At 32.8% G+C, this 115,343-nt stretch carries 107 protein-coding genes and 1 pseudogene (2 of these 108 cut by a window edge); 62 read left to right on the top strand and 46 right to left on the bottom strand.

The window, feature by feature from the left end; translation table 11 throughout:
- Positions 1-336: the 5' portion of a serine hydroxymethyltransferase gene (gene glyA / locus ABEB18_RS00800; protein WP_348797099.1), read on the bottom strand. The gene continues 939 nt to the left of window position 1, outside the view; the window shows 336 of its 1,275 coding nt (coding positions 1-336); it begins with the start codon at positions 334-336; the stop codon falls past the left edge of the window.
- Positions 337-443: 107 nt separating this feature from the next.
- On the opposite strand from glyA, the gene fahA reads away from it, so the two are divergent.
- The 11 genes from fahA (at position 444) to argH (ending at position 13,033) form a co-directional block, all read left to right on the top strand.
- Positions 444-1,727 carry a fumarylacetoacetase gene (fahA, locus tag ABEB18_RS00795; protein ID WP_348797098.1) on the top strand — a complete coding sequence of 428 codons (1,284 nt, stop codon included), beginning with the start codon at positions 444-446 and terminating at the stop codon, positions 1,725-1,727.
- A gap of 653 nt (positions 1,728-2,380) precedes the next feature.
- Complete coding sequence (locus tag ABEB18_RS00790; RefSeq protein ID WP_348797097.1) at positions 2,381-3,013, top strand: GNAT family N-acetyltransferase; 633 nt, start codon at positions 2,381-2,383, stop codon at positions 3,011-3,013.
- A 77-nt stretch (positions 3,014-3,090) separates the two neighbouring features.
- Complete coding sequence (locus tag ABEB18_RS00785; RefSeq protein WP_348797096.1) at positions 3,091-4,290, top strand: argininosuccinate synthase; 1,200 nt, start codon at positions 3,091-3,093, stop codon at positions 4,288-4,290.
- Between the two features lie 100 nt (positions 4,291-4,390).
- The gene (gene argC, locus ABEB18_RS00780) at positions 4,391-5,368 is read left to right on the top strand and encodes an N-acetyl-gamma-glutamyl-phosphate reductase (protein WP_348797095.1); all 978 of its coding nucleotides are present in this window, start codon (positions 4,391-4,393) and stop codon (positions 5,366-5,368) included.
- A gap of 81 nt (positions 5,369-5,449) precedes the next feature.
- Positions 5,450-6,586 (top strand): aspartate aminotransferase family protein, encoded by a 1,137-nt coding sequence (locus tag ABEB18_RS00775; RefSeq protein WP_348797094.1) that lies wholly within the window; start codon positions 5,450-5,452, stop codon positions 6,584-6,586.
- 131 nt (positions 6,587-6,717) lie between these two features.
- Positions 6,718-7,914 carry a glutamate-5-semialdehyde dehydrogenase gene (locus ABEB18_RS00770; RefSeq protein WP_348797093.1) on the top strand — a complete coding sequence of 399 codons (1,197 nt, stop codon included), beginning with the start codon at positions 6,718-6,720 and terminating at the stop codon, positions 7,912-7,914.
- A gap of 89 nt (positions 7,915-8,003) precedes the next feature.
- The gene (gene proB, locus ABEB18_RS00765) at positions 8,004-8,765 is read left to right on the top strand and encodes a glutamate 5-kinase (protein WP_348797092.1); all 762 of its coding nucleotides are present in this window, start codon (positions 8,004-8,006) and stop codon (positions 8,763-8,765) included.
- Positions 8,766-8,816: 51 nt separating this feature from the next.
- The gene (locus tag ABEB18_RS00760; protein WP_348797091.1) at positions 8,817-9,767 is read left to right on the top strand and encodes an N-acetylornithine carbamoyltransferase; all 951 of its coding nucleotides are present in this window, start codon (positions 8,817-8,819) and stop codon (positions 9,765-9,767) included.
- Positions 9,757-10,542: an acetylglutamate kinase gene (gene argB / locus ABEB18_RS00755; protein ID WP_348797090.1), complete on the top strand. Its 786-nt coding sequence runs from the start codon at positions 9,757-9,759 to the stop codon at positions 10,540-10,542. The genes ABEB18_RS00760 and argB overlap by 11 nt, the downstream gene beginning before the upstream one ends.
- Positions 10,539-11,615, top strand: coding sequence for a M20 family metallo-hydrolase (locus ABEB18_RS00750; RefSeq protein ID WP_348797089.1), 1,077 nt, complete (start codon positions 10,539-10,541; stop codon positions 11,613-11,615). Before argB ends, ABEB18_RS00750 begins: the two co-directional genes overlap by 4 nt.
- Before the next feature lie 137 nt (positions 11,616-11,752).
- A complete protein-coding gene (argH, locus tag ABEB18_RS00745) occupies positions 11,753-13,033 on the top strand; it encodes an argininosuccinate lyase (RefSeq protein ID WP_348797088.1) in 1,281 nt (426 codons plus the stop codon).
- Between the two features lie 80 nt (positions 13,034-13,113).
- Here the strand turns inward: argH and ABEB18_RS00740 are convergent, their stop codons facing one another.
- The 5 genes from ABEB18_RS00740 to ABEB18_RS00720 are packed head-to-tail and all read right to left on the bottom strand — an operon-like array spanning position 13,114 to position 15,267.
- Positions 13,114-13,908, bottom strand: coding sequence for an META domain-containing protein (locus tag ABEB18_RS00740; protein ID WP_348797087.1), 795 nt, complete (start codon positions 13,906-13,908; stop codon positions 13,114-13,116).
- Between the two features lie 18 nt (positions 13,909-13,926).
- Positions 13,927-14,307 (bottom strand): YchJ family protein, encoded by a 381-nt coding sequence (locus ABEB18_RS00735; protein WP_348797086.1) that lies wholly within the window; start codon positions 14,305-14,307, stop codon positions 13,927-13,929.
- Between the two features lie 12 nt (positions 14,308-14,319).
- The gene (locus ABEB18_RS00730; protein ID WP_348797085.1) at positions 14,320-14,541 is read right to left on the bottom strand and encodes a hypothetical protein; all 222 of its coding nucleotides are present in this window, start codon (positions 14,539-14,541) and stop codon (positions 14,320-14,322) included.
- Positions 14,541-14,705, bottom strand: a complete 165-nt coding sequence (locus ABEB18_RS00725) for a hypothetical protein (RefSeq protein ID WP_348797084.1) — start codon at positions 14,703-14,705, stop codon at positions 14,541-14,543. The genes ABEB18_RS00730 and ABEB18_RS00725 overlap by 1 nt, the downstream gene beginning before the upstream one ends.
- A gap of 10 nt (positions 14,706-14,715) precedes the next feature.
- Complete coding sequence (locus ABEB18_RS00720; protein WP_348797083.1) at positions 14,716-15,267, bottom strand: hypothetical protein; 552 nt, start codon at positions 15,265-15,267, stop codon at positions 14,716-14,718.
- A gap of 227 nt (positions 15,268-15,494) precedes the next feature.
- Here ABEB18_RS00720 and ABEB18_RS00715 point away from each other — a divergent pair, with 227 nt between their 5' ends.
- The 4 genes and pseudogenes from ABEB18_RS00715 to ABEB18_RS00700 form a co-directional block, all read left to right on the top strand.
- Positions 15,495-15,935, top strand: a complete 441-nt coding sequence (locus ABEB18_RS00715) for a KTSC domain-containing protein (protein ID WP_348797082.1) — start codon at positions 15,495-15,497, stop codon at positions 15,933-15,935.
- Between the two features lie 185 nt (positions 15,936-16,120).
- A complete protein-coding gene (locus ABEB18_RS00710) occupies positions 16,121-16,348 on the top strand; it encodes a hypothetical protein (RefSeq protein WP_348797081.1) in 228 nt (75 codons plus the stop codon).
- A 234-nt stretch (positions 16,349-16,582) separates the two neighbouring features.
- A complete protein-coding gene (locus ABEB18_RS00705; RefSeq protein ID WP_348797080.1) occupies positions 16,583-17,338 on the top strand; it encodes a DUF4369 domain-containing protein in 756 nt (251 codons plus the stop codon).
- 18 nt (positions 17,339-17,356) lie between these two features.
- A pseudogene (locus ABEB18_RS00700) lies at positions 17,357-17,743 on the top strand (TlpA family protein disulfide reductase); the annotation flags it as partial.
- A 370-nt stretch (positions 17,744-18,113) separates the two neighbouring features.
- Here ABEB18_RS00700 and ABEB18_RS00695 read toward each other — a convergent pair.
- From ABEB18_RS00695 to gyrA, 3 genes are all read right to left on the bottom strand, one after another.
- The gene (locus ABEB18_RS00695; protein WP_348797079.1) at positions 18,114-19,175 is read right to left on the bottom strand and encodes a tetratricopeptide repeat protein; all 1,062 of its coding nucleotides are present in this window, start codon (positions 19,173-19,175) and stop codon (positions 18,114-18,116) included.
- Positions 19,176-19,707: 532 nt separating this feature from the next.
- A complete protein-coding gene (locus ABEB18_RS00690; RefSeq protein WP_348797078.1) occupies positions 19,708-20,976 on the bottom strand; it encodes a tetratricopeptide repeat protein in 1,269 nt (422 codons plus the stop codon).
- A 40-nt stretch (positions 20,977-21,016) separates the two neighbouring features.
- On the bottom strand, positions 21,017-23,656 hold the full coding sequence (gene gyrA, locus ABEB18_RS00685) for a DNA gyrase subunit A (protein WP_348797077.1): 2,640 nt from the start codon (positions 23,654-23,656) through the stop codon (positions 21,017-21,019).
- 260 nt (positions 23,657-23,916) lie between these two features.
- Here gyrA and ABEB18_RS00680 point away from each other — a divergent pair, with 260 nt between their 5' ends.
- Together ABEB18_RS00680 and rimK are read left to right on the top strand one after the other, a co-directional pair.
- Positions 23,917-26,463, top strand: a complete 2,547-nt coding sequence (locus ABEB18_RS00680; RefSeq protein ID WP_348797076.1) for an ATP-dependent Clp protease ATP-binding subunit — start codon at positions 23,917-23,919, stop codon at positions 26,461-26,463.
- Positions 26,464-26,601: 138 nt separating this feature from the next.
- Positions 26,602-27,972: a 30S ribosomal protein S6--L-glutamate ligase gene (gene rimK / locus ABEB18_RS00675; RefSeq protein ID WP_348797075.1), complete on the top strand. Its 1,371-nt coding sequence runs from the start codon at positions 26,602-26,604 to the stop codon at positions 27,970-27,972.
- A gap of 163 nt (positions 27,973-28,135) precedes the next feature.
- Here rimK and ABEB18_RS00670 read toward each other — a convergent pair whose 3' ends face one another.
- The 3 genes from ABEB18_RS00670 to hutH are packed head-to-tail and all read right to left on the bottom strand — an operon-like array spanning position 28,136 to position 31,718.
- Positions 28,136-29,479: an inorganic phosphate transporter gene (locus ABEB18_RS00670; RefSeq protein ID WP_348797074.1), complete on the bottom strand. Its 1,344-nt coding sequence runs from the start codon at positions 29,477-29,479 to the stop codon at positions 28,136-28,138.
- A gap of 29 nt (positions 29,480-29,508) precedes the next feature.
- Positions 29,509-30,153 carry a DUF47 domain-containing protein gene (locus tag ABEB18_RS00665; protein ID WP_348797073.1) on the bottom strand — a complete coding sequence of 215 codons (645 nt, stop codon included), beginning with the start codon at positions 30,151-30,153 and terminating at the stop codon, positions 29,509-29,511.
- A gap of 50 nt (positions 30,154-30,203) precedes the next feature.
- On the bottom strand, positions 30,204-31,718 hold the full coding sequence (gene hutH, locus ABEB18_RS00660) for a histidine ammonia-lyase (protein ID WP_348797072.1): 1,515 nt from the start codon (positions 31,716-31,718) through the stop codon (positions 30,204-30,206).
- A 629-nt stretch (positions 31,719-32,347) separates the two neighbouring features.
- Between hutH and thrA the strand changes: the two genes are divergently transcribed.
- The 3 genes from thrA to thrC all read left to right on the top strand — a co-directional run bounded on the left by thrA (position 32,348) and on the right by thrC (position 37,179).
- The gene (gene thrA, locus ABEB18_RS00655) at positions 32,348-34,795 is read left to right on the top strand and encodes a bifunctional aspartate kinase/homoserine dehydrogenase I (protein ID WP_348797071.1); all 2,448 of its coding nucleotides are present in this window, start codon (positions 32,348-32,350) and stop codon (positions 34,793-34,795) included.
- 50 nt (positions 34,796-34,845) lie between these two features.
- The gene (locus ABEB18_RS00650; protein ID WP_348797070.1) at positions 34,846-35,766 is read left to right on the top strand and encodes a homoserine kinase; all 921 of its coding nucleotides are present in this window, start codon (positions 34,846-34,848) and stop codon (positions 35,764-35,766) included.
- A gap of 123 nt (positions 35,767-35,889) precedes the next feature.
- On the top strand, positions 35,890-37,179 hold the full coding sequence (gene thrC / locus ABEB18_RS00645; protein WP_348797069.1) for a threonine synthase: 1,290 nt from the start codon (positions 35,890-35,892) through the stop codon (positions 37,177-37,179).
- Between the two features lie 63 nt (positions 37,180-37,242).
- Here thrC and ABEB18_RS00640 read toward each other — a convergent pair whose 3' ends face one another.
- From ABEB18_RS00640 to ABEB18_RS00625, 4 genes are all read right to left on the bottom strand, one after another.
- Positions 37,243-38,490: a ComEC/Rec2 family competence protein gene (locus tag ABEB18_RS00640; protein WP_348797068.1), complete on the bottom strand. Its 1,248-nt coding sequence runs from the start codon at positions 38,488-38,490 to the stop codon at positions 37,243-37,245.
- A 181-nt stretch (positions 38,491-38,671) separates the two neighbouring features.
- Positions 38,672-38,890 (bottom strand): hypothetical protein, encoded by a 219-nt coding sequence (locus tag ABEB18_RS00635; protein WP_348797067.1) that lies wholly within the window; start codon positions 38,888-38,890, stop codon positions 38,672-38,674.
- Between the two features lies 1 nt (position 38,891).
- On the bottom strand, positions 38,892-39,200 hold the full coding sequence (locus tag ABEB18_RS00630) for a DUF1360 domain-containing protein (RefSeq protein ID WP_348797066.1): 309 nt from the start codon (positions 39,198-39,200) through the stop codon (positions 38,892-38,894).
- A gap of 35 nt (positions 39,201-39,235) precedes the next feature.
- Positions 39,236-41,356: a hypothetical protein gene (locus ABEB18_RS00625; protein WP_348797065.1), complete on the bottom strand. Its 2,121-nt coding sequence runs from the start codon at positions 41,354-41,356 to the stop codon at positions 39,236-39,238.
- A 770-nt stretch (positions 41,357-42,126) separates the two neighbouring features.
- Here ABEB18_RS00625 and ABEB18_RS00620 point away from each other — a divergent pair.
- Both ABEB18_RS00620 and ABEB18_RS00615 read left to right on the top strand, forming a co-directional pair.
- A complete protein-coding gene (locus ABEB18_RS00620; RefSeq protein ID WP_348797064.1) occupies positions 42,127-42,441 on the top strand; it encodes a hypothetical protein in 315 nt (104 codons plus the stop codon).
- A 64-nt stretch (positions 42,442-42,505) separates the two neighbouring features.
- Positions 42,506-42,985 carry a hypothetical protein gene (locus tag ABEB18_RS00615; RefSeq protein WP_348797063.1) on the top strand — a complete coding sequence of 160 codons (480 nt, stop codon included), beginning with the start codon at positions 42,506-42,508 and terminating at the stop codon, positions 42,983-42,985.
- A gap of 94 nt (positions 42,986-43,079) precedes the next feature.
- Here the strand turns inward: ABEB18_RS00615 and ABEB18_RS00610 are convergent, their stop codons facing one another.
- The 3 genes from ABEB18_RS00610 to ABEB18_RS00600 form a co-directional block, all read right to left on the bottom strand.
- On the bottom strand, positions 43,080-43,463 hold the full coding sequence (locus tag ABEB18_RS00610) for a DUF3037 domain-containing protein (RefSeq protein ID WP_348797062.1): 384 nt from the start codon (positions 43,461-43,463) through the stop codon (positions 43,080-43,082).
- Positions 43,441-44,235: a HipA family kinase gene (locus ABEB18_RS00605; protein ID WP_348797061.1), complete on the bottom strand. Its 795-nt coding sequence runs from the start codon at positions 44,233-44,235 to the stop codon at positions 43,441-43,443. Before ABEB18_RS00605 ends, ABEB18_RS00610 begins: the two co-directional genes overlap by 23 nt.
- A gap of 73 nt (positions 44,236-44,308) precedes the next feature.
- Complete coding sequence (locus tag ABEB18_RS00600) at positions 44,309-45,157, bottom strand: NAD(P)H-hydrate dehydratase (protein WP_348797060.1); 849 nt, start codon at positions 45,155-45,157, stop codon at positions 44,309-44,311.
- Positions 45,158-45,309: 152 nt separating this feature from the next.
- Here ABEB18_RS00600 and ABEB18_RS00595 point away from each other — a divergent pair, with 152 nt between their 5' ends.
- The 6 genes from ABEB18_RS00595 to ABEB18_RS00570 all read left to right on the top strand — a co-directional run bounded on the left by ABEB18_RS00595 (position 45,310) and on the right by ABEB18_RS00570 (position 51,044).
- Positions 45,310-45,885 (top strand): DJ-1/PfpI family protein, encoded by a 576-nt coding sequence (locus tag ABEB18_RS00595; protein WP_348797059.1) that lies wholly within the window; start codon positions 45,310-45,312, stop codon positions 45,883-45,885.
- 96 nt (positions 45,886-45,981) lie between these two features.
- On the top strand, positions 45,982-46,491 hold the full coding sequence (locus tag ABEB18_RS00590; RefSeq protein WP_348797058.1) for a GNAT family N-acetyltransferase: 510 nt from the start codon (positions 45,982-45,984) through the stop codon (positions 46,489-46,491).
- A gap of 50 nt (positions 46,492-46,541) precedes the next feature.
- Positions 46,542-47,006, top strand: coding sequence for an Mpo1 family 2-hydroxy fatty acid dioxygenase (locus ABEB18_RS00585; RefSeq protein WP_348797057.1), 465 nt, complete (start codon positions 46,542-46,544; stop codon positions 47,004-47,006).
- A gap of 119 nt (positions 47,007-47,125) precedes the next feature.
- Complete coding sequence (gcvT, locus tag ABEB18_RS00580) at positions 47,126-48,208, top strand: glycine cleavage system aminomethyltransferase GcvT (RefSeq protein WP_348797056.1); 1,083 nt, start codon at positions 47,126-47,128, stop codon at positions 48,206-48,208.
- A gap of 5 nt (positions 48,209-48,213) precedes the next feature.
- Entirely contained in the window at positions 48,214-50,253 is a 2,040-nt protein-coding gene (locus tag ABEB18_RS00575) for a S41 family peptidase (protein WP_348797055.1), read from the top strand.
- Positions 50,254-50,333: 80 nt separating this feature from the next.
- Positions 50,334-51,044, top strand: coding sequence for a YebC/PmpR family DNA-binding transcriptional regulator (locus tag ABEB18_RS00570; RefSeq protein WP_348797054.1), 711 nt, complete (start codon positions 50,334-50,336; stop codon positions 51,042-51,044).
- A 101-nt stretch (positions 51,045-51,145) separates the two neighbouring features.
- Here the strand turns inward: ABEB18_RS00570 and ABEB18_RS00565 are convergent, their stop codons facing one another.
- The 3 genes from ABEB18_RS00565 to ABEB18_RS00555 all read right to left on the bottom strand — a co-directional run bounded on the left by ABEB18_RS00565 (position 51,146) and on the right by ABEB18_RS00555 (position 55,560).
- The gene (locus tag ABEB18_RS00565) at positions 51,146-52,063 is read right to left on the bottom strand and encodes a LamG domain-containing protein (RefSeq protein ID WP_348797053.1); all 918 of its coding nucleotides are present in this window, start codon (positions 52,061-52,063) and stop codon (positions 51,146-51,148) included.
- Positions 52,064-52,386: 323 nt separating this feature from the next.
- Entirely contained in the window at positions 52,387-53,427 is a 1,041-nt protein-coding gene (gene capA / locus ABEB18_RS00560; protein ID WP_348797052.1) for a cysteate synthase, read from the bottom strand.
- A 72-nt stretch (positions 53,428-53,499) separates the two neighbouring features.
- Positions 53,500-55,560: a S9 family peptidase gene (locus ABEB18_RS00555; protein ID WP_348797051.1), complete on the bottom strand. Its 2,061-nt coding sequence runs from the start codon at positions 55,558-55,560 to the stop codon at positions 53,500-53,502.
- Positions 55,561-55,670: 110 nt separating this feature from the next.
- Here ABEB18_RS00555 and ABEB18_RS00550 point away from each other — a divergent pair, with 110 nt between their 5' ends.
- Complete coding sequence (locus ABEB18_RS00550; protein WP_348797050.1) at positions 55,671-56,021, top strand: YbaB/EbfC family nucleoid-associated protein; 351 nt, start codon at positions 55,671-55,673, stop codon at positions 56,019-56,021.
- A 66-nt stretch (positions 56,022-56,087) separates the two neighbouring features.
- Here ABEB18_RS00550 and ABEB18_RS00545 read toward each other — a convergent pair whose 3' ends face one another.
- Positions 56,088-57,113 (bottom strand): threonine aldolase family protein, encoded by a 1,026-nt coding sequence (locus ABEB18_RS00545; protein WP_348797049.1) that lies wholly within the window; start codon positions 57,111-57,113, stop codon positions 56,088-56,090.
- 150 nt (positions 57,114-57,263) lie between these two features.
- Between ABEB18_RS00545 and prfB the strand changes: the two genes are divergently transcribed.
- Positions 57,264-58,362, top strand: a protein-coding gene (gene prfB / locus ABEB18_RS00540; RefSeq protein WP_348797048.1) for a peptide chain release factor 2 whose coding sequence is annotated in 2 segments (ribosomal slippage) — positions 57,264-57,326 and positions 57,328-58,362 — 1,098 coding nt in all. Because the reading frame shifts where the segments join, the coding sequence is not laid out codon by codon here.
- Between the two features lie 175 nt (positions 58,363-58,537).
- Positions 58,538-60,166, top strand: coding sequence for an acyl-CoA carboxylase subunit beta (locus ABEB18_RS00535; protein ID WP_348797047.1), 1,629 nt, complete (start codon positions 58,538-58,540; stop codon positions 60,164-60,166).
- 135 nt (positions 60,167-60,301) lie between these two features.
- Here the strand turns inward: ABEB18_RS00535 and ABEB18_RS00530 are convergent, their stop codons facing one another.
- Both ABEB18_RS00530 and ABEB18_RS00525 read right to left on the bottom strand, forming a co-directional pair.
- Complete coding sequence (locus ABEB18_RS00530; protein ID WP_348797470.1) at positions 60,302-61,372, bottom strand: acyltransferase family protein; 1,071 nt, start codon at positions 61,370-61,372, stop codon at positions 60,302-60,304.
- A gap of 68 nt (positions 61,373-61,440) precedes the next feature.
- On the bottom strand, positions 61,441-62,043 hold the full coding sequence (locus ABEB18_RS00525) for an HAD family hydrolase (RefSeq protein ID WP_348797046.1): 603 nt from the start codon (positions 62,041-62,043) through the stop codon (positions 61,441-61,443).
- Positions 62,044-62,260: 217 nt separating this feature from the next.
- On the opposite strand from ABEB18_RS00525, the gene ABEB18_RS00520 reads away from it, so the two are divergent.
- Complete coding sequence (locus ABEB18_RS00520; RefSeq protein ID WP_348797045.1) at positions 62,261-62,692, top strand: DoxX family protein; 432 nt, start codon at positions 62,261-62,263, stop codon at positions 62,690-62,692.
- A gap of 104 nt (positions 62,693-62,796) precedes the next feature.
- Here ABEB18_RS00520 and ABEB18_RS00515 read toward each other — a convergent pair whose 3' ends face one another.
- Both ABEB18_RS00515 and ABEB18_RS00510 read right to left on the bottom strand, forming a co-directional pair.
- The gene (locus ABEB18_RS00515; protein WP_348797044.1) at positions 62,797-63,846 is read right to left on the bottom strand and encodes an AMP-binding protein; all 1,050 of its coding nucleotides are present in this window, start codon (positions 63,844-63,846) and stop codon (positions 62,797-62,799) included.
- A 30-nt stretch (positions 63,847-63,876) separates the two neighbouring features.
- Positions 63,877-64,794: a CPBP family intramembrane glutamic endopeptidase gene (locus ABEB18_RS00510; RefSeq protein ID WP_348797043.1), complete on the bottom strand. Its 918-nt coding sequence runs from the start codon at positions 64,792-64,794 to the stop codon at positions 63,877-63,879.
- Positions 64,795-64,900: 106 nt separating this feature from the next.
- Here ABEB18_RS00510 and arsC point away from each other — a divergent pair, with 106 nt between their 5' ends.
- Entirely contained in the window at positions 64,901-65,242 is a 342-nt protein-coding gene (gene arsC, locus ABEB18_RS00505; protein ID WP_348797042.1) for an arsenate reductase (glutaredoxin), read from the top strand.
- An 81-nt stretch (positions 65,243-65,323) separates the two neighbouring features.
- Positions 65,324-67,777: a TonB-dependent receptor domain-containing protein gene (locus ABEB18_RS00500; protein WP_348797041.1), complete on the top strand. Its 2,454-nt coding sequence runs from the start codon at positions 65,324-65,326 to the stop codon at positions 67,775-67,777.
- A 69-nt stretch (positions 67,778-67,846) separates the two neighbouring features.
- Here the strand turns inward: ABEB18_RS00500 and ABEB18_RS00495 are convergent, their stop codons facing one another.
- Positions 67,847-68,014 (bottom strand): hypothetical protein, encoded by a 168-nt coding sequence (locus ABEB18_RS00495; RefSeq protein WP_348797040.1) that lies wholly within the window; start codon positions 68,012-68,014, stop codon positions 67,847-67,849.
- Between the two features lie 396 nt (positions 68,015-68,410).
- Between ABEB18_RS00495 and ABEB18_RS00490 the strand changes: the two genes are divergently transcribed.
- Complete coding sequence (locus ABEB18_RS00490) at positions 68,411-69,838, top strand: L-serine ammonia-lyase (protein ID WP_348797039.1); 1,428 nt, start codon at positions 68,411-68,413, stop codon at positions 69,836-69,838.
- An 83-nt stretch (positions 69,839-69,921) separates the two neighbouring features.
- Here ABEB18_RS00490 and ABEB18_RS00485 read toward each other — a convergent pair whose 3' ends face one another.
- Complete coding sequence (locus tag ABEB18_RS00485) at positions 69,922-70,779, bottom strand: tyrosine-protein phosphatase (protein ID WP_348797038.1); 858 nt, start codon at positions 70,777-70,779, stop codon at positions 69,922-69,924.
- 256 nt (positions 70,780-71,035) lie between these two features.
- Between ABEB18_RS00485 and panB the strand changes: the two genes are divergently transcribed.
- The 8 genes from panB (at position 71,036) to ABEB18_RS00445 (ending at position 81,548) form a co-directional block, all read left to right on the top strand.
- Positions 71,036-71,854, top strand: a complete 819-nt coding sequence (panB, locus tag ABEB18_RS00480) for a 3-methyl-2-oxobutanoate hydroxymethyltransferase (RefSeq protein ID WP_348797037.1) — start codon at positions 71,036-71,038, stop codon at positions 71,852-71,854.
- Positions 71,855-71,933: 79 nt separating this feature from the next.
- Positions 71,934-72,623, top strand: coding sequence for an RluA family pseudouridine synthase (locus tag ABEB18_RS00475; protein ID WP_348797036.1), 690 nt, complete (start codon positions 71,934-71,936; stop codon positions 72,621-72,623).
- 71 nt (positions 72,624-72,694) lie between these two features.
- Positions 72,695-74,023: an aldehyde dehydrogenase gene (locus ABEB18_RS00470; protein WP_348797035.1), complete on the top strand. Its 1,329-nt coding sequence runs from the start codon at positions 72,695-72,697 to the stop codon at positions 74,021-74,023.
- A 469-nt stretch (positions 74,024-74,492) separates the two neighbouring features.
- Positions 74,493-75,281 (top strand): hypothetical protein, encoded by a 789-nt coding sequence (locus tag ABEB18_RS00465; protein WP_348797034.1) that lies wholly within the window; start codon positions 74,493-74,495, stop codon positions 75,279-75,281.
- A 213-nt stretch (positions 75,282-75,494) separates the two neighbouring features.
- Positions 75,495-79,376, top strand: a complete 3,882-nt coding sequence (locus ABEB18_RS00460; protein ID WP_348797033.1) for a PAS domain S-box protein — start codon at positions 75,495-75,497, stop codon at positions 79,374-79,376.
- Positions 79,377-79,432: 56 nt separating this feature from the next.
- A complete protein-coding gene (gene ypfJ, locus ABEB18_RS00455) occupies positions 79,433-80,293 on the top strand; it encodes a KPN_02809 family neutral zinc metallopeptidase (protein ID WP_348797032.1) in 861 nt (286 codons plus the stop codon).
- Between the two features lie 15 nt (positions 80,294-80,308).
- A complete protein-coding gene (locus ABEB18_RS00450) occupies positions 80,309-80,890 on the top strand; it encodes a YdeI/OmpD-associated family protein (RefSeq protein WP_348797031.1) in 582 nt (193 codons plus the stop codon).
- Positions 80,883-81,548 carry a murein L,D-transpeptidase catalytic domain-containing protein gene (locus ABEB18_RS00445; RefSeq protein ID WP_348797030.1) on the top strand — a complete coding sequence of 222 codons (666 nt, stop codon included), beginning with the start codon at positions 80,883-80,885 and terminating at the stop codon, positions 81,546-81,548. Before ABEB18_RS00450 ends, ABEB18_RS00445 begins: the two co-directional genes overlap by 8 nt.
- A 2-nt stretch (positions 81,549-81,550) precedes the next feature.
- Here the strand turns inward: ABEB18_RS00445 and ABEB18_RS00440 are convergent, their stop codons facing one another.
- The gene (locus tag ABEB18_RS00440; protein WP_348797029.1) at positions 81,551-83,086 is read right to left on the bottom strand and encodes a YifB family Mg chelatase-like AAA ATPase; all 1,536 of its coding nucleotides are present in this window, start codon (positions 83,084-83,086) and stop codon (positions 81,551-81,553) included.
- 70 nt (positions 83,087-83,156) lie between these two features.
- On the bottom strand, positions 83,157-84,137 hold the full coding sequence (locus ABEB18_RS00435; protein ID WP_348797028.1) for a Gfo/Idh/MocA family protein: 981 nt from the start codon (positions 84,135-84,137) through the stop codon (positions 83,157-83,159).
- A 321-nt stretch (positions 84,138-84,458) separates the two neighbouring features.
- Between ABEB18_RS00435 and ABEB18_RS00430 the strand changes: the two genes are divergently transcribed.
- The 5 genes from ABEB18_RS00430 to mgrA all read left to right on the top strand — a co-directional run bounded on the left by ABEB18_RS00430 (position 84,459) and on the right by mgrA (position 89,702).
- Positions 84,459-84,833: a PH domain-containing protein gene (locus tag ABEB18_RS00430; RefSeq protein WP_348797027.1), complete on the top strand. Its 375-nt coding sequence runs from the start codon at positions 84,459-84,461 to the stop codon at positions 84,831-84,833.
- A gap of 65 nt (positions 84,834-84,898) precedes the next feature.
- A complete protein-coding gene (locus tag ABEB18_RS00425) occupies positions 84,899-85,912 on the top strand; it encodes a dipeptide epimerase (RefSeq protein WP_348797026.1) in 1,014 nt (337 codons plus the stop codon).
- A 4-nt stretch (positions 85,913-85,916) separates the two neighbouring features.
- Complete coding sequence (locus ABEB18_RS00420; RefSeq protein ID WP_348797025.1) at positions 85,917-86,957, top strand: aminotransferase class I/II-fold pyridoxal phosphate-dependent enzyme; 1,041 nt, start codon at positions 85,917-85,919, stop codon at positions 86,955-86,957.
- Positions 86,958-87,241: 284 nt separating this feature from the next.
- Positions 87,242-88,558, top strand: coding sequence for an ammonium transporter (locus tag ABEB18_RS00415; protein WP_348797024.1), 1,317 nt, complete (start codon positions 87,242-87,244; stop codon positions 88,556-88,558).
- Between the two features lie 148 nt (positions 88,559-88,706).
- On the top strand, positions 88,707-89,702 hold the full coding sequence (gene mgrA, locus ABEB18_RS00410) for an L-glyceraldehyde 3-phosphate reductase (RefSeq protein ID WP_348797023.1): 996 nt from the start codon (positions 88,707-88,709) through the stop codon (positions 89,700-89,702).
- Between the two features lie 86 nt (positions 89,703-89,788).
- On the opposite strand, the gene ABEB18_RS00405 is transcribed toward mgrA, so the two are convergent.
- The 7 genes from ABEB18_RS00405 to rsfS form a co-directional block, all read right to left on the bottom strand.
- Complete coding sequence (locus ABEB18_RS00405; RefSeq protein ID WP_348797022.1) at positions 89,789-90,568, bottom strand: superoxide dismutase; 780 nt, start codon at positions 90,566-90,568, stop codon at positions 89,789-89,791.
- A gap of 7 nt (positions 90,569-90,575) precedes the next feature.
- On the bottom strand, positions 90,576-90,842 hold the full coding sequence (locus ABEB18_RS00400) for an acyl-CoA-binding protein (RefSeq protein WP_348797021.1): 267 nt from the start codon (positions 90,840-90,842) through the stop codon (positions 90,576-90,578).
- Positions 90,842-91,495: a phosphatidylserine decarboxylase family protein gene (locus ABEB18_RS00395; RefSeq protein ID WP_348797020.1), complete on the bottom strand. Its 654-nt coding sequence runs from the start codon at positions 91,493-91,495 to the stop codon at positions 90,842-90,844. Before ABEB18_RS00395 ends, ABEB18_RS00400 begins: the two co-directional genes overlap by 1 nt.
- Positions 91,485-92,375: a phosphatidate cytidylyltransferase gene (locus tag ABEB18_RS00390; protein ID WP_348797019.1), complete on the bottom strand. Its 891-nt coding sequence runs from the start codon at positions 92,373-92,375 to the stop codon at positions 91,485-91,487. Before ABEB18_RS00390 ends, ABEB18_RS00395 begins: the two co-directional genes overlap by 11 nt.
- Before the next feature lies 1 nt (position 92,376).
- Positions 92,377-92,979: a lactate utilization protein B/C gene (locus tag ABEB18_RS00385; RefSeq protein WP_348797018.1), complete on the bottom strand. Its 603-nt coding sequence runs from the start codon at positions 92,977-92,979 to the stop codon at positions 92,377-92,379.
- Between the two features lie 107 nt (positions 92,980-93,086).
- Complete coding sequence (gene ftsH / locus ABEB18_RS00380; RefSeq protein WP_348797017.1) at positions 93,087-95,012, bottom strand: ATP-dependent zinc metalloprotease FtsH; 1,926 nt, start codon at positions 95,010-95,012, stop codon at positions 93,087-93,089.
- Between the two features lie 17 nt (positions 95,013-95,029).
- Positions 95,030-95,401, bottom strand: coding sequence for a ribosome silencing factor (gene rsfS, locus ABEB18_RS00375; RefSeq protein ID WP_348797016.1), 372 nt, complete (start codon positions 95,399-95,401; stop codon positions 95,030-95,032).
- 95 nt (positions 95,402-95,496) lie between these two features.
- Here rsfS and ABEB18_RS00370 point away from each other — a divergent pair, with 95 nt between their 5' ends.
- Entirely contained in the window at positions 95,497-96,225 is a 729-nt protein-coding gene (locus tag ABEB18_RS00370) for a biotin--[acetyl-CoA-carboxylase] ligase (protein WP_348797015.1), read from the top strand.
- A gap of 60 nt (positions 96,226-96,285) precedes the next feature.
- Here the strand turns inward: ABEB18_RS00370 and ABEB18_RS00365 are convergent, their stop codons facing one another.
- Together ABEB18_RS00365 and pyrE are read right to left on the bottom strand one after the other, a co-directional pair.
- Positions 96,286-96,678: an SRPBCC family protein gene (locus ABEB18_RS00365; protein ID WP_348797014.1), complete on the bottom strand. Its 393-nt coding sequence runs from the start codon at positions 96,676-96,678 to the stop codon at positions 96,286-96,288.
- Positions 96,679-96,711: 33 nt separating this feature from the next.
- On the bottom strand, positions 96,712-97,353 hold the full coding sequence (pyrE, locus tag ABEB18_RS00360) for an orotate phosphoribosyltransferase (RefSeq protein ID WP_348797013.1): 642 nt from the start codon (positions 97,351-97,353) through the stop codon (positions 96,712-96,714).
- A gap of 7 nt (positions 97,354-97,360) precedes the next feature.
- On the opposite strand from pyrE, the gene ABEB18_RS00355 reads away from it, so the two are divergent.
- The 3 genes from ABEB18_RS00355 (at position 97,361) to ABEB18_RS00345 (ending at position 100,231) form a co-directional block, all read left to right on the top strand.
- The gene (locus ABEB18_RS00355; RefSeq protein WP_348797012.1) at positions 97,361-97,963 is read left to right on the top strand and encodes an NUDIX hydrolase; all 603 of its coding nucleotides are present in this window, start codon (positions 97,361-97,363) and stop codon (positions 97,961-97,963) included.
- Positions 97,964-98,262: 299 nt separating this feature from the next.
- Positions 98,263-99,609, top strand: coding sequence for a DEAD/DEAH box helicase (locus ABEB18_RS00350; RefSeq protein ID WP_348797011.1), 1,347 nt, complete (start codon positions 98,263-98,265; stop codon positions 99,607-99,609).
- A gap of 178 nt (positions 99,610-99,787) precedes the next feature.
- Positions 99,788-100,231: a hypothetical protein gene (locus tag ABEB18_RS00345; protein ID WP_348797010.1), complete on the top strand. Its 444-nt coding sequence runs from the start codon at positions 99,788-99,790 to the stop codon at positions 100,229-100,231.
- Between the two features lie 77 nt (positions 100,232-100,308).
- Here the strand turns inward: ABEB18_RS00345 and ABEB18_RS00340 are convergent, their stop codons facing one another.
- The 5 genes from ABEB18_RS00340 to ABEB18_RS00320 form a co-directional block, all read right to left on the bottom strand.
- Positions 100,309-100,677 (bottom strand): hypothetical protein, encoded by a 369-nt coding sequence (locus tag ABEB18_RS00340; protein WP_348797009.1) that lies wholly within the window; start codon positions 100,675-100,677, stop codon positions 100,309-100,311.
- A gap of 173 nt (positions 100,678-100,850) precedes the next feature.
- A complete protein-coding gene (locus ABEB18_RS00335; RefSeq protein WP_348797008.1) occupies positions 100,851-101,417 on the bottom strand; it encodes a PhnA domain-containing protein in 567 nt (188 codons plus the stop codon).
- Positions 101,418-101,446: 29 nt separating this feature from the next.
- On the bottom strand, positions 101,447-101,905 hold the full coding sequence (gene coaD, locus ABEB18_RS00330) for a pantetheine-phosphate adenylyltransferase (RefSeq protein WP_348797007.1): 459 nt from the start codon (positions 101,903-101,905) through the stop codon (positions 101,447-101,449).
- Positions 101,906-101,909: 4 nt separating this feature from the next.
- On the bottom strand, positions 101,910-102,524 hold the full coding sequence (locus ABEB18_RS00325; protein ID WP_348797006.1) for a hypothetical protein: 615 nt from the start codon (positions 102,522-102,524) through the stop codon (positions 101,910-101,912).
- A gap of 141 nt (positions 102,525-102,665) precedes the next feature.
- Positions 102,666-103,637: a D-alanine--D-alanine ligase gene (locus tag ABEB18_RS00320; RefSeq protein ID WP_348797005.1), complete on the bottom strand. Its 972-nt coding sequence runs from the start codon at positions 103,635-103,637 to the stop codon at positions 102,666-102,668.
- A gap of 330 nt (positions 103,638-103,967) precedes the next feature.
- Here ABEB18_RS00320 and ABEB18_RS00315 point away from each other — a divergent pair, with 330 nt between their 5' ends.
- Together ABEB18_RS00315 and ABEB18_RS00310 are read left to right on the top strand one after the other, a co-directional pair.
- Positions 103,968-104,591: a PASTA domain-containing protein gene (locus tag ABEB18_RS00315; protein WP_348797004.1), complete on the top strand. Its 624-nt coding sequence runs from the start codon at positions 103,968-103,970 to the stop codon at positions 104,589-104,591.
- A complete protein-coding gene (locus ABEB18_RS00310) occupies positions 104,581-105,624 on the top strand; it encodes an RluA family pseudouridine synthase (protein WP_348797003.1) in 1,044 nt (347 codons plus the stop codon). The genes ABEB18_RS00315 and ABEB18_RS00310 overlap by 11 nt, the downstream gene beginning before the upstream one ends.
- A 9-nt stretch (positions 105,625-105,633) precedes the next feature.
- Here ABEB18_RS00310 and ABEB18_RS00305 read toward each other — a convergent pair whose 3' ends face one another.
- The gene (locus ABEB18_RS00305; RefSeq protein ID WP_348797002.1) at positions 105,634-106,227 is read right to left on the bottom strand and encodes a trimeric intracellular cation channel family protein; all 594 of its coding nucleotides are present in this window, start codon (positions 106,225-106,227) and stop codon (positions 105,634-105,636) included.
- Positions 106,228-106,371: 144 nt separating this feature from the next.
- On the opposite strand from ABEB18_RS00305, the gene ABEB18_RS00300 reads away from it, so the two are divergent.
- From ABEB18_RS00300 to ABEB18_RS00265, 8 genes are all read left to right on the top strand, one after another.
- Positions 106,372-107,157, top strand: a complete 786-nt coding sequence (locus ABEB18_RS00300) for a TrmH family RNA methyltransferase (RefSeq protein WP_348797001.1) — start codon at positions 106,372-106,374, stop codon at positions 107,155-107,157.
- Positions 107,158-107,241: 84 nt separating this feature from the next.
- Positions 107,242-108,789, top strand: a complete 1,548-nt coding sequence (locus tag ABEB18_RS00295) for a serine hydrolase (protein WP_348797000.1) — start codon at positions 107,242-107,244, stop codon at positions 108,787-108,789.
- A 130-nt stretch (positions 108,790-108,919) separates the two neighbouring features.
- Positions 108,920-111,139, top strand: coding sequence for a RelA/SpoT family protein (locus ABEB18_RS00290; RefSeq protein ID WP_348796999.1), 2,220 nt, complete (start codon positions 108,920-108,922; stop codon positions 111,137-111,139).
- 296 nt (positions 111,140-111,435) lie between these two features.
- Positions 111,436-111,942, top strand: coding sequence for a Fur family transcriptional regulator (locus ABEB18_RS00285; protein ID WP_348796998.1), 507 nt, complete (start codon positions 111,436-111,438; stop codon positions 111,940-111,942).
- An 18-nt stretch (positions 111,943-111,960) separates the two neighbouring features.
- Positions 111,961-113,232, top strand: coding sequence for an adenylosuccinate synthase (locus tag ABEB18_RS00280; protein WP_348796997.1), 1,272 nt, complete (start codon positions 111,961-111,963; stop codon positions 113,230-113,232).
- Positions 113,233-113,291: 59 nt separating this feature from the next.
- Positions 113,292-113,876: a GDP-mannose pyrophosphatase NudK gene (gene nudK / locus ABEB18_RS00275; RefSeq protein ID WP_348796996.1), complete on the top strand. Its 585-nt coding sequence runs from the start codon at positions 113,292-113,294 to the stop codon at positions 113,874-113,876.
- 71 nt (positions 113,877-113,947) lie between these two features.
- The gene (gene meaB / locus ABEB18_RS00270; protein ID WP_348796995.1) at positions 113,948-115,036 is read left to right on the top strand and encodes a methylmalonyl Co-A mutase-associated GTPase MeaB; all 1,089 of its coding nucleotides are present in this window, start codon (positions 113,948-113,950) and stop codon (positions 115,034-115,036) included.
- A gap of 261 nt (positions 115,037-115,297) precedes the next feature.
- On the top strand, positions 115,298-115,343 hold the 5' portion of the coding sequence (locus ABEB18_RS00265; protein WP_348796994.1) for an ArnT family glycosyltransferase. 1,577 nt of this gene lie beyond the right edge of the window; 46 of the gene's 1,623 nt are visible here — the first part of the coding sequence; its start codon is at positions 115,298-115,300; its stop codon lies beyond the right edge, outside the window.

Here is a 115,343-nt window from a genome sequence, read left to right as displayed (position 1 = left end):
ATCAAAACCTAATATTTTATCACCAGCATTTAAACAAGCATGATATACTGAAGCATTTGCTTGCGAACCTGAGTGTGGTTGCACGTTTGCATATTCCGCACCAAATAATTCTTTTGCTCTATCAATAGCAATTTGTTCAACAACATCTACTACTTCACAACCTCCATAGTATCTTTTACCCGGATAGCCTTCAGCATATTTATTTGTTAAAATAGAACCAGCAGCTTCTATAACTTCATCACTTACAAAATTCTCAGAAGCGATAAGCTCTAATCCGTGAATTTGTCTGTCTTGTTCTTCTAAAATAAGGTCAAATATTTGTTTGTCGCGTTGCATTTTTTTAATTTTAGTTAATTCGACGCAAAAATACAAAAAAACGCTTGGTAAACAATTAGATTATAATATATTTGACAAGTAATTTTCAACATACAATTAACGATATTATGCCAATAACTGCCAACGATACAACACGAAAATCATGGTTAGAAACTTTTCCTGACAGTGACTTCCCTATTCAAAATATTCCTTTTGGTGTTTTTCTAACCAAAGAAAACGTCGTTACAGTAGGAACTCGAATTGGTGATTTTGCTATCGATTTAGGCGCTTTACAACAACTAAATTATTTTGAAGGTATTGATTTAACCGATGATATGTTCATGCAGGATACCTTAAATGATTTTATCTCGGACGGAAAAAAAACATGGCGCTTAGTTCGCAACAGAATTGCAGATATTTTTGATGCCAACAATCCAGAATTAAGAGACAACATTGAACATAGAAACATTCTTATTTTTAAAATAGAAGATATCGAAATGCAACTCCCTGTTTTAATAGGAGATTATACGGATTTCTATTCAAGTAAAGAACACGCTACCAATGTTGGCAAAATGTATCGCGATCCCGAAAATGCATTATTACCCAACTGGCTTCATATACCAATTGGTTATCACGGGAGAAGCTCTACAATAATCCCTTCAGGAATACCCGTACATAGACCAATGGGACAAACTTTACCACAAGGCGAAACCACACCTGTTTTTGGCCCATCAAGATCAATCGATTTTGAATTGGAAACTGCATTCATTACTACAGATTGCAATATTATGGGAGAAACGATTCCAATTAGTGAAGCCGAAGACTATATTTTCGGAATGGTTTTACTGAACGATTGGAGCGCTCGTGATATTCAGAAATGGGAGTATGTGCCATTAGGTCCATTCTTAGCCAAAAGTTTTGCCTCGTCAATTTCCCCATGGATTATCACTATGGATGCTTTAGAACCTTTTAGAACAAAAGGACCAAAACAAGAACCTGTTCCGTTCCCTTATTTACAACAAAAAAGAAAACATTCTTTCGATATAAATCTTGAAGTTTCTATTGCTCCAGAAAACAAAGAACCTACAGTTGTTTCAAAAACCAATTTCAAATATTTGTATTGGACAATGAGCCAACAATTAGCACATCATACCTCCAATGGTTGCCGTGTTAATTCGGGTGACATGATGGGTTCAGGAACCATTTCTGGACCAACACCTGACAGCTATGGCTCAATGCTAGAATTAACATGGGGAGGAAAAAACCCAATAAAGCTGAATGATGGCACAGAACGTAAATTTATAAATGATGGAGACACTGTAATTATCAAAGGATACAGTCAGAACGGAAAAGTTCGCATTGGTTTTGGAGAATGCTCAAGCAAATTACTTCCCCCATTTTTATCACAGTAATTTAAAAATACGATTACTATAACAACCGACAATTCTAACTTGTCGGTTTTTTATTTCTAAAACTTCACTTCTAACCAACTAACCAACATATAAACTTCCATCAACAGTCTTTGGAGAGAAAATTTCACTAATAATCAAACAAAAACACTTCCTAAACACACTCGAATTTTCAATATTTAAAATCTAAAAACTTAAAAGGAAGAAAAAAACACTAAAACAAAGCCTTTTATAATAAATACCAATCTTAATTCCACAAAAAACTAATCATTTGTTAAAAAAAAGACTTTTACAAAAAAAACAACCATTAAATAAAAAATAATTGTAATTTTGCCCCATGAAAAATAAAGGAACATATATCACAATTATCTCTCGGATAATGCCAACTACAACTTCTCCCGAAGTACGGATGCTATAATCATAGCTTCCAAAGTGTATTCGTAATATAGCTACTCATTTCTTATTTTATCATTTTGAAATTATTTCCATATTTATTTGGATTTATTTGTCTAAATAAAAACACCAATTTAAATTCATCTAACTGTAACTCAATCTATTGGATTGTACTTATCTGCATTTATTCTATATTTGATATTGCAAATAAAAACGATTACAAATTTGATTACAACAATTTTTTTTAACCTAAAATTCAACTAGTGAAAACAAACATTTCTATTGTAGTAACTCAAGAAGAACACTATAAATATGCACAAGAAATATGTGACACAATAGAATCGTCTGCCTTATTGAGAGGCACAGGTATTGCCAAAAGAACACCAGAATATATTCAGAAAAAAATGTCAAACGGAGATGCTGTTATAGCATTAGACAAAAATGGGGTTTTTGCAGGTTTTTGCTATATTGAAAGTTGGCAACATGGCAAATTTGTTGCTCACTCTGGATTAATCGTACATCCTGACTTTAGAAACTTAGGTTTAGCAAAGAAAATCAAAACTTTTGTATTTAATTATTCATTAAAAAAATACCCTGGTGCCAAAGTTTTCGGTATTACAACTGGTCTGGCTGTAATGAAAATTAATTCGGATTTGGGATACAAACCAGTTCCCTTTTCCGAATTAACCAACGATCCTAGCTTTTGGAAAGGATGTCAAACTTGCACCAATTTTGAAATCTTAAAAAGCAAAGATTACAAAATGTGTTTGTGCACTGGAATGTTATACGATCCAGCAGAAAAACCAAAAGATCCGCCAAAACATCCATTTAATAAAAGAATCTGGAATCGTTTAAAAGAAATCAAACAAGCCCTTTTCTTGCAAAAAGAAAAATAAAAAAGTTAAAAGCTCATCACAATAAGTTCAAATAAAATGAAATCGGGGTTTTGCAAACTCCACAAAAACAATATAAAATGGGAAGTAAAAAAGTAGTTTTAGCATACAGCGGAGGATTAGACACATCATACTGTCTGAAATATTTGAAAAACGAAAAAGGTTTTGAAGTTCATACTGTATTGGTTAACACAGGTGGTTTTGACGATGCCGAATTGAAAGCTATCGAAGACCGTGCTTATGAATTGGGAAGCGCCAAACACGCAAACCTTACTATTTTAGACAAATACTATGACAAAGCCATTAAATATTTGATTTATGGAAATGTTTTAAAAAACAACACCTATCCTTTATCTGTAAGTGCTGAACGTGTTTTTCAGGCTATCGAAGCTATCAAATATGCTAAATCGGTTGGTGCTACAGCCATAGCTCATGGAAGTACAGGTGCAGGAAACGACCAAATCCGTTTTGATTTGATTTTTCAAACTATCGCTCCCGAAATCGAAATCATCACGCCTATCCGGGACTTAAAATTATCTCGTCAGGAGGAAGTAGAATATTTGCAAAAAAACGGAGTGTCTTATTCTTGGGAAAAAGCACAATACTCTATCAACAAAGGTCTTTGGGGAACTTCTGTTGGAGGAAAAGAAACGTTGACATCTGCAAAACCATTACCAAGCGAAGCTTACCCATCTCAATTACAAAAAGAAGGTGAAGAGAAAGTAACTTTGGAATTCAAAAAAGGAGAATTAGTTGCTGTAAATGGCGTTACTGACAAACCTTCGAACAACATTGTAACACTTGAAAAATTAGCTAGTGCGTACGCTATCGGTAGAGATATTCACGTTGGAGATACCATTATAGGAATCAAAGGAAGAGTTGGTTTTGAAGCTGCTGCCCCAATTATCATTATCAAAGCACATCATTTATTAGAGAAACACACTCTTGGTAAATGGCAACAATATTGGAAAGAGCAACTAGGAAACTGGTACGGTATGCTTTTCCACGAAGGGCAATTTTTAGATCCTGTGATGAGAAATATTGAAACGTTCTTAGAAGATACTCAAAAAACTGTAAATGGAACAGTAACTGTTTCTTTAAAACCTTACCATTTCTCATTAGACGGAATCGAATCTGAAAACGACTTGATGAACACTGGTTTTGGTCAATACGGAGAAATGAATAATGCTTGGACATCAGAAGATGCGAAAGGGTTTATTAAGATTTTAGGAAATGCTCAAAACATTTTCTCTTCAGTAAATCAGGAAATTTACGAATAATAATATACAGCATTCGTACAGACGGATTCGTACAGACGGGGTTCAGTACAGACGGGTTTCAAACCCGTCTCTACACACATAAAAAATTAAAATATAAATTATGATTACAATTGGAATAATTGGCGGTTCAGGTTATACGGCTGGGGAACTCATCAGAATTTTGATGAATCACCCCGACGCCAAACTGGATTTCGTTTACAGCACCACCAATGCTGGAAAACAGCTTCATGTGGCTCATCAGGATTTATTGGGCGAAATTGAATTTACTTTTACCGATACAATAAATCCAAATGTGGATGTAGTTTTCCTGTGTTTAGGTCATGGAAAATCAAAATCGTTTTTAACCGAACACCAATTTGCAAGCCATACCAAAATCATCGATTTAGGAAACGATTTCAGATTGAACAAAGACGAAGTTTTTGACGGCAAAAAATTCATTTACGGCTTACCTGAATTGAACAAAACCGAAATCAAAAACGCTCAATTCATTGCCAATCCAGGTTGTTTTGCTACGGCTATTCAGTTAGCTTTATTGCCATTAGCTTCTGACGGATTATTAAATGACGACGTTCACATCAACGCCACAACAGGAAGTACTGGTGCTGGAGTAAGCCTTTCCGAAACTTCGCATTTTAGCTGGAGAAACAATAACTTTTCACATTATAAAGCTTTTGATCATCAGCATTTGGGAGAAATAGGCGAAAGTTTACACCAATTACAGGCTGATTTCAAAAACGAATTGCTTTTTATTCCGAACAGAGGCGATTTCCCAAGAGGGATTTTTGCTACTTTATATACAAAATCAGAAGATAGCCTAGAAAATTTGGTTGCCAAATACGAAGCTTTTTATAAAGATCAACCGTTTGTAACCGTTACCACTACCAATATCAATATGAAACAAGTGGTACAAACGAACAAATGTATTATTAGTTTAATGAAAAAAGGAAACCGGATTTTGATCACTTCGGTGATCGACAATTTAGTCAAAGGTGCCTCTGGACAAGCCATCCAAAACATGAATTTGATGTTTGGATTGGAAGAAACCACAGGATTGCATTTGAAACCAAGCGGATTCTAATATAAATTGTTTCAAGTTTCAGGTTTAAAGTTACTTACTGAACTTGAAACATGAAACTTTAAACTTTAAACAATAAAAAACATGAACTTATTCGACGTTTACCCATTATATCCTATTACACCTGTAAAAGCATTAGACTGCACTATTTACGATGATAAAGGAACAGAATATTTAGATTTATACTCTGGTCACGGAGTAATTTCAATCGGGCATGGACAGCCTGATTATTTGGCAAAAGTAAAAGACCAATTGGAAAATTTGAGTTTTTACTCGAATGCCATCCAAAATCCGTTGCAAATGGAATTGGCCGAGAAATTAGGAAAAGCTTCTGGTTTGACTGATTTCAGCTTATTCTTATGTAGTTCAGGTGCCGAGGCAAACGAAAACGCTTTGAAACTGGCTTCTTTCCACAACGGAAAATCAAGAGTGATTGCTTTTGATAATTCATTCCACGGAAGAACTTCAGCAGCCGTAGCTGTAACAGACAACAAAAAAATCGTTGCTCCGATTAATGCTCAGCAAGTCGTTACTTTCCTGCCTTTGAACCAAATTGATTTGGTTGAAGCCGAATTAGCAAAAGGCGATGTTTGTGCAGTAATTATAGAAGGCGTTCAAGGTGTTGGTGGTTGCGACCAAGGGACAACAGAATTTTTTCAAGCTTTGGAAAAAGCTTGTAATGCACATGGGGCAATTTTAATTTTAGACGAAGTACAATCGGGTTACGGAAGAAGTGGAAAATTCTTTGCGTTTCAACACCACGGAATCAATCCGGATATCGTAACTACCGCTAAAGGAATGGGGAACGGTTTCCCGATTGGAGGTGTTTTGATTTCTCCTAAATTCCAAGCGAGCTACGGATTGTTGGGAACCACTTTTGGCGGAAGTCATTTGGCTTGTGCTGCGGGAATTGCGGTTTTGGATGTGATTGAAAAACTAAATCTTATCGAAAACACTAATAAAGTTTCTGCCTATTTCATGGAAGCCATCAAAGCTATCCCTGAAATCAAACAGATAAAAGGAAAAGGATTAATGTTGGGAGTTGAATTTGACTTTGACGTGAGTGCTTTGAGAAAGAAAATGATTATTGAAAAACATATTTTTACAGGTGGAGCCAACAATAAAAACTTATTGAGAATTCTGCCTCCGTTAACGGTTACTACCGAAGCCATTGATACTTTTATCGTGGCTTTGCAAGAATCATTAACTGAGTTGAAATAATTATTAATCTCCCGCAGATTTTGCCGATTCTGCAGATTGTATTTTGAAATTTCCAATATCTGCTTAATCTGCGGGAGAAAATAAATAAAGCGAGAATAAATTAACTCACGTTATAAATAACCAAAAAACCAATGAATACATTACTTCCGATCGAAAAAAGAAACGCTGTTTTAACCACAATGGCAACTCTTTTAGAACAAGAAAGAGAAGCTTTGAAAGCTATCAACCAACAGGATTTAGCCAATTATAGTGGTGAAGATTTAGCTATGGAAAAGCGTTTGCTTGTAGATGACGCCAAGGTTGATGCCATGATTCTTTCGGCGCAACAACTAGCTAGTCAGGAAGATCCTGTGGGGCAAATTCGCTACGAATTTACTCATGAGAACGGAATGCGAATCAGCAATAAAACGGCCGCTTTTGGAACGATTATGATTATTTATGAGTCAAGACCAGACGTAACGGTTGAAGCAGGAGGAATTGCATTCAAATCTGGAAATAAAATTCTTTTGAAAGGCGGTAAAGAGTCCTTACTTTCTAACCAAAAGATTGTAAGTCTTTGGCATCAGGCATTAGAATCGAATGGTGTTTCTACGGAATGGGTGGAATATTTGAATTATGATAGAGCGCAAACTCAGGCTTTCTTGGAAAAACCAACACAAAGAGTAGATTTAATCGTTCCTCGTGGTGGTGAAAAATTAATTGAATTCACCAAAAAACACGCTACTTGCCCAGTTATTGTAAGCGGTCGTGGTAACAACTTTCTTTATATCCAAAAAGAAGCCGATTTGAAAAAAGCTCTTGACATTATCATCAACGGAAAAACAACCAACATCGGAGTTTGTAATGCGTTAGACAAAGTTTTAATTGACACCACGCTTCCAAATTGGGAGATTTTCGGAAAACAATTGGTTGAAGAATTAAAAAAATATAACGTTGAAATATTAGGAGATTCCGCTTTCGCAAATGCTACTCAGATACCTACAATTGAAAATGAAGAGATTTGGTATGAAGAGTTTCTGAATTATAAAATTGTTATCGGAGTGGTAAATTCTAATGAAGAAGCGATTGCCAAAATCAACAAATATTGCGGTGGGCATTCAGCTACGATAATTACAGAAAACAATTCTGTTGCGCAGGAATTTATGGATAATGTTGATTCGGCAGCAGTATATCAAAATGCTTCTACCCGATTCACAGATGGTGGTCAGTTTGGTTTAGGAGGAGAATTAGCCATCAGTACAGATAAATTACACCAACGAGGACCAATTGGATTACAACATTTGGTAACCAATAAGTGGTACATTTATGGCGAAGGACAAATTAGATAAATCAATTAAGAATTACGAATTATGAATTACGGACTAAAATTAATCTACAATTCAAAATCCGTAATTCGTAATTCATAATTGAATAAAAAATGGCAAAAAAACGAATTTTATTAAAATTAGGTAGCAACACCTTAACCAAGGAAACCAATCATATTTCGAGAGGAAAGATTGAGGATATTGGTATGCAGATTGCCGCTTTAAACGATGAATACGAATTTATCATCGTAAGTTCTGGTGCCATTGCTGCAGCCAAACAATTTGTAAAATTAGACAATCATGATAAAGACGTTTTTGTAAAACAAGCTCTAGCATCTATTGGACAACCTCATTTGATGCGGATTTACAATGAAAATTTCAAAGATTTAGGTTTGAATATTTCGCAATGCCTGCTTTCCTATTCAGATTTTGAAAAAGAACAAACCCGAAAAAATATTGTAAATACTATTAATGTATTAGTCAAAAACAATTACATCCCAATTATCAACGAAAATGATACTGTTGCAACGGATGAAATTAAGTTTGGTGACAATGATAAATTAGCGGCTTTGACTGCCGTTTTATTGAATGTTGACATTCTGATTATTGCAACTAATACTAATGGAATTTATACAAAAGCTTCTTTCAAAGATGAATTTCCTGAAACTATTGAATTAGTAAATGATTTGACTGTTTTGCAAAAAGAAATTGGCGATTCTAAGTCATCTCATGGAACTGGTGGTATGCAATCTAAAATTGATTCGGCGGCTATTGCCAAAGCCGCAAAAATTGAAACTTGGATTGTCAACGGTCTGGAAGATAATTTTATGTTGAAAGCGTTGAACAACGAAATAGCATTTACTAAAATCATATAATGTTAATTCGATTAATCAATTAAACTAATAACCGTTTAAACTAATAAAGCAATGAACTTTATATCCATACAAAATATAGAATCGCTTGACAAATGGGTGAAACAAGCCTTAAAAATCAAGAAGAATCCACTTAAAAATAAAAAGCTAGGAAAAAACAAAACATTAGTAATGTTATTTTTCAACCCTAGTTTGAGAACCCGTTTAAGTACGCAAAAAGCGGCTTTAAATTTGGGAATGAACGTGATGGTAATGAATTTTGGTGGTGAAGGCTGGACACTTGAATTTGAAGACGGAACAATAATGAACCAAGGAGCTTCGGAACATATCAAAGAAGCTGCCGAAGTTGTTTCACAATATGCCGATATTATTGCGATTAGAGCCTTTGCGGGATTAGTCGATAAAGAAAAAGACAATGCTGAAACGGTATTGGCAGGCTTCTTAAAACACGCAACTGTGCCTATTGTAAACATGGAAGGTTGCACTGGACATCCTTTACAATCATTGGCAGATGCTATTACGATGGCAGAATACAAAACCAAACACAAACCAAAAGTGGTTCTGACTTGGGCGCCGCATCCAAGAGCTTTGCCTCAAGCTGTTCCTAATTCTTTTGTAGAAATGATGCAAAAGCAAAAAGATATGGATTTTGTAATTACACATCCTGAAGGTTACGAACTCAATCCTGACATCACGAAAGATTCTGTCATTGAATACGATCAAAATAAAGCGTTTGAAAATGCTGATTTTATTTATGCCAAAAACTGGAGTAATTATATCGACTATGGAAAAATTACCAATACCGATCCAAACTGGACCGTTACTGCCGAAAAAATGGCTTTGACTAATAATGCCAAATTCATGCACTGTCTGCCGGTTCGTAGAAATGTAATCGTTGCGGATGAAGTAATAGACAGCGAAAACTCTATTGTTATCGAACAAGCCAACAATAGAACCTATTCGGCTCAATTAGTATTGCAAAAAATATTGGAAAATGGAAAATAAACAATCCTTATCCATCATAAAAATTGGTGGAAACATCATTGATAATCCAACCGAATTAACTCAATTCCTTTCTGATTTTTCTAAAATAGAAGGAAATAAAATTCTAGTTCACGGTGGAGGAAAATCAGCTACCAAAATGGCTCAAAGCATTGGATTAGTTCCTCAAATGATTGACGGAAGAAGAATTACTGACCAACCCATGTTGGATGTAGTAGTAATGATTTATGCTGGTGAAATCAATAAAAATGTTGTAGCTCAATTACAAGCTAACAATACCAATGCTATGGGATTTTCAGGAGCTGACGGAAATTTAATCCAGTCCACTAAAAGAAATCACCCAACTATTGATTATGGCTTTGTTGGAGATGTTAAAAAAGTAAATACTTCATTGCTAGAGACTTTAATCAACAGCGGTATTGTTCCTGTTTTCTGTGCTATTACACACGATAAAAACGGACAATTATTAAATACCAATGCCGATACTATTGCAAGTGAATTAGCTATTGCAGCCTCCGAAGTTTTTGAAGTTACTTTAAACTATTGCTTCGAAAAAGCTGGAGTTTTAACCGATGTTGAAGATGAAAATTCAGTTATTGAAAACATCAACCAAGATTTGTATGCTCAGTTAAAAACTGAAGGAGCCATTCACTCTGGTATGATTCCTAAACTAGATAACTGTTTTAATAGTTTATCTAAAGGAGTTCAAAAAATAAAAATTGGACATCATAGAATGTTACAAAATAAGACCGCATTGCATACCACAATAACGTTATGAAAAACATAGAAACCCTTACACAAGAAGCCATTGCGTTATTAAAATCGCTAATTGAAACCCCTTCCTTTTCAAGTGAAGAAGATCAAACTGCACTTTTAATCGAAAATTGGTTTACTCAAAATAACATTCCTCTCGAAAGAGAGAACAACAATATTTGGGCTTACAATAAAAATTTTGATAAAAGTAAACCCACCATTCTTTTAAACTCCCACCACGATACTGTAAAACCGAACAAATCCTATACAAAGGATCCATTCAAAGCTATTGTTGAAGATGGCAGATTGTACGGTTTAGGAAGTAATGATGCAGGTGGATGTTTGGTTTCTTTAATTGCAACATTCACTCATTTTTACGAAAGTGAAAATCTTCCTTACAATATCGTAATGGTAGCTTCTGCTGAAGAAGAAAGCAGTGGAAAAAATGGACTAAACAGTGTTTTAAAAAATTTACCGGAATTAGAATGTGCAATCGTTGGCGAGCCTACTTTAATGCAATTGGCTGTAGCCGAAAAAGGCTTGTTAGTTTTAGATGTGAAAGTAAACGGTACAGCCAGTCACGCCGCACACAACAATCCCGATAATCCTATTTACAATACATTAGCTGTAATTGAATGGTTTAAAAACTATCAATTCGAAAAAATATCAGAGGTTTTAGGTCCTGTAAAAATGACCGTAACCCAAATCAATGCAGGAAAACAACATAATGTAGTTCCTTCTGAATGTGAGTTGGTTGTAGACATTCGTGTGAATGATTGCTACAACAATACCGAAATCTTAGAAACAGTAAGAGCTAATATCAATGCCGAAGCCAACCCGCGTTCAATGCACCTAAACGCTTCTTCTATTCCAATTACACACGGATTAGTTCAAGCAGGTATTGCATTAGGAAGAACTACTTATGGTTCTCCTACTCTTTCGGATCAATCGGTTTTATATTGTAAATCATTAAAACTAGGACCTGGAGACAGCTTACGTTCGCACTCGGCTGATGAATTTATTTATTTAAACGAAATCGAAGAAGGAATCGAATTGTATATTAAAATATTGACAGATTTTTTTAATAATATTAAGTAGCTAATCCCGCTATCCGCTTTATCTTTCCCTGCTTAAAGAAAGCAGGAAAAGGATACCGCTGCTATCGGGGCTAAAAAATAAAAACTTCGCAAATCTCTAAGAAACTCAGAGTGTCTCAGCGAAATAAAAACAGAATTATGAAACTTTGGGAAAAAGGAATACCAACTGATAAACAAATCGATTTTTTCACTGTTGGAAACGATCGTGAATTGGATTTAATCTTAGCCAAACACGATGTTAAAGGAAATATCGCTCAAGCAAAAATGTTAGCTAAAATTGGTTTAATCACTAATAAAGAATGCGAGGATTTATTGGGTGCATTGGCAGAAATTCAGCAAGATATTGCAGCTGGAAATTTTACTATCGAAGATTCATTTGAAGACGTACACTCAAAAGTAGAATATTTACTTACCCAAAAAGTTGGCGAAGCTGGAAAAAAAATCCATACTGCTCGTTCTCGTAACGACCAGGTTTTAGTAGATATGAACTTGTACTTAAAAGAAGAAGTATTGCAACTAAAACAGCAGGTAAAATCACTTTTTGATTTATTGATGGCTTCTGCAGAAAAATATCAAAATGTTTTATTACCAGGCTATACGCATTTACAAATTGCCATGCCAAGTTCTTTTGGAATGTGGTTTTCGGCTTATGCTGAAAGTCTGATTGACGATATCAGTATGCTAAATGCTGCCCTACAAGTAGTTGATCAAAATCCGCTTGGTTCTGCAGCAGGCTACGGTAGCTCCTTCCCTATTGACAGAACATTTACCACTCAAGAAATGGGTTTTAGCACCTTAAAATACAATTCGGTTGCGGCACAAATGAGCCGTGGAAAATCAGAGAAAACTGTTGCTTTTGCTATGGCAAGTGTAGCGGGTACGCTTTCAAAATTCGCCTATGATGTATGTTTATACATGAGCCAAAACTTTGATTTTATTGGTTTACCAGCCAATCTTACAACTGGTTCTAGCATTATGCCTCATAAAAAAAACCCTGATGTATTTGAATTAATTCGTGGAAAATGTAACAAGATTCAGTCATTACCATACGAATTAACTCTAATTACTAACAACTTGCCAAGTGGTTATCATAGAGATTTACAACTTTTAAAAGAAGGTGTTTTCCCTGCTATTCAAAACTTAAAAGCTTGTTTGGATATTGCTATTTTCTCTATTCCGGATATTAAGGTAAAAGAGAATATTTTAGAGGACAAAAAATACGATTACTTATTTACCGTAGATACTTTGAACGAAATGGTTTCGGCTGGAATTCCTTTTAGAGATGCCTACAAAGAAGTAGCATTGCAAATTGAAGCTGGAAATTACAAATCGCCTAAAGCAACCAAACACACACATGAAGGAAGTATCAACAACCTTTGTCTGAATGAAATTAAAGCAAAAATGGAAAGTACTTTTTAGGAAAACATAAAAATGATGCATAAAAAAAGATATTAGAACAACTCTAATATCTTTTTTTTAACTATTGAGACTTAGTATTGCTAATCAACTTTCTTAAAAACCAACTCAACACCAGAGGGATTATTCAGTATTAATCTATTGTTTTCAATCGAATAATTAGTGGTGCTTTGTAATGCTTTAAGAAAAATAGATTCTTTATTATTTCCTATACAAGCTCTTCTAGTTGAAATGACATTTGTAAATCTAAGTAATCCTCTTTCGAAGAAAATTGAACCTGTCATTCTATTACAACCTGCATAACCTGAGAGTTTATTCTCTTGAGTATTTATTTCAAGATTAGGTAATTCTTTAGCAAAATCTGCTACGCTAACATTCTCACCATTTAGTTTTTCTAAAACCCAAATATCATTCAAACGATAATCAGTAACATAATTTCCACATCCATTTAAATGAATTGTCTCTCCATTCTTTTCAAAATCGATTCGAACTGAATAAGAAGATTGAGCACCTGACATTGCATTCGTACATACTTGTTGCATAATTTGGACAGTCATAGTACCGACTTCAGTTGTAGTTCGATACATCTTAACATTGGCATCCATAGCACGAATTGGCTCCACATGTTTTACTGTCAAATCTTCACAACCTGGTTTTAATGAAGTAAATTCAATAGCAGTTTCTGAAATTTTCAGGTTCCAATCTGGTTCTGTTCCGCTTCCCCTAAAATAAATACCTTTTTCCATATTTTCAGCTTGTTGTTTGTAAACAGATGAGGGCTCTATAATTTTTCCACTAGACTGAGGTATTGTAACTGTTTTACATCCAATTAACAACAAAGTAATTACAACTCCGATACCCCCTTTTAATTTGATCATTATATAACTATTTTTAGATTATTTAAATTTTCCATCAACATAAAACCAACAATTATTTTCCTTTTGAAAGGTTGAAAACTCATGATGTATTTGAGCTTCATTATATGCATCAATAAAATACGCCTTAAACTCAACTGTTGTTTCTGTAAAAGCAATTATTTCTAACTTTTGCCAATTATTTGCAGTAGCCCATTGCAAAATCTCATCATGAGAATATAAATTTCTTTCAGAATAATGGGTTGTCGCCAACAAATAATCAACATGATGGGTAGCATAGGCAGAATATCTTGATTTCATTAAAGCCAACGCAGAAGGCGCATTTTCAGCCCCTATGATATAACGATTACAACATAAATCAAAAGGCTTTAAGGAACCGCAATAACAATTTTTCAAAGACATAATTTGATAATATTACTGAAGCGAAATAATTTTTTGATGCAATTGATTCAGCAATACTTGGTACTTGCTAATCTCTCTTAGCTCATCGTCCTCATCGGTATGATCCAAAAGTTCGTCTAATTCTTCGCTAATATCTACTAATTTATTATTGGCTTCTTTAGCATTTTTAGCTACAATCAAATCAATAATTTCTTGAACTCCGTTTTTTAATTCTTCAAATTTTGTTGTGTCCATTACAAATGAAATAAGTTATTCTCTGAAGTTTTAGCCTCATTAAATTTTTTAGTAATTTGTTTTAATTTTTCTTTTCGTTCCAATTCAGCTTTTTTGGCTTTAGCTTGAGCTTTATGCAACTTATCGTTGTGTTTCTTTATATTTCGCTCGTTATTTCTTCCCATGACATTTCAATTAATCGTTACCAATTTCTCTTTTGATTTCTTCCAAGGTTTTATTGGTAAAAATCAGTTGATTTATTATTTCCATTCGCAAGGAGTCAATATCATCATAATCAAAATATTTTGCCCAAGAAGTCAATTCAAATAAATTCCGAATTTGTTTAATTCGTTTTCCTGTAGCAAAACTTGTTCTTAAAATTGCTTTTCCATCATAATTAGGATCATTACGATGTTGATAATTTACTTTCTTTTTTTCGAAATTAGCTTCTAAATAATATAATTCTTCTTCAGCATTGTCAGGATAAAATTTATTCCAAGGAGCAAAACCAAGTTTAAATTTAGATTCCGTTTCGGGTTCTAAAGGTTCTAAACGCCATTTGCTATTAGCCAAACGCCCCCAATGATTTGACAAACGATACATTCCTTCACTTGTGTAAAAATATTTGCTACCCGATTGACTATCATATTGCGCCTTCATGCCCTCAATTCTTTCAGAAAGGACTTCATTAAAAACACAAAATGTATTTTTAAAAGATTTAGGACTTGGTTTAAATATTTTTTCCATGAAACAAAGGTACTCACAAACGATTAAATATACCAGCCAAAATATAAAATCGATAGTAATTGCACTCCTAATCACTTTTCAGCGTCAAAATCAACAAAATACTTTTTTGATTTTTTTTAGGGTCTAAATTGAAAAGTTAAAAAAAAGTGTACCTTTGCAAAAAAATTGTCAAGATTCAGCCTAAAAAACATCGGTTTGATAGTAAAAGACAAGTAGTTACCTTATTTATGAAAAAAATAGTTGAATACCGCAAACTACTAAATGTAGAGAAAACTGTAGAGCTTAAAGAATTAAAAACTATCTATCGCAATGCGATGAAAGATGCACATCCTGATAAATTTCAAGGAGATGATGAAGGACTAAAAGCAGCTGAAGAAAACAGTAAAAAAATTATTGAAGCTTACCATTTCTTGGTAAGTATCAATGCCGAAACAATCAAACAACAATTGCCAGAATACAATGAAACTATTGCTACAGCAACAATTACAGACTATAAATTTGTTGAAGCTAGATTAATTGTTAACTTCTCAAACGGTAGTGTTTACGAGTACATTAGTGTTCCAAAAGCTACCTATATTAAAATGGTAAATGCAGATTCGCCAAACCGTTTTGCAAAAAGGCATATTTTTAACGCTTATCCTTGGAGAAAAACAATCAACCAAGAATAATTGCTGATAAAAAACAAATTATTGTAAAGCACTCTTTTATAAGGAGTGCTTTTTTTATTCTTTTCATTTGAATTGGTTAGTCGTTGAAAATAAATTAATGCACTCGTTTAAATTAATCTTTTTTTTTAACAAGTTATTTAATAAATTAGCGTACCCTAATTAAACTAAACCAATATAACCTACAAATGAATGAAAGAATCAACTCCTATGAGAGACAGTATGTCAATGCATTAAAAACAATTCAAAAACTACAAATTACAAAAGCAGAAATTGACAGCAAATTAAAATCAAATCCTGTTTGTTCGCATTTACTCAAAGAACTTAGAGCTATAAACTTGGATATTACAATCACTCTGAATGAAATCGAACATATAGAGACCTATATTCATGAAAATAAGTCTTCTGTAAATTAAAAACTATAACGTTAAAGAAAGTGCCTATAGAAAAAAACTACACAAAAAAAACAAAAGCATCACATCTAAAAGTAAAATAAAATAGATTTGTAGTCTTGAAAATCACAAACTCCATATTTTCACGTTTTAAAAGCGTAAATTACCCCAAATTATAACATAAATTTAGGCACTAAAGTTATTGCCAGTTTATATTTTTAAATACTTTTGTAACCTTAAAACAATTAACTAAAAAAAATGAAAAAAATTATTTTATTTCTTACTGCTACTGCATTACTTACTTCTTGTAGCAAAGACAAATACACTATCTCAGGGACTGCTACTGGATTTGAAAATGGGAAGACCGTTATTCTAGAAACTCAAGATGAAAAAGGAATGGGATTAATTGCTGTAGATACAGTAAAAATAGAAAATGGCAAATTTGAAATTGAAGGTAAAGTAACTGAACCTGCTTTCCATACATTACAAATCGAAGGCGCACAAGGTAAAATTCCATTTATCTTAGAAAGTGGCGACATTACAATTGTTGTTAACAAAGACACTATCCAAAAATCTAAAATTTCTGGAACTTACAGCAATGATGAGTATGTGAAATTTAATGAAGAAATCACTAAAATACAAAAGCCTTTAATGGACTTTCAAACAGCCAATATGCAAAAAATGCAAATGGCTCAACAGGCTAAAGACACAGCAACTATCAATGCTTTAATGAAAGAGTACACTAAACTTCAAACTGAAATGGGTGAAACTTCGAAAGCAAAATACGTTGACTACGCAAATACTCACCCAAAATCTTTTATTAGTGTATTAATCATTGAAGGAATGAGTAATGACCCAACTGTAGATTCTAAAAAAATAGAAACAATGTACAACGGTTTGGACGAATCATTAAAAAATTCTAAACACGGTAAAACTGTTAAAACAAAAATTGCTGCATTAAAATTACCTTCAGTAGGAGCTTCTGCTACACCAGCCGCTCCAGCTGCTAAATGAAGGACAGATTTTTCAGCTCCTAATCCAGAAGGCAAAACAGTTAGCCTTAAAGAAAGTTTAGGAAAGGTTACAATTGTTGATTTTTGGGCTTCTTGGTGTGGTCCATGTCGTAGAGAGAACCCAAATGTTGTAGCCATCTATAATGAATTCCATTCAAAAGGATTAAATATAATTGGAGTTTCTTTAGATGAAGATCCAGTAAAATGGAAAGAAGCTATTGCCAAAGATAAATTGACCTGGACGCACGTTTCGAATCTTAAAGGCTGGGAAGAACCAATTGCTAAACAATACAAAGTTGAATCGATTCCTGCTACCTTTATCCTGGATCAATCTGGAAAAATAGTCGCACAAGACCTAAGAGGTGAAGAACTTAAAGCCAAAATAATTGAATTATTAGGTAAATAAACAAAACCCTTCACAGAAAAGAAAAGAGGTTGTCTCAAAAAGTGAGACAACCTCTTTTCTTTTATACCTATCGGAGAAATTTTTCATTTATACTATTCTCAAAAGCTTGGTTTTACTTTTGAGACAGCCTCTTTTTTGTGGTTTAATAATCAAAAATGGTTAGCAAAAACAACTGTTAAGGCTTATAAAATATGCCGTTTTTAAAAAAGTTTATTAAAATTAGTTTCAATAAATTTCCATAACTAATTCAATTCAGAAACAAAGAGCCTAATTAAACAAAATACACCAAAGAATTGGTACAAAAAAAATGAGACTATACTAAACACACAGTCTCATTTTACTTAAAAAAATTATTTTACAATAATTAAATCTACATACTAGCTTTTAGGGCATTGTACTCATTTGTCATATCAAGCGAACGATAAACTCCCATAAGAGATTTTAATACATCTTGGTTTTTGGGTTCAATATCCAACGCTTTTTTTAGATACGGAATAGCACTTCGTACTAAGTCGTCCTTTTTATTTTTTAGCACATCATACTTTTTCATATCTTCAGGAGAATTACCTAAAGCCGACATTTGATCCATTAACGGTCTTTTGGACTCTAATTTAACGTAAGCCAAATTGATATATCCTTCAACATATTTAGGATCTAAATCGATAACACTTTTATAACAAATTTCAGAGTTGACAAAATCGTTTTTTTCTAAATACACATAAGCAAGGTTCTTATAGATCTCGACCTTTTTAGATGGTGAAAATGCGTCTCTTGGCTTTTCATACAAACCTGATTCTACACTTGAATTTCTAGCTCCTGCCGAAACAAAAGCATCCTCTTCTTTTGACTTCTTATTGGTTGCATAATAAATAATTCCTTTTCCTGAATAGTTTATTTTCTTTAGCTCTTCATAATATTTAACTGCCAAATCATAATCTTTTGCCTGCATAGAAGCAGATGCCGCATTAAACAAATTCAAAGTATCTTTTTTATCAAAAGTGTAAACTTTATAACTCTTTTCAGAGCTTTCTTTGTATTTGCCATTTTTATAGTCTTCAACGGCACCATTTACCAATTGAGATTTCATTTCTTTTAAAGCAATGTTGGCTTGTAATGTATATTTATATTTTCCATCTTCATTTTCATATCTAATTAAATCCTGATATGCCTCAGATGCCAAAGCAAAATTATTAGTATCACCCGTTTTGGTTGCAAGATTTCTTAAAACATTACCTTTCAACAAATAAAAATCAGATTTATCTTCATAAGATGCGTTAATAATTAAGTATTCAGATTTTTTAAGAACTCCTAATGCTTCTTGCATTTTTCCGTTAGAATACAATGATTGTGCTTCTTTAATTTGAGATTTTTGTGCATTTACGACAACATTTATCGATAACACTACTGCTAGTATTATAAATTTTCTTTTCATAAGGTTAAGTTTAATGATTAAAACAAAAAAAGGTTTGGATGCGATTAAATTCAGAATAATAAATTCAACACTCCATTGAAGAATATTGAAAGTTATACTTATACATTTATAATCAAAGTAACGTGATTCAGATTCGAATCTATAATTGAAGAGTAATTTTATATCATACTTAGAAAATTAACTGGGTTAGACATTCAACATTTATTTTTAACAGAATTAAAAAATATTCTTTTTTTTAACAATATTTATTCTACAACGGTTTTTTTTATTCTTTTTTTTTTATAAAAAATTTAATTTCCAACTAAAATAAAATTTTAATCCGAGAAAGCAAATCTTTTTTATCCTTTTTTTTTTAAAACAATTACAACGTTTTCGTAAAATAAAATTCAAAACCTTTAAAATCACTACATCACACTATTATCCATTTTATTTAAATTTTTAAATACAATTTCAATATTGAAATTAAACCAAAATAAAAAACCTGCTCTGACTTGACAAATCAGGCAGGTTTTAAAAATTCATTTTCAAAGAATTACATCTTTGCTTTCAATGCCTTATATTCGGTAGTCATTTCAAGTGCACTATATACATTTAATAATGTCTTAGATACATCTTCATTTTTAGGATCTAACTCAACAGCTTTTTGCAAATAGGGAATTGTACTTTTAAACAAATCTTCTCTTTTCTTTTTCAAAGTGTTGTATTTTTTCATATCAGCATCAGATGTTCCAAGTTTGTTCATTGCATCAATGATATCTTTCTCGTCTTCTAACTTCAATGCAGCCATATTGATGTATGCATTTGTATAATCAGGCTTCAACTCAATAACTCTATTGTAGAACTTTTCAGCATCTGCAGTGTTTTTAGCATTAGCACTAAGCACTCCTAAATTAAAAATCAAATCTACATCGTTAGGATTTTTTTCAATAGCCTCTGAAATTAATTTTTTGTAAGTATCCATATCTTTAGTTTCAAGATATAAATTTGCTTCAGTCATTAACAACGTAGAATCGTCTGGGTTTGCTTTTCTAGCATCAGAAACTGCTTTTTTAGCCTCATCAATCTTCCCTTCTTGAACATAAATCAAGGCAATATTTTTATATATCTCACCTCTTTTAGAAGGAACATCTTCATTTCTAGGCTTTTCATGAGTTCCCATTTTAACTAATCGATCTCTCTCTGCTGCCGTTGCAAAAAAGTTTTCCTCACCATTCACCTTATTTACAGCATAGTAATATGTAGCTTTTCCAGAATAATTTAACGCTTTTAATTCTTCATAAAGCTTAAGTGCGTTAGTATAATCTTTAGCACTCACATAAGTTGAAGCAGCATAATACAAGTTGATTGTGTCTTTTTTCTCTAATTGATATGCTTCATACAATTTTTGAGCAGCGATATCATTCTTATCAACTTTAGTATCATCAATAGCAGAATTGATTAATTTTCCTTTAATATCAGCAATTGAAGCAGTAGCTTGTGTTGAATATTTAGATTTTCCAGAAGCTTTTTCAACTGCAATTAAATCTTGATACGCTTTAGCGGCTGCAATTAAATTCTTATCAGTTTCTACATTTTTATTAGACAAATCTAAATATGCATTTCCCTTTACGAATAAAAATTGTGCTTTTTCAGCATCAGGAGCATTCGCCGTTAAACTTTCAGCACCCGATAATATTGTTAACGCCTCATTTGCATTCCCTGATTTAAGTGCTTTCTCAGCAGCTTTTATTTCATTTTTTTGAGCAAAGCTCGTTACGGATAAAAATAATGCAGATGCAATTATTAGATATCTACTTTTCATATTAATTTGATTTATATTTACTTATTAAATTACGATTTAATTACGCCTCGTCGTCGTCTGAATCATCAGAGTCATCTTCTTCGATTTCTTCTTCATCTTCGTCGTCATCATCAATAACTCCTTCGTCTTCAAGAACTTCAAGAACTGGTTTTACTCTCTCAATGACATCACTCTCAACCACATTTCCATCTTCGTCAACCACTACTTCTTCAGCATCATCTTTCATCACCTTAGTCACCGCTGCAATAGAGTCTTTTCCTTTTAGATTAATTAGTTTAACTCCTTGAGTAGCACGTCCCATAACACGTAAATCTTCGATAGCCATCCTAATTGTTAATCCAGATTTATTAATAATCATTAAATCATCTGCATCTGTTACAGCATTTATAGATATCAACTTACCTGTTTTTTCGGTTATGTTCAATGTTTTCACACCTTTACCACCACGGTTTGTAATTCTATATACATCTTCACCATCATCGTCAACCAGTTTAGTACGTTTTCCATAACCATTCTCGGTAACTACTAATATTTGAGAATCATTAATATCATTTTTATCAACGGTCACCATTCCGATTACTTCATCAGATTCGTCTTTTAAAGTAATACCACGAACTCCAGATGCGGTTCTTCCCATCGGACGTGTTTTAGTTTCTTCAAATCGAACCAATTTACCCGATTTAACCGCCAAAATAATTTGACTTTCTCCATTAGTCAATTGAGCCCCTAACAACTCATCGCCCTCTTTAATAGTGATAGCAGCTACACCATTTACCCTTGGTTTAGAATATTTCTCTAGTGAAGTCTTTTTAACCTGACCTTGTTTGGTAACCATAACAAGATTATGTGTTTCGATATATTCTTTATCTTTCAAGTCCTGTGTACAGATAAAAGCTTTCACTTTATCATCACTCTCAATATTTATTAAGTTCTGAATTGCCCTTCCTTTTGCTGTTTTACTACCTTCTGGAATTTCATAAACACGCATCCAGAAACATTTTCCTTTTTGAGTAAAAAACATCATATACTGATGATTTGTTGCAACGAACATATGCTCCAAGAAATCCTGATCTCTCGTTCCAGCACTTTTCTGACCTACTCCTCCTCTATTTTGAGTTTTATATTCGGATAAATTAGTGCGCTTAATATAGCCTGCATGCGAAATTGTAACTACAACATTTTCATCTGCAATTAAATCCTCAATACTTACATCACCTCCGGAATATTCAATGGTTGAGCGACGATCATCTCCATATTTATCACGAATTTCTGTAAGCTCTTCTTTAATCAAATCAATTCTTAAATTAATATCTGCCAACAAAGCTTTTAAGTGCTCAATTAACTTCATCAATTCTTCAAATTCAGCTCTTAACTTATCTTGCTCAAGACCTGTTAGTTGTCGTAAACGCATTTCGACAATTGCTCTCGCTTGAATATCAGAAAGTTTAAATCTTTCTATTAATTTTTCACGAGCTTCTTCTGTATTTTTTGACCCTCTAATTAACGCTATAACTTCGTCAATATTATCTGAAGCAATAATTAAACCTTCTAAAATATGAGCTCTTTCTTCGGCTTTACGCAATTCAAATTGTGTTCTACGAACCACCACGTCGTGACGATGCTCAACAAAATAATGAATCATATCTTTTAGATTCAACATTTGAGGACGACCGTTAACCAATGCGATATTATTTACACTAAAAGAAGATTGTAATTGTGTATATTTAAATAACGTATTTAAAACCACATTCGGAGTAGCATCTCGTTTTAAGATATAAACAATACGCATACCGTTTCTATCTGACTCATCACGAATATTGGCAATACCTTCTATCTTCTTTTCATTTACCAAATCAGCCGTACGCTTAATCATATCGGCTTTATTTACTTGATAAGGGATTTCAGTTACAATAATTGATTCTCTACCATCTACTTCTTCAAAACCAACTTTGGCACGCATCACAATACGTCCTCTACCAGTTTTAAAAGCCTCACGAACCCCTTCATAACCATATATCACACCACCAGTTGGAAAATCAGGTGCTTTTATATGATTCATTAATTCATCAACTTCGATATCATTATTATCAAGATAAGCCAAAGTACCATTGATTACTTCGGTCAAATTATGAGGAGGCATATTCGTTGCCATACCTACTGCAATTCCAGTTGCTCCATTTACCAACAAAGTTGGAACTCTTGTAGGCATAACTTTTGGCTCATATAAAGTATCGTCAAAGTTCAATTGAAAATCGACAGTTTCTTTTTCAATATCAGCCATGATTTCTTCAGAAATCCTTTTCATTCTAGCCTCTGTATAACGCATTGCTGCAGGACTATCACCATCAACTGAACCAAAGTTACCTTGACCATCAACCAATAAATAACGCATGCTCCATTCTTGAGCCATACGTACCATAGCATCATAGACAGAGACATCTCCGTGTGGATGATACTTTCCTAAAACTTCCCCGACTATTCTTGCAGATTTTTTGTGGGCAGATCTTGAAGTTACTCCTAAATCATACATTCCGTAAAGCACTCTTCGGTGTACAGGCTTTAAACCATCTCGTACATCAGGAAGAGCTCTTGAGACAATTACCGACATCGAATAATCGATGTAGGCTGATTTCATTTCATCTTCAATGTTAATTGGAATTAACTTTTCTCCGTCAGACATAATATATTCTTAAATTAAAATTATTTTGTTTAAAAAATCCTGCTAATATAAGCTTTCTCAATATGTTTTTAGTCAAAAAAAAGCATAAATTTATTCGATTTATTAACAAATTTAGTTTGTGATTTAGTTAATAAATTAAACTTGATTTAACGGTTTATTCATCATTTTTTTTGTCAATTAGCATTAATAGATTTAAAAGGTATGATTTTTGCATTTACAGATCATGTTTACTAAATTTACATTAACAATATTTAAATATTATGGATGATAATTTTTCACCTAGAGTAAAAGACGTTATTACTTATAGCAAAGAAGAGGCTTTACGTCTTGGACATGACTTTATAGGTACTGAACATTTGATGCTTGGCATTCTAAGGGATGGTAATGGTAAAGCTATTCACATCCTTAACAACCTTTCTATTGATCTAGATCATTTAAGAAGAAAGGTTGAGATTCTAAGCCCGGCCAGCCCCAGCATTGATGTTAGTGTAGAAAAGAAAAATTTACATCTGACGCGTCAAGCTGAACGAGCATTGAAAACCACGTTTCTTGAAGCAAAAGTTTTTCAAAGTTCGTCTATTAGCACAGCACATTTACTGTTGTGTATCTTGAGAAATGAAAACGATCCTACAACCAAGTTGTTGAATAAACTTAAAATTGATTATGACACAGCTAAAGAACAATACATCAATATGACTCCAAACGAAGAAGAATTTTTAGGAAACTTGCCAAAAAATGAATCTTATAATGATGATTCAGGACAAGATGACAGTCTCAAAGAAGCTAGCTTTAACAATCCAGCCAATAAGTCTAACAAAAAATCTAAAACTCCTGTTCTTGATAATTTTGGGAGAGATTTAACAGAAATGGCCGAAGAAGGAAAACTAGATCCTGTTGTGGGACGTGAAAAAGAAATAGAACGTGTTTCTCAAATTTTGAGTCGTCGTAAAAAAAACAACCCTTTACTAATAGGTGAACCTGGTGTTGGAAAATCCGCAATTGCCGAAGGTCTTGCTTTACGAATTATTCAAAAGAAAGTTTCTCGTATCTTATTCAACAAACGTGTTGTAACCTTGGATTTAGCTAGTTTAGTTGCTGGCACAAAATACCGAGGTCAATTTGAAGAACGCATGAAAGCTGTAATGAATGAATTGGAAAAAAATGATGACATCATTCTTTTCATAGACGAAATTCATACGATTGTTGGAGCTGGAGGAGCAACTGGCTCATTAGACGCTTCAAACATGTTCAAACCTGCTTTATCAAGAGGCGAAATCCAATGTATTGGAGCAACAACTCTAGATGAGTACCGCCAATACATTGAAAAAGATGGAGCCTTAGAAAGACGTTTTCAAAAAGTAATCGTAGAACCAACTTCAGTAGAAGAAACTATTGCAATTTTGAATAACATCAAAAACAAATACGAAGATCATCATAATGTAATTTACACCGAAGGAGCTATTGAAGCTTGTGTTAAATTAACAAATAGATACATGTCTGAACGTTTTTTACCAGACAAAGCTATTGACGCATTAGACGAAGCTGGCTCAAGAGTACACATTACAAACATTGACGTCCCTAAACAAATTCTTGATCTAGAACGTCAATTAGAGGAAGTTCGCGAATTAAAAAATCTAGTCGTAAAAAAACAAAAATACGAAGAGGCAGCCAAACTTCGTGACGACGAGAAAAAAATAGAAAAAGAATTAGCCATTGCACAAGAACAATGGGAAGAAGACTCTAAAAGTAACCGAATTATAGTTACCGAAGATAATGTAGCCGATGTGGTTTCTATGATGACTGGAATTCCTGTAAATAGAATTGCTCAAACTGAAAGCAACAAACTTGCAAAACTACCAGAGTTAATTCAAGATAAGGTAATTGGTCAAAATGATGCCGTTTTAAAAATAGCTAGATCTATCCAAAGAAACCGTGCTGGATTAAAAGACCCAAACAAACCAATTGGTTCATTCATTTTCTTAGGACAAACCGGTGTCGGTAAAACACAGTTAGCCAAAGTTCTAGCCAAAGAATTATTCGATTCTGAAGATGCATTGGTACGAATTGACATGAGTGAATATATGGAGAAATTTGCTATTTCTCGATTAGTTGGAGCTCCTCCTGGATACGTAGGATACGAAGAAGGAGGACAATTGACCGAAAAAGTAAGAAGAAAACCTTATTGCGTTGTTCTTCTTGACGAAATAGAAAAAGCTCATCCCGATGTGTTCAATATGATGCTACAAGTACTTGATGATGGATTTTTAACTGATAGTTTAGGTCGTAAAATTGATTTCAAAAACACGATTATCATCATGACATCTAATGTTGGTGCACGTCAATTGAAAGATTTTGGACAAGGTGTTGGTTTTGGTACTGCTGCCAAAGTAGCACAAGCCGATGAAAATTCTAAAAGCATTATCGAAAACGCTTTAAAGAAAACATTTGCTCCAGAATTCTTAAATAGAATTGATGATGTAATTGTATTCAACACATTAGAAAAAGAAGACATCAATTTAATTATCGAAATTGAATTGAAAAAATTATACAATCGTATCAATGAGCTAGGATATCAATTGAAGTTATCTGATAAAGCTAAAGCTTTTATTGCCGACAAAGGATTCGATAAACAATTTGGAGCAAGACCTCTTAAAAGAGCTATCCAAAAATATATCGAAGATGCTTTAGCAGAAGAAATTATAACTTCAAAAATCACATCCGGAGACGAAATATTCATGGATATAGAAGACGGTTCTAAAGAATTAACCATAAAAGTAAACAAGGCAGAAGAACCTAAAAATCAATAATTTAAAACAAAAAACTTTTTAACAAACCCGTTACGTTTTCATAACATAACGGGTTTATTCTTTATAAGATATTATAGTACTTTTTAGAAAACAAATATCTACATTTGATAATTCAAAAAAGAAAAACCAATTTAATTTATGGGACAAAACAAAGTCATACTGGGTAGCGAAGAATGGTGCTCATTTCCAGAATTAGGAATTCCAACAATAAAAGCTCGTGTTGATTCAGGTGCCAAAACATCAGCTTTACACGCCATCAATATTGCCCCATTTATTAAAAACGAAACCAATTGGGTGAAATTTGATATTAACCCAATTCAAAACAATATCAAAACAGTTATCCATTGCGAAGCACCATTGGTAGGGAAACGTATAGTGAAAAGCTCAAGCGGATTTAGAGAACATCGCTACGTAATTCAGACCGATATTGCTATTGGCGAATCGAAATGGCCTATTGAAATGACATTAACCAATCGCGATTCTATGGGTTTCCGAATGCTTTTAGGTAGAGAAGCCATGAGCGGAAGAATCTTGGTTGACCCCGAACAAAAATATCTTTTGGGACAACCAACTCCAGAAAGCCTTCAAGCCTTATACATAAATTCTGAAAAAGCAAGCTCTGGTTTAAGAATAGGGCTTTTAGCCAGTAATCCCGAATTGTATAGCAACATAAGAATTATGGAGGCTGGCGAAATGAGAGGCCATGAAATGCATTTTCTAAACATAAAAGAATGCTACATGAAACTGGATGCTAAAAAACCAGAAATCCATTATCGTGGCGGAAAAATCTTGAATCAATTTGATGCTATTATCCCAAGAATTAGACCGAGTGTTACTTTCTATGGATGTGCATTGACAAGGCAATTTGAAGCATTGAAAGTATATTGTTTAAATTCTGCTACAGCAATCACACAATCTAGAGACAAATTATTCTCATTACAATTATTATTAAATCACGGCATTGACATCCCAACAACTGGGTTTGCCAATTCCCCATTGGATACAGATAACTTAATCAAAATGGTAGGCGGAACACCACTGATTGTAAAACTTCTTGAAGGGACTCAAGGAAAAGGAGTTGTACTAGCCGAAACTAAAAAAGCTGCGGAAAGTGTCATCAACGCCTTTAAAAGTTTAAATGCCAATATCTTGGTACAAGAATTTATTAAAGAAGCAAACGGAAAAGATATTCGTTGTTTTGTTATTGATGGAAAAGTTGTTGCCGCCATTCAACGAGAGGCTATGCCTGGAGAATTTAGAGCCAACATTCACCTAGGCGGTACAGCTTCTGTTGTTAAAGTAACCTCTGAAGAAAAAAGAATTGCTATAAAAGCAGCAAAAGCAATGGATTTAAAAGTTGCTGGTGTAGATATTATTCGATCCTCAAAAGGACCTTTATTATTAGAAGTAAATTCATCTCCTGGACTAGAAGGTATTGAAGGTGCCACCAATAAAGATATCGCTGGCGAAATGATTAAAGCAATCGAGAAAAATTTCAAAATAAAATAAGACATTCCATTTCAACTGTAAACATAAAGCAACTCTAAAAACTGGAGTTGCTTTTTTTTAGCATTACAATTTTTATTTTCCTTAAACTCAATGCTCTAAAAAATTAAAACAAAAAACCATTCGGAATCCCCGAATGGCTTGTTTTATATTCTCCCCATTTATATTAAATAAATAAGGCCAAAAGATAATATATTAACGCAGCTAAAATTGCTGTAATAGGAATTGTCAACACCCAAGCCCAAATAAGACTCACAGTTACCCCCCAACGAACCGCAGAAATCCTTTTAGTCAATCCAACTCCAATGATAGAACCTGTAATTGTATGAGTCGTACTTACTGGAATTTTTAAATGCTCGGTAAAATACAAAGTCAAAGCTCCAGCAGTTTCGGCTGCAACACCTTCAAAAGAAGATACTTTTGTAATTTTTGAACCCATTGTTTTTACAATTTTCCATCCTCCACTCAAAGTTCCCGCAGCAATTGCTGAGTAACATGCTAACGGTATCCAGCCTGGCATTACCCCTTTTACACCTAAATCATCATTTGGCAACACAACATTTAACCAAGAATCCATATGAACACCTGGATTAGTATTAATATATACCGCAACTGCCGCAGCAATAATACCCATTACTTTTTGAGAATCATTACCACCATGTCCTAAACTAAAAGCAGCAGATGATAACAATTGCATTTTTTTCAGTGCTCCATCTGCCTGATTAAGACTTAAGCTACTAAAAATCAAACAAAAAACACTAACTGTCAATATTATAAAAGCAACCAAAAACCATTTGATATTGTGAGATTCAAAAACCACACTCCAAAAATGAGAATCAAAACGAGCTTTTCCACCGTCCTTTATAATCGTTTCATAAGGAATCATTTGCTTATAGACAAACCAAATAGTCAAAACCATTAAACCTAGTGTAAAAATCTTAGGATATATGCTTTTTCTTGAAGCGTTTAACAACCAAATTGAAATTAAATACGATGCTACTGCTCCCACTAAAGGGGCTAAAACAATAAAAGCAATGATTATTAGAACACCAGAAGGCATTCCTCCATCTTTTCCTGCTTTGTACCAACTAACTATTTCATACCAATAACGAGTAGTTCCGTCTTCGCCTACATAACCCGAAAAACCATGAACTGCAATTGCATGAGCAATAGCTGCTCCAGCAAAACCTCCGATCAAAGTATGAGAAGAACTAGAAGGAATTCCTAACCACCAAGTGAGTAAATTCCAAGCAATTGCTGCTATCACACCTGCCAGAATTACAACTAGATTAATCTCCATGGTATGAGCTGTTTTTGCTACAGTATCCGCAACACCAAAACCAAAAACCCAATAGGCCAAAAAGTTAAAGAAAGCAGCCCAAACTACCGCTTGAAATGGCGATAAAACTTTGGTTGCCACAACAGTAGCAATAGCATTAGCCGCATCATGAAACCCATTGATGTAATCAAAAATTAAAGCTAAAACTATAATAATTATAAGTAAAGTCATATCAATATCTTCAGTATAAATAGATTAGATTAAGAATGTTTTACTGTAATAGATTCCAAAACACTAGCAACACTCTTACATTTATCAGTTGCAGATTCTAAAACTGATAATACTTCTTTATATTTAATGATATTCTTAGCATCTGTTTCGTTTTCGAAAATTTCAAAAACTGCTTTATTATAAACCATATCCGATTTGTTCTCTAATTTGTTTATTTTAGAACAAGCATGAGTAATGGTTTTCATATTATTTAAATTTTTCAATTCTTTCACAGCTGTATCAATATGCTGACAAGCCTCTAGATTGATTTCTGTCATTTTACGAATTGATTTTGTAATTTTATCTACCTGATACAGACGCATTCTTGAGGCTGCACCATGAAGATGATCGGCAACATAATCAATCGAAGTTATTAAAGAGTAAATATCCTCTCTATCAAATGGTGTAATGAAGTTTTTACTCAATTCTAAGTTAGTTTCACGAGTAATATCTTCTCCTTTTTGCTCTAATTCGTCAATTTTAACAAAAAGAATCTCTCTTTCTTTTAAAGGAAGATTAACCGCTTCATGTAAATTTGAAGCTAATTCAATTAAATTACTAGATGCTTCTTCGAAAAGAGGAAAAAATTTTTTGTCCTTTGGGACTAAAAATTGAAAAATACTATTTAATGACATTTGTTTCTTTTTTAGATAGTGCAAAATTACTTCATTATTTTATGCTAATGTTAAGCCATTGTTAACAAATCATTTTCAATTTGAAAACTATTCAGGAAATTAACCGTTCGTTCTATATCATAATGTAAAATCCTATCTTCTTTCACAAGTGGCACTTCATCTCTATATGATTTCAAAAACATTTCGATAAAATCACTTGATTGTAAAGGTCTTCGATACTCAATTGCTTGGGAGGCATTCATCAATTCTATAGCCAAAATGCGCTCTAGATTTTCCATAATACGCAAACACTTAGTTGCTCCATTTGCTCCCATACTCACGTGATCTTCTTGTCCGTTACTAGACACAATACTATCAACACTTGATGGTGTAGCCAACTGTTTATTTTGACTTGCTATACTTGCTGCTGTATATTGTGGTATCATAAATCCTGAGTTTAATCCTGGATTATCTACCAAAAAAGCAGGTAAATTTCGTAATCCAGAAATTAATTGAAAAGTTCGTCGCTCTGAAATACTACCAAGTTCTGCCAAAGCAATACTCATAAAATCTAAAGCCAGTGCCAAAGGTTGACCATGAAAATTACCCCCAGAAACAATCTCGTCACTCTCAATAAATATATTAGGATTATCAGTAACTGAGTTTATTTCAGTTTTAAATACTTTTTCTACATAATGAAACGTATCTTTAGAAGCTCCGTGTACCTGTGGAATACAACGAAAAGAATAAGGATCTTGCACATGAGTTTTGGGTTGTTTGATAATTTCACTACCATCAAGAAACTCTTTTACTCTTTTGGCTGTCGAGATCTGACCTCTATGAGGGCGAATATAATGAATCAGCTCATTAAAAGGTTCAATTCGACCATCAAAACCTTCCAAAGAGATTGCACCAATAAGGTCTGCAAAAAAAGAAAAACGATGTGCTTTCATTATTATATATGCTCCATAGGCACTCATAAACTGAGTCCCGTTTAATAAAGCAAGTCCCTCTTTTGATTGCAACACTATTGGCTGCCAACCAAAGTTTTTTAATACTTCGGCCGATTTCATCCTCTTGCCTTCAAACCAAACCTCTCCTTCTCCTAACAATGGCAAAGACAAGTGCGCTAATGGAGCCAAATCGCCTGATGCTCCTAATGAACCTTGTGCATAAATTACTGGCAATACATCATTATTATAAAAATCAACCAAACGCTCAACAGTTTCCAATTGAATTCCAGAATGGCCATAACTCAACGATTGAATCTTAAGCAACAACATCAACTTCACTATTTCATTTGGCACCTCATCACCAGTTCCGCAGGAATGTGATTTAACGAGATTCTCTTGCAGTTTTGATAAATTCTCATTCGATATTTTTACATTACAAAGCGAACCAAAACCAGTATTAATACCATATATTGGCTCAGAATGCAAAGCCATTTTGGCATCCAAAAAATCCCTGCATTTTTGAATTTTTTCTTTAACAAGATCTGAAAGAATTATTTTTTTATCATAAGAAACAATCTCTTGTAATTCCTCAAAAGAAAGTAAATCTGTATTTATATAATGTGTATTCTCCATTTTACTAAAATTTAAAGACCAAAATTCAATAAATCAACATTAAAAAGCAATTATTTCTAAAAATAATTTAAACATCATATTCAAAATCTTGAGAAATTTGACAATCATTTATTCTAAACCAATCAAAGCTTCTTATCTACACCTAAACAAAAAAAAGCTTATTTTACTGTAACTTACAACTTAATTTAGCATCAAAACCATTGCAAAACCTTTCCTTAAAACAATGATAATCTCAATAAACAAAGGATTATATTACACAATATTAAATTTCAATCCCTATTAGAAATTATTTATTAAAGTATTCATAAAAACGACTTAAAAAGACTTATTTTTTTATAAAAAACAGTACTTTTGAAAAATCAAAATGAAAAAATTTAACAGCAAATATCACTCTTCAAATACAACTCTTACTTGGGTTGTTTCTGCTGTTACTACAACAATTACTACTACCCCTTAGGGGTATTCATTATTACATATAATCCATTTTTGCTATGCTTCTTTATTAAAGAAAGTAGTTCATGAGTGCATAGAAAATAATTGCATTTATATTTAAAAAAACACATAAACAACTGAATAACAGCGTAAAAAAAACGCCATTCGATTTAAATAAAAACAAATACAAACTTGTTATGAGAGTATTAAAATTTGGCGGAACTTCGGTAGCCAATGCAGAAAACATAAAATTAGTATTAGACATTGTTCTTAATAAATCACACGAAGAAAAACTTGTCGTGGTTGTATCCGCTTTAAGCAAAGTTACCGATTTGTTACAAAATGCGGCTTCATTAGCTGCATCTAATGACGAGAACTTCAAAGAGATTGTATCTGAAATTGAGAAAAAACATTTAGAAGCACTCAAACAACTAATTCCTGTTAGTGAACAAAGTGGAGCTTTAAGCCATATCAAAAGAATCATTAATCATTTAGAAACACTACTAGATGGATGTTTCCTTTTAGGAGAATTATCACCAAGAACCTTAGATACTATTTTAAGTTTTGGTGAATTATTATCATCTTTTATTATCGCTGAAGCATTAAAACAAAGACTAAAAAACAGTTCTTATAAAGATAGTCGTGAATTGATTAAAACTAATAATCAATTTGGAAAAGCTGCAGTAAATTTTGAAATTACCAATCAACTCATTACAGATTATTTCAAATCTGATGATACTCTAGTTACCATCATGCCTGGTTTTATTTCTATGTCTATGGATGGTATCATCACTACTTTGGGTCGTGGCGGTTCTGATTACACAGCTGCAATCATTGCTGGAGCATTGAACGCAAACGAATTAGAAATTTGGACAGATGTTAATGGAATGTTTACAGCAAACCCTAAAATTGTAAAACAAGCTCGACCTATTGCTACAATTTCTTATCAGGAAGCAATGGAGTTATCTCACTTTGGCGCCAAGGTACTATACCCTCCTACTATTCAGCCTGTTTTAAGAAAAAACATCCCAATCATTATCAAAAACACTTTTGAGCCCAAAGCCGAAGGAACTTTAATTTCAAATTCTGTTACAGAGCAAACCAATCCTGTAAAAGGAATTACTCATATTGACAATATTGCTTTGGTTACACTGGAAGGCTCTGGAATGATTGGTGTTGCAGGATCATCGAAACGCTTATTCGAAGTATTATCAAACGAAAGTATCAATGTTATTTTCATAACACAAGCATCATCCGAACACTCGATTTGTATTGGTATTTCGAGCTCAGATGCGGAATCGGCTGAAATTGCTATTAATAAAGCTTTCCAAAATGAAATTGCTCAAAACAAAATTGACCCTTGCATTGTAGAGCAAAACCTCTGCATTATAGCACTAGTTGGCGAAAACATGAAAAACCACCAAGGTCTTAGTGGAAGAATGTTTAGCACTTTAGGGAAAAACAACGTTAACATTCGTGCTATAGCGCAAGGTGCTTCTGAAAGAAACATATCAGTAGTTATCAATGAAAGAGATGTCAAAAAAGCACTTAATACATTACACGAAAACTTCTTTGAAGAAGACACCAAACAATTAAATTTATTTGTAATGGGTGTTGGTAATGTAGGCGAAAAATTCATTGAACAAATTCATCAACAAAAGAAATTTTTAAAAGAAAACCTAAAAATAAACTTGAGAGTTATCGCTATTTCAAATTCTAGAAAAATGCATTTTGATGATGATGGAATCTCATTAAAAGGATGGCAATCCCTTTTAGAAAATGGACAAGATGCCAACAAAGAGGAATTTATTGCAAACGTAAAAGCACTTAATTTGCGTAATAGTATTTTTGTTGACATTACGGCAAACGAAGAGATTTCTAAAACTTACGAGCAGTATTTAAAACAAAACGTTGCTGTAGTAACTTGTAATAAAATTGCCTGTTCATCAGCCTATGATAATTATAAAAAACTAAAAAACCTTTCTCGCCAATACAATGCCCCTTTCTTATTTGAAACTAATGTTGGTGCAGGATTACCAATTATTGACACTGTAAAAAACTTAATCGCTTCAGGTGATAAAGTACATAAAATTCAAGCCGTTTTGTCTGGAAGTTTAAACTTTATATTCAATAATTTTGACGAAAATAATTCTTTCCACGACGTAGTAAAAGAAGCAGGAGTTCAAGGATTTACTGAACCAGATCCCAAAATAGACTTAAGCGGAATTGACGTTGCAAGAAAAATTCTGATTCTAATTCGTGAAAGCGGATATCAAATGGAAATCGAAGACATTGAGAACAAAGCTTTCTTACCAAAAGAATGCATGGGAACTACCAACAACGACGCTTTTTTTGCTTCATTGAAAGAACACGCAAAACATTTTGAATCTATTTTAGCAGAAGCAAATGAAAAAGAAAGCCGATTGAAATTTGTAGCTCAATTTGAAGACGGAAAAGCAAATGTAGGCTTACAATTTATCCCAAAAGACCATCCATTTTACAATTTGGAAGGAAAAGACAATATCGTTTTATTCTATACAGATCGCTATGTTGACCAACCCTTATTAATCAAGGGAGCTGGTGCTGGTGCTGCAGTTACTGCATCTGGAATTTTTGCTGATGTAATTAGAATAGGAAATGTGTAATTTTACGCAGTAGAGACACTATAGAGTGTCTCTACGAAAAAAAATAAAAAATGGAAGAAATAAAATTATTCTGCCCCGCCACAATTGCAAATCTTTCTTGTGGTTTTGATGTACTCGGACTATGTTTAGCTACTGCTGGAGACGAAATGATTGTTCGGAAATCTGATGTAAAAGGAGTTCGTATTACCAAAATTGTAGGAGCTGATTTGCCATTAGAAACCGAAAAAAACGTTTCTGGAGTTGCTGCACTAGCAATGTTAGAAGAAGTTGAAACCGAATTTGGTTTTGAAATTGAAATCTACAAACACATCAAAGCCGGAAGTGGTATTGGTAGTAGTGCTGCTAGTTCTGCAGGAGCAGTTTTTGGAATCAACGAATTATTAGGCCGTCCTTTTACCAGAAAAGAATTGGTAAAATTTGCCATGCAAGGCGAAAAATTAGCCAGTGGGAATGCACATGCTGATAACGTGGCTCCTGCCCTTTTGGGAGGTTTTACACTAGTTCGTAGTTCAAATCCATTGGATATTATTAAAATTGATAGCCCATCCGAATTATATGCAACGGTTGTTCATCCACAAATTGAGTTAAAAACTTCCGATGCACGTTCTGTATTAAAACAAACTGTTTCTCTAAAAAGTGCCATTACACAATGGGGAAATGTTGGCGGATTAGTAGCAGGACTGTACACTCAGGATTATGAATTGATCGGCCGTTCATTGCACGACGAAATCATCGAACCAATTCGCTCAATGCTAATTCCTGGATTTGATTTAATCAAACAAACAGCTTACGAAAACGGAGCACTTGGTTCAGGGATTTCTGGTTCTGGCCCTTCTATTTTTGCATTAAGCAAAGGTGAAGAAACAGCAAATAAAATCGCCAAAGCCATGAGTGCTGTTTATGAAGAAATGAATTTGCCTTATGAAATTCACGTTTCTAAAGTAAATGACCAAGGAATATCAATAATTTAATATAAGTCCTTAGTAATTAGTTCCTAGTTCTTAGTAGTTAGCATAAAACTAAGGACTAAAAAACTAAGGACTAAAAAACTAAGGACTAAAAAACTAAGGACTAAAAACTAAGGACTAAAAACAATGAAATATTACAGTTTAAATCATAACGCACCAAAAGTTTCTTTCCAAGAAGCTGTTATACAAGGATTAGCAACCGACAAAGGTTTGTATTTCCCTGAAAAAATCACTCCCCTATCATCAAGTTTTTTCGACAATATAGAAAATTTATCTAATGAAGAAATTGCTTTCGAAGCCATTCAGCAATTTGTAGGTGATGAGATTCCAACCGAAACCCTAAAACAAATCATAGCCGAAACTTTATGCTTTGAGTTTCCAACCGAAAAAGTTGAAAATAACATTTATGCCTTAGAATTATATCACGGTCCAACAATGGCTTTTAAAGACGTTGGCGCGCGTTTTATGTCACGTTGTCTAGGCTATTTCAATAAAGATAAAAAAGACAATAAAAACACAGTACTTGTAGCTACTTCCGGTGACACAGGAGGTGCGGTTGCCAGTGGTTTTCTAGGAGTTCAAGGTGTTGATGTTGTGATTCTTTATCCATCTGGAAAAGTAAGTGATATTCAAGAAAGACAATTGACAACTTTAGGACAAAACATCAAAGCTCTTGAAGTTGACGGTGTTTTTGATGATTGTCAAGATATGGTCAAAAAAGCATTTTTGGACGAAACTTTAAAACACAAAAACCTAACATCGGCCAATTCTATCAATATAGCGCGCTGGTTACCACAAATGTTTTATTTTTTCTTTGCTTACAAACAATTAAAATCACAAAACAAGCCAATGGTATTTTCTTGTCCTAGTGGAAATTTCGGAAACATTTGTGCTGGAATTATGGCTAAAAAATTAGGCTTACCTATAGAACATTTCGTAGCTTCAACCAATGTAAACGATACGGTTCCAAGATTTTTAGAAAAAGGAAATTATGAACCAAAACCGTCTATTGCTACAATTTCGAATGCAATGGATGTAGGAAATCCAAGTAATTTTATTCGTATTCAAGAATTATACAACAATGATTTAAATGAATTCAGAAAAGATTTCTCATCCTTTTCATATACCGATAAAGAAACTTTAGAAGCAATGAAATCTATTTATAAAACCGATGGTTACATTGCAGAACCTCATGGAGCCGTTGGTTATTTGGGATTGAAAAAAGAGCTACAAAACTTTCCAAATGCAATTGGAGTTTTCCTTGAAACAGCGCACCCTATTAAATTTTTGGATGTTGTAGAACCAGCATTAAACATAACTTTACCATTGCCTACACAAATTGAAAGTGTAATGAACAAAGAAAAAGTAAGTACCAAAATCAAAACCTACGAAGAATTAAAGAGCTTCTTAGGATAGATCATAGTAAAAGTAACGGCCAAGATTATTATTGGCCGTTTTTTTTTGTGGTATGATCATTTTCTATTTTACTTCGTATGAGTCCCATAAATCAGAATTATTTTTAACTTCTTTCATTTGACTCATATAAATATCTTTACCATTAGTTCGCAGATTTATCATTCCATAAAGAATTTTTTGATTCTTTAAATCTGTTGAGCGCGCTAATTCTGTCGAATAAACAAGAGGGCGTTTGCTTTTAGAATATTTACCTGCACAACCAATAGCATCTGCTCTAGGATGAGCATGCCCCTCATTGTCACCTGATGAAATTACCGTAGCATATGGATTTACCAACTCCATAAATTTTTCTGAAAAATCTGAGGAACCGTGATGACAAGATTTAGCAACATCTACTTCAAAAGGGTTCTCGAAGGGATATTTTTCCATTAAGTAGTGCTGGGAAAAAGTGTTCAAGTCTCCACCCAATAAAACAGTTCTATTTCCAAAAACAACTTTTAAAACTAGGCTATGACCATTAATTGTTTTACCGTCATCTTTCCAATAAACAAATGCTTTTTCATCGTTTAATTTTTCTGTAAAAGGCGCTAATACTTCTATACGAAAGGATTGACTTTCTATTTGTTCCTCAATTATTATATCTCCTTGTTCAAATCGTTTCACTCCTTGAATGTCAGCATCATGCAATGCGTTCAAAAACGCTGTTACATCTCTATTAAACGAGACTTGTTCGCTGACTGTCAACAAATCATCAAATACTTTTGTCAAATACTTTTTCCCATTACTTGAAACAATTTCCCCAAGACCACTACTGTATGGGTTATCTTTAACAGCAAATTTTAATATCCCTGCATGAACAATTGTTCCGAAAGTAAAACGCTTGTCTTGTAAAATTTTAACAAATCCTTTATAATGATCTGTATCAAAATGACTTACAATCAAAAAATCTATATGAACTTTCTCCCCTTTATCCAAAAGATATTTGTATTGCCATTTAGTTAGGTAATTATACATACTACTATTAGGCCCAGCATCTATCACTATTTTGTATTTACCAACTTCTAGCAATGTACCATCTCCTTGTCCTACATCTAAGAAAAATATTTTCATTCCCATATCATTAGATAAATCAGAAGAACGCATCCACCCATTTTTTTTAAAAGCGTAAATTTGAGTCCATTCATCATTTTCATTAATGATTTTGACATAAGTTCCCATTAATACTCTGTTGATTGGATTCTTACCCTTTCCGCCACTAACACTCTCGTATATTATTGCCTCATTAGTGGAAGCATATTTAAATTCGGCCATATCTATTATATTTTGTTATTAGCAATCTGCTCTCTAAAAAATTACTACCATTTTATGGGGAAGAACTTAAAGTAAAACAAACAGCTAAACAATTGAAAATGAAAAACTACTCTTTTTTAAAAAGCACAAAAACTTCTAGCTAGATTTAAAAACCAAAACAAACGTTTATCACAATATCTGTCTAAATCAATTGTAATCCCTGATAAGCTGTTATACTCAACGCATCTCTTTTATCTACCCAATTAACATCATTGATGGTTCTAAAAATATAGGTTCTCCCAGTTATATTCCCATTCAAAACAACCGCTTCGTTTTTAACCAGTTTTACTCTAACCATCCCTATAGGATTTTGATTGCTCATATTGGTAAACGCTGAACGTTTTTGATTACAATTACACATATCAACTAAAATTTTTATTGGTAAACTTTTCAAGCAAAATAGAAGCTCCCGAATAATACAGTGTTAAAATAAGTATTTCTTGCCAAATTCCAGACAAAAAATAAGCACAAATCAATCCTATCCAAATACTTAGACAGTAAAAGCAATCCATCAATCGTCCCAAAAAAGTATTTCCAGCCATTTTTCTAATTTTAAAAATTACATCAAAAGGTCCATCTTCCAAACAAATCAAATGAGTAAGTCTCCATACTACAATCACAATTATAAAATATTTCTCTAGATCACTCATTGTTCCAAAATTAAAGGCCATCTAAAACAATTCAGACAGCCTTCTTATACTTAATTTTATTTTTTTTCTTTCAAACAAATATTGTAAGAAGCAGGTGTATAATGCCCAACACTTTGACTATTTACAATTGTTTTATCGACAGCATATAAAGAAATACTACCACAAGGATAAGAATTTACCAATGTAGCGATACTAAAAGAATTACCAGGCAAAGCCGGTGTATTGGTCGTGCCTGTAGGATCTGCTGTACCAGTTCCCCAAGTACTTCCAAAACTCCAGTAATGAAGATATTTATCATATACGTAGAATGTTCCTGTTATAGTATCCCCTTTTGCATAATGTGTGCAATCGCCAAGATCATTTACATGCAATTGAATTACGGGAGCAGAATTATCTATTTGGATAATTTTCGAAAATGCACCAGGTATAGTATCAACTTCCATTTCTATTAAGAATCGATCCTCGGTTGTAGGAGTAAATCTAGCCAAAACATTTAGAGTATTTTTGGAAACATCCAAAAATGGATAATACCCTCCCGCATCAGGTGTTTGGGTAGTATATTGCACCCAAGGTGCATGGGGCAATGAGCCAACAACGGTAAAAGTATCATTTGCATAACTCACGGTACCATTTGCTAAGTTTGTAATTTTTATTTTATAACGATAACCAGGGAAAGATGGGCCATTTAAAACAATTACACCTCCAAATGGAGCTCCAGTTGGAACAGGAATTCCATTTAATGCAAAAAATGCCCCAGACGATGTCAATCCTGTTAGATCATTAACATGAGCCACATCTATACCACCAATGATATTAAATAGCGGAATTACATCACCAGGATTTAATTCTAAACCAGGTTTAATTTGTACGTGAGAATCAACTCTATTACCATAATACTCTAACTTATTAGGATCTATTGTAGAGGGCGCTACATTCCACGACAATACTCCACGAACACGAATAACATTTGGTGTTGTACATAATTTTCTATGAAAAGTAGCGTCTAATGGTAAGGAAACCGAATAAGACAAACTATCTCCTTTCATGTCGATATCATGAACTTTCAATTCAACTGTATTAACATATTGCCAAGAACATGAATTATCCCAATCAACCCAAAACGAGATAAATTCTTTACTTCCTGAGTCGCATAAATCACCTACAAAGCCAGTTTTCTTTTTTATTCGTATAGTAGCAACCAAACTTTCTGAAGCATAATCTAGTCCTACACACTCCAATTCTTCAAAATCGACATTCGCTTTGGAAGTATCAAATGGAAAAGCAATGATTTCATCAATAATAGGAATAATATTTATTTTTAATTTCTCTAAAATTGATTTATCCATAATCGTTATTTCGGATGTTGGATATTTAATCATATTCGAAACTTTTTTATAAATAGTTCGTGTTACAGGAACTTTTAGTTTATCATATTTCAGAATTAAATCGTTTAGAGAAATATTCGATTTGGTTGATGAGATTTCATCAATATTAATACCAGTAACCTCCTTTAATTGTTTTGTAGTTAAATTAGGCGAAGCTTTTGCGATATCAAAATATTGGGATAAATCAATTTCTAAATCCTCCAAATGTTCTAAACTAATCAGCCAAGTTGGTTTTAACTGCACATCACTATCCAGTCTTCCTCCCCAAACGGGAGTCCAGTTTGGAGATGCAGTAGGCGGATCAGTACTCCAAGATAAAATAGCCCTCAAAGTAGGTAATGATGGTGAACTACAGGTAGAAAATTTGCGTGTTTTTTTCTTTAACGTAGCAACATATTGAATTGGAAAAATAGATTTCCCATTACAATCTTTATTATTAGGAATATCATGCACATTTACTGCAACAGAACCTTGATCTATAAAACCAGCACCATCGTGAAAATCTAAATAAAACCGAACATACTCAAATGAACCCAAACCACATAAATTGCCAGAATATCCAGAAGATCTATTGATTGAAAAAGTGGCTTTCATTTCGGCTGTATCGGGGTTATAACCTACACAAGTAAGTGTTTCATAACTAGGATCAGAAATAATCTTTATGATAGGTTTCAGCTTACTCTCGGCTATATTCCCAAAATAGTTAGGATTTTTGGCAAGCATATGTTTAAAATGCGTACGCTCTGGCTTAACGATTAAATTTGCACTGATTTTTGTTTTTTCGACTTTCATATTCTTATTTATTTTTTTGCCAACTCTTTGATAGGATTTTCGGCTTACTCCATTCGTTTTCTTTATACTTTAAATTTATTTGCTCAACAAATTGTAATCTTTTGAAAACTGGGGCATCAAAATAAATTGGTAAAAAAATAAAATCAACTACAAAAAAATTGATTATTTTTTGATACTTATTAAAAATTCACTCAAAATTATTTCGCTTTCAAACATTTTACAAGCGTATAAATACCTGTTTTAAAACAACTTACAAAAAAACTTTACTTTAAAAAACAAAATCAAACCTTTATAGCAATAGAATTAAAGAAGAAAAAATTAGGATAAAAAAAACTTGATTAAACAAATTAACATTGTCTAATCAAGTTTAGTTTATAAATACTCTGGATTGTATTTTAAGATATTATGCTGTTTTTGAAAGCATCTCTATTACTTGAACAAAAGCAAATATGTCGATAATTCTATTTCTCATTTTATCTCAAAAGCGAATCTGCTACTAAAATTTAGTCGAAAAACTCTCTTTAATCTAAAATTTAAGTCGAATAATCCCATCTTTCAAAATTAATTTAAATCTAGAAACTCATTCAACCACTATTTTTTTAGGGTCTTTTTTTAAATTCAAGACATATTTTACATACCAACCCTATTTCTAAAAGGGTAACAATACATGAATTTATACTTTTTTCAAATGTAGTTAAATTCAAAAAATATTAATCAAAAAATTATTAAAACCCTTGATTTTACTGAGTTTTCAAGTTATTTTTACAAGTATGAAAACAGCACGCAAAATAACATTTTTAGCACTATGTTTTTTCATTACACTTTCTTGGGGTGTAAAATGCGTGTCTAATATTATCAAAACAAATACCGAAAAAAATATACAAGATAGAAAAGAAGCACTGCCTGGAGGCGAATTGGATATAGAAGATAAAAATTTTGAATTAGTATATGAATTACCCTCTTTTAAGATCCCATTTCTAACTACAATTGCAACTGAACTAAATTATAGCAAAGTGATAACCTTGCCGCAGACAGTGTTTTTAAATCTATCAATACCTCCTCCTGAATTTAATTTATTTGCTTAGTCCGTTATTGAAATCATTGATTTCAAACAAATAATTATAGAAATACTTAAATTAAAATATACGCATGAAAACGATATTCACACTTGTACTTATATTATTCACTTCATTAATTTTTGCTGACACTCATATTATTGTAAAACAAAATGGAGAAAAAATAGAAGTTAACTATGTTACCACCAAAAACAATACTGTATTTTATTCATTACCTGGAGACAGTGCTGTAAACGAAATAAGTCTTTTGGCGGTTAATAAAATTATTGACAAAAAAACAAATACTGTAATTATTGACAACCATAAAGTTGACATTTCTGGAAAATCAGGTTACAAAAATGTTCAAATATTAAACAATGAACAAACATTAGGTTTACATCAAGGTATAGCTTTAAAAACAACAATACACAAACCAAAAGGACAAACTAAATCAGATTGGATTGCTCAAGCTGAAACTAGACTAAAAAAACAAGCAGCAAAACAAGGATATCCTTTTGTAAAAATAACTAAGGAAACTGATTCTCGATTAGAAGCTGTTGCTTACAATTACTAAAAACCAAAAATCTAAATACAAAAAAGAGGCAAGTTGATTCTACCTCTTTTTGTTTTTATCCCAATATTCGAAATTCTTTACAAAATCAATATGGCTACAAAACCATTTCTTCAAACAAACGCTGAAGGGTTTTATCTAAATCTTCACAAAAACCACAATGCGGTCTTGATGTTTGTATAACAGAACTCCTAACGGCAGTTAACCACCTAAAACGAGATGGTATATCGAATTCTCCAATAGGACCACCTTCTTTTCCACCAAGTGTTATTTTTTGAAAAGACTCCAAATTTGACTGAAGCTGCTCCAAATCAAAATCATTAGAAAATAGAGCCAATTTAGCTTCATTAATACTAAAACGCATTTTAATATATTTTGCCTTTTTACAAAATAAAACAATCCCTACATTCAAAAACTCTTCGCGTTCTACCCTAGGCACCACACGAATAACAGCGTATTCATATAAGTTTTTCTCTTGCATTTTGGGCTTCGTTTATAAAAATTTCTGAATGATTTAATCGAGTCCATAAAAACTGAAAGTAAACCTTTCTAATATCTTCTGGAGTTTGTTCGCTATCTTCCCAAAGCAACCAATCTTCTGGAATATAATTTACTATATCATGTAAAATATCTTGTGTAAGCAATGCTCTACATTCGATATCAGCTTCTTTTAACATACTCGCTTGTGGTAATAAAACATGATCTTTTACCAATACAAATGGACTTTTAGCATGAGTTTCCCAAGTATTCCACGAATGATGAAAATACAGACAAGCACCGTGATCTATCAACCACAACTCTTTATGCCAAATCAACATATTGGTATTTCTAAAGGTTCTATCAACATTGGTAATATAAGCATCTAACCAAACAATTTTCGAGGCCAATTCAGCTGATAATTGTGTAACAACTGGATCATAAGTAACGGCTCCTGATAAAAAATGCATTGCCAAATTCAAACCTTGACTTCCTTGCAGTAAATCCTGTATCTCTTCGTCTCCCTCTGTTCGACCAAAAGCCTCGTCCAATTTAGCAAATACCAATTCGGGTATTTTTAAATTTAAAGCTCTTGCAATTTCACCACCTACAAACTCAGCTATTAATGCTTTTACACCATGCCCAGCACCACGAAATTTTAAAACATATTTAAAATCATCATCAGCTTCGGCAAGTGCAGGCAGCGAACCTCCTTCTCGTAATGGTAAAATATAACGGGTAACATCGACCGTTCTTAACTCAAGCGGTTTTCTCATAGTTTAATTTTAGAAACAACAAATTTACAAATTCCTATTTAGGTAACGATAGAGTCAAACACAAGTAATCGCATTAAATTTCGAGGCTTAAAAAGGCCTTCCCGATATATGCAATACAATCTGAAGCGATAAATGATTGGTATCCGGTTACAGGCAAAGCAATATCTGCAGTCAATCCATGCAAATAAACTCCCAAAATTGCAGCATCACGTGGTTCGTAAGATTGTGCCAACAAACTTGTAATCATTCCCGTAAGTACATCACCACTACCAGCGGTTGCCAAAGCAGCATTCCCTGTTGTATTTTTATAAATCAATTCCCCATCAATAATATAGGTGGGTGCTCCTTTCATCACAACGATAACTTGATTTTGAAGTGAAAAAGAGATTGTTTTTTGAATTTTTTCATCCTCCGAATTCCATTTCCCTATCAGTCGTTCTAACTCTTTCAAATGTGGAGTAAAAATTGTTTTAGGAGGCACCAACGCTAACCACGTAGGATTTTGTGCCAAAACATTTAAAGCATCTGCGTCTATAACCAATGGATTTATATAATTAGAAAGCAAATCATGCATAGCCTTTTGCGTGGCAATTTCTTGCCCCATGCCTGGTCCAATCCCAATTGCATTTGGGCTAAAGTTGAAATGTATATTAGAAATGTATTTTTTATGATCGTCAGTAATTGTCATAATTTCAGGATTAGCAGTTTGAATAATTTCATAACCACATCTTGGTACATAAGCAGTTACCAGTCCACAACCCGTTTTAAGAGCAGCTTTAGTAGATAAACAAACTGCCCCCATTTTTCCATAACTCCCTCCAATAATCAAAGCATGACCTTGCAATCCCTTATGTGTATTTTCGTCGATTGGCTTATAGCATTTCAAAATTTTGGCTCTATCGACATCAATTGAGTTTACCATACTTCATTTTTCTCTTAAAATTACTAAAATTAGAATAGTAAATACTTTTTTAATTAACTTTATAGTACAACAAACTAAGATTTTACTGATTCTTTACTTTTCATAAAATCCGAACAACAAACTGATAATTAATTTTTAATACAAAAGAAAAAATGAAAAAAGTATTATTCTTGACTGGCGATTTTACAGAAGATTACGAAACAATGGTTCCTTTTCAAATGTTAGAAATGATAGGTTATACCGTTCATACTGTTTGTCCAGAAAAGAAAAAAGGAGATTTAATAAAAACAGCCATTCATGATTTTGAAGGCGATCAGACCTATACAGAAAAACCTGGTCACAACTTTGTTTTAAACTATAGTTTTGACAATGTAAAAGTAACCGATTATGACGGTTTGGTAATTGCCGGAGGTAGAGCACCAGAATATTTACGATTAAACCCTAAAGTAATCGAAATCACGCAACATTTTTTTACAACCAACAAACCAGTTGCAGCTATATGTCACGGTATTCAAATTTTGACAGCAGCCAATGTTGTCAAAGGCAGAAAATTAACCGCTTACCCAGCAGTAGGCCCAGAGGTAACCTTAGCAGGTGGTGAGTACCAATCGATTCCTGTTGATGGTGCTTTTGTTGACGGGAATTTAGTAACCTCTCCTGCCTGGCCTGCACATCCAGCATTTATTAGAGAATTTCTAAAAATCATGGGAACAAAAATCGAGATTTAATACTGTATCAAATTAATCATGAACAATTAACGACAAAAACTACAACGGGATTAATTCTGGTTGTAGTTTTTTATCTTTGAAATAAAAAAATAACACATGATTGCTGTTGCTACTCTTGAAGACATTTATGCTCTTGAAAAACTAATTAATTCTGCCTATCGTGGCGAAACCTCTAAACTGGGATGGACAACCGAGGCCAACTTATTGCAAGACAAAAGAACCACCATAGACGAACTAGGAAATATCTTAATGAATGACAACAATACCATCTTAAAAGTCATAAAAGAAAATACGATAATTGCTTGTGTTTTGTTAACAAACAAATCAGACAAACTCTACCTCGGAATGCTTACTGTTTTACCTAAATTGCAAAATAGCGGTATCGGAAAAGAATTATTGAACGAAGCAAAAAAATATGCAATACAATTAAGTTTACCCAAAATCACAATGACCGTTATCTCTGTAAGAAAAGAATTAATTGCATGGTATAACCGACATGGTTTTGTTGACACAGGAATTAGAGAGTCTTTTCCCCTTAACGGAACAGATGCCATTATATCTAAAGAGCCTTTAGAATTTATTATCCTCGAAAAAAAGATATTGTAAATCAAATTTGATACAGAGTATTTCATAAATTTAGAACAAAAACTGTTGCTATGAAAACACTTAACCAATGGTTTGAAGAATACTCGGTAAGCCATCAAAATCCAAAAAACAAAGCCATACATTACATTTGCGTTCCTGCAATTTTCTTTTCAATTGTTGGATTATTAATGAGTATTCCAAGTACTATTTTAAACAAAACACTTCAACTAAACCATCCAATTATCGAAAATTGGGCAACCATAACCTTGCTTTTTGTTTTATTTTTTTATGTCAGACTATCAATCATAATGGCAATCAAAATAACATTTTTTGCCATACTATGCCTCATTCTAAATTTTTACATTGGCCAATACTTAACTCTTTGGAAATTTTCGATTACCCTTTTTATTTTGGCATGGTTTGGTCAATTTTACGGTCATAAAATAGAAGGAAAAAAGCCTTCTTTTCTTAAGGATTTACAATTCTTATTGATAGGTCCTGCTTGGGTGCTTCAAAATTTATTTTCTAAAAAATAATCCAATACTCAACATTATTCAAAAAGATTCAAGAGAGTATAATTTTGGGTTTTTATAGTCATTGCCAAGCAAAATAAAAGCCATAAATTAGCACCTTAATTTTTATATAAAAAAAACAAATGAAAAATACTGCTTTAACGCACATACATGAGGGTTTGGGAGCGAAAATGCTACCGTTTGCTGGATACAATATGCCTATTCTATACGAAGGGGTTAATACTGAACACGAAACGGTTCGAAATGCAGTAGGTGTTTTTGATGTATCGCACATGGGAGAGTTTATTATTTCTGGACCAAATGCATTGAATTTGATTCAAAAAATAACATCTAATGATGCATCAACACTAACAATAGGAAGAGCTCAATATTCTTGTTTGCCTAACAATGAAGGTGGAATTGTAGATGATTTAATCATTTATAAGATGAAAGAAGAACAGTACTTATTGGTAGTAAATGCTTCAAATATTGAAAAAGATTGGGAGTGGATTTCTTCTCACAATGATTTAGGAGTCGAAATGCGAAACCTTTCTGATGAGTATTCGTTATTAGCCATTCAAGGACCAAAAGCAGTAGAAGCAATGCAATCGTTGTCGTCTATAGATTTAGCTTCAATTGCATATTATCACTTTGAAGTAGCTGATTTTGCTGGTTTTCCTAATATAATCATTTCTGCTACTGGCTATACTGGTGCAGGAGGATTTGAAATTTATTGCAAAAATTCAGAAGTAGAAACCATTTGGAACAAAGTTTTTGAAGCTGGTGCAGCATTTGGAATCAAACCAATAGGTTTAGCTGCTAGAGATACTTTACGTTTAGAAATGGGATTCTGTTTATATGGAAACGACATAAACGACACCACTTCTCCACTTGAGGCTGGTTTGGGATGGATTACTAAATTCACAAAAGACTTTACCAATTCAGACAACCTCAAAAAACAAAAAGAAAACGGGGTTAGCAAAAAATTAGTTGCTTTTGAAATGCAAGAAAGAGCAGTTCCGAGACAGGATTACGAAATTGTTGACGCAAACGGCAATTCAATCGGAATTGTAACATCAGGAACCATGTCTCCTTCTATGAATAAAGGAATTGGATTAGGGTATGTTACAACTCCAAACAGTATTATTGATAGCGACATCTATATCCGAATCAGAAAAAATGATGTTCCTGCCAAAGTGGTAAAACTTCCTTTCTATAAAAAATAATTTATATGAAAAAAAACACATTTGTATTACTATTTTTCTCTTTATCTCTATTTGCTCAAAATGGTGACACCAATTGTGAAATTTTACTCAAAATAAATAAACTACTTCAAAAAGAGCACTACAGTCCAAAGCCGGTAAACGACAGTTTATCGGCTTATCTATTTAATGAATTATTAAATGATATAGATCCTGGAAGAAATATATTTTTAAAATCAGAAGTCGATTTACTCTCCAAACAGTACCTATATCAATTAGATGATTTAATCTTAGACAGAAATTGTTCTTTTCTTGAAAACATAAAAAAAGAATACAAAACTGCATTACTAAGAAACAAAGCGGTATTAGAAAACCTAAATAAAAAACCTATCGATTTTAGCACACGTGATACAATTCGTTTCAGACAAAAAAACTTTGATTTCTACATGAAAGAAAACGAAATTGAAAAAGCTTGGAATAAAAAAATCCGATACGAAATTTATAGCGAAATTGCTGGAGAAAGCAAAAATATTGACTCATTAAAAGCAAACTTTAATTCCTTAAGCAACAATGCAAAAAAAAGGATTATAGAAAATGAGCTTTGCAAAATCAATACTTCCTTAACAAATGATAAATTATTTGAAGACGATTTTTACAATATTTTTTGTGAATATTTTGACCCGCATACTAATTATTTCAGTAGCGATACCAAATCAAGTTTTGTTTCCAATCTATCCAAAGAAAAATTATCACTTGGATTAGATATAAGTCTAAATGAAAAAAACGAAATTATTATTGTTGGGATCGACCCAAATGGCCCCGCATTTAAAACAGGAAAAATAAAAAAAGGAGATCAAATTATAGCCATTTCGAATGATAAAGAAACACTTGAAGTTTCTTGTTCCTCATTAGAATCTATCGCTATAATGATGTCAACAGATGCCAATGTAAGTCTTGAATTAACACTAAAAAGAAAATCAGAAAAAGCATTCAATGTAAACATTCAAAAACAGGTTTTAAAAGATGAAGAAAACACTGTTTACAGTTTTATTGTCAACAAAGAAATCAAAGTTGGCTATATAAAAATCCCAAGCTTTTATTCGGATTTTGAAGGACATAACAACAAAGGATGCGCACAAGATGTTGCCAAAGAAACCATCAAACTCATGAAAGATAACATTAACGGTCTTGTGCTCGACTTGACTGATAACGGTGGTGGTTCGATGGAAGAAGCCGTCAAACTTGCTGGACTTTTTATTGATCGTGGCCCCATATCGATTGTAAAAGATAGTCGAGATAAATTATCGGTTATAAATGATCCTTACAAAGGTGTAATTTACAGAGGACCAATTGTCATTATTATCAACGGAAATTCGGCATCAGCGAGTGAATTTTTTGCGTCCATCATGCAAGACTACAATAGAGCAATTCTGATTGGTAGTACTACTTTAGGGAAAGCCACAATGCAGACTATTCAACCTTTAGAGAAAAATGATGAGCGTCATTTTGTAAAACTTACCATTAGTAAATTTTACAGAATTACAGGCAAAAGTCACCAAGCGACCGGAATTATTCCTAACGTTTCGATTCCTACAATTTATCAAGATGTTTTTCAAAAAGAAAGCGGATTTCCTACAGCCTTAAAAAATGATTCTTTAAAATCCAGAATCCGATTTACCCCTTATGTCAGCAATGAATTGATCGAAACCTTAACCGAAAAAAGTAAAGATCGAGTAAGTAAAGATCCTTACTTTAATTCTATAGTAAGCCTCAATACAAAAATTGAAGCTGAAATAAAAAAACCTCTTATCGAAATACCAATGACATTGGATGCAATTTTTGAAAATCAAACTAAAATCAACAAACTTTCCGAAGAAATAAGTAGTCTTTCATCAGACGATTTAAACTTAGAAGTATCCAATTCAGAATACAACAAATCCTTGTTAATCCTCTACCCTTCTCTGGTAGAATACAACAAAATCCAACTTGATAATCTAAAATCTAATCATTACCTCAACGAAGCTATTTCAATTATAAGCGATTACAAAACACTTAAACAAATCAATTGAAAGAAATTCTAAAAAGATTTTCTTAAGCATTTTGGAAAAATAAGGAATAGCTGTATTTTTGCAACACAAAACAAAAAGAAATGGGAAGAGCATTTGAATTCCGAAAAGGTAGAAAAATGAAACGTTGGTCTGCAATGGCCAAAGCCTTTACTAGAATTGGTAAAGATATTGTTATGGCAGTAAAAGAAGGCGGTCCAAATCCTGATGCCAATTCAAGATTAAGAGCCGTTATTCAAAATGCGAAGGCAGCAAACATGCCAAAAGATAATGTTGAACGCGCCATCAAAAAAGCAACCGATAAAGACACTGCAAACTATAAAGAAGTATTATTCGAAGGGTATGCACCACACGGAATTGCATTATTGATTGAAACTGCTACTGATAACAACAATAGAACAGTCGCAAACGTTAGAAGTTATTTCAATAAATGCAACGGAACAATGGGAACTCAAGGTTCTGTTGAATTTATGTTTGACCATACTTGCAACTTCAGAATTCCTAAAGAAGGAATTGACCCAGAAGAATTAGAATTAGAACTAATTGATTTTGGAGCAGAAGAGGTATTTGAAGATGAAGACGGAATCTTAATTTACGCACCATTTGGCAGTTTTGGTACTATTCAAAAAGAATTAGAAAATAGAAAAATAGAAATATTATCATCTGGTTTTGAAAGAATTCCACAAATTACCAAAAAATTGACAGAAGCTGAAATGGCAGATGTTGAAAAATTGATCGAAAAAATGGAAGAAGATGATGACGTTATGAACGTTTATCATACTATGGAAGAGTAAAAACTTTAATCATTCAATACAAAAAAAAACCTCTAGCAATACAACTAGAGGTTTTTCTTTCTTACAATTTTTTTAAAGAAATCATAAGCATAAGCAATTAACTAATCATTTACGGTTAATTTATTTACTGTTGCTGTTTCAGATTTTTTTACTTTCAGCAAATAAGTTCCTTCTGGCAAATTTGTAACATCTATCTTATTTGTACTTCCCGTCAAAACCTTTAAGCCCTGAGTCGAATAGATTTCTGTTGATTTCACATTAGATTCTAATGGATCTTTCTCTACAAGTACATTTGTTATTTTTGATGATGTTTTCGATACTTGATTGTTTGGAGCAACAATTGGTTTATCTGGAGATAAAGCCGAACTATTATTGTACAAAGCACTCACTTCTTCTCCTGTTAAGGCTACATTATAAATTTTTAAATCATCAATATCTGCATTAATACTAACTGCATCTCCCATTTTTCCGATAGAAAAAACAAGAGCCGAAGTTAATTTTCTTGGACTAATAGAAGATTTAATTAACTCGCCATTTCTATAAATTCTTGATGTAAGTCCATCATAGGTAACCGTATAATTGTACCAAGTATCTGGAGAAATTGATGTAGTCACAATAACATCGTTGGCTGGCCCCCAACCTGCAAGATTCAAATCAGAACTTGAGGTAGTGGTTCCTTGTTGTAACAAACCATAATATTGAGCATTTGTTAACGATCCGTAGCCCCAAATATAATTTGCAGAAGCAACAGTATTATATTTTAGCCAAATTGAAACGGATCGCTTCGCATTTGAAAGAGGTAAATTTCCAATTATCGCTTCCAATGTAGTATTGTGTATTCGGATTGCCTTATTCGCAACACCTGATCTATCATTCACATACTTTACAACCCCATTAAACGAAATGGTTTTATCCGTATTGCTAAGATTACCATCAAAATTAAATTCTTGAATTGCTGTTTGAGCATTAACTTGTAGAGAAAATAAAAACCCTACGAAAAGGAGTAAATTTTTTTTCATAAGTTATAGTTTTAAATTTGTTAATAAACAATTGTGGCTTTATTTATTTATATCAAATTTAACCCTACTACTTTTCACAAACTAAATATTCCGATGAAACGCTTAAATATTCGTTTAATCCACAAAAAACATTAAAACATTTTACGAGATACATAATCAATAATAGATTTTATTGTTTTTTACTCATATTTATCTTTCATTTTCACCAAATAAATAGCAATTTCAAATTAAAAACATCGACTATTATTCTTATCAAAACAATATAATGACAAAACTTTTGTTTTAAAAAAAAACTCCAGATATCTGGAGTTTTTTTTGTTTTTTTATTTTATGAATTCTATTTTCTGAGCTTCTTCTTCATTTATACTATCAAAGAAACCTTGATCATTCATCCAATCATCACTAAAAACTTTGCTCATATAGCGTGATCCATGATCTGGGAATATTGCTACTACATTACTATTAGCGTCAAATTCACCTTCTTCAGCATATTGTTTTATGGCTTGCATCACTGCTCCCGAAGTATATCCTACAAACAATCCTTCTTTTCTAGTAATCTCTCTTGCTGAGTGGGCACTTTCTTCATCTGAAACTTTGATAAACTTATCAATAATATCGAAATCTGTTGCCGAGGGAATTAAATTTTTTCCTAAACCTTCAATTCTATAAGGGTAAATTTCTTCGCTATCAAACTCTTTGGTTTCGTGGTACTTTTTTAGTACCGAACCAAAAGCATCAACACCAAGAATTTTTATATTAGGATTTTGTTCTTTTAGAAATTTTGCAGTTCCAGATATAGTTCCTCCAGTTCCGCTACAAGCTACAAGGTGAGTAATTTTACCATTTGTTTGTTTCCAAATTTCTGGTCCTGTAGTTTTATAATGTGCATCAATATTAAGTTGGTTGAAATATTGATTGATATAGATTGACCCTTTTGTTTCTTCGTGTAATCTTTTGGCAACATTGTAATAAGAACGACTATCATCTGCAGAAACGTGAGCAGGGCAAACATAAACTTTAGCACCTAAACTCCTTAACATGTCAATCTTGTCTTTGGAGGACTTAGAACTCACAGCAAGAATACAATTATAACCTTTTATAATACTTACCATGGCTAAACTAAATCCAGTATTTCCCGAGGTTGTCTCTATAATTGTATCACCTGGAGATAAAATTCCTTTTTTTTCTGCTTCTTCAATAATATACAAAGCAATTCTATCTTTGGATGAATGACCCGGATTAAAAGACTCTACTTTGGCGTAGAAATTACCTTTTATATTCTCGGTTACATTATTTAGTTTAATAAGTGGAGTGTTACCTATTAACTCTAAAATATTATTATAAGCATTTATTTCTTCTTTCATAAAAAAATAGTTTATCTGAGAGCATTTTTTAATCTACCCCGATATATTGCAAATCTAACAAAAAAAATCTAATTAGTTTTCAATTTTCTCTAAATCTAATAAAAAACTATACTCTTTAGCCAATTCCTTGAGTGCTTCAAAGCGACCAGAAGCTCCTCCGTGCCCTGCATCCATATTGGTATCTAAAAAAAGTAAATTATTATCTGTCTTGAAAGCTCTTAATTTTGCTACCCATTTGGCGGGTTCCCAATACTGCACTTGAGAGTCATGTAAACCTGTTGACACATACATATTAGGATATTTTTGTGGTTTTACATTATCATAAGGGGAATAGGACAACATATAATCATAATATTTACGAGTATTGGGATTACCCCATTCGTCATATTCTCCTGTAGTCAACGGAATACTATCATCGAGCATTGTTGTAACGACATCTACAAACGCTACTTGTGCAATTACACCATTGTACAATTCTGGAGCTGTATTTACCACAACTCCCATCAACAAGCCACCTGCCGATCCTCCTTCGGCATACAAATGTTCTGGAGAGGTATATTTTTCGGCTATTAAAAATTTAGAGCAATCGATAAAATCGGTAAATGTATTTTTCTTTTTTAGCAATTTACCATCTTCATACCATTGTCTTCCTAAATCTTCACCTCCACGAATATGTGCTATCGCAAAAATAAATCCTCTATCTAACAGCGTTAAAATTGTAGTCGAAAAACCAGCATCCATAGAATGTCCGTATGAACCATAAGCATATTGCAACAACGGATTATTACCGTCTTTCTTAAGTCCCTTTCGATATACCATAGAAATTGGCACTTTGACCCCATCTTGAGCGGTTGCCCAAACTCTTTCTTCAATATAATTTGTTTTATCAAACTTTCCTCCTAAAACTTCCTGTTCTTTTAAAACTTCTCTCGTTTTAGTTTTCATATTAAAATCGATAACAGATTTTGGTGTTGTCATCGATTGGTATCCAAAACGTAAAATATCAGTTTCAAAATCAATATTAGCGGTTGTGTAAGCAGTATAAGTTTCACTCTCAAAAGACAGGTAATACTCCTGATCTCCATTTGAAGGAATAATTCTGATTTTATTTAGTCCGTTTTCACGTTCTTCTAAAACTAAAAAATTCTTGAATATTTCGATATCTTCTAGTAAAACATCTGATCTGTGAGCGATTACTTCTGTCCAATTTTTCTTTGAAGTAGCATTAACTGGGGTTTTCATTAACTTAAAATTTTCAGCTTTGTCCTTATTGGTCAAAACATAAAAACAATCTTCATAATGACTAATACTGTATTCTAAGCCTCTCACTCTTTTTTGAAAAATTGTAAACTCTTCATCTGGAGTATCCGCATCAAGAATCTGGTATTCTGTCGTTAAAGTACTATCCGACTCAATTGCTAAATATTTTTGAGACTTTGATTTGGCAATTTCAACATTAAAAGTTTCATCTTCTTCAAAATAAACCAATACATCATCAGCTTGATTTGTACCCAGTTTATGTTTTAAAATTCTATCAGAACGCAAGGTTACATCGTCTTTACCTGAATAAAATATAGTTTTATTATCATTGGCCCAAACTGCTGTTCCTGTTACGTTTTCTATTTTATCGTCTAGAATTTTGTTAGTTTCTAGATCTTTTATTTGAATGGTATAAATACGTCTTCCAACAATATCATAACTAAAAAGAGCTAACTTGTTGTCTGGACTAATACTTAATGCCCCCAATTGAAAATAGGGTTTATCCATCGCCATTCGATTACAATCAAATAAAATTTCTTCTCTGGCAGAAAGATTTCCTTTTTTTCGGGAATAAATGGGATAATCTTGGCCTTTTTCAAAACGAGTGATATAATAATAGCCATTATACAAATAAGGAACCGACTCATCATCTTCCTTAATTCTACTTTTCATTTCCTCAAAAAGAGTGTTCTGAAAATCTTTAGTATGGGCTGTTTTTTCTTGGTAATAGTTATTTTCTTGATTCAAATAATCAATAACTTCAGGATTTTCTCGGTCGTTTAACCAAAAATAATTATCTATTCTTACTTCATTAAATTTCTTTAGCTTCTTTGGAATCACTTTAGCTACAGGAGCTGTACTATTTTCTGGCATTGTTTGCGAGTAGGTTTAGCATTAAAAAATGCAAAAATAAAACAAAGTGTTTTTAAAACCAGTCCGTTTTTTATCTTATTTAACACAACTAAAAATCAAAAAGCTTAAATTTGCTTTCAAGAAATTTTAAAAAAAACAAAATGGATTTAATGGGAATGATGGGTAAACTTAGAGAAACCCAACAAAAAATAGAAGATACTAAAAAACGCTTAGACTCAGTATTAATTGACGAACAAAGCAACGACAACTTATTGAAAGTTACTTTGACTGCCAACAACAAAATAAAATCAATTGCTATTGATGATACTTTATTAGAAGACAAAGAGCAACTGGAAGACTATTTGATTTTAGTACTAAATAAAGCTATAGAAAAAGCAACAAAAATAAACCAAGCCGAATTGGATGCTGTTGCCAAAATGGATATGCCAATGATTCCAGGAATGGATAATTTGTTTAAGTAATTTTTTTGTTTCAGGTTTCAGGTTTAAAGTTTTAATTACGCGATCTTAAACTTTAAACCTGAAACTTTAAATAACAATCTTCTGCAACGTCTCCAAAACATACGTATGCATTACTTCTTTGTAATCTAAATGGGTAACAATTCTCAATTTCCCATGACCAAGTGAACTAATTAAAATGTTTTTCTCTTTCAGCTTATCTATAAGTAATTTTTCACTAAGTCCTTCTCTAACCGAAAATATTAAAATATTGGTTTCTACAGGTTCAATTTTTCCAATCCAAGGCATTCTTAACAAAACCTCAGCAATCTCTCTAGCTCTTCTGTGATCATCAACCAATTTGGCGATATTGTTATCTAAAGCAAAATTTCCTGCTGCTGCCAAATATCCTACCTGACGCATACCTCCACCTAATATTTTTCTAATTCTCAATGCTCTCTTAATAGCTTCTTTACTTCCTAAAAGCACAGAACCAATTGGTGCTCCCAATCCTTTAGATAAACAAACCGAAATCGTATCAAATAAAGCTCCAAACTCTCTTGGATGTTGTTTTTTAGCAACAACTGCATTCCAAATTCGAGCTCCATCCAAGTGAAACTTCAAATTATTAGCAACACAAACTGCTTTAATCTTTTTCAATTCTTCTAGGTCATAACATGCTCCTCCTCCTTTATTCGTTGTGTTTTCTATACAAACTAAACTTGTCAGCGGACTGTGATAAAATTCAGGATCGTTTATTGCTCCAGCCACTTGTTCAGCAGTAATCATTCCTCTATCTCCATTCAATAAACAACAAGAAACTCCACTATTAAAAGAAACACCTCCACCTTCATAATGATAAACATGTGCGTATTTATCTGCTATTAATTGTTCACCTGGTTGGGTATGCAACTTAATTGCTGCTTGATTTGCCATAGTCCCTGAGGGGAAAAAAAGTCCCGCTTCCATACCAAACATCCCTGCCAATCTCGCTTCAAGAGCAATAACAGTAGGATCTTGTTTATATACATCGTCACCAACTTGGGCATTAAACATGTATTGCAACATCTCAACCGATGGTTTGGTAATCGTATCGCTAATCAAATTTATTTCCATAATCTAAAAACTATATCCTATTTTTGTAACTCAAAACTAGTAGAAATATTATTAGAAGCTATTCCTGTTATTCTTTACCATCTGGTTACATTGTTCAGGTCTAAAATAAACTAATCCAATAATTTTTCGACACAAAATTACTATAAATTTATGACAACTACCGAACAAATAAAAGGTATTGTAGAACGCCTAGGTGCGTTGAGGAGGTATCTTTGACGTTGATGCCAAACTTATCGAAATAACTAACGAAGAAGAAAAAACGTTTGCTCCCGATTTTTGGAACAATGCTAAAGAAGCCGAAGCTCTTGTAAAAAATCTCAGAAGTAAAAAGAAATGGATTGAAGATTATAACAAGGCTGTAGATTTGACAGACGAGTTACAACTTGCCTATGATTTTTACAAAGAAGGTGAATTAACCACTGAAGAATTAGACCATCAATACCAAACAGCAGAAGCTCACATTGAAGGTATAGAATTCAAAAATATGCTTTCCGAAGAAGGTGATAGTTTGAGTGCCGTGCTTCAAATTACAGCTGGTGCTGGTGGTACCGAGAGCTGTGATTGGGCATCGATGTTGATGCGAATGTACATGATGTGGGCCGAAAAAGAGGGCTACAAAATCAGAGAACTGAATTATCAAGAAGGAGACGTTGCTGGAATCAAAACTGTCACACTCGAAATCGAAGGCGATTATTCTTTTGGATATTTGAAAGGTGAAAATGGTGTTCATCGATTGGTCCGAATTTCTCCTTTTGACAGTAATGCTAAAAGACACACTTCGTTTGTTTCTGTTTATGTATATCCATTAGTTGATGATACCATTGAAATTGAAATCAACCCTGCCGATATCGAAATCACAACAGCTCGATCTAGTGGTGCCGGAGGTCAAAATGTGAACAAGGTAGAAACCAAAGTACAATTAGTTCACAAACCTACAGGAATCCAGATTCAATGTTCTGAAACACGATCGCAACACGATAACAGACAAAGAGCTATGCAAATGTTACGTTCGCAATTGTACGAGATCGAACTAAAAAAGCAACAAGAACAGCGTTCGGATATTGAAGCAGGAAAAATGAAAATCGAATGGGGTTCGCAAATACGCAATTACGTAATGCAACCTTATAAACTAGTAAAAGATGTTCGAACTGGAGAAGAAACCAGTGATGTTGATAGTGTAATGAATGGAAACATCGACAAATTTCTTAAGGCATATCTCATGATGATGGGACAACGCGAAGAGGAATAGTTTTTTTTTTTAGAAAAATCATTTAAAAAATCATTTTCTCCCCAACAGTCAAAAACTGTTGGGGATTTTTATTTACTTCGATTTAGAAAAATTCTAAAATCAAAATTCAAACATAGAAATTGAAAAAGTAAAACGTTTTAGTAAATTAGCACATATTAGAAAACACAATTAGCTTATGGATATCAACTTCAATCAAAACGAAGATCACAATAAACTTTTACTTTCAGAACTCAGAAAAAAATTCGCAAAAGTCAAATTGGGTGGTGGAGAAAAACGAATCGAAAAACTCCATGCAGAGGGCAAAATGACCGCTCGTGAACGCATTGACTATCTTTTGGACGAAAATTCAAAATCTATCGAAATCGGAGCTTTTGTTGGCGACAAAATGTACGGAGATCACGGCGGATGTCCTTCTGGAGGTGTCATTATAAAAATTGGATACATCAAAGAAAAATTATGTATTGTAGTAGCTAATGATGCAACTGTAAAAGCAGGTGCTTGGTTCCCTATTACTGGTAAAAAAAACCTTAGAGCTCAGGAAATAGCTATCGAGAATCGTTTACCTATTATTTATTTAGTAGATAGCGCAGGAGTTTATTTGCCTCTACAAGATGAAATTTTCCCTGACAAAGAACATTTTGGACGCATTTTCAGAAATAATGCTATTATGAGCAGCATGGGGATTACACAAATTGCAGCAATCATGGGGAGTTGTGTAGCTGGTGGAGCTTATCTCCCAATTATGAGTGATGAAGCATTGATTGTTGACAAAACTGGAAGTATTTTTCTAGCAGGTAGTTATCTCGTAAAAGCTGCCATTGGCGAAACTATTGATAATGAAACCTTGGGTGGAGCCACAACGCATTGTGAGATTTCGGGTGTAACGGATTATAAAGCCAAAAACGATCAAGATGCTTTGGATAAAATAAAAAATATCGTTGACAAAATTGGCGATTTCAACAAGGCTGGATTCAATCGAGTTAAACCTGAAAATCCTGCTTTAGATGAAAATGAAATTTACGGCATTTTACCAAAAGTTAGAAATGAACAATATGATATGATGGAAATCATCCATCGTCTAGTCGATAATTCAGAATTTGAAGCATACAAAGAGGGTTACGGACAAACTATCATTACTGGTTATGCTAGAATTGATGGTTGGGCTGTTGGAATAATAGCCAATCAAAGAAAAGTAGTTAAAACTGCCAAAGGTGAAATGCAATTTGGTGGTGTTATCTATTCCGATTCTGCAGATAAAGCCACACGTTTTATTACGAATTGCAATCAAAAGAAAATTCCTCTAGTCTTTCTTCAAGACGTAACTGGATTTATGGTAGGTTCGAAATCGGAACATGGCGGAATCATAAAAGATGGAGCCAAAATGGTTAACGCCGTTTCCAATTCGGTTGTACCAAAATTTACAATTATCATTGGAAACTCCTACGGTGCAGGAAATTATGCCATGTGCGGAAAAGCATTTGACCCTCGATTAATTGTTGCATGGCCAAGTGCCGAACTAGCAGTAATGGGTGGTACACAAGCTGCCAAAGTATTGGCACAAATAGAAGCTTCGGCATTAAAAAACAAAGGAGAAATTATCGATGAAGCCAAAGAAGCTGAACTTTTTTCGAAAATCAAAAATCGTTATGATGAACAAGTTTCTCCTTACTATGCTGCTGCCAGATTGTGGACAGACGCTATTATCGATCCTTTAGAAACCAGAACTTGGATCTCAATGGGAATTGAAGCTGCCAACCACGCTCCTATCGAAAAACAATTTAATTTAGGAGTGATTCAAGTATAAATACCTCATTAATACTTGAAACTTATATTTAAAAAAATGCCCCAAAATTCGATAATTATTCGGGGCATTTTTTAAAAATAGTAATAATCAATCTAAGCTTTAATTGAAAAAAATCAAATTATTTTTAGATAACGATTAATTTGCTTTCCTTTTCAACCATTTTCGAACAGGTTCATCATAAAATTTCATACAAAAATAAGCCAGTAAAATAGAGGTAACAAAAACCAATATTCCTATTGGTAATGCTTTGGATAAAATAACTTTATTTGTTGCTACCCATCCTGTGTAGATATAAATTAATGGATAATGGGTAATATATATTGGATAGGAAATGTCTCCAAAAAAATTACAAATCTTCGATGCGTTTTTATTTTCAATATTACCACTAGCTCCCAAGTAAACAATTAATGGAAAAACGAAAATAACAATCAGAGAATCGTACAATCCGTTTTGCCATAAATTTTCAACTCCACCAATTCTTGGCATTGCCAAAACAATTACTAATAGGATACTACTTATTATAAATGCATTCTTAATCTGAATCAATTTGCTTATTCTAAAGAGCAATAATCCTGCAAAAAATGGGTACAAAACTCTTGCAAAACCAATGTGCAACTGTTCCGCATTCAATGACCATCCACCAATAATATCTCCATTAGGACTAGTCAAAGCGAGGTGAATTAAAAAAACTGCAGATAATAAAACAAATATTGAAAGCACCGTTTTTGAAAATTTGTGCACAAAAAGTGCGTACAAAATATTAGCAATATATTCAAAAAACAAAGACCAACCTGGACCATCAAGCGGATGCATTTCTGCCCAACCCCTTATATCCATTGCTATAGGCACTGGAATTAGCGTAAATCCAATTAGCATTACCAACAACATTTTCCAAACAGGAACTTCGCTTATCCCTGGCCAAAGAGTAGAATCTTGAAAATAAAAACAAATCGCCCCAATTATCATTCCCATTACCACCATTGGCTGGAGACGTATCAGCCGTGTTTTAAAAAAACCTGACAAACTCATCGTCTTCCATCGGTCGTCATAGGCATAACCAATAACAAAACCAGAAAGTAAAAAGAAAAAATCAACTGCCAAATAACCGTGATTAATAAGCTGATCTTGATGACTAGTAGCATTGGCTTCTAATATGTGAAAAGCCACCACTAATAGTGATGCAACTCCTCTTAATCCGTCTAATATTTAAAAATGGGGCTTTGTAACTGACATTTTGTTTTTATTTCTTATTTATAATTTGATTTTATTATTTTTTATAATACCCCTAAATTTTCAAGATCAGATCTTAATTGAATTGGGTTTTTAAATTGAATTGCATGAATACCTAACTCTTTTGCTGCAAGAACATTTTTTGCAACATCATCAATAAATATTGAATTTTCGGCTTTTAAATTGTAACGGCTTAATAAAAGCTTATAAAATCTTGGATCAGGTTTAATAAGCTTTTCTTCTCCCGAAACTAAAATCCCATCAAACTTGTTGAAAAAAGAAAATCGCTCATAGGCAATATGAATAGTCTCCGAGGACCAATTGGTCAATCCGTATAGCTTAAATTTTTCTCTTACTTCATGCAAAATTTCTACTGTTCCAGGTATATCTCCTTTTAACATTTTCTCCCATTCACCGTAGAATAATGCAATTAGCGAATGATACTCTGGAAACTGTTTTTGAAGTAATTCGGTTGCCTCTTTTAATGTTCTTCCTCTATCTTGCTCGACATTCCACTCATCTGTACAAATATTTTTAAGAAAGAATTCCATTTCATCTTCATTTTCAAAATAATCTCTATACAAATGTCTCGGATTCCAATCAACCAAAACACCTCCAAAATCAAATATTATAGTGTCTATTTTCATTCTTAAACAGGTTTCAATTTTGCTAAAATATACAAATTCACATAATTAATTTGATTTTGAAATTAAGTATTACTTCCTATTTGCATCAATTGTGATAAAATCAAAAAATCAGAAATTTTATATTAAAAAAACACATACTGCAATTTTAAATCAAAAAAACAACTTATTTCGTTAATTATTAATAACTTAGTCATTATTAATTTAAACCCAAATGATTATGAATAATGTAAAAAGTTTAAATAAGTGGGCAAACAGACACACTTATTTACCTGTAGATTTACTCAGAATGGCACTTGGTGTATTTTTATTTATGAAAGGTGTTTATTTTTTTTCGAACACACAATATCTGATTGATTTACTTGCACCAATTGATCGATTTGATAAGTTTGGAGGAGGCATGTTTTTGATTCATTATATAGCTCCTGCACATTTGGTTGGAGGAATTTTAATTTTCTTTGGATTATTAACCCGCTGGGCAATCATTGCACAATTACCTATTTTATTTTGTGCAATAATCATCAACTTTATGGGCAATATGCATGAACAAAATTTGTTTTTGGCTATTTTGACATTTATACTATGCTTGTTTTTTACCGCTTATGGTGGAGGCAAAAACTCGGCTGATTATTATTTTAAAATGGAAAAGTAATTCAAAATGACTTTTGGTTTCAAAAGTGATTTTTTTCTATAAATCAGAAAACAAAAAAACAGTTGTTAGTAATTTAACAACTGTTTTTTTTGATTCACCTTTATTTAAACGGTATTTTTTTTACTTTCTTCTCTCATAAATTTTCCTGTAGCAGTTTCTTTAAACTTGGGAATAAAAACAATTTTTTTTGGTTTTTCATATTTATCCAAAACATCAAATATTGCCTTATCAATATCTAAAGCTTCACCTTCTACAAAAAGTACCACTTTTTCTCCCAAAACATCATCGGACTCTCCTGCAATAAAATATCGTCTCGGAATCAATGTTGATAGTTTATTCTCGACCTGTTCAGGCATAATTTTTATTCCGCCACTATTAATAACATTGTCAAAACGTCCTAACCAAATAAACTCTTTGTCCGAAATTAATTGAACAATATCATTTGTAACAATTTTCTCTTCTCTTATTTTTTTAGCCTCAATAACCAAACACTGATTTTCATTTGTAGAAACAGAAACATTAGGCAATGTGGTAAAAGCTTCTTTTCCTATTTTTTTGGCAGCAATATGGGTGATGGTCTCGGTCATTCCGTAAGTTTCATAAATCTGAACTGGTAGTTTAAGCAATTCCTGTTCAAGAGATTTATGAATTTTTACACCTCCAATTATTATTTTTTTGATGTTTTTTAATTTCGAAATAGCATTTTTGGCTTGAAGCGGCACCATCGCAGCAAAATCATATTTCTCGTCATTATACTCTAATGGATTTGCGCTTGGAGCCACAAAATCCAAATCCAATCCTAAAACAAAAGAGCGGATAAACATCATTTTTCCAGCAACATAATTAGCTGGCAAACAATGTAAGACTTTATTACCAGGCTCTAAACCGAAAAATTCTCCAGTTGCAATAGCTGATTGTACCATTGCTTCTTTTTCAATTCTAATCATTTTGGGTTCGCCAGTAGTACCAGAAGTGCACATGTCGATATAGGTTTTATCGTCAAACCAATCCAGCAGGAAGTCTCCAACAGCTTGTTCAAAATCGGCTCCTTCTTTTATAAAACTATAAGCAATTCTACATAAATCTTCTTTTGACAGATGGTAACCATTTATTTTAAAATGACTATGTACGGTTTTATACGATAATACACTCATAATACTACTAATTATATTTATTAGAATTAATTATTTATCAAGTGATCCTGAAAGTTTTTCTATCCAATTAGACCAATTGTATTTTCTATCAAATATAATTAAAAGTACAGGATAAATTACCAAAACTGGAAAGATTATATCAAATCCTACCTCTGGTTCTGATATATCTTTAAAGATTGAATAGGTTTGAAATGCAGACCAATCAGATGTAACCAATAGAGCCCCAATTAAATTATTGGCAGCATGAAAACCAAGCGCCAATTCCATTCCTTCATCCATCAAAGTCATTATCCCCAATAACAATCCTGTACCTATATAATATACCATCATTATATTTCCTAACTTACTAACTTCGGGATTCGATAAATGCAACAATCCAAAAATCGTTGAAGTCATAAGTAAAGGAAACCACCTATTCTTTAAAACATTAGCAAACCCTTGCATAAGATATCCTCTAAAAATCAATTCTTCGACTGTAGTTTGTACTGGAATCAACAAAGTGGCAATTGTAAATAAAATCAAGAATGGAATTGGCTGAAAATTCATTTCAAAATCAGAAGGATTCAAAGCATACGTTATAAATATTGAAACAATTGTAAACACTCCCCATAAAAAAAATGAAAAACACACTCGTTTCCAATCTATTCTTTCTCTGCTTGTTATTATCGAAATAAATGATTGCTGATGCAAAAAGCGAACTACAAAATAGATTCCCCCCAAAGCAACAACATAAGAAAGAAGTAACAAAAACAAATTTAAATTGGGCTCAAAGAAATGCAACAATTCATCATCTGAAGCAGGATATCTCTTTCCGTTAAAAACGGTTTGAAATAAAACCATCACCAACATTGGCATTTGCCCAACAAAAGAAGCTCCTGCTATGGATAACATCCCTAAAAGGTATTTCCAAAATTTATTATTTTCATTTACTCCTTGCTCTATAAACATATTGTTATTTTTTTTATAATCTATTTTTATTGTTGTTTCAAATCTTATTTTTGCTCAAACTAAAATAGCTTTTTATATTTTATTATTAAATTAAATCGTGATCAAAATGATACAAATCTACCATAATCAACGTTGCGGAAAGTCAAGAAATTGTTTATTAACACTACAAGAATCCAATAAAGAGTTTGAGATCATTAACTATCTCAACACACCTCCAACAGCAACTGAACTAATTACTTTACTAAAAAAACTACAATTCACTCCTATTCAATTAATTCGTCAAAAAGAAAAAATTTGGATTGATAACTATAAAGGCAAAACCTTGACCGATGATGAGATTATTCAGGCCATGGTCGAAAATCCGATTCTTATAGAAAGACCAATCGTAGTAAAAGACGATCAAGCCATCATAGGACGTGATTTAGAAAAGGTTATTCCTTTTATCTAAAACATTAACATATTTTTAGCTATTTCAATTTAAACTTTTTTGAAATAGCTATGTCTTATTGACAAATCATATTTATTACTAATGAAAAAATTAAAATCTATCATTGTCCTGTTTTTTTTATTTTTAGGACTATCTAATTTTGCTCAACAAGGACCATCTCAAGCTGTTAGCAAAGTTAAAGTTACTGGTAAAGTTGTAGATAAGGTAAGTAATCAACCCTTAGAATACACAACTGTTACTTTAAAAAACTTATCAAATCAAAAGGCAACCACTGGTGGAATGACTGATAACAAAGGAGAATTTGATATTGATGTTGTTCCAGGAACATATGACATTACCGTTGAGTTTATATCATTTAAGCCATTAGAAATAAAAGGTAAAAAAATATCTGAAAAATCTTCATTAGGCACAATTGCACTAATTGAAGACGCTTCACAATTAAATGAAGTTGTAGTTCGTGCCGAAAAATCATCTGTCGAAATTAAACTTGACAAGAAAGTATATAATGTAGGCCAGGATATGATGGTCAAAGGAGGAACTGTTAGCGATGTGCTAGACAATGTTCCGTCTGTTTCTGTTGATACTGAAGGAAATGTAAGTTTAAGAGGAAGCGATAATATCCGAATCCTAATTGATGGAAGACCTTCGACTGCTATAAATATTGCCGAAGCTTTAAGACAACTTCCTGCTGATGCTATTGACAAAGTAGAAGTTATTACTAATCCATCATCAAGATATGATGCTGAAGGAGGTTCTGGATTAATCAATATCATTCTCAAAAAAGGAAAAAATCAAGGATTTAACGGAACATTTATCGCATCTGGTGGAATTCCTGAAACTTATGGTTTAAGTGCAAACTTAAATTACAAAACCGAAAAACTAAACTATTTCACAACATTAGGATACAACAATAGAACAACCGAAGGTGCTGGAAAAACCAACTCTGAATACTTTAACGAAGATGGTTCTACCAAAAATTTCTTATACGAAGATCGTGATACTGAGAGAACTCGAGAGTCATTCAATGGAAGAGCTGGAATTGAATGGACAATTACCCCAAATACATTTTGGACAAATACTATCAATTATGAAACTAATTCTGGGAAAGAAAAAGATTTAATTAATTATCAAAATTACGATGCATCTCATATTTTCACAGGAACTACATACCGTTTAAATTCTGGAGATACTGGTGAAGAAAACTTTTCTTATTCCTCAAATTTAATAAAAAACTTTAACGACGAAGGACACAAACTTACTGTTGATGCTTCTATTTCTAGAAACACTGACAATGACGACAACATCATAACAGGTTCGGATAATTTCAACAATTCATTGAACGATCAAGTACAAAAACAAATACAGTTGCAAGCTGATTATGTACTACCAATAGGTGAAGGAAGTCAATTTGAAGCTGGATACAAAGGAAGTTTTGGTGACTTAGATAACGAATATTATATTCTTGATGAACAAGGTATAAAAATTGATAATTTATCCAACACTTTAGAATATAAAGAAAACATCAATGCTCTTTATGCACAATATGGGTTCAAGAAAAATAAATTCTCTTATTTATTTGGTTTGCGTTGGGAAGACACTAATATTGAAGTAAACTTACTAGACACTAATGATTTCAATACTAAAAAGTACAATAACTTTTTCCCTAGTGCATTCATTAGTTATGAAATTTCGGACCAAAGTAATTTTACAACAAGTTATAGCAAACGTTTATCGAGACCAAGAGGACGTTTTATGAATCCAGCTGTAAACTATTCCAGTAACGTTAATATTTTTCAAGGAAATCCTGATTTGGATCCATCAATGACCAATAAATTTGACGTCGGATATATCAAACGCTGGGATAAATTAACATTCAATACTTCGGCTTATTTTGAAGATACTAAAGACGTTTTTAGTTTTGTACGATCTCCCACTGGTGATGAAGTAAATGGAATTCCTGTTATCAAAAGTTCACCTATCAATTTAGGAAAAGAACAAAAATTTGGTTTCGAATTCACTTTCAATTACACTCCATTCAAAATTTGGAGAATCAATAGTAATTTCAATTTATACAATGTAAAAACCACTGGTGAACACAGTTATACAGACAACAATGGTGATTTAGTTGTACAAAATCTTGATAACCAAGCCAACAATTGGTTTGCAAGAATCAACTCGAAACTAACCTTACCATTTAAAATCGATTGGCAGTTAAATGCAACTTATAATGGAGGTCAAAAAACAGCACAAGGACGCAACCTTGACCAATTTGGTATGAATACCGCATTTAGCAAAGATGTAATGAAAGATAAAGGAACAATTGCTTTTAACATTAGTGATATTTTCAATTCTAGAGTAATGAGATCCTATACCGAACTTGATTACCAAACATCTTACAGCGAATTTCAATGGAGAAAACGCCAATTTAATCTATCTTTCACTTACCGTTTTAACAAACCTAAAAATGAAAAAGAGAAAAATGGTGTACCAAGAAATGATGGTGGAAATGATGGTGGAGGAGAATTTCCTGGATAATCTTCCTAAGAGACATAAAAAAAAGGATTCGCAATGCGAATCCTTTTTTATTTTAAAGTAAAAAAAAGACTAAGCTTCTTCTTCTTTTTGTTTTGCTCTCTTTTCTTTATATGCTTCCCAAGATGCACCTCCTACCCAGTAAGACACGAAACCTACTAAGAAAAACATTAACCAAAATCCCATAGTAAGGATGGTTAAGAAAAGTAAAAAGCCTAAATACTGTTGAAATTCAAACATGTTTTCCGGAATTTTTGAATGTTGCGACAAATATAAGTTTTAAATCGTTTCAGACCAATAAAATCAATAAAAATAGAACTCATTTATTTTATATTTTTTAAACTTCCTTTCTAATTTAAATAAAAAAAATTTTAAACAATTTTAGTCTTTCAATTTATAAGTAATCAAAATGATTGTTTTGCTACTTAAAAAAGGATTTAAAACTAATTCATCAGACAATATTTGTAAAAATTTCACGCATTAATTTAAATACTAAAAAACCAAAACAGCTATCAATATCACAAACTATCAAATACTTTTATAGATTCTATTAGAAAATTATCATTATTCAAAACAAAAACCACACATATTACAAATTTTAATAATTATATTTGTTTGACTATAAACAATAATCTCATGGAAGAATGTATCTCAGTTTTTGATATGTTAAAAATTGGCGTTGGTCCATCTAGTTCTCACACTTTTGGTCCATGGCGAGCCGCTGAACGATTTGTAAATGAATTAAAAAGTGAATTCGACATTACCTCTGTTACTAGAATAAAAATTGATTTGTACGGCTCTCTTTCATTAACTGGCAAAGGGCATGCAACTGATTTAGCTATCATGCTTGGACTAAGTGGTCAAGATCCAGAATACATCCCAATTGAAAATATTGACAGCATCATCAAATCAATAAAAAGCAAAAATGAAATTCATCTAGACAACCAAATTCTTATTCCTTTTGATCCCAATCAAGACATTGTTTTCAACAAAAACTTTCTTCCTTTTCATTCCAATGGAATGACTTTTACAGCTTATTTCGCTACTAATAAACTGTACAGCAATACCTATTACTCCATTGGTGGAGGCTTTGTTGTTACCGAAGAAAGAACCAATGCACACATAAAAGAATCAATCAAATGTGCCTTTCCTTTTATGATTGATAATGCTGATGATTTATTACGTTTTGCAACTTTGGAAAACAAAAAAATTTCCGAGATCGTTTATGAAAATGAAAAATCAATGCGCTCTGAAGCAGAAATATATCGAGAATTAATGCGTATTTGGGAAACCATGTTAGAATGCATGTATATCGGCTGTCACTCTGAAGGGGTTTTACCAGGAGGATTAAATGTACGCCGTCGCGCATTTGATTTACATCAAAATCTAATTGGCTTATCCAATTACGCCAATCCTCAGGAATGGTTAGAAGAAATAAGAAAAACCGAAGTTAAATTTCGTCAAATTTTAAAATGGGTAAGCTGTTTTGCCTTGGCGGTAAACGAGGTAAATGCCGCATTAGGAAGAGTTGTTACTGCTCCTACAAATGGTAGTGCTGGAGTTATACCTGCTGTTTTAATGTATTATTTAGTCATCGAAAATCATCAAGCTGGTGAAAACGAAATTAGACAATTCCTTATGGTTGCTGGAGAAATAGGCAGTTTATTCAAACAAGGTTCTACCATTTCGGCAGCAATGGGAGGTTGTCAGGCTGAAATTGGGGTTTCCTCTTCGATGGCTGCAGCCGCACTATGTGAAGTAATGGGTGGCACACCAGCACAGGTGGTAATGGCCGCCGAAATAGCAATGGAGCATCATTTAGGACTTACTTGTGATCCTATAGGCGGACTGGTTCAAATTCCTTGTATCGAAAGAAATACAATGGGAGCTATAAAGGCTATAAATGCAGCCGAATTAGCATTGGCTTCTGACGCTAAAAATGCAAAAGTTTCTTTAAACAAAGTAATCGACACTATGTGGCAAACTGCCAAAGACATGAACTCAAAATACAAGGAAACCTCAGAGGGTGGTTTAGCTGTTGCGGTAAACATGGCAGATTGCTAGCTAAAAGTTTTATCAAGACAAGAAAAGTCTAGCTTTTACACTAGACTTTTGCTAGAAATTAGTAATAAAATCAATTAAACCAATTATTTTTCAAGAAAATTATTTCTCATTTTATCAGTATTTACTCTAAGAGTTTGAGTAAGGAAATCGTCAATAGTTCCGTATTTACTTTCGATATCATTTATAAAAGTAGTAATGTACTCTTCTTTCACACCCAATAACGGAATCAATTTCTCTCCTACTCCAGCTCCATATTTCGAATTGATATAATTAATCGTTTGTTCATTGCTTGTTGCCAAATAAGTATTAGATTTCATAAAATCTTCAATAATTATATCTTTATCCACACCTAATGAAAAAAGTACTAAAGCTGTGGTCATACCAGCTCTATCTTTTCCTGCTGTGCAATGCCAAAGTGTCGTTTGTCCCGATTCTAATAAGTCAAATATTTTTGTCCATTGTGCAATTTTAAAATCATCTATTGCATAAACGGGCATCATTACATCTTCGGCTTTCATTTCTCCAGAAATAATCAATCCCATAACGTCGGATGCATTTGTAGCACCGTTGCTTGAAGAACTGCTTTCATCCATCAAAGACAGATCATAATGAAGCGTTTTTTTGATTGCTACATCTGTTTTTTCTGAACGCTCAGAAGCTGTTCTTAAATCGATAATCTGATAAATATTTTTAGTAGCCAAATGCTCTAAATCAGCAGTTGTTAGTGCAGAAATTTCGCCTGAACGAAATAGTTTACGATACAAAACTCTTTTATTATCAGCTCCTACAAAACCACCTAGATCGCGCATATTATCTTCACCAACCAATTCTACATGATTTTCATCTGTTATGTAGGTTGCAGTTTCTTGATCATCACTGCATGAAAATGTTGCCAATCCTAACAAAGCAACACAAAAAAGATTTGGGAGTTTTTTTTTCATTTTAAAATTTATACTTTTTTTTAATTATAAAGACAAATATAAATCCACCCATGTTGCTCAAGTTTTAAGTAAAAATTGTTAAAACATTAAATATTTTAAACAAATATTAACTTAATGTAAGTTTTTTAGGAATTCAACAAAATCACATCCTAAATTAGAAACTGTATCTCCTTTAAAAACAACACTTTTTTATTACATTTACACTCTCAAAAAAAAAAAAAAAAACACCGCGTTTCGGAATTAAAATAACAATCAGATGTCTGCAATAAAAAAAGATTATAAAAAAGTTACCACCAAGTCCTTGATTGACATGAAATCAAATGGTGAAAAAATTTCTATGCTTACAGCTTATGACTTTACAATGGCTAAAATTGTGGATACCGCAGGAGTCGATGTAATTTTGGTAGGCGATTCGGCATCAAACGTAATGGCAGGACATGAAACTACTCTTCCTATCACCTTAGATCAAATGATATATCATGCTTCTTCAGTAGTTAGAGCGGTAGAAAGAGCATTGATTGTTGTTGATTTGCCATTTGGAAGTTACCAATCGGACTCAAAAGAAGCTTTGCGTTCTTCTATCAGAATTATGAAAGAAAGTGGCGCACATGCTGTAAAACTAGAAGGCGGAAAAGAAATCAAAGATTCAATCAAAAAAATATTGAATGCTGGTATTCCAGTAATGGGACATTTAGGATTAACTCCTCAGTCTATTTATAAATTTGGAACATACACTGTTCGTGCCAAAGAAGAACAAGAAGCTGAAAAATTAATTGAAGATGCTAAATTATTAGAACAATTGGGTTGTTTTGCATTGGTACTCGAAAAAATTCCTGCCGAATTAGCCGAAAAAGTAGCCAAAAGCATTTCGATTCCAGTAATAGGAATTGGAGCTGGTGGTGGTGTAGATGGCCAAGTATTAGTCATTCACGATATGTTGGGAATGAACAATGAATTTAGTCCTCGTTTCTTGAGACGCTACATGAATTTGTACGAAGGTATGACCACAGCAATTAGCCAGTATGTTAACGATGTTAAAACACTCGACTTCCCTAACGAAAAAGAGCAGTATTAGTTGTAAATTAAATAAAGATAAAAGATTTAAAGATTGTCGATTTTTCAATCTTTAAATCTTTTAATGTTTCAATCACAATATGAAAACAATCTCCAACAAAAACAATCTCCAAATTTTACACGAAGACAATCACCTAATTGTAATCAATAAACGTGTAGGTGATATTGTACAAGGGGACAAAACGGGCGACAAACCTTTAAGTGATGTTGTAAAAGAATACATTAAAGATAAATACAACAAGCCTGGCGATGTGTTTCTTGGAGTAGTTCATAGACTGGATAGACCTACAACTGGTATAGTAGTTTTTGCTCGTACCAGCAAAGCTTTGTCTCGCATGAATGAATTATTTAGCAATCGAGAAACTCAAAAAACCTATTGGGCAGTAGTTAAAAACAAGCCTGCAAAAACCGAAGACAAACTTGTACATTACATCAAAAGGAACGAAAAGAATAATACATCCAAAGCACATCTTAAAGAGGTTCCCGATAGTAAAATAGCTAGTTTAGACTATAAAATCATCAAAGAACTCAATAATTATTGCGCTCTAGAAATACAACTTCACACAGGAAGACACCATCAAATACGCGCCCAACTAGCAGCTATTGGATCACCAATCAAAGGAGATTTGAAATACGGATTTGACAGGAGTAATCCAGACGGGGGAATTCATCTTCATGCCAGAAAACTACTATTTACTCATCCTGTTTCTAAAGAAAACTTAACAATAGTTGCTCCAGTTCCAGATGATGTTATCTGGAAAGCCATTTAATTTATTGTCCGAAAAGTATTTTATTTTAATATTTAAATTTAACTTGCATAAGGATTTAAATCTTTTTTGCTATGAGTTACAAATTAAATATTAGTACCCGAAAAGAAGCTTTAATAAAATTAATGACCTCAATAGTCAAATATGAAAACGAGATTATTCAAGCATTGTATGAAGATTTTAAAAAACCAACTTTTGAGGCATTTGTTACCGAGACAAATTTTACAATTTCGGAATTAAAAGACACCATCAAAAACATAGAGAAATGGGCCAAAATTAAAAATGTTACTCCCTCAATTCTCAATTTCCCTTCGACTGATTTTATTATAAAAGAACCATACGGCAAAGTATTGATTATAGCTCCTTGGAACTATCCTTTTCAACTAGCCATGTGTCCCCTCATTGCTGCTGTTGCTGCAGGAAACCAAGTAACACTGAAACCCTCGGAACTTACACCTAAAACATCATCAATTATCCGTGAAATAATAGAAAAAACATTTCAACAACAACATGTAAAAGTTGTTGAAGGCGATGCTCAAATTTCTCAAAATTTATTAGCTCAACGTTGGGATTATATCTTTTTTACGGGAAGTGTAGCCGTTGGCAAAATTGTAGCAAAAGCAGCTGCTAAAAATCTCACTCCTGTAACTCTCGAATTGGGCGGAAAAAACCCTTGTATTATAGATGAAACTGCCGATTTAAAACTAGCAGCTAAAAGAATCGTTTGGGGAAAATTCCTCAATGCCGGACAAACCTGTATTGCTCCAGATTATATTTTGATCCAAGAAGAAATGAAAAGTCATTTTGTTGATTTTCTAAAAAAAGAAATCACAAAAGCTTACGGAAAAAAACCAAAAGACTCTCCTGATTTTGCGAGAATAATAAATGAAAAAAATTGGCACCGTTTAGTTAGTATGATCGAATCCGATAAAGTAATATTTGGAGGAGATACTGATGCTGAAGATTATTACATTTCACCAACTTTGATTGACGAAAACAATCTCAAAAGCGAGATAATGCAGGACGAAATTTTCGGGCCATTACTTCCTATAATAACATATAAAGAAGAAAATGAAATTACTAGAATAATCTCAACATATGAAAAACCATTAGCTTTATATGTTTTTACTGATGATAAAAAATTTGCCAAAAGAATGATTACAAATCACTCTTTTGGGGGCGGTTGTATAAACGATACAATCGCTCATTTTACCAACAAAAACCTCCCTTTTGGAGGTGTTGGACACAGCGGAATTGGGGCTTATCACGGCTCATTTAGCTTTGATACATTCTCGCATCATAAAGCTATTGTAAAAAAAGCAAATTGGCTAGATTTACCTTTTCGATATGCACCTTACAAAGACAAAATACAAAATTTAAAAAGTTTTCTTAAATGGTTGTAATCACTTTTAAGAATATCAAAAGAAAACATTTGAATCTTTAACACAAATAATCGATATAAAAATTAGTTTTCTCTTGTGTAAAATAACACCTCCAATATCTTGAACTCTCTGAATAATTCTTAATGTTTAACAAAACTTTTAATATTTTTATAAAGAAAAAATCAACAGTTGAAACATCAAATGCATTGTTTATCAGTCATTAATTATTTCAGAAAGAGAGAATTTCGCAAAAAAAATCTATTAGAATCGAAACAATTTTTCCCATCCCAAAATTAAACAACTCAAAATCAATAAATAGAATCACTATCAATCACTATAGTTTCAAGTTTAATCTTTTGTAAGTTAAAAAAAAATGTAGTTTTGTATATCGATATCGTGAAAGATGGTTTTGAAATATTCACAACAAAAAACATTTAGAAAACCAGAACTAAATCATCAGTAACAGCAAACTTTTTAACCAAACAACTTTATGAATCAAACTTTAGAAAAAGTAAAGAACATTGAAAAAAACGGCTACCAAATAGATTTTGGAAATGTGTTTGATCACGCATTTGAAAATTATAAAAAAATTGCATTGTATGCTGGATTAGTTCTAATCATCTTTTTTATTCTACTTGTCATACTTACTACCAGCACGTTAATTCCTTTTTTTGGATTAACAGAAATGAATACTGCATTATCATCAGAAAAATTGAAATTTGAAAACTTATCCGAATCAGAACTAATGTTACTAGGTGGTGTATCTATACTAACATCATGTATATTTAGTCCTTTTTTTACAGCATTCTTAAAAATGGCTCATCATGGCGATAGAGATCAAGAATTTAAAATTTCTAATTTATTTTCATACTACAAATCCCCTTATTTAAAAGAAATTGTCGTTTCAACGTTCTTAATTTCTACCTTTAACCTTACCATAGGTATCCTAATGACCTTTGCAAAACTTGATTTATCGGGTACATTTTTATCATATTTTATTTCATTTATAACCATATTAACAACCCCACTAATAATTTTTGGCCGTTTATCAGCAATAGACACCATAAAACACAGTATTCTAATTGTACTAAAACAACCAATTGTATTGTTAGGCTTAGTTGTGGTTTCTATAATTGGTGCATTGGTTGGATTTATTGGTTGTTGCATTGGTGTAGTCTTTACAATTCCGTTTGTGTATTCAATGAATTATGCCATTTATAGTGCTATTATCGGAATAGATAGTTCATTAGAAAATGAATTACAAGAAACAATACCTTAATAAATTTCAATAACATTACATTTATGTAGTCCCCCTTTAACTATGCAATTGTATTATAAAATTATATCGCTTTTCAACTTAGACTTTTCTTTTATAAGTTCAGTTTATATTGATTTGCCTTTATTTTTTTCGAAGAATTTACTCAATGTCGGAATCCCTAAAAAAAGCTTACTAATACTATTGTTATTTGTATTGCTACTTGCAATATTTCTATTGAATAAAAAAATAAAAACAATTCTAAATAGCATTGATAATCTGCCAACAAACGAATTAGACAAAAGAGAATACCAACTGTATTTATTGTACATAGGGCTATCGCTTCCGTTAATTGAAATTATTTATGAGTTATTCAATGTTAGACCCAAAAGTTTTTTATTTTACAACTTCACCATTGGATTTATTCTGCTTTTATCGTTCTTAATTAGCGAAAAATCGAAATATTTTTACAACAGAATTCAATCTATATTTATATTTCTATTTTGTATTTATGTAAGTATAACTGCGTATAACATCATTTTTCTAACGCATGATGCTATCCCTCCTATTTCCTTTCTTTTAGCATTATTCTTTTCTTACATCATCATAAAGCCAATAAAAAAATATTGGATTTTCTGTGGATGTGTTTTCATCTTTTTAGTTTCAATATTGTTATTAGAATTAGTTCCTATTGCCAAAGCATTAATTTTAATCAACTTTTCTGTTTTAGTATTTATAATAAACCACATCCGCCATATCACAATTCATAAGATTAAAGAAAAAATCCATTTTGCAAATGAGATTGTCAACAAAGGAAATTCGCTCACAATCGCTACCAATAAACATGGAGAAGTTATTTTTTGTAGTGAAACAATAAGCTCCATTTTAGGATATACTCCCGATGAAGTAATGGGATATGGATTTTGGGAGCTTACAGAAGATCCAGAATTCATTGGGATAAGCTATCATGACAACTTTATCGACAATCGTTTATATATTCGGAAATTAAAATGCAAAAACGGCGAATATAAATTCATACAATGGATAGATAAAAAGTTTTCTGAGAACTCAATAATTGGAATTGGCCAAGACATTACCAATGAGATAAATATTCGAAAACAATATGAAACCTTAATTCAAACCGCAGTCGATATCATTTTTGAAGCCGATTCAAGCGGGCAGTTTACATTTGTAAATGATTATGCCATAAAATCTCTAGGATATTCAAAAGAAGAACTACTTAACAAAGATTTTTCTACATTAATCAGAGCCGATTATATAACCAATACCATCAGTTTTTATCAAAACATTCTTGATATTGAAGAAAACTTTACCACGCTTGAGTTTCCAATAATCAAAAAAAATGGAGAAGAAATGTGGGTTTCTCAAAACGTTTTTGTACGAAGAAATAGTTTTGGCGAAATCGAAGGTTATTCTGGAATTGCCCGTGATATTACACATCTTAAAGATATTGAAAATGAAAATACCTTTAGACAAAACAAAATCGAAAAATACAGTAAAACCCTAAAAGATATTGCGGTTTTAAACCATTCTAACAATGATGATTTTGACCAAACCATCACTACAATTTTACAAATCACATCGGTAACACTTGGTGTTGACAGAGCTGGTTATTGGAAATATGATACTGATAAAATTATTTGCAAAAAACTATACCAAGACAAAACCAATTTGTTGAATAATGAAATAATATTTTACAAAAATGAAAATTCAAGCTACTTTGACAGAATAGAAAACAAGCTTCAAGTTGTTCTATCAGATATTCGATCTCATTCTACAAACAACAAAACCAACGATAATTATATTTACACCCATAATATATTTTCTACACTAGATACTCCCATATTTATTGATGGTGAATTGGAAGGCCTTCTCACTTTTGAATCAATCCATAAAATTAAAAATTGGGACAATGAAGACATCAATTTTGCAAAATCTATCTCCGATTTAATTGTAATTGCATTAACCTCACAAATGCGTTTAGAAATAGAACGCAAATTAGCTTACAAAAGCGAACTACTATTAGCTATTAATAAAAATACGAACCAATTTTTAATAGAAAAAAGTACAGAAAAACTAATTAGAGGAATAATTAATGAGTTAGGAAAAGTAACCAACTCCGAGCATATTTCTTTCTTTAAGAGAGACCCTGACAGTAACTTTTTTAGCCAAAAATGTATGTGGTCTAATAAATTACAAGATTTTACTGAGGTTTATCCCATTTTGCAAAATATTAGCTTTGCTGAATTTGAAAATAAATTAGAAAACCTTACTCCGCTACATTTCTTAGAAACCATCATAAAAAACATTCAAAACGAAACCGTAAAATTAGGGTTAAGTAAACTAAATCCAGAATCCTTATTATTTCTCCCTGTTTTTATAAAAAATAAATTTGATGGTTTTTTTGCATTTGACAACTCAACCTCGGAGCGAATTTGGAATCCAGACGAGATTTCAATTTTACAATTATTAGTGAAAAATATTTCTACTTCAATTGAACGCAACATAAATGAATCGATTATTGAAGAAAGCGAAGAACGATTCCGTTTATTAGCGAATAATATTCCAGGAACAGTTTATCTATCTAATTATGATGAAAAATACTCCAAAATTTATCTTAATGATGAAATTGAAAAACTAACTGGATATCAAAAATTAGACTTCTTAGACCACAAAATATTCCTAATCGACTTAATCTATCCAGAAGATTTAGAATATGTTTTACTAAAAAACAAAATTGCATTACAAAAGAAAAAACCATTACACGTTGTTTATAGAATGATCCATAAAAATGGTGCAATAATTTGGGTCGAAGAATTTGGAGATTCTATAATGAAAAACGGTAAAATTGCCTTCATGGAAGGTATCTTAATTGACATTACCGAAAAGAAAAAGAATGAATCTATTGTCAAGGAAAAAGAATTTGCCGAAGCTGCAAACCGTGCAAAATCAGAATTTCTTGCCAATATGAGCCATGAAATCAGAACTCCTTTGAATGGAATTATTGGTTATACAGATTTATTAATGAATTCACAGCTTGAAACAACCCAAAAGCAATATATGAATACCATTAATCAATCGGCTAATATATTATTAGAAGTTGTAAATGATATTCTCGATTTTTCAAAAATTGAATCTGGCAAATTAGAACTCAATATCGAAAAACATTCTATAACTGAAATTATTCAGCAAATAAAAGAGCTAGTAAATTATCAAGCTCATTCCAAAAACTTAGAAATAAACTACATTATTGATCAAGACGTTCCCAAATATATTTGGGTAGATTATATCCGTCTCAAACAAGTTCTTATCAATTTATTGACAAATGCAATCAAGTTTACTCATGTAGGTAAAATCGAACTTACAATTTCTGTTTTAGAAGAATTTAAAAACAAAAAAAGCTTGAGATTTTCGGTAAAAGATACAGGAATTGGAATCCGAAAAAGTAATCAAAAAATTATATTCCAAGCTTTTTCACAAGAAGACAGTTCGACCACCAAAAAATTTGGCGGTACTGGATTAGGACTTACAATCTCGAATCAGCTGTTAAGTCTTATGAATAGCAAATTGCAAATTGAAAGTCAATTTAATATTGGAAGTACTTTTTACTTTGATCTTAAATTAAAAAACAGCAATAAAACTAAATACGATAAATTAGTAGAAAATCTACAAATAATTCAAGAAAATCGTATATTAGAATTTGAGAAAGAGGAACCCAAAATATTAATAGTAGAGGATAACAAAATCAATATGCTTTTGACCAAAACATTGGTTAAACAAATTATTCCAAAGTCTATACTATTTGAAGCAATTGATGGTGAAAAAGCTTTGGAACAAGTAGAGCAAATCAATCCTGATATTATTTTTATGGATATCCAAATGCCGCTAGTTAATGGATACGAAGCTACCAAACAAATTAGAAACATAAAACAGTTAGAAGAAACCATTATAATTGCTCTTACTGCTGGAACCATAATGGGAGAACGTGAAAAATGTTTAGAAGTGGGTATGAATGATTATGTCCCAAAACCCATTGTAAAGAAAACGCTTGAAGATATTTTGATAAAATGGTTAAAACCCAAAAATATTATTTCATAAATATTTCATTTATAACCAACACCTATCAATATTAACAACCTATAATATTTAAAACTATGAAATGGATTGGAAGAAGACAAAGCGATAATGTAGATGACCGAAGAGGGATGTCTGGTGGAGGCAAAACCATTATTGGAGGCGGAATAATTGGAATTATTATTTTACTATTAAATACGTTTGGTGGAGAAAATGCTCAAATGATTACACCTGTATTAGAGCAATTCGATAATCAACAAACTACTCAAACAGAATCAAGAGCATTAACTCCAGAGGAAGTAAAAGAAGGCGAATTTGTAAAAACACTGTTAGCCGATAACGAAGATGTTTGGACAAAAATATTCCAGGAAAACAATCTAACTTTTGAAGCACCAAAACTTGTTCTTTTTAGTGGTCAAGTTCAAACAGCTTGTGGCGGGGCAAGTTCTGCTTCAGGCCCCTTTTATTGTCCAGGTGATAGAACAATTTATATGGATATGACCTTTTTTGATGAACTTAGAACCAAATTTGGAGCCGAAGGAGGAGATTTTGCAATAGCCTATGTAATGGCTCACGAGTTTGGCCACCATATCCAAACCTTATTAGGAACTTCGACCAAAGTACATCAATTACAACAAAGCAGAAGCGAAGTCGAAGGCAACAAACTTTCAGTCTCCTTAGAGTTACAAGCCGATTTTTATGCCGGTCTTTGGACACACTACAACGAAAAACAAAACCAAATGCTAGAACCTGGTGACATCGAAGAGGCCTTGAGTGCTGCAAATGCAGTTGGTGATGATGCCATTCAGAAAAAAATGCAAGGTCAAGTTGTACCTGATTCCTTTACTCATGGAACTTCTGAACAAAGAATGTATTGGTTTAATCGTGGTTTTGAGAGTGGCGATATTAGACAAGGAAATACTTTTTCGGAAATGAATTAAAATTTAAATCAACTGATGAACTCTCAAGTACAATCTTTCTTCGAAAAAAAACAAAAATGGCAGGACGAATTTAACCTGCTTAGAGAAATCATTAGTAAAAATGAATTTCTAAAAGAAGAATACAAATGGATGCATCCCTGCTATACATACAATGGAAAAAATATTGTACTTATTCACGGTTTCAAAGAATACTGTGCCTTGTTGTTTCATAAAGGTGCCTTACTCAATGATCCTGAAAACATCTTGATTCAGCAAACCGAAAATGTACAATCGGCTAGACAAATTCGTTTTACCAAAATTGAACAAATTATCGACTTAAAAGCGATTATTAAAGAATATATCAATAAAGCAATTGAAATTGAAAAATCAGGAAAAAAAGTTGAAATGAAAAAAGTCAACGATTATCTGGTTCCCGAAGAATTTCAAAAAGCATTAGACGAAAATATAACATTAAGCAAAGCCTTTTATTCTCTCACTCCTGGAAGACAAAAAGGATATTTGCACTTTTTCAACCAAGCCAAACAATCCAAAACCCGAATAGCAAGAATAGAAAAATACTACGACCATATTCTGGCCATAAAAGGAATTGATGATTAAATTATTTATGAAAAGCCTAAAATTCATCTTTCTTTTTACTATTCTAATCATCACAGCTTGCAATCGTGACACAAAAAAGAATTCAAAAAAAACTGTTCAAAAGGAAATTAAAAGAGAGACAACCGAATCAAGATTTCCTTTTTTAAAAGAAACATCAAAAATTGCATCCGAGTATTGTTTTACAAAAAAATTAAACACAGAATACTATTTTCTGATTGATTTAAAAAGACATTCTGGACTAAAGAGATTTTATATTTGGGATTTTAAAAAAGATACCATTATTAATTCCTTTTTAGTGAGTCATGGTTGTGCAGACAATCCTTGGGGAAGTGATTTATCAAAGGAAAATGCCAAAACCAGCAATATAGACGGTTCTCATGCTTCTTCAGTAGGAAAATATATAATTGGGAAAAGAGGTTACAGCAATTGGGGTATTCATGTCAATTATCTTTTACACGGAAAAGACAAAACCAACTTTAATGCACTACAACGGCAAATCGTACTCCATTCCTGGGAAGAAGTTGCTGACGAAGAAACCTATCCTATTGGCACGCCAGAAGGCTGGGGATGTCCTGCTGTCTCAAATTCGACTATGCATACCCTAGATGAAATACTAATCAAATCTAACAAAAATGTATTGCTGTGGATTGTTAAATAAATTTACCCCAGCCAACCTTCTCTATCTAAACTTCTGTACTGAATGGCTTCGGCAATATGACTTGAAACAACCTGAGGAGCCGAATCTAAATCGGCTATGGTTCGAGCGACTTTCAAAATTCGATCATAAGCACGAGCCGAGAGATTAAGTCTTTCCATTGCCGTTTTTAATAATTGCTTAGATTCCTCGTCAAGGGCGCAATATTCTCGAATATGCTTAGTATTCATTTGTGCGTTATAATGCACGTGTTCCATTTCTTCAAATCGTTTGGATTGAATTTCACGTGCCAATGTTACCCGTTTACGAATATCAACACTACTTTCGGCTTTACGATCATCGGATAATTTCTCAAACGGTACAGGTGTCACTTCGATATGAATATCAATTCGATCCAGCAAAGGCCCTGAAATTTTGCTCATATACCGTTGCATTTCGTGGGGAGATGAAGTTTGAGGCGCATCTGGATCATTAAAAAAACCACTTGGACTTGGGTTCATACTCGCTACTAACATAAAAGATGAAGGATACGTGACGGTAAATTTGGCTCTGGAAATTGTCACCTCCCGATCTTCTAATGGTTGACGCATTACTTCGAGTACATCTCTTTTAAATTCAGGTAATTCATCCAAAAATAGTACTCCATTGTGAGCCATTGAAATTTCACCTGGTTGAGGGTAACTCCCTCCTCCTACCAAAGCTACATTAGAAATTGTATGATGAGGACTACGAAAAGGTCTTTGATTCATTAATCCAACTTCTTTTAACTTTCCTGCTACGCTGTGAATTTTGGTTGTCTCTAGAGCTTCTCGCAAAGTCATTGGTGGCAAAATACTTGGTAATCTTTTGGCTAACATTGTTTTTCCTGCACCTGGAGGACCAATCAAAATGATGTTATGACCACCAGCAGCAGCTATTTCCATACAACGTTTGATGCTTTCCTGACCCCGAACATCACTAAAATCAAATTCGGGAAAATCTAATGTTTTATAAAACTCAGCTCTAGTATCTACAATTGTCGGAGCCAAAGTTCCTTTACCTTCCAGAAAGTCAATCACTTCCTTTACATTCGAAACACCATAAACATCAAGTCCAGAAACAATGGCAGCCTCATTTGCGTTTTCTAATGGCAAAAAGAAACCTTTAAAACCTTCTTCTTTGGCTTTTATAGCGATTGGCAAAGCGCCTCGAATGGGCTGTAAACTCCCATCTAGAGACAACTCACCCATTATGATATATTGTTCGTAGATTTCGGTTTTTATTTGTGAGGAAGCAACTAATATCCCGATTGCTAAAGTCAAATCATAAGCAGAACCTTCTTTACGCAAATCTGCAGGTGCCATATTGATAATGATTTTTTTACCAGGCAATTCGTAGCCATTATTTTTGAGTGCCGCAGCAATCCTATAACTACTTTCTTTGATTGCATTATCGGGTAATCCGACCAAATGATACCCTATTCCTTTGTCAATATTAACTTCAATTGTAATTGTCGTGGCTTCTACACCAAAAACGGCACTTCCGTAAACTTTGATTAGCATATAAATAGTTTTTCTAAATGTAAAAACTATTTTACAGTACTCAAAATAAAATTAATTAAATTCTTACTTATTAAAGATAAATCAAACCAATTTGGTTTTTTATTGCTTCAATGATTGATGCTAAATCTAAACTATTTTGATGCGACCAAAGTTCACTTTCTTTCTTATTATTCAATAAACAATCGCAACATTCCATTATTTCATACGTGTAGCCTTTTCCTAATGTTGGTTTCTCAAACAGTGTTTTATCTTCGCCTTGAATCAAGCTATAGGATTCGGTCATAAACCAAAGTGGAGAGGGTTGCAGAACAATTCTTCCTTTTGAACCACAAATCGTAGCATCCATATTCGAAGTGTATAAAAAACTAGAATGTAATACGGCTTGAGCATTATCATAATGCAATATTACAGAGGTTTGCGTATCGGCTCCTGTTGCATAAAAATTAGATTTTGCGATAATTTCTTTGGGTTTACCCAAAAACAAATAGGCCAAAAACAACGGATAAACACCAATATCCATCAAGGCACCTCCACCTAGTTTTATATCGGTCATTCGGGTATTATCTGGATTTTCGAATTTAATGGCAAAATCAGCGTTGATATATTGTATTGCTCCTATTTTTCCGTTTTGTACATGCTCCAACGCTTCTCTAACCGACGGATTAAAACGTGTCCAAAAGGCTTCCATAAAAAACACATTGTGCTTTTTGGCAGTGGTAATCATTTGCTCAACATCGGTATAATGCAAGGCTAATGGTTTTTCGCATAAAACGTTCTTACCGTTTTGCATGGCTTTTATACTGAGTTCGGCATGAGAATCATGGGGTGTTGCAATGTATAAAATTTCGACATTGGGATCTAGAAAAATTTCATCATACGAACCGTAAGCATTTGGGCATTGAAATTGATTAGCGAATTCCTGTGCTTTGCTTAAACTTCTGGAAGCTACGGCACAAATTTCGGCTGTATTGGTAAGCATTAATTCATTAGCAAATTGTTGTGCTATATTTCCCAAACCTACTATTCCCCATTTTATTTTTCTATTTTCCATTTACTCTATCTTAATTTTTATTAGTTCACAAACACATGATTACTTTCAAATGTAATACTATTTTTTTGCAAAAATTTAAAATTCGTTAGTACTGAATGCTAAATAAACTCCGTTAAGGTGATAGTGGGGTTGTGTAAGGGATAGCAGCAAGTTACCGAAGTAACGCGAATAGCCCGACCGCATCCCGATAAAAGGGCGTATAACGACATAGTAAATTTGCCCTTTTATTGGGATGGGGTTACACCCAAATGAATTTTGACAAAATATGATTTGAAAGCCAGTTAATTCTTTACATTTGAATACGAATTTAAAAAATATATCATGGGACTATTTAACGCCATTCTAGGCAACGCATCGGAAGTGACGAATGAAAATCTTGGAAAGGAATTTGAACCTTTGTTGATTGAGGGAGAAGTAATCGAAAGAGGATTTAAAATGATAAAAGATATGTTTGTTTTTACTAACAAGAGATTGATTTTGGTTGAAAAACAATTGGTTGGCAGCAAGGTAGATTACCTTTCGATTCCTTATTCTTCAATTAAAAAGTTTTCGAAAGAGAGTGCTGGAATTCTAGATATGGATGCCGAATTGAAGATTTGGCTTAGTGGTGAAGATATTCCAATTTCTAAACAATTTGGCAAAGGAGGCAATAACATCAATGAAGTCTATCAAATTTTGAGTAAACACATTTTGTAAATTTAAAAACTACTTGAAATGGTAGTTAATTAGCAATTCAATATTAACCCTCTCCTTGACAATTTATGAAAATAATCATCCGAACTTTTAAACTGCAATTAAAACATACTTTCACGATTTCGAGGGAATCACACGATGTACAACCTACCTTGATTGTTGAGCTACAAAGTGATGGGCATTCTGGTTTTGGAGAGGCAACTTCGAATCCGTATTACAATATTACTGTTGACACTATGAGAGCCAATCTGGAAGCTATTATTCCATTTATTGAATCTCATAATGACGAAACACCAGAAGAATTTTGGAATAGTGCATATGCATACTTAAAAAATGATATGTTTGCCCTATGTGCGCTTGATATGGCTTATAATGATTTGTATGCCAAGAAAAAAGGAAAGAAACTATATGAACTTTGGGGCAACTCGCCTTTACACAATCCAAAAACGGATTACACTATTGGGATTGATAAAATTGATAAAATGGTCATGAAGCTTAAAGAAATGCCTTGGCCTATTTATAAAATCAAACTCGGAACCAAAGACGATATTGCTATTGTTACCGAATTGCGTAAGCATACTGATGCTCGCTTTAGAATAGATGCCAATTGCGGCTGGACTGTTACCGAAACCATAAACAATGCTATTGTTTTGAAAAAATTGGGGGTAGAATTCTTAGAACAACCAATAAAAGCAGATCAATGGGCGGCACACAAAGAAGTTTTCAAACATTCGGTTTTGCCAATTGTTGCTGATGAAAGTTGTATTATCGAGGAGGATGTTGCCAAATGTCATAATCATTTTCATGGAATAAATGTCAAATTGGTAAAATGTGGTGGACTTACTCCTGCCCGAAGAATGATTGCCGAAGCAAGACAACTTGGAATGAAAACTATGGTAGGCTGTATGACAGAATCTACAGTTGGTATTTCTGCGATTGCTCACTTATTACCCGAATTGGATTATGTAGATATGGATGGTGCTTTGTTGTTATCCGAAGATATTGCCACAGGTGTAACCATTACAGATGGAATTATTCATTATGCAGATTCCAATGGAATTGGAGCTACTTTAAAAAACTAAATTAATGCAGCTAAGCGAGATTCCTAATAGAGTTTTTTGTAAAGACGGAAAAGAATATCTGTATTTTGGAGGAACCAATTATTTAGGGGTTACCACTTTACCAGAATTTCAATCTATTCTGCTAAAGAGTATTCAAAAATGGGGAACGAGTTATGGAAGTTCACGTTCAGCCAATATTCAATTAGAAATTTACAAAACTGCCGAAGATTTATTAGCCAATCAAATTGGAACTGAAGCATCAATTACGGTTTCTTCTGGTATGCTTGCTGGAAAACTAGCATTAGAACTGTTACAAAACAGTACAGATTTACTGTTTCATTTTCCTAATACTCATCCTGCCTTACTACATCCTCTTTCTTTACCATTGCTTCTAGAAGGAAAACTAAATCCTTTACTCTTAGATAAAAAGCAGAAAAAAATAGGTGTTGTAGCCGATGCTATACCCTCTCTACAGGTCACCCCAATTGATTTAAGTATTTTGAATGAAATTCCAAATTCTACAAAAATAACTTTATTACTTGATGAATCTCATAGTATTGGAATTTTAGGAAAAAATGGATACGGAATTCTAAATCAATATAATTTTACAAATATTGCATACAAAATTACCATAGCCTCACTTGGAAAAGCACTAGGTCTTACAGGCGGTGTCATAGCTGGTGATGCAGATTTTATAAATCAAATAAAGAAACAACAAAATTTCGTTGGAGCCTCAGGAATGAATCCTTCCTTTTTAGAAACTTTTGTAAATGCACAAAACACTTATCATTCCCAGAGACAATTATTAAAAAATAATGTAACACATGTTAACAAATATTTGTTACCCAATAAAGAACTAACATTTGACAAAAACTACCCTGTAATCTATTTTGACAATGCAAAACTACTCCAACTGCTTTTAGAGCATGATATAATTCCAACTTCATTCCCCTACCCAACCGCTTCGGGTAAATTAAGCCGAATTGTGATTAGTGCCCATCATACACTAGAAGACTTAGACAGAATGATTGAACAGCTTAACCAATTCACAAAACAATCATTATAATTTTTTAACAATAATGATATATTTTATTTAAAATGATACTTTTAGAAACAAATAGAATGTAAATAAAAGAATAAGATTACAATTTCTACAAATAAATGGCAAAATACAGTATCGAAAAAAGCAACTGATTATATTATTATCAATTTTATATCATTTTTTCACACTCTACCCTATTTTTTATAGGGTCAAAATAAAAAAACGATAAAAATTCACAGACAATACCCAATCTAAGCAGGAGATTAAAATGATTTTATATTTTTGCAAAAAAAAATAAACAAAACAAAATGCGAAAAATAGTTTTAAGCGTGATACTTATCACCATTTTGGTATTATCCTATTTCTCTAATTACTTTTTAACAGGTCACACCACAAATCCTTCCGAAATTTCAAAATTTGATACTGGCGACACTGCTTGGATGATTGTTGCATCGGCATTTGTATTACTAATGACTCCAGGCTTAGGCTTTTTTTACGGGGGAATGGTTGGTAAAAAAAATGTAATTAGCACCATGCTTCAAAGTTATATGGCTATGATTATTGTTACAGTTCTTTGGGTTCTAATTGCTTTTGGATTGTCATTTGGTTCTTCAATCGGAGGTATAATAGGAAATCCTATTCCTTATCTCTTTTTTCAAGGTGTTGGCACTGGTACAGCGTGGGAATTAGCCCCAACAATACCTTTTTTACTTTTTGCTTTATTTCAGGCAAAATTTGCCATCATTACACCAGCGATTGTAACAGGTGCTTTTGCAGAGCGTATCCGTTTTTGGGCTTATCTGTTATTTATGGTTTTATTCATACTTATTGTTTATGCTCCATTAGCACACATGACTTGGCATCCTGACGGATTATTATTTAATTATGGAGTACTAGATTTTGCTGGAGGAACTGTTGTACACATGAGTTCTGGTTGGGCTGCATTAGCAGGAGCAATCTTTTTAGGAAAAAGAAAATCTCCTAAACCAACTCCTGCACGTATTACTTACGTATTGTTAGGTACAGGTTTACTTTGGTTTGGATGGTTTGGATTCAATGCAGGTTCTGCAATGGGAGCCAACGGTCTTGCCACACAAGCACTCGGAACCACAACTGTTGCTGCAGCAGTAGCTTCTATGACTTGGGTATTTTTAGATAAGATTATGGGACACAAACTATCCGCTATGGGTGCTTGTATTGGAGCAATTGTAGGTTTGGTAACCATTACACCAGCAGCTGGTTTTGTAAGCATGCCTCATGCTATCACTATGGGAATCATCGGTAGCGTTATTAGTAATATTATGGTAAGCAAATTCCACAAAAGCAACATTGATGATGCTTTAGATGTATTTGCTTGTCATGGAGTTGGAGGAATGGTCGGAATGATTTTGACAGGAGTTTTTGCATCAAAAGAAATCAACCCTGCTGTTGTAGATCAAGGACTGGCTTTTGGCGAAACAACATTGTTCACACATCAAATGATTGCTCTTGTAGGAGTTTCTATTTTTGCATTTGTAACGTCTTACTTTTTATTCTATATCGTAAACAAAATAACACCGTTAAGAGTTTCTGAAGAAAAAGAAGCTTTAGGTTTAGACATATCCCAACACGGAGAATATTTGTAAAAAAATAAATCAAATTTAAAAAAATCACTCAGGTGTCTTCATCAGAGTGATTTTTTTTGGTTTAAATTCAAAACAAAACCTATAAATCTTTCGCTTTTAAAAACAATAAAATATCTTCGTAAACTATTACAATAACATTGACAGCATAATGACATATCAACCCGCAACAAACCGATACGATAATATGGAATACCGCAGATGCGGAAATTCTGGACTCAAACTATCAGCACTTTCTTTAGGCCTCTGGCACAATTTTGGAGACAATAGTGATTTTGAAAACAGTAAAAATCTAATCAAAACAGCTTTTGACAACGGTATTACCCATTTTGATTTAGCTAATAATTACGGCCCGCCTCCTGGTTCGGCAGAAAAATGTTTTGGTATAATTTTAAAATCAGATTTTAAAGATTACAGAGACGAGATGATAATTTCGTCTAAAGCTGGTTATACAATGTGGGATAGCCCTTATGGCGATTGGGGATCTAAGAAATATTTGGTTTCCAGTTTAGATCAAAGTTTAAAAAGAATGAACTTAGAGTATGTGGATATTTTTTACCACCACAGACCCGATCCCGAAACTCCACTAGAAGAAACTATGGCGGCTTTAAACTTAATCGTACAACAAGGAAAAGCATTGTATGTAGGAATTTCCAATTATCGCCCTACTGAGGCCGAAAAAGCTATTGCGCTTTTAAAAGAAATGGGAACACCTTGTCTAATTCATCAACCAAAATATTCAATGTTTGAAAGATGGGTTGAGGATGGATTATTAGATCTGCTAAAAAAAGAACAAGTAGGTTGCATTCCTTTTTCGCCATTAGCACAAGGCTTATTAACCGACAAATACCTTAATGGAATACCTTCAGATTCCCGTGTTGCCACAAGCGGACAATTTTTAAAAGCAGATCATATTACTCCCGACAAAATTGAAAAAATTAGCGCTTTAAACAACATAGCCAAAGAAAGAGGACAAAAACTAGCTCAAATGGCTTTGGCATGGCTTCTAAGAGATGAAAGAATCACATCGGTACTAATAGGCTCAAGTAAACCTGAACAAATAATAGATTCTATTAAAGCCTTAGAAAATACAACTTTTACACAAGCCGAATTAGAAACCATTAATACTATTCTAACACATAAGTAAGCTACACAACAATTGTCAACCTAAAAAAAAGTTGTTCTAGAAAATGTTCTTGAACAACTTTTTTTTTGTTTTAAAACTTAAAAAAACTATTTCCTAAAAGTTTCTTTATAATTCTCGTTAACTTTTTCCCAGTTTACAATATTAAAAAAAGCATCTATATAATTTTTTCTTTTGTATTGATGATCTAAAAAATAAGCATGTTCCCAAAGATCCATTCCTAAAATTGGAGTTCCATGAAACCCCACTACTGGTGCATAAGTCATCAATGGATTGTCTTGATCTTTTGTCGTTGTTAATTGAAGAACTCCCGTTTTATCAACCACAAGCCAAACCCAACCTGAACCGAACTGTTTTGATGCAGTTTCTTTGAATTTAGTTTTAAAATCTGAAAAAGATCCGAAAGCTTTATTGATACTCGAAGCCAATGTGTCTTTTGGTTCACCTCCTGCATTTGGAGATAAATTTTTAAAATACAAACTATGATTATAATAACCTCCCGCATTATTACGAATCACTGGATCAGCAATATCTAAAGTTTTCAAAACCTCTTCAATTGTCATATTTTCATATTGGGTACCCAAAACGGCTTTGTTCAAAGAATTTGTATAGTACAAATAATGCTTTCCATAATGAGACTCCATTGTCAAAGCAGAAATTTCTGGAGCTAAAGCATCGTACGGAAAAGGCAATTTTTCCATTTGAAAAGAACCATCATTTGCTTTCACATCATTAGGATCTCCTATTTTTACTTTTTGCTCTACTGTTGGTAATGGGATTTCGACTACTTCAGTCATTTTTTTTTCATTGCAAGAAATTAAAACCGAAATAGAGATTAAATTAACCGCTAAAAAAGAATATTTTTTCATACAAACATTACTTTATTAAGGAATGAATTAATTCGATATAGTTTTGTTTTGCCTCATCCGAAGTCAGATGACTTATTTGAATCCAAGCATTTGTTTTAAATGCATTTCTTAAATCAGAATTATCAGTGATTACAAACTTGGTCCGATCGAATGTTGCCTGCTTATAAAATGCATAAAGACGCAACTGAACATCTTGTGGCAAAGATGCTTGTGTCATTAAAGAAGCAATTTCAACAGCTTCTTGAAATCTTTTATCTAAATCATTTTCAATCATTAAGATTTTATTGCAATTATCGTTTTCCCCCCTATTGCTTTTTGATTTAATTCAACATTAACTGGTGTCCCTAACGGTAAAAATATATCTACTCTCGAACCAAATTTAATAAATCCAGCATCTGTACCTTGTACAACTTGCATTCCTTCTTTTGCATAATTAACGATTCTCTTTGCTAATGCACCAGCAATTTGACGATACAAAATAGCACCAAAAGTTTCATTTTCTACCACAATAGTTGTTCTTTCATTTTCTTCACTAGCTTTCGGATGCCAAGCAACTAAGAACTTACCTGGATGATATTTACTAAATTTCACCAAACCACTAATAGCATATCGAGTAACATGAACATTTATTGGAGACATAAATATTGAAACCTGAATTCTTTTATCTTTAAAATATTCACTCTCAAACACCTCTTCAATAACCACAACTTTACCATCAACTGGGGCGATAATATGGTTTGGATTAATTTCTACAGTTCTTTTAGGATTTCTAAAAAATTGCAAAATAATAATCAACAATAATAAAGTTACAATTTCAATAGTCATTCTAATCCAATTAGTATGAATTAAATTATCGGCTACTAAAAAAACGATAGCTGTAAAAGCTGTACCTAATAAAATACTTTGAGTTCCTTCTTTATGAAACATAATTTAAAATTTGATAAAATAAAAATATTATTGGTGCTACAAATATAACACTATCTAATCGATCTAATATACCTCCGTGACCAGGCATTATGGCTCCACTGTCTTTTACCCCAGCAAGACGTTTAAACTTTGATTCTATTAAATCACCAATCGTCCCCATAATACTAGCTATCAAAGCTATTGAAACCCAAATAATTATTGACTTTTCACTAAACTCAGGTTTAGGCTGTATATAGAATTTTGATATTAAAAAACCTGCCAAAATTGCAAAAAATACCCCTCCAAGAAATCCTTCAATAGTCTTTTTAGGTGAAATTCTTTCAAACAATTTGTTTTTCCCTATAGATTTTCCAACCAAATAGGCAAAGGTATCATTTGTCCAGATTAATATAAACAATCCAACGATAATTTTAGGATTATAATCATTAATCCCAAATGAAATTTCAGTAATAAAAATAAAAGGCAAGGTTACATAACCTAAAAGATATAAATATTTTGAAGAAGTACTTATTTCCTGAATAGTGTCATAGAACAAAAACAAAATACATTTAACCGACACAACAATTGTCACTGCCAACAAGATAAGAAACAACTGCTGTACATTGATATTTAAATCAATTTCTGAGTCAAAGGTTTTATTAAAGAAATCAGTTGTTTGTTTATTATAATGACTAACTAAGATTACAGCAGTATATACTAAAACCCCAGAAACAATAGGAAAAACATTATTGATTTTGACTAAATTACTAAACTCATAAATTGTAATTATCAAAAAAACACCAAATAAAATAAAAAAAGTTTCGGTAGAATAAAGTATCGAAGTCAGTAGTAGAATTATATAAACAGCACCTGAAATTGATCTCTTGAGTGTTTCATTCATTTTATAAATCTTCTAAAAGCAATAAATATAAATTCTTAGCAGAACTTCCGTACTGTGTAAAATCTTCCTCTTTGGCTTTCTCAAAATATTTTATTGTAGTAATATTGGTTGGGTATTCTGTCAAATATTTTCTTCGGATAGCACTCAAACCATCACTCTTCCCTTCTAGAATTTGGCTTGTCTTAGCCAAAATCACAATATTAGTAGGCAAATCGTTTGGTTTTTTTTGCTTGATTTGATTCGATGAAAACAAAATAGAACCTTCTTCAGCAACCAAATTTTCACAACTAGACAATAAAAATTTAGGGTTCAAATTTTGCCCGTAAGTAAGTTTGTTTTCATCTAATAAAAAAAACAATTGTGGTTCGTAACACAGTGCTTCAGTCTCGAACCAATCATTTTCTTCTAATATGTTTTCAAATTGTTCTTTTACTTCGTTTATATTTTCGCAGTACAAAAACTTACCGCCATTTTTTTTAAAATTATAAATAAATTGTTCATCTAAAGGATAATTAATTTCAGCATTTGGCTTTGTAGAATTATCCTCTTTTCCTTCATCAGATGAAGAAGTATTAGAACCAAATAATTTTTTAAAAAGATTCATAATTTGTTAAAATCGTTTGTGTGACTTGAAAACGTTCAAAGATAAAAAAATCTTAATTCAAAACAGGGTTTTAAATTAAGATTTTAAATATTTGTTAATTTTTTAAATTACGAAACTACTTCACCTAAGTTCTTATCAAAAGTTCTCTTTCCAAAAATAGCTTCTAAATCATCTTTGAAGATTACCTCTTTCTCAATTAGAATATCAGCCAACTGATTCAATTTATCTTTGTTATCTTGCAAGATCTCAATTGCTCTTTGATACTGCCCTTCGATCAATTGAGAAATTTCAGTGTCAATTATTTTGGCAGTTTCATCAGAATACGGTTTCGAAAAACTATACTCATTTTGTCCAGTTGAATCATAATAAGTAACATTACCAATTTTATCATTCAATCCGTAAATCGTAACCATTGCACGAGCTTGACGAGTTACTTTTTCTAAATCACTTAATGCTCCAGTAGAAATCCTATCAAAAGTCACTTTCTCAGCAGCTCTACCTCCCATAGTAGCACACATTTCGTCTAACATTTGATCTGGCCTAACAATTTGTCTTTCCTCAGGAAGATACCAAGCAGCCCCTAAACTTTGTCCGCGTGGTACAATAGTAACTTTTATAAGTGGAGCAGCGTGTTCTAACATCCAGCTTACTGTAGCGTGCCCAGCTTCGTGAATAGCAATAGCACGTTTTTCTTCTGGCGTAATAATTTTGTTTTTCTTTTCAAGACCACCAATAATTCTATCCACAGCATCTAAGAAATCTTGTTTATCAACTGCTGTTTTGTTGTTTCTAGCCGCAATCAAAGCTGCTTCGTTACAAACATTAGCGATATCTGCACCTGAAAAACCTGGAGTTTGTTTAGCTAAGAAGTCTAAATCAAGCCCTTCAACTTTTTTAATAGGACCTAAATGAACTTGAAAAATTTCGGCTCTTTCTCTAATATCCGGTAAATCAACAAATATTTGTCTATCAAAACGACCTGCACGCATTAATGCTTTATCCAAAACATCTGCTCTATTAGTTGCCGCCAAAACAATTACATTAGAATTGGTACCAAAACCGTCCATTTCTGTTAGCAATTGATTTAAAGTGTTTTCTCTTTCGTCATTACCTCCAGACATATTGCTTTTACCTCTTGCACGTCCTACAGCATCAATTTCATCAATAAAAATAATTGCTGGAGATTTTTCTTTTGCTTGTTTAAAAAGGTCACGAACACGTGATGCCCCTACCCCTACAAACATTTCAACAAAATCAGAACCTGACAATGAAAAGAACGGTACCTGTGCTTCGCCTGCAACAGCTTTAGCAAGTAAAGTTTTTCCAGTTCCAGGAGGGCCTACAAGCAATGCTCCTTTAGGGATTTTACCCCCAAGATTTGTATATTTTTCAGGGTTTTTAAGAAATTCAACTATTTCTTGTATTTCTTCTTTAGCCCCTTCTAAACCAGCCACATCTTTAAATGTTGTTTTAATATCTGTCTTCTCATCAAATAGTTTTGCTTTTGATTTTCCGATATTGAAAATCTGTCCACCTCCACCTCCTGGACCACCTGACATTTTTCTCATAATAAAAACCCATACCCCAATAAGAATTATTATTGGCAACAAGCTCACTAAAATATCTGTCCAATTACTTTTAGGCAAAAAATTAAAATCTTTTAATTTTCCTTCGGTAACAGCTTTCTCTAATTTGGTTTGAAAGATTTCGTCGTTACCAATATCAAAAGAATAGTGCGGCCCTTTATTAGGTCTATCTAATATATCTTTTGCAACTTTTTTATGTTCAGGATCACTTAATGCTTTCTGATTTAAAAAAACTTCGGCTTCGCTTTTGTTATAAACATTAACTCTTTCGATTTGTCCTTTTTCTAAATAAGAGTTAAATTTTGAAGATGTTAATTGAGCTGGCTCTTGAAAATTAGAACCACCAGTTGCAAAACTTATTGCCAAAAAAATCAATAATATTGCAGTATAAACTAACCAAGGACTTACCTTAAATTTATTTGAATTTGGATTATTATCTTTAGCCATTATAGAAGATTGTTTCTTTAGTATTTGTTTTCGATTTTGGTGATTTTAGCATCACCCCAAAGGCTTTCTATGTTGTAATATTCGCGAATGTGCTTTTGAAATACATGTACCACTACATGAATATAGTCCATCAAAACCCATTCGGCTACATCAGATCCTTCAACGTGCCAAGGTTTATCTTTTAAATCTTTTGATACAGTTTTTTGAATTGAGTTAACAATAGCATTCACTTGAGTATTTGAATTTCCATTGCAAATTACAAAATAGTCACAAACTGCAGTGTCTATTTCTCTTAAATCTAAAATATCAATATCACTCCCTTTTACTTCTTCTATTCCTTTGATAATGTTCGCCAACAGAACATCATTATTTATAGTCTTTTTCGCCATTTATTTTTTTATATGAATTTGTAAAGTTACCATTTTTTGTGATTAATTTTGAACCTTAACATAATATTAAATTATGTTTTTGCAAAACAATATAGATGAAGCTAATCAAACTCGATGCCATAGATTCTACAAATGATTTCCTAAAAGGATTATCTAACAAACAGGAACTACAAAATTTTACTGTTGTAACAGCCGAAAATCAATTAAAAGGCAAAGGACAAATGGGCTCCAAATGGAAGTCTGAAATAGGTAAAAACCTAATAACAAGTATTTTAATAAAAGATTTTTTATTACACAACGAAGCCGTCTTCAATCTCAATGTGGCAGTTTCATTAGCTGTTATTCGTGTTTTAAAAAATTATAATATTCCAGATTTAAGTATAAAATGGCCAAACGACATTATGTCAGCCAACAAAAAAATAGGTGGCATATTAATAGAAAACACCCTAAAAGGAAAAAACATCGTTAGCTCTATTGTTGGAATAGGATTAAATATCAACCAAACCCATTTTCCCAATTTACCAAGAGCCTCTTCTTTAAGTTTAATTTGTGATACTTTTTTTGATAAAGAAGAGATCCTTTTAGCAATTCTCTCTGAACTAAAAAATATCACATCCGACTATAAAGCCAAATCGGATTTATTTTGGTCTGAATATGAAGATAGTTTATTCAAAATAGAGGCGCCGGCTGCTTTCGCAGATAAAAACAAAACCAATTTCATGGGAATTATAAAAGGAGTTTCAGCAAATGGCAAACTTCAAATCATGCTAGAAGACGACAGTATTTGCGAATACAACCTTAAAGAAGTAGAAATGTTGTATTAAATAAAAAGCCTTTTAGTTAAAAACTAAAAGGCCTTTGATATTTTTAAGGTTATATTTTTTTTATAATTTGGTCATATTATTGGCCAATGTTTCGATAAATTTACCTATTGGTCCTTTTACCATCATTGCCATCATTGGATTAAATTCCCCTTCAAAATCAAGTTTCACAGCACTTGATTGCTCAGAAAGAGTATCAATATTTGCAACTAAAGTAAATGGAAGTTTATCACTTGCAGCTCCTAAAACAATTTTATTCGGAGCTACTTTCTCTTTCATTTTTAATTTAATTTCAGGCATTCCTTTTAATCCAAAAATAAAAGCATCTTCTCCAATAACTTCAAATTTAGCAATATTATCAGGCATTAATGTTTCGAAATTTTTCACATTACTCAGCAAATCAAATAATTCTTGTGACGATTTTTGAACAGTAACTTTTGGACTTTCTAAATTCATATGTTTTATTTTACTCTATTTTATATTTTAAAATTACACTCCCCAAGTTGACGGACTAACATTCCACTCTCTTAACGTTTGTTCTTCCTTTTCGGTGATATAACTTTTTGCTACTGCTAAATTCAATAAATTTGGATAATTACTCAGTGTAAACAAATCAATCCCTGCATTTTTGAAATTTTGGTCAGCAACATCAAATCCGTATGTAAATATGGCTGCCATTCCTTTTATCACAGCTCCTGCTTCTTTCAAGCCATCAACTGCAAGCAAACTGCTGTTTCCAGTACTAATTAAATCCTCTATAATTACAACACTTTGCCCTTTTTGCAAGAAACCTTCAACTTGGTTTTGACGGCCATGCTTTTTGGGCTCTGGGCGAACATATACAAAAGGAAGTCCCATACTTTCTGCAACGAGCATCCCAATACCAATGGCTCCTGTTGCCACACCTGCAATAACATCTGGTTTCCCAAATTGTTTTTCGATGTTTTTAGAAAATTCGTCTCGAACATAATTTCTTATCGCTGGAAACGAGAGGATTAAACGATTATCGCAATATATAGGCGATCTCCATCCAGAAGCCCACGTAAAAGGATTTCCTGGATTCAATTTAATTGCATTTATTTGCAAAAGCAATTCGGCTGTTTTTTCGGCTGTATCTTTATTAAAAATCATAGTACAAATGTATAAAGTTTTTGTTAACGACAAACCACTTTTTTTAACAAATCAAATCACAAAGGAAACAGATTTTCAACTTTTCCTATTGGACAGTATTGATGTTAAGCAAATTATTATAAAAATATTTCAAAACAAAATTAACAAAGCCTATCTATATCATCCAGACGAAAGTTTAATAATGAAAACTTTAAAAGCCAAAATTCCAGTAAACAAAGCTGGTGGCGGATTAGTTTACAATAAAAAAGGTGAGGTTTTGTTCATTTTTAGAAACGGAAAATGGGATTTACCCAAAGGTGGAACTAATAAAGGTGAAGACATCGAAGATACTGCCATTCGTGAAGTCGAAGAAGAAACTGGAGTAAGTAGCCTAAAAATCATAAGTAAACTTCAAAAAACTTATCATGTTTTTAAACGTAATGGAAAGTATAAATTAAAAATAACCCATTGGTTTGAGATGGAAACCGATTTTGAAGGAATTCCAGTAGGACAAGCCGAAGAAGGAATCGAAAAAGTAGCTTGGTTAAACCCTGAACAAATTAAAGAAGCTTTAAAAAACTCCTATGAAAATATAAAATTACTTTTTGAAGAAGAAAATAAAGTTATTTAAAAATATCTCTTTTTTAAAATAATAACCCCAACAAGCCCAATGGTTTATTGGGGTTTCTTATCTGACGTAATTCAATTAACTCTCTATCGAATCCAATCGAACTACTGCTTTTTAACTAATTTATAAACCTAACTAAAATACAGATTACATCCCAAACATTCTAAATTGATAAGCTGATATTTCATTTATCATTAAATTGCAGTTTCAATAAAAAAAATCATGTAGAACAAAACTTCTATATTAACTATCTTGAACCTGAAACGAGAAAACTTGAAACAAATTTTACCTACTTTTGCTTCATGAATAAAAATCACTACTCAAGAAATGTACTTTCGAATTTAGGTATCAAAAACTTAAACGAAATGCAAGAAGTCGCACAAGATGTGATCATCAACGACAATAATGTTTTATTACTTTCACCAACAGGATCAGGAAAAACATTAGCTTTTTTGCTTCCAATTTTAGAAATGTTACAACCCGAGATTCTATCGGTACAATGTTTAATTTTGGTACCGTCACGTGAGTTAGGTTTACAAATTGAGCAAGTTTGGAAAAAAATGGGTACAGAGTACAAAGTCAATATTTGTTATGGAGGACATTCAATAGAAACCGAAATTAAAAATTTGAGTAATCCTCCAGCTATTTTAATTGGAACTCCAGGAAGAATTGCCGACCATATTGATCGCGGTACTTTTCGTTTAGATAAAATTCAAACTTTAATCTTAGATGAATTCGACAAATCGCTACAACTAGGATTCCATGAGCAAATGTCATTTATCATTGGCAGACTACCCAAACTAAACAAACGCATATTGGTCTCTGCAACATCCGACATCGAAATTCCTAAATACACTAGAGTTGTCAACCCAACAGTATTAGACTTTATCCCAACAGATGATGAACAGGAAAGCAATCTGATTAGTAAGCTTGTTGTTTCACCTTCTAAAGATAAACTAAACACTTTGTTCAGTTTGATTTGTTCCTTAAATTCACAATCAGCTATTGTATTTTGTAATCATCGTGATGCCGCAGAACGCATTAGTGATACCTTAAACGAAAAAGGGATTTATTCAGTCTATTATCACGGAGGCATGGATCAGGAAGAGCGTGAACGTGCCTTAATACAATTCCGAAACGGTAGTGTAAGTTATTTGATTACAACCGATTTGGCCGCTCGCGGACTCGATATCCCCGAAATGAAGCATGTAATTCACTATCATTTACCATTAAAAGAAGACGAATTTACTCACAGAAATGGTAGAACCGCTCGTATGCAAACATCTGGTACCGTCTATCTAATTATCCATGAAAGCGAAAAAAAACTCGATTATATAGACTATAAAATGCCAGTTTTAGAAGTAAAAAACTACACTACCCTCCCTAAACCACCCGAATTTCAAACCATTTATATTAGTGGAGGAAAGAAAAACAAACTCAACAAAATTGACATCGTTGGTTTCTTTTCCCAAAAAGGAAAACTTGAAAAAGGCGACTTAGGATTAATTGAGGTAAAAGACTTCATCTCATTTGCAGCGGTAAAATATAACAAAGTCAAAGATTTGTTTCGAAATATCAAAGATGAAAAAATGAAAGGCAAAAAATTTAAAATAGAAATTGCCCGAAAGGTAATAAAGAAAGAAGAATGATTTTTTTGTAAGTATTTAACTATTAGCTTTTTCGAGATTGTATTGAATTTACAAACAAAAAAAAGGTCTTAAGTGTTAATAAAAATTCAAATTAACAAAGAAGTTCTTTAGAATTATTATTATGTTTGCCTAAAATGCTTAACCTATTTAGATTATACCATTAAACCCCAAATAAATTATGAAAAAAGTTATTGCGATTGCTATTTTATTAGTTAGTTCTGTTGGTTTTAGCCAAATTAAAGTTGTAGAAACTGTACCTGTTGAAAGATTAGGAAGAGTAAATAATAGTTTTTATGTTCAAAAAATTGGAGACGAATATACATTTTTCTACACTACTCAACCATCTGATACTGAAGAAGAAGCTTTATTGAAAAATTTTACATTTAAAAATGTTGACAATGCTTACCAAAGTTTTTACAGTATCATTTCTAAAGGTTTTTCTGCAAATCCATTGAATGACATCAAATTAGAGTTACCAAATAATTTTCTTTGGTTACATTACATTGTAAGTTCAGATAAAACTACTGTTCAGTTTATGGTGACAAATAAATTATCAAGCACAACCAATGTTTCTGAGCCATTATCTAGAGAACAAATTGAAAAACTATTCCAAAAAAGTTAATATACTTTATAGATAAACACAAAAACGTCCCGAAAAATCGGGACGTTTTTATTATACCAAAAAGTAAATTTAAAAATCTAAAGTTTCTTAAGAGTTAGTTTCATTTCGTCTGCATCCAATATTAATTGATCACTAGTAATAATACTTTCGCAGGGATATGGGGTTCCTGTTTCGTCTTTGATTATTAGACTTTTCCCTCCTTGAGACAAAATAAAATCACCGTCAGTAATTTTTCTTCGTAAAAATCCAGTTACATGACCTTCTTCGGTAAAGGTAAGCTCTCCTTTTTCAATAATTTCATTTTTTATTGAATCCGAAAGTGGCTTTTTAATTTCAACATTTGTCACCTTCCATGAACCGATAAGTTTGTTTCTACCTTTATGACATGAAACCATTAGTGTTGTCAAAAAAAGGATTCCGAAAATAAATAAGTTTGCTTTTTTCATAAGTAAGAGATTAAAATATTAAACTAAAGAAATTTACAATATTTTTTTTTATTAAATTATTAAAAATCAAACTTTTATAAAAACACAAAAAAATAAAGATAACGTCATTAAAATTTAGCATAAAAAAAAGTCCTCGAATTCCCGAGGACTTTTTAATCATATAAAGATGTAAACTATATCTTTTTAACGTATTGTGTGATAATCACTATTTGTTGACCATCAACTTTTCCTTCTATATATTCGGCATTTTCATGGTCCAATCGAATGTTGCGAACGGCAGTTCCTTGTTTGGCGACCATACTGGAACCTTTTACTTTCAAATCTTTAATCAAAACGACTGAATCTCCTGTTTGTAAAATCGCACCGTTGCTATCGCGGTGAACTATCTTATTTTCATCATCTTCACCTTCACCAGTTGCCTGAGCCCAAGCCAAATCATCTTCATCAAGATACATTTGATCTAATAATTCCTGATTACGCAAACGGCTCAACATTCTCCAAGAAACAATCTGAACCGGTAAATGTTCACTCCACATACTATCATTCAGACATCTCCAGTGGTTTATATCGGTTTTTTCAGGATTCTCAATTTGATCAATAAGTGATGCGCTAGCTAAAATACATTCGTCAATCCCACCTTTTCTTGTAGGCAGAATTTGATATACTTTTAAATCTTCAGTCACTCCTGAAAGTTCACATTTTCCACCACTACGCTTAATTAATTCTCTTTCTATACTCATTATTCTATATTATGATTTTATTCAAATTTTTATTTTGTAACCCTTACTGCCTCTGGAACGAGCATTTCATATTCACCGTTATTACGAATTACATCTCTTACAATACTCGAACTGATGTACGAGGTACGAGCTGCGGTCAATAAAAAGACAGTTTCGATTTTAGACATACGTCGATTAGTATGTGCGATTGCTTTTTCAAATTCAAAGTCAGCTGGATTACGAAGCCCTCTTAAGATGAAATTAGCATTGATTTTTTTGCACAAATCTATTGTGAGACCTTCGTAGGTAATAACAGAAACTTTGGGTTCATTTTTAAACGTATTTTCGATAAAAAGTTTTCTGTCTTCCAGCGAAAACATGTACTTTTTCTCTGCATTGATACCAATGGCAATTACAATCTCATCAAACAAAGGAATAGCTCTATTGATGATATCTTCGTGACCTAACGTAATTGGGTCGAATGATCCTGGAAAAATTGCTTTGTTCATTTTTTTATTTTCTAATGATTGAGAATATTTCGTTTTTATCAAGAAGACTCAATAATTCCTTTTTGGAATAACTAACTTTCCTTTTAGTGTAATTTTCAACTTTATTTATTTCTTCAATTTCTGATTGTAAATATACTTTATAATCATTTTCAGTAGCAAAAACACTATCTTTTGTTACATTATCTATTCGCATACTTGAAAAATATCTATTTTGAATTTTTAAATTGTAAACATCTCCCGAAATTGGGTTTTGTATTAAAATCTTTGTTTCATCTTTAGTTTGGTATAAATTAAAAAGATAAAACACACCCCAACAAATTAATATGATAACTCCCGAAAACAACCACAAAGGTCTTTTTTGATTGACTTTTTTATTTTCAATAATGAGCTTCACTTTGAGATTTTCATCCAAATCTTCAAAGGAGATTTCTTTTGAACAATGGTTACATTCTATTTGTATTGTATTTCCAACAGGAAATATTGGAATAAAAGTTAATGAGGTATATCTGGTAGAAATACTATAATTAATTTCAGAATGAAAGTTACAATTCGGACATTTTACATTTGAAAATATTCCACTTAACAAGCAAGTTTCATTCGTTCCGATTAATACCATCATAGGCTCAATTATTTATTCTCATTAATACTTTTTTCAGCAAAGTCTTTTTACCTCTAAGTATTTGGTTTTTAATTTATAAAACAGACCTGCAAGGTTTTAAAAACCTTGCAGGATTTAATTTTCTTATAGAAACTTAGCCTCTTAATTCAATGCTAACTCAATAGCATTGGTAAACAAATCCGTTAGCGAAATTCCAGCTGCTTTGGCTTGTTGCGGAATCAAACTTTCGGTTGTAAGCCCTGGAATAGTGTTCATTTCAAGCATGTGCGGTTCGCCGTTTACAAAAATGAATTCGCTTCTAGAAAATCCTTTCATTTTCAATACTTCATAAGCACGTTTGGCAGCATCACTCACTTTTTGAGTCATTTCGTCCGAAATTCTGGCTGGGGTAATTTCCTGAGATTTACCTTCATATTTAGCTTCATAATCGAAGAAATCATTCTCGGAAACAATTTCGGTAATTGGCAAAACTTTAATCTCGCCTTGGTAATTGATTACCCCAACTGAAACCTCGGTTCCGTCAAGAAAACTCTCGATAATAATTTCGCTATCTTCTTGGTAAGCAACTCCGATCGCAATCGGTAATTCAGCTTCGGTTTTTACTTTGGAAATTCCGAAACTAGAACCCGATTTGTTTGGTTTTACAAAACAAGGTAAACCAACAGTTTTTACGATATCAGTAGTATCAATTTTATCTCCTTTATTCAAATAATAAGACGTAGCGGTTTTGATCCCGTACGGTTTTAATACCGAAAGTAAATCGCGTTTATTGAAGGTTAATGCAGCCTGATAATAATCGCAAGACGATTGTGGTAGGCCTATAAGTTCAAAATATGCTTGCATTAAACCATCTTCGCCTGGAGTTCCGTGAATGGCATTGAATACGCAGTCGAAAGTAATTTTTGTCCCGTTTACGGTTGTTGAAAAATCATTTTTATCGATAGGAAATTCATTGTCAGAATCATCAACATAAACCCATTTTTCTTTGAAAATATGGATGCGAAATCCGTTGTATTTTGTTTTGTCTAAAAATTGATAGACAACGTTTCCACTTATTAAGGATATTTTGTATTCGCTGGAATAGCCGCCCATGATGATGGCAATGTTTTTCATGTTTTTTCGTTTTTATTTTCAATCTAACCTTTATGGTGTATTGATAGAATTGTTTTTTTTATACTTAATGAGGTTTTGAAAATGAGTATATAGCCCTGATGGAAACGATATCCTTTTGTGCAAAAAAACTTTTTTTTCTTGGCAGAAAAGAGCGACCAACGGAAGCTCCTTTTATGCTTTAGAAAAATGTTTTTTTTTAGCAAAAGATACAAGTGTACAGCAGGATTAGCTTCTTTATCTAATGAGGATTGAAAGCCCTTATGCTATTAAACAAAATTATCATTTTTTTTGAAACGAAATAGCTTTATCTTTGCGCTAAACAAAATATTTATGAGCTTAACAAAATATCTAACAAGTCGTGTATTTTTTGGACAAGTGCTTTTGGCATTTGCAATTATTGTAGTTATTGGTTATTTATTCATGCATTGGTTGACGTTTACCACAGATCACGGGCATGAAATATCGGTTCCTGATTTGAGAAAATTAACAGAAGAGCAAGTTGAGGAAAAACTAGACGAATTAGACTTGGATTATGAGTTGTTGGATAGTGTAGATTATAGAGGAGAATTCCCTAAATACAGTGTGGTAGAGCAAGATCCTATGCCTGGAACTAAAGTAAAAGTAGGAAGAAAAGTATATATAAAAATTAATTCTTCGGGGTTTTCGTCTGTGCGTATTCCAGATTTAATTGAAAAAACGTATCGTGAAGCGGTTCCTACCTTAAAAGCACTTGGACTTGAAGCTGGAACTATCACCTATGTTCCTAATCTTGGAAAAGATATGGTTCTAGAAATGAGATACAAAGGAAGAAATTTGAAAGTTGGAGATCGAGTTTTGAAGGCTTCTAAAATTGATTTGGTTTTGGGAGATGGAAAAGAAACGTATCAGGAAGAAGAACCAGTAGATAGCTTAGCTACTCCAGCAATAGAAACAGAAGCACCGAATGAACAATAACACCGAACCATTAGACGAATTAGAGGAAGAATTATTTGAGCATTATCGATTTGACGTTCCAAAAGGACAAGCCATTTTGCGAATCGACAAGTACTTGATGAGCCTGATTCCAAATGCGACCAGAAATAAAATTCAAAACGCAGCAACTGCAGGCGATATTTATGTAAATGATATTCCTATAAAATCCAATTACAAAGTTAAACCCTTTGATGTGATACGCATTATGTTATCACATCCGCCGTTTGAAAACAGAGTTGATCCAGAGGATATTCCATTAGACATCGTTTATGAAGACGATGCGGTTTTGTTAATCAATAAACCTCCAGGATTTGTTGTACATCCAGGTCACGGAAATTACACGGGTACTTTGGTAAATGCACTTGCCTTTCATTTTGAAAATTTACCAATGAACAGCAGCGAACGCCCTGGATTGGTTCATAGAATAGACAAGGACACCTCAGGTCTTTTGGTAGTTGCCAAAACGGAAGCTGCTATGACGCATTTAGCCAAGCAATTTGAAGCCAAAACTTCGGAAAGAGAATATATCGCTTTGGTTTGGGGAAATGTTGCTCAAGATGCCGGAACCATAGAAGGAAATTTAGCAAGACACCTCAAAGATCGTATGCAAATGGCCGTTTTTGCTGATCCGGAAATCGGAAAACCAGCCATTACACATTATAAAGTTCTGGAGCGTTTTGGTTATGTAACTTTGATTTCTTGTCGATTAGAAACTGGAAGAACACACCAAATTCGTGCACATCTTAAACACATCGGACACCCCCTTTTTAATGATGAGCGTTATGGTGGTCACTTGATCTTAAAAGGAACTACATTTACAAAATACAAACAGTTTGTAGAGAATTGCTTCAAAGCATTACCTCGTCAAGCCTTACATGCCAAGACCCTTGGTTTTGTACATCCAAATACAGGAGAAATGATGCGATTTGATACCGAATTACCTAAAGATTTTCAAGATTGTATCGAGAAATGGAGAGGCTATTCGAAATCACATCATATCGATAACGAGGAATAACTAAATTCGTTACAAAGGAGCTAAATGCCATTTGTATTTTACGGCCAACATGCGAATTATTATTATAACGCTTGATGTAATAAGATATAACGCATCGTTGTCGAAATTCAATTTTCGGAAAATAAAAAATACAATACCGCCAAAAATACAAATGGTAGCATAGACCTCTCTTCTAAAAATAACTGGAATTTCGACACACAAAATATCCCGGGTAACCCCTCCAAAACAGGCCGTCATTGTACCCAATGCAATACAAATTACCGGATGCAAATTATAATCGATCCCTTTTTGAATTCCTATCAATGTAAAAACTCCTAATCCGATAGTATCAAATAGTGCCAAAGAAGTTCTAAGCTTATCAAGTCTTTTTCTAAAAATAATTGTCAAAATAAAACCCAAAACTATCGAATAAACATAAATTGGATTTTGCATCCACCCAACAGGAGTACGACCAATCATAACATCACGGAGTGTTCCCCCTCCTACAGCTGTTACAAAAGCAATAATAAAAACACCAAAAGGATCTAATTTTTTACTCATTGCGGTTAATGCTCCTGACATTGCAAAAGCCATTGTACCAACAACATCAAGTATATGAAACATGTTTTATTTTTTTAATTTTAAGTTTGGCAAAAAAAATATACAATTTACCGTTTCAAATTTAAGTAAAAACGTCTTATTAAGGTTTGTTTTAAGAATTTAAAAAATGGTAGTAACTTAGCACCACATAATCTAACAGCAAATCCATTGAAACAGATCGTCAGCCTTCAAAATCCACTAATCAAATCGTTATTGCAATTGCAGGAAAAAGCAAAAGCTCGCAAACAATCTGGAACATTCTTAATTGAAGGAAAAAGAGAAATTTCTATTGCCGTAAAAGGGGGGTATGAAATAGAAACCATCTTATTTGATCCTGAGATTTGTTCGGAAACAGAAGCACGAAAACTGTACAATAACTCTGAACTAATTGAAATTAATACCGCTGTTTATCAAAAATTAGCTTACAGAGACACAACCGAAGGAATTTTGGCAGTAGCCAAAACCAAATCAGCACAATTATCGGACTTAAAATTATCCGAAAATCCACTCATACTTATTGCCGAAGCTCCTGAAAAACCTGGAAACATTGGCGCTTTATTACGCACTGCCGACGCTGCTCGTTTGGATGCCGTAATTATTGCAAATCCAAAAAGTGATTTATACAATCCAAATGTGGTTCGATCCAGTGTAGGCTGCTTGTTTACAAACCAAGTTGCCACTGGAAGCACGTCAGAAATTATCACTTTTTTAAAAGAAAAAAACATCAATTTCTACGCTGCTACTTTACAAAATTCAACCTCGTACCATACTCAAAATTACACTTTACCAACTGCTTTGGTTGTCGGTACTGAAGCTACTGGACTTACACAAGAATGGAGAGAAGCCGCTACTCAAAACATTATTATACCAATGCAAGGCGAAATTGACAGTATGAACGTTTCGGTCGCAGCGGCTATTTTGATATTTGAAGCTAAAAGACAAAGAGGGTTTTGAGTTTAGATTGAAGAATTCATCCTCTTTTTTTTAAAATATTTGGAATTAAAAAATTGGAATTTCACAACTTATTTATACTAAAACATGAAAAAACTCAGCATTTTACTTCTACTATTAGCTTTTAACATACACTCTTTTGGGCAAATTTCAAATTCTGAAGTTGACAATCTAGTAAACCGAAGTCTTACCACCTTTAATGTTCCTGGAATTGCTGTTGCCATTGTAAAAGATGGAAAAGTTGTTTTATCAAAAGGTTATGGTATAAAATCTATTAAAACCAAAGAAAAGGTTGATGAAAATACTCTTTTTGGAATCGCATCAAACAGTAAAGCTTTTACTACTGCGGCATTGGCTATGTTAGTAGATGAAGGAAAACTAAAATGGGACGATAAAGTTGTTAGTTATTTGCCAAATTTCAAAATGTACAATGAGTATGTAACCAATGAATTTACCATTCGTGACTTGGTTACACATAGAAGTGGATTAGGTCTTGGCGCTGGAGATCTAATGATTTGGCCAGACGGAAATGATTTTAAAACAAAAGATATTATTGAAAATCTACAATACTTAAAACCTGTATCCGACTTTAGAACAAAATACGATTATGACAATTTACTTTACATCGTTGCTGGCGAAATTGTTCATAAAGTAAGTGGAATTTCTTGGTGTGATTTTATCGAAACCAAGATCATGAAACCTTTGGATATGAAAAATAGTGCGGGCTCATTTTTACGTCTAAAAGACACAAGTAATGTTATTGCGCCACACGTTCCAATCGACGGAAAACTAAAAATTATATCGAGATATAAAAATCAATTATTTGATGGTGCTGCCGGAATTTACTCAAGCGTAAACGATATGAGTAAATGGATGATTATGCAATTGAACAAAGGAAAATACGGCTCTGACAACAAACCTTTATTTTCTGAAAAACAACATAATGAAATGTGGACTCCGCAAACAATTATTCCTGTTAATACAATTCCGCCCTATAATACACATTTTAGCGCCTATGGTTTAGGATGGTTTTTGAGTGATGTAAAAGGATACAAACAAGTTACCCACACAGGAGGATTAGAAGGAATTGTTACTCAGGTTACATTAATTCCCGAACTTAATTTAGGAATTGTAGTTCTAACCAACCAACAGTCTGGAGCTGCTTTTAGAACCATAACTAACACCATAAAAGATAGTTATATCGGAATCAAATCAGAAGACTATATAACCGCTTACAGCAATAAAGTAAAAGCTACAGAAGAATCAGCAGATAAAGTAACTAATGAAGTTTGGGAGTTTGTAACCAAAAACAAAAAAGACAATCTAAAGATTGATTTCAAAAACTATATTGGTACTTACAAAGACAATTGGTTCGGAGAAATCGAAATAAGCGAAAAAAAAGGTAAATTATTATTTGCCTCGAAACGTTCTCCTCAACTTTCTGGCGAACTATTTCTTTACAAGGATAAAAACTTGGTTGTAAAATGGAACAATAGATATTTTCATGCAGACGCACATTTGCTTTTCGAATTTGACACAACTGGAAAAGCAATTTCAATTAAAATGAACCCCATATCCGAATTAACCGATTTTAGTTATGATTTTCAAGATTTGGATTTCAAAAGAACATTTTAAACCACAAAAAATCAATTTTTGATGCTCGGATTCACATCTATTCTAAAGATTAATTCTGGTAATCAATCCATTAAATCGCTTGCTTATCTGCCGAAAAAATCTTATTTTTAAGGCACTGAACCATGCTGTTATGACTGAAATCGATATAGAAAAAGAAAACAAAGCAATTGCACAAGAGTACAAAGAATTACTTCGCATCAGTTATCAAACGTTAACAACCGAAGACAAAAAACTAATTCGAAAAGCTTTTGATGTTGCTGTAGATGCACATAAAGACCAACGCCGTAAATCTGGTGAAGCCTACATATTTCATCCCATTTCGGTTGCCAAAATTGTAGCCTCAGACATTGGTTTGGGATCTACTTCTATTGCTGCGGCCTTATTACATGATGTGGTAGAGGACACTCCAATCACCGTCAAAGACATTGACAAAATGTTTGGCCCTAAAATAGCTCAATTGGTCGAAGGACTTACTAAAATTTCATTGGTACAAAAAGACTTAAACGTATCAATGCAAGCCGAAAACTTTAGAAAAATGTTACTAACACTCAATGATGATGTTAGGGTTATTCTCATAAAAATAGCCGATAGATTGCATAATATGCTCACTATGGACTCTATGGAAAACTACAAACAAATAAAGCTAGCTTCGGAGACTTTATACATTTATGCCCCTTTAGCACATCGATTAGGTTTATACAAAATCAAAAATAAACTTGAAGATCTCGGGTTAAAATACACAGAACCCGAAAGATACAACAACATTGTTAGCAGAATAAGAGAAACCAAGGAAGAACAAGACCTTTACATTAAAGATATTTCTGAGGTTCTCCAAAAATCATTAGATCAAGAAAACATAGATTACATCATCAAAGGAAGACCAAAATCTATTTATTCTATCAACAGAAAAATGATTGCGCAAAATGTCAGCTTCGATGAAGTTTATGACAAATTTGCCTTGCGTATCGTTTACAAATCTAATCCGCACGATGAGAAATTCCTTGCTTGGAAAATATACTCTATCGTAACAGATCACTATAGACCCAGCCCAAGTCGTTTACGAGACTGGATTTCTTCGCCAAAATCTACAGGTTACGAGGCCTTACACATTACCGTAATGGGACCAAAAGGACGTTGGGTCGAAGTACAAGTTCGTAGTGAACGTATGGACGAAATTGCCGAAAAAGGATATGCAGCACATTACAAATACAAAAACGGAGCTACCGAAGAAAACGGTCTGGATGTTTGGTTGAATCTTTTAAAAGAAGCCTTAGAAAACTCAGAAACAAGCGCAGTCGATTTTGTAGAAGATTTCAAAATGAACCTGTACTCTAAGGAGATTTATATTTTTACACCAAAAGGCGAAATCAAATCACTACCAAAAGGAGCTACATCACTAGACTTTGCCTTTAGCATTCACTCAGAACTCGGAATCAAAACTAGAGGAACCAGAGTCAATGGTAAATTAGTCCCTTTGAATTACGAACTAAAAAGTGGAGATCAAGTCGAAATCATTACCTCCCCTAATCAAAAACCAACCGTAAACTGGCTGGATTTTGTAACAACATCAAGAGCAAAAAACAAAATTCGAAATGTTCTTAACGAGAACACCAAAAAAATAGCCGAAGACGGAAAAGAAGTACTTACCCGTAAATTAAAACACCTTAAAATAACCCTAAACGAGCAAACCACAAACGAATTAGTAAACTTCTTCAAACTAAAAACCAGTTTAGATTTGTTTTATAGAGTTGGTGTTGGATCTATAGACAACCAACAGCTAAAAGATTATGCTAGTCAAAAAAGCAACACGCTTATCAATTTTTTCAAAAACAAAATCAAGCGCAACCACAGCACTGCCGACGTTGACATTCACAAACAAGTTCTTAGTAATAATTACGATATGCTTGTTTTTGGAAAAACACATGATAAGCTAGATTACAAAATTTCAACTTGTTGCAACCCAATACCTGGAGACGAAGTATTTGGTTTTGTAACCATAAACGAAGGAATCAAAATTCACAAAAAAGACTGTCCAAACGCAATCGCATTACAGTCTAATTACGCATACCGAATCATGCAGGCCAAATGGATCGATTCTACCCAACAAGATTTCAAAGCCACCATAAACATAATGGGAATGGACTCTTTGGGACTAACAAATGAATTAACAAAAGTAATTTCCAACAATATGAATGTTAACATTCAAAGCATTTCGCTCAATGGTGAAGCAGGAATTTTCAAAGGACAAGTTTCGGTAATCGTTCCCAACATCACCATTTTGAAACGACTTATGGACAATATCAAAAAAATTGACGGAATAGACAAAGTAACGAGAGTATATAAAAACTAAAATCCACATCACAAAAAAACTTTACAAACAAAAATTGTGATAATCTTAAAAAAACAGCGTATTTACAGCATCAAAAAAATAGAGAGTGCCCCTGTTGAATAAAGGGGATTACACAGCAAACCGCTTACAAATCCCCTTTACCCAACAGCATCGGGCTAAATGCGTTACTTTGGTAACTTGCTGCTATCCTCACGCCACGCAACAGAACATTTGAGTTTAAAAACAAAAAACACAGGATTTACAATTAAAACCCTATTTTTTTATACTTTTAAAATAATAATTTATCTTTGCACGATATGACACTGATTTCCACAAATAACAACAAAAATCAAGAAATTGTAAAAAACGTTTTTACATTGTATCTTGAGAACAAAGGGCATCGCAAAACACCTGAGCGTTATGCTATCCTTCAAGAAATATACGAAAGTGAAGAACATTTTGATATAGAAAACCTATACCTCAAAATGAAAAACAAAAACTATCGTGTTAGTAGAGCCACCCTTTACAACACCATAGAATTACTATTGGATTGTGCCTTGGTTCGCAAACATCAATTTGGACAAAATCAAGCGCATTACGAAAAATCATATTTCGACAAACAACATGACCATATTATTATGACCGATACTGGTGAAGTAATAGAGTTTTGTGACCCTCGAATTCAGACTATCAAAAAAACGATCGAAGAAATTTTTGATATCGAAATCACCAATCATTCCTTATACTTATACGGAAACAAGAAAAAAGAAAAATCAGAAGAAAACAACCTGGAAATTACTCCAGAGAATACAATAGAAAATTAACTAAAAATAAAACATAGAATGACCGTAGATTTATTATTAGGATTACAATGGGGAGATGAAGGAAAAGGAAAAATTGTTGACGTTCTTACCTCAAATTATGATATAATTGCACGTTTTCAAGGAGGCCCAAATGCAGGACACACTTTAGAGTTTGATGGAATTAAACACGTTCTTAGAACCATTCCTTCTGGAATTTTTCATAAAACAGCAGTAAACATCATCGGAAATGGAGTTGTAATTGACCCAGTAGTATTTCAAAAAGAAATTGAAGGTCTTGAAAAATTTAATATGGATATCAAATCCAAATTAATTATTTCTAGAAAAGCACATTTAATCTTACCAACACACCGTTTGCTAGATGCCGCTTCAGAAGCCGCAAAAGGAAAAGCCAAAATTGGCTCTACTCTTAAAGGAATTGGACCAACTTACATGGACAAAACAGGTAGAAACGGTTTAAGAGTTGGCGACACCGAATTAGGAGATTTTAAAGAAAGATACCGCGCTTTGGCAGACAAACACGAAGAGATGATTAAATTCTACGATGTAAACATTCAATACAACTTAGAAGAAATGGAAAAAGAATTCTTCGAATCTATTGAAGTGTTAAAAACATTAGACTTCATTGATAGCGAAGAATATTTAGCTCAAGCACAAAAAGCAGGAAAATCTATCCTATGCGAAGGAGCCCAAGGTTCATTATTAGATGTAGATTTTGGAACTTATCCATTTGTAACTTCATCAAACACAACCGCTGCTGGAGCCTGTACTGGTTTAGGAATTGCCCCAAACAAAATCAAAGAAGTTTACGGAATTTTTAAAGCTTATACTACTCGTGTAGGAAGCGGTCCTTTCCCAACTGAACTTTTTGACGAAGATGGAGCGACAATGGCAAAAGTTGGTAACGAATTTGGATCTGTAACTGGAAGACAAAGACGTTGCGGATGGTTGGACTTGGTAGCTTTAAAATATGCAGTTCAAATCAATGGGGTTACACAATTAATGATGATGAAAGGTGATGTTCTTTCTGGTTTTAAAACACTTAAGGTTTGTACTGAATACAACTACAAGGGACAAAATATTTCACATTTCCCGTACAACATCGAGCCAGAAAATGTAACTCCTGTTTACAAAGAATTCAAAGGATGGCAACAAGATTTGACTGGGATGACTACTTATGAAGAATTACCTGTTGAGTTAAAAGAGTATATCGAATTTATAGAAAAGGCAGTAGAAGTACCTATTAAGATTGTTTCTGTTGGACCAGATAGAAAACAAACTATTTTAAAATAACAACATATTCAACGCTCTGAAATTTCAGAGCGTTTTTTTTAGCATAAAAAAAATCATTTATGGACAATCCAAAATATAAAATAATAAAGACAGAACTACTTTCGGATAACTGGTACACATTGAACAAAGTAACAGTTGAATACCAAAAAAAAGACGAAACTTGGGATATACAAGAACGTGAAGTATATGACAGAGGCAATGGAGCTGCCATTCTTTTGTATAATAGATCTAAAAGTACAGTTGTGTTGACAAAACAATTTAGACTTCCAACTTATTTAAACGAAAATAAAAGCGGGATAATGATCGAAGTTTGTGCAGGACTACTAGATAAAGACGATCCCGAAACATGCATTATCAGAGAAACAGAAGAAGAAACAGGTTATCGTTTGCATTCGGTAAAAAAAGTATTCGAATCCTATATGTCTCCTGGGGCAGTTACTGAAATTCTACATTGTTTTGTAGCAGAATACGATGTTAGTATGAAAGTAGGTACTGGCGGAGGATTAGAAACCGAACATGAAGAAATTGATGTTATCGAAATTCCTTTCGACCAAGCGTATGTTATGATTGAAACAGGCGAAATAAAAGATGCAAAAACCATCATGTTATTACAATATGCCAAAATTCATGAATTGACATCTTAAAAAAAAAAATATCTGTTTTTGATACCCAATTAGCTTTCATTACTTTTTCTAATGCTTTAAAAAATACTATTTTGTCTAGCCCCAAAAAAACAACAAATGCTTTGCACGAAAAAACTGGTGTTTCTCGACCTGAAACTATCAGTCATAAGGCTATACAAAATATCAAAAAATTAAAGCAACAACAACTTTCTACTGACGAATTGATAACAGGCATCCGCTCACAAAACATTAGTAGTTTAAGCAGAGCAATCACCTTGGTAGAAAGTACAAATCCTATGCACTTATCAAAAGCCAACGAAATCATACAAGGTTGTTTACCTCATGCAAACAAATCTATCCGAATTGGCATTACGGGTGTTCCAGGCGTAGGAAAAAGTACTTTTATTGAAGCTCTTGGCAAATATTTGACTGGTTTAGGAAAAAGAGTTGCTGTCCTGGCTGTTGACCCCAGCAGTACCATTTCGCACGGAAGCATTCTGGGAGACAAAACCAGAATGGAGCAATTGGCAAACGACAAAAATGCATTTATAAGACCATCAGCATCTGGAGAAAATTTGGGCGGAGTGGCTAAAAAAACAAGAGAAACAATCATTCTTTGTGAAGCTTGTGGTTTCGAAATTATTTTAATAGAAACAGTTGGAGTGGGTCAAAGTGAAACTGCTGTCCACAGTATGGTTGATTTCTTTTTGTTACTACAAATTGCAGGAACTGGTGATGAATTACAAGTCATCAAAAGAGGAATTATCGAAATGGCAGATGCTATAATCATCAACAAAGCTGATGGCGATGGCGTTTCAAAAGCTAAAACAACCCAAAAGATGTTCAACAAAATTCTGCAATTGTTTCCGTCAAAGAAATCTGGCTGGACTCCTATTACCACTACTTGTAGCGCAATAAATCAGGATGGTATAGATACTATTTGGCAAAACATTTTAGACTATCTTGAAATGGTCAAATCGAACCAATATTTTCTTGAAAAACGTAAAGAACAAAATCAGTTTTGGATGATGGAAACCATCAACGAACAGTTAAAATCACATTTTTACAACCAAACGGATATTGCAGAACTGTTAATTTCTATCCAAGATGCTGTAATTCATAATGAGATTTCCCCATTTGCAGCAGCGCAAAATCTTCTAAATAATTATTTCAAAAAGTAAAAAACTATTATTTTTTTCTGAATTAAATCACTCACTATAAATAGTTTTTCGGCTAAATTCAGAAACATATTTGCTATTGTAATTTTTTATCGATTAATCTTTTTTTGATTACTTTTGTCGCCTTATTAAACAAACAGAAACTCATACGATTTAATTTCTAAACAAATAGAAATAAACACGTAAGAAATTGTTGCTGAATTAGTAAGAAACAACCACAAATAAGACCAAAAACAATAATCAACCTAATAAAAATTACAATTAATGAAAATCAATTTTACTCATTTTATAAAAAATCAGTCTATACAAT

Origin of the sequence: Flavobacterium adhaerens (assembly GCF_040045115.1) — a bacterium.
In the GTDB taxonomy this organism is placed as follows: Bacteria; Bacteroidota; Bacteroidia; order Flavobacteriales; family Flavobacteriaceae; genus Flavobacterium; species Flavobacterium adhaerens.
This window is presented reverse-complemented; position numbering and strand designations above follow the sequence as displayed.

Bases quoted from the DNA above. Each gene is read 5' to 3' on its own strand.
- fahA (WP_348797098.1), top strand. From the start codon at position 444: ATGCCAATAACTGCCAACGATACAACACGAAAATCATGGTTAGAAACT.
- ABEB18_RS00785 (WP_348797096.1), top strand. From the start codon at position 3,091: ATGGGAAGTAAAAAAGTAGTTTTAGCATACAGCGGAGGATTAGACACA.
- argC (WP_348797095.1), top strand. From the start codon at position 4,391: ATGATTACAATTGGAATAATTGGCGGTTCAGGTTATACGGCTGGGGAA.
- ABEB18_RS00775 (WP_348797094.1), top strand. From the start codon at position 5,450: ATGAACTTATTCGACGTTTACCCATTATATCCTATTACACCTGTAAAA.
- ABEB18_RS00770 (WP_348797093.1), top strand. From the start codon at position 6,718: ATGAATACATTACTTCCGATCGAAAAAAGAAACGCTGTTTTAACCACA.
- proB (WP_348797092.1), top strand. From the start codon at position 8,004: ATGGCAAAAAAACGAATTTTATTAAAATTAGGTAGCAACACCTTAACC.
- ABEB18_RS00760 (WP_348797091.1), top strand. From the start codon at position 8,817: ATGAACTTTATATCCATACAAAATATAGAATCGCTTGACAAATGGGTG.
- argB (WP_348797090.1), top strand. From the start codon at position 9,757: ATGGAAAATAAACAATCCTTATCCATCATAAAAATTGGTGGAAACATC.
- ABEB18_RS00750 (WP_348797089.1), top strand. From the start codon at position 10,539: ATGAAAAACATAGAAACCCTTACACAAGAAGCCATTGCGTTATTAAAA.
- argH (WP_348797088.1), top strand. From the start codon at position 11,753: ATGAAACTTTGGGAAAAAGGAATACCAACTGATAAACAAATCGATTTT.
- ABEB18_RS00740 (WP_348797087.1), bottom strand. From the start codon at position 13,908: ATGATCAAATTAAAAGGGGGTATCGGAGTTGTAATTACTTTGTTGTTA.
- ABEB18_RS00735 (WP_348797086.1), bottom strand. From the start codon at position 14,307: ATGTCTTTGAAAAATTGTTATTGCGGTTCCTTAAAGCCTTTTGATTTA.
- ABEB18_RS00730 (WP_348797085.1), bottom strand. From the start codon at position 14,541: ATGGACACAACAAAATTTGAAGAATTAAAAAACGGAGTTCAAGAAATT.
- ABEB18_RS00725 (WP_348797084.1), bottom strand. From the start codon at position 14,705: ATGGGAAGAAATAACGAGCGAAATATAAAGAAACACAACGATAAGTTG.
- ABEB18_RS00720 (WP_348797083.1), bottom strand. From the start codon at position 15,267: ATGGAAAAAATATTTAAACCAAGTCCTAAATCTTTTAAAAATACATTT.
- ABEB18_RS00715 (WP_348797082.1), top strand. From the start codon at position 15,495: ATGAAAAAAATAGTTGAATACCGCAAACTACTAAATGTAGAGAAAACT.
- ABEB18_RS00710 (WP_348797081.1), top strand. From the start codon at position 16,121: ATGAATGAAAGAATCAACTCCTATGAGAGACAGTATGTCAATGCATTA.
- ABEB18_RS00705 (WP_348797080.1), top strand. From the start codon at position 16,583: ATGAAAAAAATTATTTTATTTCTTACTGCTACTGCATTACTTACTTCT.
- ABEB18_RS00695 (WP_348797079.1), bottom strand. From the start codon at position 19,175: ATGAAAAGAAAATTTATAATACTAGCAGTAGTGTTATCGATAAATGTT.
- ABEB18_RS00690 (WP_348797078.1), bottom strand. From the start codon at position 20,976: ATGAAAAGTAGATATCTAATAATTGCATCTGCATTATTTTTATCCGTA.
- gyrA (WP_348797077.1), bottom strand. From the start codon at position 23,656: ATGTCTGACGGAGAAAAGTTAATTCCAATTAACATTGAAGATGAAATG.
- ABEB18_RS00680 (WP_348797076.1), top strand. From the start codon at position 23,917: ATGGATGATAATTTTTCACCTAGAGTAAAAGACGTTATTACTTATAGC.
- rimK (WP_348797075.1), top strand. From the start codon at position 26,602: ATGGGACAAAACAAAGTCATACTGGGTAGCGAAGAATGGTGCTCATTT.
- ABEB18_RS00670 (WP_348797074.1), bottom strand. From the start codon at position 29,479: ATGACTTTACTTATAATTATTATAGTTTTAGCTTTAATTTTTGATTAC.
- ABEB18_RS00665 (WP_348797073.1), bottom strand. From the start codon at position 30,153: ATGTCATTAAATAGTATTTTTCAATTTTTAGTCCCAAAGGACAAAAAA.
- hutH (WP_348797072.1), bottom strand. From the start codon at position 31,718: ATGGAGAATACACATTATATAAATACAGATTTACTTTCTTTTGAGGAA.
- thrA (WP_348797071.1), top strand. From the start codon at position 32,348: ATGAGAGTATTAAAATTTGGCGGAACTTCGGTAGCCAATGCAGAAAAC.
- ABEB18_RS00650 (WP_348797070.1), top strand. From the start codon at position 34,846: ATGGAAGAAATAAAATTATTCTGCCCCGCCACAATTGCAAATCTTTCT.
- thrC (WP_348797069.1), top strand. From the start codon at position 35,890: ATGAAATATTACAGTTTAAATCATAACGCACCAAAAGTTTCTTTCCAA.
- ABEB18_RS00640 (WP_348797068.1), bottom strand. From the start codon at position 38,490: ATGGCCGAATTTAAATATGCTTCCACTAATGAGGCAATAATATACGAG.
- ABEB18_RS00635 (WP_348797067.1), bottom strand. From the start codon at position 38,890: ATGTGTAATTGTAATCAAAAACGTTCAGCGTTTACCAATATGAGCAAT.
- ABEB18_RS00630 (WP_348797066.1), bottom strand. From the start codon at position 39,200: ATGGCCTTTAATTTTGGAACAATGAGTGATCTAGAGAAATATTTTATA.
- ABEB18_RS00625 (WP_348797065.1), bottom strand. From the start codon at position 41,356: ATGAAAGTCGAAAAAACAAAAATCAGTGCAAATTTAATCGTTAAGCCA.
- ABEB18_RS00620 (WP_348797064.1), top strand. From the start codon at position 42,127: ATGAAAACAGCACGCAAAATAACATTTTTAGCACTATGTTTTTTCATT.
- ABEB18_RS00615 (WP_348797063.1), top strand. From the start codon at position 42,506: ATGAAAACGATATTCACACTTGTACTTATATTATTCACTTCATTAATT.
- ABEB18_RS00610 (WP_348797062.1), bottom strand. From the start codon at position 43,463: ATGCAAGAGAAAAACTTATATGAATACGCTGTTATTCGTGTGGTGCCT.
- ABEB18_RS00605 (WP_348797061.1), bottom strand. From the start codon at position 44,235: ATGAGAAAACCGCTTGAGTTAAGAACGGTCGATGTTACCCGTTATATT.
- ABEB18_RS00600 (WP_348797060.1), bottom strand. From the start codon at position 45,157: ATGGTAAACTCAATTGATGTCGATAGAGCCAAAATTTTGAAATGCTAT.
- ABEB18_RS00595 (WP_348797059.1), top strand. From the start codon at position 45,310: ATGAAAAAAGTATTATTCTTGACTGGCGATTTTACAGAAGATTACGAA.
- ABEB18_RS00590 (WP_348797058.1), top strand. From the start codon at position 45,982: ATGATTGCTGTTGCTACTCTTGAAGACATTTATGCTCTTGAAAAACTA.
- ABEB18_RS00585 (WP_348797057.1), top strand. From the start codon at position 46,542: ATGAAAACACTTAACCAATGGTTTGAAGAATACTCGGTAAGCCATCAA.
- gcvT (WP_348797056.1), top strand. From the start codon at position 47,126: ATGAAAAATACTGCTTTAACGCACATACATGAGGGTTTGGGAGCGAAA.
- ABEB18_RS00575 (WP_348797055.1), top strand. From the start codon at position 48,214: ATGAAAAAAAACACATTTGTATTACTATTTTTCTCTTTATCTCTATTT.
- ABEB18_RS00570 (WP_348797054.1), top strand. From the start codon at position 50,334: ATGGGAAGAGCATTTGAATTCCGAAAAGGTAGAAAAATGAAACGTTGG.
- ABEB18_RS00565 (WP_348797053.1), bottom strand. From the start codon at position 52,063: ATGAAAAAAAATTTACTCCTTTTCGTAGGGTTTTTATTTTCTCTACAA.
- capA (WP_348797052.1), bottom strand. From the start codon at position 53,427: ATGAAAGAAGAAATAAATGCTTATAATAATATTTTAGAGTTAATAGGT.
- ABEB18_RS00555 (WP_348797051.1), bottom strand. From the start codon at position 55,560: ATGCCAGAAAATAGTACAGCTCCTGTAGCTAAAGTGATTCCAAAGAAG.
- ABEB18_RS00545 (WP_348797049.1), bottom strand. From the start codon at position 57,113: ATGGAAATAAATTTGATTAGCGATACGATTACCAAACCATCGGTTGAG.
- ABEB18_RS00535 (WP_348797047.1), top strand. From the start codon at position 58,538: ATGGATATCAACTTCAATCAAAACGAAGATCACAATAAACTTTTACTT.
- ABEB18_RS00525 (WP_348797046.1), bottom strand. From the start codon at position 62,043: ATGAAAATAGACACTATAATATTTGATTTTGGAGGTGTTTTGGTTGAT.
- ABEB18_RS00520 (WP_348797045.1), top strand. From the start codon at position 62,261: ATGAATAATGTAAAAAGTTTAAATAAGTGGGCAAACAGACACACTTAT.
- ABEB18_RS00515 (WP_348797044.1), bottom strand. From the start codon at position 63,846: ATGAGTGTATTATCGTATAAAACCGTACATAGTCATTTTAAAATAAAT.
- ABEB18_RS00510 (WP_348797043.1), bottom strand. From the start codon at position 64,794: ATGTTTATAGAGCAAGGAGTAAATGAAAATAATAAATTTTGGAAATAC.
- arsC (WP_348797042.1), top strand. From the start codon at position 64,901: ATGATACAAATCTACCATAATCAACGTTGCGGAAAGTCAAGAAATTGT.
- ABEB18_RS00500 (WP_348797041.1), top strand. From the start codon at position 65,324: ATGAAAAAATTAAAATCTATCATTGTCCTGTTTTTTTTATTTTTAGGA.
- ABEB18_RS00495 (WP_348797040.1), bottom strand. From the start codon at position 68,014: ATGTTTGAATTTCAACAGTATTTAGGCTTTTTACTTTTCTTAACCATC.
- ABEB18_RS00490 (WP_348797039.1), top strand. From the start codon at position 68,411: ATGGAAGAATGTATCTCAGTTTTTGATATGTTAAAAATTGGCGTTGGT.
- ABEB18_RS00485 (WP_348797038.1), bottom strand. From the start codon at position 70,779: ATGAAAAAAAAACTCCCAAATCTTTTTTGTGTTGCTTTGTTAGGATTG.
- panB (WP_348797037.1), top strand. From the start codon at position 71,036: ATGTCTGCAATAAAAAAAGATTATAAAAAAGTTACCACCAAGTCCTTG.
- ABEB18_RS00475 (WP_348797036.1), top strand. From the start codon at position 71,934: ATGAAAACAATCTCCAACAAAAACAATCTCCAAATTTTACACGAAGAC.
- ABEB18_RS00470 (WP_348797035.1), top strand. From the start codon at position 72,695: ATGAGTTACAAATTAAATATTAGTACCCGAAAAGAAGCTTTAATAAAA.
- ABEB18_RS00465 (WP_348797034.1), top strand. From the start codon at position 74,493: ATGAATCAAACTTTAGAAAAAGTAAAGAACATTGAAAAAAACGGCTAC.
- ypfJ (WP_348797032.1), top strand. From the start codon at position 79,433: ATGAAATGGATTGGAAGAAGACAAAGCGATAATGTAGATGACCGAAGA.
- ABEB18_RS00450 (WP_348797031.1), top strand. From the start codon at position 80,309: ATGAACTCTCAAGTACAATCTTTCTTCGAAAAAAAACAAAAATGGCAG.
- ABEB18_RS00445 (WP_348797030.1), top strand. From the start codon at position 80,883: ATGATTAAATTATTTATGAAAAGCCTAAAATTCATCTTTCTTTTTACT.
- ABEB18_RS00440 (WP_348797029.1), bottom strand. From the start codon at position 83,086: ATGCTAATCAAAGTTTACGGAAGTGCCGTTTTTGGTGTAGAAGCCACG.
- ABEB18_RS00435 (WP_348797028.1), bottom strand. From the start codon at position 84,137: ATGGAAAATAGAAAAATAAAATGGGGAATAGTAGGTTTGGGAAATATA.
- ABEB18_RS00430 (WP_348797027.1), top strand. From the start codon at position 84,459: ATGGGACTATTTAACGCCATTCTAGGCAACGCATCGGAAGTGACGAAT.
- ABEB18_RS00425 (WP_348797026.1), top strand. From the start codon at position 84,899: ATGAAAATAATCATCCGAACTTTTAAACTGCAATTAAAACATACTTTC.
- ABEB18_RS00420 (WP_348797025.1), top strand. From the start codon at position 85,917: ATGCAGCTAAGCGAGATTCCTAATAGAGTTTTTTGTAAAGACGGAAAA.
- ABEB18_RS00415 (WP_348797024.1), top strand. From the start codon at position 87,242: ATGCGAAAAATAGTTTTAAGCGTGATACTTATCACCATTTTGGTATTA.
- mgrA (WP_348797023.1), top strand. From the start codon at position 88,707: ATGACATATCAACCCGCAACAAACCGATACGATAATATGGAATACCGC.
- ABEB18_RS00405 (WP_348797022.1), bottom strand. From the start codon at position 90,568: ATGAAAAAATATTCTTTTTTAGCGGTTAATTTAATCTCTATTTCGGTT.
- ABEB18_RS00400 (WP_348797021.1), bottom strand. From the start codon at position 90,842: ATGATTGAAAATGATTTAGATAAAAGATTTCAAGAAGCTGTTGAAATT.
- ABEB18_RS00395 (WP_348797020.1), bottom strand. From the start codon at position 91,495: ATGTTTCATAAAGAAGGAACTCAAAGTATTTTATTAGGTACAGCTTTT.
- ABEB18_RS00390 (WP_348797019.1), bottom strand. From the start codon at position 92,375: ATGAATGAAACACTCAAGAGATCAATTTCAGGTGCTGTTTATATAATT.
- ABEB18_RS00385 (WP_348797018.1), bottom strand. From the start codon at position 92,979: ATGAATCTTTTTAAAAAATTATTTGGTTCTAATACTTCTTCATCTGAT.
- ftsH (WP_348797017.1), bottom strand. From the start codon at position 95,012: ATGGCTAAAGATAATAATCCAAATTCAAATAAATTTAAGGTAAGTCCT.
- rsfS (WP_348797016.1), bottom strand. From the start codon at position 95,401: ATGGCGAAAAAGACTATAAATAATGATGTTCTGTTGGCGAACATTATC.
- ABEB18_RS00370 (WP_348797015.1), top strand. From the start codon at position 95,497: ATGAAGCTAATCAAACTCGATGCCATAGATTCTACAAATGATTTCCTA.
- ABEB18_RS00365 (WP_348797014.1), bottom strand. From the start codon at position 96,678: ATGAATTTAGAAAGTCCAAAAGTTACTGTTCAAAAATCGTCACAAGAA.
- pyrE (WP_348797013.1), bottom strand. From the start codon at position 97,353: ATGATTTTTAATAAAGATACAGCCGAAAAAACAGCCGAATTGCTTTTG.
- ABEB18_RS00355 (WP_348797012.1), top strand. From the start codon at position 97,361: ATGTATAAAGTTTTTGTTAACGACAAACCACTTTTTTTAACAAATCAA.
- ABEB18_RS00350 (WP_348797011.1), top strand. From the start codon at position 98,263: ATGAATAAAAATCACTACTCAAGAAATGTACTTTCGAATTTAGGTATC.
- ABEB18_RS00345 (WP_348797010.1), top strand. From the start codon at position 99,788: ATGAAAAAAGTTATTGCGATTGCTATTTTATTAGTTAGTTCTGTTGGT.
- ABEB18_RS00340 (WP_348797009.1), bottom strand. From the start codon at position 100,677: ATGAAAAAAGCAAACTTATTTATTTTCGGAATCCTTTTTTTGACAACA.
- ABEB18_RS00335 (WP_348797008.1), bottom strand. From the start codon at position 101,417: ATGAGTATAGAAAGAGAATTAATTAAGCGTAGTGGTGGAAAATGTGAA.
- coaD (WP_348797007.1), bottom strand. From the start codon at position 101,905: ATGAACAAAGCAATTTTTCCAGGATCATTCGACCCAATTACGTTAGGT.
- ABEB18_RS00325 (WP_348797006.1), bottom strand. From the start codon at position 102,524: ATGATGGTATTAATCGGAACGAATGAAACTTGCTTGTTAAGTGGAATA.
- ABEB18_RS00320 (WP_348797005.1), bottom strand. From the start codon at position 103,637: ATGAAAAACATTGCCATCATCATGGGCGGCTATTCCAGCGAATACAAA.
- ABEB18_RS00315 (WP_348797004.1), top strand. From the start codon at position 103,968: ATGAGCTTAACAAAATATCTAACAAGTCGTGTATTTTTTGGACAAGTG.
- ABEB18_RS00310 (WP_348797003.1), top strand. From the start codon at position 104,581: ATGAACAATAACACCGAACCATTAGACGAATTAGAGGAAGAATTATTT.
- ABEB18_RS00305 (WP_348797002.1), bottom strand. From the start codon at position 106,227: ATGTTTCATATACTTGATGTTGTTGGTACAATGGCTTTTGCAATGTCA.
- ABEB18_RS00295 (WP_348797000.1), top strand. From the start codon at position 107,242: ATGAAAAAACTCAGCATTTTACTTCTACTATTAGCTTTTAACATACAC.
- ABEB18_RS00290 (WP_348796999.1), top strand. From the start codon at position 108,920: ATGACTGAAATCGATATAGAAAAAGAAAACAAAGCAATTGCACAAGAG.
- ABEB18_RS00285 (WP_348796998.1), top strand. From the start codon at position 111,436: ATGACACTGATTTCCACAAATAACAACAAAAATCAAGAAATTGTAAAA.
- ABEB18_RS00280 (WP_348796997.1), top strand. From the start codon at position 111,961: ATGACCGTAGATTTATTATTAGGATTACAATGGGGAGATGAAGGAAAA.
- nudK (WP_348796996.1), top strand. From the start codon at position 113,292: ATGGACAATCCAAAATATAAAATAATAAAGACAGAACTACTTTCGGAT.